This is a genomic window from Oceanimonas doudoroffii (assembly GCF_002242685.1).
Taxonomy (GTDB): Bacteria; Pseudomonadota; Gammaproteobacteria; order Enterobacterales; family Aeromonadaceae; genus Oceanimonas; species Oceanimonas doudoroffii.
In genome coordinates, this window is record NZ_NBIM01000001.1 from 918734 (window position 1) to 1031979 (window position 113246).

Annotated in this window: 103 protein-coding genes, 3 tRNA genes, 1 other RNA gene and 2 riboswitches (1 of these 109 cut by a window edge); of the genes, 38 read left to right on the top strand and 69 right to left on the bottom strand. The window is 60.0% G+C overall.

The window, feature by feature from the left end; translation table 11 throughout:
• Positions 1-447: 447 nt before the first annotated feature.
• Positions 448-2052 (top strand): ATP-dependent nuclease, encoded by a 1605-nt coding sequence (locus B6S08_RS04235; RefSeq protein ID WP_094199508.1) that lies wholly within the window; start codon positions 448-450, stop codon positions 2050-2052.
• On the top strand, positions 2045-3112 hold the full coding sequence (locus tag B6S08_RS04240; RefSeq protein ID WP_094199509.1) for a UvrD-helicase domain-containing protein: 1068 nt from the start codon (positions 2045-2047) through the stop codon (positions 3110-3112). The genes B6S08_RS04235 and B6S08_RS04240 overlap by 8 nt, the downstream gene beginning before the upstream one ends.
• Positions 3113-3266: 154 nt before the next feature.
• On the opposite strand, the gene B6S08_RS04245 is transcribed toward B6S08_RS04240, so the two are convergent.
• The 3 genes from B6S08_RS04245 to guaB form a co-directional block, all read right to left on the bottom strand.
• Positions 3267-4463 (bottom strand): tyrosine-type recombinase/integrase, encoded by a 1197-nt coding sequence (locus tag B6S08_RS04245; RefSeq protein WP_094199510.1) that lies wholly within the window; start codon positions 4461-4463, stop codon positions 3267-3269.
• A 308-nt stretch (positions 4464-4771) separates the two neighbouring features.
• Entirely contained in the window at positions 4772-6349 is a 1578-nt protein-coding gene (gene guaA, locus B6S08_RS04250; protein WP_094199511.1) for a glutamine-hydrolyzing GMP synthase, read from the bottom strand.
• 93 nt (positions 6350-6442) lie between these two features.
• The gene (gene guaB / locus B6S08_RS04255) at positions 6443-7906 is read right to left on the bottom strand and encodes an IMP dehydrogenase (protein WP_094199512.1); all 1464 of its coding nucleotides are present in this window, start codon (positions 7904-7906) and stop codon (positions 6443-6445) included.
• Positions 7907-8066: 160 nt separating this feature from the next.
• Here guaB and xseA point away from each other — a divergent pair, with 160 nt between their 5' ends.
• Complete coding sequence (gene xseA / locus B6S08_RS04260) at positions 8067-9416, top strand: exodeoxyribonuclease VII large subunit (protein ID WP_094199513.1); 1350 nt, start codon at positions 8067-8069, stop codon at positions 9414-9416.
• Between the two features lie 88 nt (positions 9417-9504).
• Here the strand turns inward: xseA and B6S08_RS04265 are convergent, their stop codons facing one another.
• Positions 9505-11169: a methyl-accepting chemotaxis protein gene (locus B6S08_RS04265; RefSeq protein WP_094199514.1), complete on the bottom strand. Its 1665-nt coding sequence runs from the start codon at positions 11167-11169 to the stop codon at positions 9505-9507.
• Positions 11170-11376: 207 nt separating this feature from the next.
• Here B6S08_RS04265 and B6S08_RS04270 point away from each other — a divergent pair, with 207 nt between their 5' ends.
• Positions 11377-11871: an aminoacyl-tRNA deacylase gene (locus B6S08_RS04270; RefSeq protein ID WP_240919654.1), complete on the top strand. Its 495-nt coding sequence runs from the start codon at positions 11377-11379 to the stop codon at positions 11869-11871.
• A gap of 68 nt (positions 11872-11939) precedes the next feature.
• Here B6S08_RS04270 and B6S08_RS04275 read toward each other — a convergent pair whose 3' ends face one another.
• A complete protein-coding gene (locus B6S08_RS04275) occupies positions 11940-12134 on the bottom strand; it encodes a hypothetical protein (protein ID WP_094199516.1) in 195 nt (64 codons plus the stop codon).
• Between the two features lie 166 nt (positions 12135-12300).
• Here B6S08_RS04275 and B6S08_RS04280 point away from each other — a divergent pair, with 166 nt between their 5' ends.
• On the top strand, positions 12301-12981 hold the full coding sequence (locus tag B6S08_RS04280) for a type 1 glutamine amidotransferase domain-containing protein (protein WP_094199517.1): 681 nt from the start codon (positions 12301-12303) through the stop codon (positions 12979-12981).
• 46 nt (positions 12982-13027) lie between these two features.
• Positions 13028-14434, top strand: a complete 1407-nt coding sequence (locus B6S08_RS04285; RefSeq protein WP_094199518.1) for a heavy metal sensor histidine kinase — start codon at positions 13028-13030, stop codon at positions 14432-14434.
• Positions 14435-14438: 4 nt separating this feature from the next.
• Here B6S08_RS04285 and B6S08_RS04290 read toward each other — a convergent pair whose 3' ends face one another.
• The 4 genes from B6S08_RS04290 to B6S08_RS04305 are packed head-to-tail and all read right to left on the bottom strand — an operon-like array spanning position 14439 to position 18171.
• Positions 14439-14852 (bottom strand): c-type cytochrome, encoded by a 414-nt coding sequence (locus tag B6S08_RS04290; RefSeq protein WP_211284153.1) that lies wholly within the window; start codon positions 14850-14852, stop codon positions 14439-14441.
• A 39-nt stretch (positions 14853-14891) separates the two neighbouring features.
• Positions 14892-15419 (bottom strand): cupredoxin domain-containing protein, encoded by a 528-nt coding sequence (locus B6S08_RS04295; protein ID WP_094199519.1) that lies wholly within the window; start codon positions 15417-15419, stop codon positions 14892-14894.
• A gap of 38 nt (positions 15420-15457) precedes the next feature.
• A complete protein-coding gene (locus B6S08_RS04300; protein ID WP_245849807.1) occupies positions 15458-16300 on the bottom strand; it encodes a copper resistance protein B in 843 nt (280 codons plus the stop codon).
• Positions 16297-18171, bottom strand: a complete 1875-nt coding sequence (locus tag B6S08_RS04305; protein WP_094199520.1) for a copper resistance system multicopper oxidase — start codon at positions 18169-18171, stop codon at positions 16297-16299. Before B6S08_RS04305 ends, B6S08_RS04300 begins: the two co-directional genes overlap by 4 nt.
• 181 nt (positions 18172-18352) lie before the next feature.
• Between B6S08_RS04305 and B6S08_RS04310 the strand changes: the two genes are divergently transcribed.
• The gene (locus B6S08_RS04310; RefSeq protein WP_094199521.1) at positions 18353-19030 is read left to right on the top strand and encodes a heavy metal response regulator transcription factor; all 678 of its coding nucleotides are present in this window, start codon (positions 18353-18355) and stop codon (positions 19028-19030) included.
• Positions 19031-19084: 54 nt separating this feature from the next.
• On the top strand, positions 19085-19651 hold the full coding sequence (locus B6S08_RS04315) for a carboxymuconolactone decarboxylase family protein (RefSeq protein WP_094199522.1): 567 nt from the start codon (positions 19085-19087) through the stop codon (positions 19649-19651).
• Between the two features lie 12 nt (positions 19652-19663).
• On the opposite strand, the gene B6S08_RS04320 is transcribed toward B6S08_RS04315, so the two are convergent.
• On the bottom strand, positions 19664-20632 hold the full coding sequence (locus tag B6S08_RS04320; RefSeq protein ID WP_094199523.1) for a ribonuclease Z: 969 nt from the start codon (positions 20630-20632) through the stop codon (positions 19664-19666).
• Between the two features lie 170 nt (positions 20633-20802).
• On the opposite strand from B6S08_RS04320, the gene B6S08_RS04325 reads away from it, so the two are divergent.
• On the top strand, positions 20803-23025 hold the full coding sequence (locus B6S08_RS04325) for a mechanosensitive ion channel domain-containing protein (protein ID WP_211284154.1): 2223 nt from the start codon (positions 20803-20805) through the stop codon (positions 23023-23025).
• A 30-nt stretch (positions 23026-23055) separates the two neighbouring features.
• On the opposite strand, the gene B6S08_RS04330 is transcribed toward B6S08_RS04325, so the two are convergent.
• A complete protein-coding gene (locus B6S08_RS04330; RefSeq protein ID WP_094199525.1) occupies positions 23056-23475 on the bottom strand; it encodes a thiol-disulfide oxidoreductase DCC family protein in 420 nt (139 codons plus the stop codon).
• Entirely contained in the window at positions 23459-24877 is a 1419-nt protein-coding gene (locus B6S08_RS04335) for an HTTM domain-containing protein (RefSeq protein WP_169716362.1), read from the bottom strand. Before B6S08_RS04335 ends, B6S08_RS04330 begins: the two co-directional genes overlap by 17 nt.
• A gap of 271 nt (positions 24878-25148) precedes the next feature.
• On the opposite strand from B6S08_RS04335, the gene B6S08_RS04340 reads away from it, so the two are divergent.
• From B6S08_RS04340 to B6S08_RS04350, 3 genes are all read left to right on the top strand, one after another.
• Positions 25149-26423: an MFS transporter gene (locus B6S08_RS04340; RefSeq protein WP_094199526.1), complete on the top strand. Its 1275-nt coding sequence runs from the start codon at positions 25149-25151 to the stop codon at positions 26421-26423.
• Positions 26424-26666: 243 nt separating this feature from the next.
• A complete protein-coding gene (gene ggt, locus B6S08_RS04345; RefSeq protein WP_094199527.1) occupies positions 26667-28406 on the top strand; it encodes a gamma-glutamyltransferase in 1740 nt (579 codons plus the stop codon).
• Positions 28407-28593: 187 nt separating this feature from the next.
• A riboswitch (TPP riboswitch) is annotated at positions 28594-28695 on the top strand.
• 52 nt (positions 28696-28747) lie between these two features.
• A complete protein-coding gene (locus tag B6S08_RS04350) occupies positions 28748-30823 on the top strand; it encodes a TonB-dependent receptor (RefSeq protein WP_094199528.1) in 2076 nt (691 codons plus the stop codon).
• A 38-nt stretch (positions 30824-30861) separates the two neighbouring features.
• Here the strand turns inward: B6S08_RS04350 and B6S08_RS04355 are convergent, their stop codons facing one another.
• From B6S08_RS04355 to B6S08_RS04370, 4 genes are all read right to left on the bottom strand, one after another.
• A complete protein-coding gene (locus tag B6S08_RS04355; RefSeq protein ID WP_094199529.1) occupies positions 30862-31992 on the bottom strand; it encodes a lipocalin-like domain-containing protein in 1131 nt (376 codons plus the stop codon).
• Positions 31989-34448, bottom strand: a complete 2460-nt coding sequence (locus B6S08_RS04360) for an ABC transporter permease (RefSeq protein ID WP_094199530.1) — start codon at positions 34446-34448, stop codon at positions 31989-31991. The genes B6S08_RS04355 and B6S08_RS04360 overlap by 4 nt, the downstream gene beginning before the upstream one ends.
• Positions 34445-35116 carry an ABC transporter ATP-binding protein gene (locus tag B6S08_RS04365; protein ID WP_094199531.1) on the bottom strand — a complete coding sequence of 224 codons (672 nt, stop codon included), beginning with the start codon at positions 35114-35116 and terminating at the stop codon, positions 34445-34447. The genes B6S08_RS04360 and B6S08_RS04365 overlap by 4 nt, the downstream gene beginning before the upstream one ends.
• 63 nt (positions 35117-35179) lie before the next feature.
• On the bottom strand, positions 35180-36088 hold the full coding sequence (locus tag B6S08_RS04370; RefSeq protein ID WP_094199532.1) for a DMT family transporter: 909 nt from the start codon (positions 36086-36088) through the stop codon (positions 35180-35182).
• A gap of 171 nt (positions 36089-36259) precedes the next feature.
• Between B6S08_RS04370 and B6S08_RS04375 the strand changes: the two genes are divergently transcribed.
• The gene (locus B6S08_RS04375) at positions 36260-37129 is read left to right on the top strand and encodes a LysR substrate-binding domain-containing protein (protein ID WP_094199533.1); all 870 of its coding nucleotides are present in this window, start codon (positions 36260-36262) and stop codon (positions 37127-37129) included.
• A gap of 245 nt (positions 37130-37374) precedes the next feature.
• Here B6S08_RS04375 and ffs read toward each other — a convergent pair.
• Together ffs and B6S08_RS04385 are read right to left on the bottom strand one after the other, a co-directional pair.
• Positions 37375-37472, bottom strand: an RNA gene (ffs, locus tag B6S08_RS04380) — signal recognition particle sRNA small type.
• A 159-nt stretch (positions 37473-37631) separates the two neighbouring features.
• Positions 37632-39359, bottom strand: coding sequence for an SLC13 family permease (locus B6S08_RS04385; RefSeq protein WP_094199534.1), 1728 nt, complete (start codon positions 39357-39359; stop codon positions 37632-37634).
• Between the two features lie 120 nt (positions 39360-39479).
• Here B6S08_RS04385 and cysD point away from each other — a divergent pair, with 120 nt between their 5' ends.
• Both cysD and cysN read left to right on the top strand, forming a co-directional pair.
• A complete protein-coding gene (gene cysD / locus B6S08_RS04390) occupies positions 39480-40379 on the top strand; it encodes a sulfate adenylyltransferase subunit CysD (RefSeq protein WP_094199535.1) in 900 nt (299 codons plus the stop codon).
• Positions 40379-42301: a sulfate adenylyltransferase subunit CysN gene (gene cysN, locus B6S08_RS04395; RefSeq protein WP_094199536.1), complete on the top strand. Its 1923-nt coding sequence runs from the start codon at positions 40379-40381 to the stop codon at positions 42299-42301. Before cysD ends, cysN begins: the two co-directional genes overlap by 1 nt.
• Before the next feature lie 143 nt (positions 42302-42444).
• Here cysN and B6S08_RS04400 read toward each other — a convergent pair whose 3' ends face one another.
• The 5 genes from B6S08_RS04400 to prmB all read right to left on the bottom strand — a co-directional run bounded on the left by B6S08_RS04400 (position 42445) and on the right by prmB (position 46510).
• On the bottom strand, positions 42445-42729 hold the full coding sequence (locus B6S08_RS04400) for a YfcL family protein (protein ID WP_094199537.1): 285 nt from the start codon (positions 42727-42729) through the stop codon (positions 42445-42447).
• On the bottom strand, positions 42726-43859 hold the full coding sequence (locus B6S08_RS04405) for an ATP-NAD kinase family protein (protein WP_094199538.1): 1134 nt from the start codon (positions 43857-43859) through the stop codon (positions 42726-42728). The genes B6S08_RS04400 and B6S08_RS04405 overlap by 4 nt, the downstream gene beginning before the upstream one ends.
• A 9-nt stretch (positions 43860-43868) precedes the next feature.
• Positions 43869-44393 carry an elongation factor P hydroxylase gene (locus tag B6S08_RS04410; protein ID WP_094199539.1) on the bottom strand — a complete coding sequence of 175 codons (525 nt, stop codon included), beginning with the start codon at positions 44391-44393 and terminating at the stop codon, positions 43869-43871.
• Positions 44394-44479: 86 nt separating this feature from the next.
• Positions 44480-45565: a chorismate synthase gene (gene aroC / locus B6S08_RS04415; protein WP_094199540.1), complete on the bottom strand. Its 1086-nt coding sequence runs from the start codon at positions 45563-45565 to the stop codon at positions 44480-44482.
• A 24-nt stretch (positions 45566-45589) separates the two neighbouring features.
• Entirely contained in the window at positions 45590-46510 is a 921-nt protein-coding gene (gene prmB / locus B6S08_RS04420) for a 50S ribosomal protein L3 N(5)-glutamine methyltransferase (protein WP_094199541.1), read from the bottom strand.
• A gap of 50 nt (positions 46511-46560) precedes the next feature.
• On the opposite strand from prmB, the gene smrB reads away from it, so the two are divergent.
• On the top strand, positions 46561-47085 hold the full coding sequence (smrB, locus tag B6S08_RS04425) for an endonuclease SmrB (RefSeq protein ID WP_094199542.1): 525 nt from the start codon (positions 46561-46563) through the stop codon (positions 47083-47085).
• A 57-nt stretch (positions 47086-47142) separates the two neighbouring features.
• Here smrB and B6S08_RS04430 read toward each other — a convergent pair whose 3' ends face one another.
• From B6S08_RS04430 to B6S08_RS04445, 4 genes are all read right to left on the bottom strand, one after another.
• The gene (locus B6S08_RS04430) at positions 47143-47355 is read right to left on the bottom strand and encodes a DUF1107 domain-containing protein (RefSeq protein WP_094199543.1); all 213 of its coding nucleotides are present in this window, start codon (positions 47353-47355) and stop codon (positions 47143-47145) included.
• A gap of 49 nt (positions 47356-47404) precedes the next feature.
• Positions 47405-47917 (bottom strand): phosphohistidine phosphatase SixA, encoded by a 513-nt coding sequence (gene sixA, locus B6S08_RS04435; protein WP_094199544.1) that lies wholly within the window; start codon positions 47915-47917, stop codon positions 47405-47407.
• Between the two features lie 381 nt (positions 47918-48298).
• Positions 48299-48448 carry a TIGR02808 family protein gene (locus B6S08_RS04440; RefSeq protein ID WP_094199545.1) on the bottom strand — a complete coding sequence of 50 codons (150 nt, stop codon included), beginning with the start codon at positions 48446-48448 and terminating at the stop codon, positions 48299-48301.
• Positions 48449-48497: 49 nt separating this feature from the next.
• Positions 48498-48698 carry a hypothetical protein gene (locus B6S08_RS04445; RefSeq protein ID WP_094199546.1) on the bottom strand — a complete coding sequence of 67 codons (201 nt, stop codon included), beginning with the start codon at positions 48696-48698 and terminating at the stop codon, positions 48498-48500.
• Between the two features lie 171 nt (positions 48699-48869).
• On the opposite strand from B6S08_RS04445, the gene B6S08_RS04450 reads away from it, so the two are divergent.
• Both B6S08_RS04450 and B6S08_RS04455 read left to right on the top strand, forming a co-directional pair.
• Positions 48870-49850 carry a YeiH family protein gene (locus tag B6S08_RS04450; RefSeq protein ID WP_211284155.1) on the top strand — a complete coding sequence of 327 codons (981 nt, stop codon included), beginning with the start codon at positions 48870-48872 and terminating at the stop codon, positions 49848-49850.
• A gap of 45 nt (positions 49851-49895) precedes the next feature.
• The gene (locus tag B6S08_RS04455; protein ID WP_094199548.1) at positions 49896-50369 is read left to right on the top strand and encodes a universal stress protein; all 474 of its coding nucleotides are present in this window, start codon (positions 49896-49898) and stop codon (positions 50367-50369) included.
• On the opposite strand, the gene nfsA is transcribed toward B6S08_RS04455, so the two are convergent.
• Positions 50326-51051, bottom strand: a complete 726-nt coding sequence (nfsA, locus tag B6S08_RS04460; RefSeq protein ID WP_094199549.1) for an oxygen-insensitive NADPH nitroreductase — start codon at positions 51049-51051, stop codon at positions 50326-50328. The genes B6S08_RS04455 and nfsA overlap by 44 nt on opposite strands.
• Positions 51052-51120: 69 nt before the next feature.
• On the opposite strand from nfsA, the gene B6S08_RS04465 reads away from it, so the two are divergent.
• Complete coding sequence (locus B6S08_RS04465) at positions 51121-51801, top strand: DUF2982 domain-containing protein (RefSeq protein WP_245849808.1); 681 nt, start codon at positions 51121-51123, stop codon at positions 51799-51801.
• A gap of 60 nt (positions 51802-51861) precedes the next feature.
• On the top strand, positions 51862-52785 hold the full coding sequence (locus B6S08_RS04470) for a LysR family transcriptional regulator (RefSeq protein WP_094199551.1): 924 nt from the start codon (positions 51862-51864) through the stop codon (positions 52783-52785).
• A 147-nt stretch (positions 52786-52932) separates the two neighbouring features.
• On the opposite strand, the gene B6S08_RS04475 is transcribed toward B6S08_RS04470, so the two are convergent.
• The 9 genes from B6S08_RS04475 to B6S08_RS04510 form a co-directional block, all read right to left on the bottom strand.
• Positions 52933-54600, bottom strand: a complete 1668-nt coding sequence (locus B6S08_RS04475) for an AMP-binding protein (protein ID WP_094199552.1) — start codon at positions 54598-54600, stop codon at positions 52933-52935.
• A gap of 104 nt (positions 54601-54704) precedes the next feature.
• Positions 54705-57998 carry an EAL domain-containing protein gene (locus B6S08_RS04480; RefSeq protein WP_245849809.1) on the bottom strand — a complete coding sequence of 1098 codons (3294 nt, stop codon included), beginning with the start codon at positions 57996-57998 and terminating at the stop codon, positions 54705-54707.
• A gap of 515 nt (positions 57999-58513) precedes the next feature.
• Positions 58514-59557, bottom strand: coding sequence for a methionine synthase (locus tag B6S08_RS04485; protein WP_094199553.1), 1044 nt, complete (start codon positions 59555-59557; stop codon positions 58514-58516).
• A 27-nt stretch (positions 59558-59584) separates the two neighbouring features.
• Positions 59585-60568: a DUF1852 domain-containing protein gene (locus tag B6S08_RS04490; protein WP_094200546.1), complete on the bottom strand. Its 984-nt coding sequence runs from the start codon at positions 60566-60568 to the stop codon at positions 59585-59587.
• 547 nt (positions 60569-61115) lie between these two features.
• Entirely contained in the window at positions 61116-62000 is an 885-nt protein-coding gene (locus B6S08_RS04495; protein ID WP_094199554.1) for a LysR family transcriptional regulator, read from the bottom strand.
• Positions 62001-62203: 203 nt separating this feature from the next.
• A complete protein-coding gene (locus B6S08_RS04500) occupies positions 62204-62827 on the bottom strand; it encodes a LysE family translocator (RefSeq protein ID WP_094199555.1) in 624 nt (207 codons plus the stop codon).
• Between the two features lie 43 nt (positions 62828-62870).
• Positions 62871-63701, bottom strand: coding sequence for an AraC family transcriptional regulator (locus tag B6S08_RS04505; protein WP_094199556.1), 831 nt, complete (start codon positions 63699-63701; stop codon positions 62871-62873).
• Between the two features lie 51 nt (positions 63702-63752).
• Positions 63753-63968, bottom strand: a complete 216-nt coding sequence (locus B6S08_RS18680; protein WP_425435306.1) for a DUF6538 domain-containing protein — start codon at positions 63966-63968, stop codon at positions 63753-63755.
• 96 nt (positions 63969-64064) lie between these two features.
• Positions 64065-64152: transfer RNA gene (locus B6S08_RS04510), tRNA-Ser, on the bottom strand.
• 200 nt (positions 64153-64352) lie between these two features.
• On the opposite strand from B6S08_RS04510, the gene rnt reads away from it, so the two are divergent.
• On the top strand, positions 64353-65027 hold the full coding sequence (rnt, locus tag B6S08_RS04515) for a ribonuclease T (protein WP_094199557.1): 675 nt from the start codon (positions 64353-64355) through the stop codon (positions 65025-65027).
• Between the two features lie 44 nt (positions 65028-65071).
• Here the strand turns inward: rnt and B6S08_RS04520 are convergent, their stop codons facing one another.
• On the bottom strand, positions 65072-65737 hold the full coding sequence (locus B6S08_RS04520) for a cupin domain-containing protein (RefSeq protein WP_245849810.1): 666 nt from the start codon (positions 65735-65737) through the stop codon (positions 65072-65074).
• A gap of 68 nt (positions 65738-65805) precedes the next feature.
• Positions 65806-67284, bottom strand: coding sequence for a molybdate ABC transporter ATP-binding protein ModF (gene modF / locus B6S08_RS04525; protein ID WP_094199559.1), 1479 nt, complete (start codon positions 67282-67284; stop codon positions 65806-65808).
• 169 nt (positions 67285-67453) lie between these two features.
• Here modF and B6S08_RS04530 point away from each other — a divergent pair, with 169 nt between their 5' ends.
• Together B6S08_RS04530 and B6S08_RS04535 are read left to right on the top strand one after the other, a co-directional pair.
• Entirely contained in the window at positions 67454-67699 is a 246-nt protein-coding gene (locus B6S08_RS04530) for a TIGR02647 family protein (protein WP_094199560.1), read from the top strand.
• 162 nt (positions 67700-67861) lie between these two features.
• Complete coding sequence (locus B6S08_RS04535; protein ID WP_094199561.1) at positions 67862-68110, top strand: hypothetical protein; 249 nt, start codon at positions 67862-67864, stop codon at positions 68108-68110.
• A 56-nt stretch (positions 68111-68166) separates the two neighbouring features.
• Here B6S08_RS04535 and B6S08_RS04540 read toward each other — a convergent pair whose 3' ends face one another.
• The gene (locus tag B6S08_RS04540) at positions 68167-68772 is read right to left on the bottom strand and encodes a peroxiredoxin C (RefSeq protein ID WP_094199562.1); all 606 of its coding nucleotides are present in this window, start codon (positions 68770-68772) and stop codon (positions 68167-68169) included.
• Positions 68773-69004: 232 nt separating this feature from the next.
• On the opposite strand from B6S08_RS04540, the gene B6S08_RS04545 reads away from it, so the two are divergent.
• Positions 69005-70327: a Na+/H+ antiporter family protein gene (locus tag B6S08_RS04545; protein WP_094199563.1), complete on the top strand. Its 1323-nt coding sequence runs from the start codon at positions 69005-69007 to the stop codon at positions 70325-70327.
• 101 nt (positions 70328-70428) lie between these two features.
• Here the strand turns inward: B6S08_RS04545 and B6S08_RS04550 are convergent, their stop codons facing one another.
• Positions 70429-71331 (bottom strand): LysR family transcriptional regulator, encoded by a 903-nt coding sequence (locus tag B6S08_RS04550; protein WP_094199564.1) that lies wholly within the window; start codon positions 71329-71331, stop codon positions 70429-70431.
• Positions 71332-71466: 135 nt separating this feature from the next.
• Between B6S08_RS04550 and aguB the strand changes: the two genes are divergently transcribed.
• A complete protein-coding gene (gene aguB / locus B6S08_RS04555) occupies positions 71467-72357 on the top strand; it encodes an N-carbamoylputrescine amidase (protein ID WP_094199565.1) in 891 nt (296 codons plus the stop codon).
• The gene (gene aguA, locus B6S08_RS04560; RefSeq protein WP_094199566.1) at positions 72357-73427 is read left to right on the top strand and encodes an agmatine deiminase; all 1071 of its coding nucleotides are present in this window, start codon (positions 72357-72359) and stop codon (positions 73425-73427) included. Before aguB ends, aguA begins: the two co-directional genes overlap by 1 nt.
• Before the next feature lie 47 nt (positions 73428-73474).
• Here aguA and solA read toward each other — a convergent pair whose 3' ends face one another.
• Complete coding sequence (gene solA / locus B6S08_RS04565; RefSeq protein ID WP_094199567.1) at positions 73475-74608, bottom strand: N-methyl-L-tryptophan oxidase; 1134 nt, start codon at positions 74606-74608, stop codon at positions 73475-73477.
• A 113-nt stretch (positions 74609-74721) separates the two neighbouring features.
• Positions 74722-75060, bottom strand: a complete 339-nt coding sequence (locus B6S08_RS04570) for a Grx4 family monothiol glutaredoxin (protein ID WP_094199568.1) — start codon at positions 75058-75060, stop codon at positions 74722-74724.
• A gap of 259 nt (positions 75061-75319) precedes the next feature.
• Between B6S08_RS04570 and sodB the strand changes: the two genes are divergently transcribed.
• The 3 genes from sodB to B6S08_RS04585 all read left to right on the top strand — a co-directional run bounded on the left by sodB (position 75320) and on the right by B6S08_RS04585 (position 78465).
• Positions 75320-75904, top strand: coding sequence for a superoxide dismutase [Fe] (gene sodB, locus B6S08_RS04575; RefSeq protein ID WP_094199569.1), 585 nt, complete (start codon positions 75320-75322; stop codon positions 75902-75904).
• A gap of 132 nt (positions 75905-76036) precedes the next feature.
• On the top strand, positions 76037-77350 hold the full coding sequence (gene rimO / locus B6S08_RS04580) for a 30S ribosomal protein S12 methylthiotransferase RimO (protein ID WP_094199570.1): 1314 nt from the start codon (positions 76037-76039) through the stop codon (positions 77348-77350).
• A 263-nt stretch (positions 77351-77613) separates the two neighbouring features.
• The gene (locus B6S08_RS04585) at positions 77614-78465 is read left to right on the top strand and encodes a MurR/RpiR family transcriptional regulator (protein ID WP_094199571.1); all 852 of its coding nucleotides are present in this window, start codon (positions 77614-77616) and stop codon (positions 78463-78465) included.
• A gap of 1 nt (position 78466) precedes the next feature.
• Here B6S08_RS04585 and B6S08_RS04590 read toward each other — a convergent pair whose 3' ends face one another.
• On the bottom strand, positions 78467-79108 hold the full coding sequence (locus B6S08_RS04590) for a bifunctional 4-hydroxy-2-oxoglutarate aldolase/2-dehydro-3-deoxy-phosphogluconate aldolase (protein ID WP_094199572.1): 642 nt from the start codon (positions 79106-79108) through the stop codon (positions 78467-78469).
• A gap of 573 nt (positions 79109-79681) precedes the next feature.
• Between B6S08_RS04590 and pyk the strand changes: the two genes are divergently transcribed.
• Positions 79682-81121, top strand: coding sequence for a pyruvate kinase (gene pyk / locus B6S08_RS04595; RefSeq protein WP_094199573.1), 1440 nt, complete (start codon positions 79682-79684; stop codon positions 81119-81121).
• Between the two features lie 63 nt (positions 81122-81184).
• On the opposite strand, the gene B6S08_RS04600 is transcribed toward pyk, so the two are convergent.
• Entirely contained in the window at positions 81185-83452 is a 2268-nt protein-coding gene (locus B6S08_RS04600) for an acyl-CoA dehydrogenase (RefSeq protein ID WP_094199574.1), read from the bottom strand.
• A gap of 2 nt (positions 83453-83454) precedes the next feature.
• Positions 83455-84111 carry a TetR family transcriptional repressor PsrA gene (gene psrA, locus B6S08_RS04605; RefSeq protein WP_094199575.1) on the bottom strand — a complete coding sequence of 219 codons (657 nt, stop codon included), beginning with the start codon at positions 84109-84111 and terminating at the stop codon, positions 83455-83457.
• Between the two features lie 239 nt (positions 84112-84350).
• On the opposite strand from psrA, the gene rsmS reads away from it, so the two are divergent.
• Positions 84351-84515 carry a pleiotropic regulatory protein RsmS gene (gene rsmS, locus B6S08_RS04610; RefSeq protein ID WP_094199576.1) on the top strand — a complete coding sequence of 55 codons (165 nt, stop codon included), beginning with the start codon at positions 84351-84353 and terminating at the stop codon, positions 84513-84515.
• Positions 84516-84560: 45 nt separating this feature from the next.
• Here rsmS and speA read toward each other — a convergent pair whose 3' ends face one another.
• Both speA and B6S08_RS04620 read right to left on the bottom strand, forming a co-directional pair.
• A complete protein-coding gene (speA, locus tag B6S08_RS04615) occupies positions 84561-86465 on the bottom strand; it encodes a biosynthetic arginine decarboxylase (protein WP_094199577.1) in 1905 nt (634 codons plus the stop codon).
• A gap of 190 nt (positions 86466-86655) precedes the next feature.
• Positions 86656-87606 carry a patatin-like phospholipase family protein gene (locus B6S08_RS04620; RefSeq protein ID WP_245849811.1) on the bottom strand — a complete coding sequence of 317 codons (951 nt, stop codon included), beginning with the start codon at positions 87604-87606 and terminating at the stop codon, positions 86656-86658.
• Positions 87607-87683: 77 nt separating this feature from the next.
• Between B6S08_RS04620 and olsF the strand changes: the two genes are divergently transcribed.
• A complete protein-coding gene (gene olsF / locus B6S08_RS04625) occupies positions 87684-89399 on the top strand; it encodes a bifunctional ornithine lipid synthase OlsF (RefSeq protein ID WP_094199579.1) in 1716 nt (571 codons plus the stop codon).
• 7 nt (positions 89400-89406) lie between these two features.
• Here the strand turns inward: olsF and B6S08_RS04630 are convergent, their stop codons facing one another.
• On the bottom strand, positions 89407-89682 hold the full coding sequence (locus B6S08_RS04630) for an Rdx family protein (protein ID WP_094199580.1): 276 nt from the start codon (positions 89680-89682) through the stop codon (positions 89407-89409).
• Positions 89683-89731: 49 nt separating this feature from the next.
• A complete protein-coding gene (gene folE, locus B6S08_RS04635; protein ID WP_094199581.1) occupies positions 89732-90388 on the bottom strand; it encodes a GTP cyclohydrolase I FolE in 657 nt (218 codons plus the stop codon).
• Positions 90389-90534: 146 nt separating this feature from the next.
• Here folE and moeA point away from each other — a divergent pair, with 146 nt between their 5' ends.
• Entirely contained in the window at positions 90535-91773 is a 1239-nt protein-coding gene (moeA, locus tag B6S08_RS04640) for a molybdopterin molybdotransferase MoeA (RefSeq protein WP_094199582.1), read from the top strand.
• Between the two features lie 46 nt (positions 91774-91819).
• Here moeA and moaE read toward each other — a convergent pair whose 3' ends face one another.
• The 14 genes from moaE to B6S08_RS04710 all read right to left on the bottom strand — a co-directional run bounded on the left by moaE (position 91820) and on the right by B6S08_RS04710 (position 102850).
• On the bottom strand, positions 91820-92260 hold the full coding sequence (moaE, locus tag B6S08_RS04645) for a molybdopterin synthase catalytic subunit MoaE (protein ID WP_094199583.1): 441 nt from the start codon (positions 92258-92260) through the stop codon (positions 91820-91822).
• Between the two features lies 1 nt (position 92261).
• A complete protein-coding gene (gene moaD / locus B6S08_RS04650; protein ID WP_094199584.1) occupies positions 92262-92507 on the bottom strand; it encodes a molybdopterin synthase sulfur carrier subunit in 246 nt (81 codons plus the stop codon).
• A complete protein-coding gene (gene moaC, locus B6S08_RS04655) occupies positions 92504-92980 on the bottom strand; it encodes a cyclic pyranopterin monophosphate synthase MoaC (RefSeq protein ID WP_094199585.1) in 477 nt (158 codons plus the stop codon). The genes moaD and moaC overlap by 4 nt, the downstream gene beginning before the upstream one ends.
• 3 nt (positions 92981-92983) lie before the next feature.
• Entirely contained in the window at positions 92984-93493 is a 510-nt protein-coding gene (moaB, locus tag B6S08_RS04660; RefSeq protein ID WP_094199586.1) for a molybdenum cofactor biosynthesis protein B, read from the bottom strand.
• A 179-nt stretch (positions 93494-93672) separates the two neighbouring features.
• Positions 93673-93954: a chaperone NapD gene (locus B6S08_RS04665; RefSeq protein ID WP_245849812.1), complete on the bottom strand. Its 282-nt coding sequence runs from the start codon at positions 93952-93954 to the stop codon at positions 93673-93675.
• A 195-nt stretch (positions 93955-94149) separates the two neighbouring features.
• Positions 94150-94743 carry a cytochrome c3 family protein gene (locus B6S08_RS04670; protein WP_094199587.1) on the bottom strand — a complete coding sequence of 198 codons (594 nt, stop codon included), beginning with the start codon at positions 94741-94743 and terminating at the stop codon, positions 94150-94152.
• Positions 94744-94752: 9 nt separating this feature from the next.
• Positions 94753-95202: a nitrate reductase cytochrome c-type subunit gene (locus B6S08_RS04675; RefSeq protein ID WP_094199588.1), complete on the bottom strand. Its 450-nt coding sequence runs from the start codon at positions 95200-95202 to the stop codon at positions 94753-94755.
• A gap of 32 nt (positions 95203-95234) precedes the next feature.
• Positions 95235-97724, bottom strand: coding sequence for a nitrate reductase catalytic subunit NapA (gene napA, locus B6S08_RS04680; protein ID WP_094199589.1), 2490 nt, complete (start codon positions 97722-97724; stop codon positions 95235-95237).
• On the bottom strand, positions 97721-97990 hold the full coding sequence (locus B6S08_RS04685; protein ID WP_094199590.1) for a chaperone NapD: 270 nt from the start codon (positions 97988-97990) through the stop codon (positions 97721-97723). The genes napA and B6S08_RS04685 overlap by 4 nt, the downstream gene beginning before the upstream one ends.
• The gene (napF, locus tag B6S08_RS04690; RefSeq protein ID WP_094199591.1) at positions 97983-98486 is read right to left on the bottom strand and encodes a ferredoxin-type protein NapF; all 504 of its coding nucleotides are present in this window, start codon (positions 98484-98486) and stop codon (positions 97983-97985) included. Before napF ends, B6S08_RS04685 begins: the two co-directional genes overlap by 8 nt.
• Positions 98487-98668: 182 nt before the next feature.
• Entirely contained in the window at positions 98669-99649 is a 981-nt protein-coding gene (gene moaA, locus B6S08_RS04695) for a GTP 3',8-cyclase MoaA (protein WP_094199592.1), read from the bottom strand.
• A riboswitch (molybdenum cofactor riboswitch) is annotated at positions 99637-99787 on the bottom strand. Its footprint overlaps the gene before it by 13 nt.
• Positions 99788-100120: 333 nt before the next feature.
• Positions 100121-100495, bottom strand: a complete 375-nt coding sequence (locus tag B6S08_RS04700; protein WP_094199593.1) for an Hpt domain-containing protein — start codon at positions 100493-100495, stop codon at positions 100121-100123.
• A complete protein-coding gene (locus tag B6S08_RS04705; RefSeq protein WP_094199594.1) occupies positions 100488-101870 on the bottom strand; it encodes a sigma-54-dependent transcriptional regulator in 1383 nt (460 codons plus the stop codon). The genes B6S08_RS04700 and B6S08_RS04705 overlap by 8 nt, the downstream gene beginning before the upstream one ends.
• Before the next feature lie 221 nt (positions 101871-102091).
• Positions 102092-102850, bottom strand: coding sequence for a Nif3-like dinuclear metal center hexameric protein (locus tag B6S08_RS04710; protein WP_094199595.1), 759 nt, complete (start codon positions 102848-102850; stop codon positions 102092-102094).
• Between the two features lie 52 nt (positions 102851-102902).
• Between B6S08_RS04710 and B6S08_RS04715 the strand changes: the two genes are divergently transcribed.
• On the top strand, positions 102903-103703 hold the full coding sequence (locus B6S08_RS04715) for a DUF1853 family protein (RefSeq protein ID WP_165661692.1): 801 nt from the start codon (positions 102903-102905) through the stop codon (positions 103701-103703).
• Positions 103704-103733: 30 nt separating this feature from the next.
• Here B6S08_RS04715 and B6S08_RS04720 read toward each other — a convergent pair.
• A tRNA-Cys gene (locus B6S08_RS04720) sits at positions 103734-103807 on the bottom strand.
• A 10-nt stretch (positions 103808-103817) separates the two neighbouring features.
• Positions 103818-103893 (bottom strand) — tRNA-Gly (locus tag B6S08_RS04725).
• Between the two features lie 194 nt (positions 103894-104087).
• On the opposite strand from B6S08_RS04725, the gene ggt (B6S08_RS04730) reads away from it, so the two are divergent.
• The 3 genes from ggt (B6S08_RS04730) to B6S08_RS04740 all read left to right on the top strand — a co-directional run bounded on the left by ggt (B6S08_RS04730) (position 104088) and on the right by B6S08_RS04740 (position 107819).
• Positions 104088-105812: a gamma-glutamyltransferase gene (gene ggt, locus B6S08_RS04730; protein WP_094199596.1), complete on the top strand. Its 1725-nt coding sequence runs from the start codon at positions 104088-104090 to the stop codon at positions 105810-105812.
• A 119-nt stretch (positions 105813-105931) separates the two neighbouring features.
• The gene (locus tag B6S08_RS04735) at positions 105932-107488 is read left to right on the top strand and encodes a methyl-accepting chemotaxis protein (RefSeq protein ID WP_094199597.1); all 1557 of its coding nucleotides are present in this window, start codon (positions 105932-105934) and stop codon (positions 107486-107488) included.
• A complete protein-coding gene (locus B6S08_RS04740) occupies positions 107463-107819 on the top strand; it encodes an MGMT family protein (RefSeq protein WP_094199598.1) in 357 nt (118 codons plus the stop codon). The genes B6S08_RS04735 and B6S08_RS04740 overlap by 26 nt, the downstream gene beginning before the upstream one ends.
• A gap of 12 nt (positions 107820-107831) precedes the next feature.
• Here the strand turns inward: B6S08_RS04740 and B6S08_RS18390 are convergent, their stop codons facing one another.
• The gene (locus tag B6S08_RS18390) at positions 107832-107996 is read right to left on the bottom strand and encodes a hypothetical protein (protein ID WP_165661689.1); all 165 of its coding nucleotides are present in this window, start codon (positions 107994-107996) and stop codon (positions 107832-107834) included.
• A gap of 57 nt (positions 107997-108053) precedes the next feature.
• Positions 108054-110681: a type I DNA topoisomerase gene (gene topA, locus B6S08_RS04745; RefSeq protein WP_094199599.1), complete on the bottom strand. Its 2628-nt coding sequence runs from the start codon at positions 110679-110681 to the stop codon at positions 108054-108056.
• Between the two features lie 335 nt (positions 110682-111016).
• On the opposite strand from topA, the gene astB reads away from it, so the two are divergent.
• Complete coding sequence (astB, locus tag B6S08_RS04750; RefSeq protein WP_094199600.1) at positions 111017-112351, top strand: N-succinylarginine dihydrolase; 1335 nt, start codon at positions 111017-111019, stop codon at positions 112349-112351.
• A 57-nt stretch (positions 112352-112408) separates the two neighbouring features.
• Here the strand turns inward: astB and sohB are convergent, their stop codons facing one another.
• A protein-coding gene (sohB, locus tag B6S08_RS04755) for a protease SohB (protein WP_094199601.1) crosses the window boundary here: on the bottom strand, positions 112409-113246 show its 3' portion. 182 nt of this gene lie beyond the right edge of the window; only the last 838 of its 1020 coding nucleotides appear in the window; its start codon lies off the right edge, out of view; it ends in the stop codon at positions 112409-112411.

Genomic DNA, 113246 nt, shown 5'->3' on the forward strand with positions numbered 1-113246 from the left:
GTTAAGCCAGACATTCTGAATGAAAACAAACATGAGCACTAAGGAAGAAATCATCACATTATTTTTAGCCGCTAAAATTTCTTAAAAAAACAAAAATTAACATAGTAAAAATAAACAGAAATCGTACTAACTGGCACAACAAAGCAAGGTTCGGCACGCCAAGCTGCATGCTTTACCGACAGGAATTTGCTCAAAAAACAGCTGACATAATTTTAGCGGCTAAAATGAAGCTGTTATCCAGTCCTACACGGGTGGCGCGGGGTTAGGTACGATAGCCCCAGTTCAAGAGGGTCTTTGGAGGCATAAGTCATAATGATAGTTTGAACTTTCTAAGTAAAAGAGTCATATTTAGCTGTTGCCTGAGTACTTAATTCCCTTTATAAGCAAGGAAAACGCTGTAGCCCATAAAAATCAGATCCCTCTAGCACATACAAAGGAGTGTTAACAATGATCACCAAAATCCGTATTCGTGGGTATCGGGTATACAAGGACTTCACACTCTGCCCAAACCCTAAAAAGAACATCCTCATAGGTGATAACGACGCTGGTAAGTCCACCCTGATGGAGGCTGTATCATTAGCACTTAACGGTCGAATTCATGGGCGTAATATTCTGGAAGAATTGAATCCGCACTGGTTCAACTCCGAGTTGGTTGATCAATTCGTTGCAGCCCGAAATGCGGGTGATAAGCCATCCTTCCCCGAAATTCTAATTGAACTGTACCTGCATGATGATCCAGAACTCCAGGTGCTGTGTGGGGCGGTTAACACCGACGTACCGACTAATGCTTGTCCCGGTGTGTTCCTAAGGATATTTCCGAATGAGGAATACCAGGATATGTTGGACGAATGGTTAAAGGCCCCAAACGAGCTATTGCCCGTGGAGTACTACATGTACGAGTGGCGCTCGTTTGCAGACTGTGAGTTGGTTAAGCGCCCGAGAGTCCTGTCTGTTGCTACAATTGACTCCCGCACAGTCAAGTCCACAACCGGCGTGGACTACCATTTACGGCAGATCCTAAGCGATCACCTAGATCCCCCTGAAAAGGCGGCAATATCGCTGGATTACCGAAAAATAAAAGCATCGATGACTGAGGGAGCACTTGCGCCGGTCAACGCGCGCATCGCGCAGCTAGGTGCTGCATTGCAAGCCGAACCCATGGCTCTGGCTATGGATCAGACATCCAGGACGTCCTGGGATAGCGCCATTACTCCCCACGTGGATCGTGTGCCATTTGCGATGGCAGGGCTTGGCCAGCAGGCAACTATAAAGATCTCACTAGCTATGAAACGGCATGCAGCTAAGGTGAAGATCGTGATGGTCGAGGAGCCTGAAAATCACCTTTCACATACCAGCCTGAGAATTTTGCTGGACCGTATTGAGTCGCTAGCCTCGGATGAGCAGCAGCTCTTCATCTCGACCCATAGTACCTACGTGTTGAACCGACTTGGACTGGATGCCTTACATCTCCTGAACCGTAATAAAGTATCGAAAATTACTGACCTATCACCAGAAACTGTCCGATATTTCCAGCGACTGCCTGGATACGACACCTTGAGATTGGTTCTGGCCAAAAAGGTGGTACTTGTTGAAGGACCTTCCGACGAAATAATCTTCGAGCGAGTGTTTAAAGATCGATTCGGACATAGTCCAATGGAGGCAGGAGTTGATGTCGTCAGCATGCGTGGCCTTGCCCTCGCGCGTTGCTTGGAGCTATGCCAGGCTATCGACAAACCGGTAGCGGTCATGCGAGACAATGATGGAGTCGAGCCCGAGGAGCTAAGAGAGACTGTTAAGCAGTGGCTGGACGAAAAAAAGCGGCAGCTTTTCATCGGCGCTGTGGCCGATGGACGAACTCTTGAGCCTCAGTTGGTCAAAGCGAATGGAGAGGAACATCTGAGGGAAGTACTAGGAATCGCTGCAAGGGCTTGTTTGAATACCTGGATGACGCGCGAGAAGACCGAAGGAGCGATACGAATCGCCGAGTCAGATAAGCCTTTGACGCCGCCAGAGTATATGAGCGAAGCTGCAGAGTTCATCCAGCATGTCTAACTTCCTTACTTTAGCGGTGGCTGGCGGTCGAAAGACTCAAAGTCTAGTGAATCACTGCCAAGCATTGCCCTCAGAGCGTAAGGTTGCGCTGCTGACGTTCACTCAAACGAACCAACAGGAGGTGAAGGCTAGGCTAACTGCTCAGGCTGGTCATGCGACTGGAGTGGAAGTCATGGGGTGGTACACGTTTCTGCTTAGGCATTTTGCAAAGCCATTTCTGCGCTTCAAGTTTCCCGGTGAGCGAGTCGGGGGCTTCGATTTTGACGGGCGTCCAGGCAGATTTGCGCGAGGCAAAAGTAGGTTCATGACTGCCGACAATAGAATCTTTAGCTGCGAACTAGGCCGGCTTGCTTTTGAATTAATGGAAGCCACACCGGCGCTGCTAAACCGTTTGGAATGCATCTACGACGAAATTCTAATCGACGAGGTTCAGGATCTTGCTAGCTACGATTGGGAGATCTTGCAGTTGCTACTGCATTCCAATATTGAAGTGCGGTTGGTTGGTGATGTGCGTCAGGCGGTTCTCTCCACAAATCCTCGAGGGCGCAAGAACAAGCAGTTTGATTACGCCGCTTCGTTGGAATGGTTCCTAGAGCGCGAGGCAGAAGGCTGCCTAAACATCACCTATGCAACGATTACTTATCGGTGCCGGGAGGAAATTGCGGCATTTTCGGACAGCATTTTTGATGCTAGATGGGCCTTTCCGAGGACCACATCAGAAAACAATGATGAGACAGGGCACGACGGTGTTTACCTAGTGCGTTCCGAGCATGTCTATGAGTACATGGCCCGGTTCAGCCCTCAATGTTTAAGGTACAGTATAAGCTCGGCCAAACATCTGGATCTTCCATTCCAGAATTTCAAAGGGGTTAAGGGTGCCACCTTTGAGCGTGTGCTGATTGCTCCTACCAAAAACATAGAAAACTTCATCAAAAACGGAACACCTTTGGAGTCGACAGCTGCTGCAGCGTTTTACGTTGCAGTCACCCGCGCCAAGCAAAGCCTTGCAATCGTGCTCGACCTGCCAGGGAAGTCTCACCTGCAATACTGGGCTCCCTGATTCCAGCCAACTTCACTAATGGAACGCTAGTGGTTAACCCTGTCAGTCGCTACTGTTCCTTCTTTGGTCATTTAACTTGCTGAAAGAACTAGTTCAGACTCGCCGACCAATCGAGTCTGACTAGTCCTGCGTATTATCTATCAGTCCAGCAGAGTTAGCGGTCTTCAAAAACCCACTCATCAATCATATCCGCCCAGTCCTGCAGCATGGCCGTGCGCTGTTCGCGGTACTCGGCTTTGTTATACACGGCCCTCACCCCCTTCTGTTCGTGGGCCAGACATTTCTCTATCCAGTCAGTGTTGTAACCAGCTTCATGGAGTAAGGTACTTGCTGTACGCCTCAGATCGTGGGGCCCAAACTTGGCCAGGGGCTGCCCTTCTTTCTGAGCCAGTTTATAGGTCAGGTCCAGAACGCGGTTCAGGGTGGCGCTGCTCATGGGCAAGTCGGAGTCGTAGCGGGATGGCAGTATGTAGTCTGAACCACCGGAGAAGGTCTTGAGGGCAATGAGAATGTCCAGGGCCTGGCGGGACAGGAACACCAAATGGGGATTTCGCCGTTTCATCCGCTCTTTGGGAATGGTCCACAACGCTTCGCTGAAGTTAATTTCGCTCCAGGTGGCATTGGTCAGCTCGCTTTTTCGTACCATGGTCAGCAGCAACAGCTTTACCGCTGCCCGAATGGACGGTGAGGTCCCGATCCGCTCAATGTACTGGTACATGAGTTTGATTTCCTCCGGTGACAGGGTGCGGTCCCGGGGTTCAAACCTGGCAATGCTGGAAGGCCTTACCGAATCGGCCGGGTTCTCTACCTTTTGCCCTCGTTCAATGGCCCAGCGGTATACCTGGAGCACAATATCACGGGTATGAACGGCAGTAGCAGGAGCTCCACGGTCTACAATGGCATCGGTCAGCGTTCGCAAGTCTTCATGGGTGATCTCGGTCAGCTTCTGGTTACCGAATTTCGTTTCCAGTTCTCTGGTATACACCGAGCGGCGCATATCCCGGGTGGAGTCCGCCATCTGATAGCCTCTCAGCCATTTCTCCGCCCAGGCACCAAAGGTTTCCGCGTCTTTCACCCGGGCCTTTTTCCGGGCTTTCTCCTTGGCCGGTGATTTGCCATCGGCCACCATGCGCTTGGCTTCATGCAGCTGCTCCCGTGCTTCCGCCAGGGTAATGCCCCCCACACCATAGCGGCCAAAGGTGATCGTCTCCTGTCGTCCATGAATGGAGTAGTTGTAACGGAACGAGACGGTGCCGGCCGGCGTCACGGCCACATAGAGGCCATCCCGGTCGTTCACCTTGTAAAGCTTGTCTCTGGGCTTGAGGTGGCGCAGCTTGGTATCAGTCAGCATGAGTCTGGTCCTTAGTCGATGTTGATACCATGCTGAAAAAGCCTTATGAATTGGCTATTTATTACTTTAAAAACAGTGTGTTATGAAAAGTTGATACCATGTAGTCATAAGGCAAGGCAGCATGGTATTGGCTCTCACTTATGGCATCGCTCACCGATAATACCAAGTTCGATACCACGCTCAAGTTGTGCTTTCCGCTGCCAATTGTTGCCAGATAGTGCAGGCTATAAAAACAAAAAAGCCCATGTAAACATGGGCTTAAGTGTCATTTCATGCCGGTTGGTGCCAGCTGTTACCTAACAGAGTGATTATTCCCACTCAATGGTCGCGGGCGGCTTGCCGGAAATATCGTATACCACGCGGCTGATGCCGTCGATTTCATTAATGATGCGGTTGGACACATGGCCCAGGAAATCGTACGGCAGGTGGGCCCAGTGGGCGGTCATGAAGTCGATGGTTTCCACGGCACGCAGAGACACCACCCAGTCGTACTTGCGGCCATCGCCCATGACGCCAACGGAGCGCACCGGCAGGAACACGGTAAAGGCCTGGCTGACCTTGTTGTACAGGTCGTGCTTGCGCAGCTCTTCAATGAAGATGGCGTCGGCCCGGCGCAGCAGGTCGCAGTATTCCTTCTTCACTTCACCCAGCACCCGCACGCCCAGACCCGGACCCGGGAAGGGGTGACGATAGAGCATGTCGTAGGGCAGACCCAGCTCCAGGCCCACGCGGCGAACTTCGTCTTTAAAGAGTTCGCGCAGCGGCTCAACCAGACCCATCTTCATGTCGTCGGGCAGACCGCCCACGTTGTGGTGAGACTTGATCACATGGGCCTTGCCGGTGGCAGAGGCGGCAGATTCAATCACATCCGGATAGATGGTGCCCTGGGCCAGCCACTTGGCGTTCTTGAGCTTCTTGGACTCTTCGTCGAACACTTCCACAAACACGCGGCCAATGGCCTTGCGCTTGGCTTCCGGCTCGTCGATGCCGGCCAGGGCGGTGAGGAAGCGGTCTTCGGCGTCGGCCTTGATGATGTTCAGGCCGAAGTGGTCGCCGAACATTTCCATCACCTGCTCGCCTTCGTTCAGGCGCAGCAGGCCGTTGTCCACGAATACACAGGTCAGCTTGTCGCCAATGGCACGGTGCACCAGCATGGCCACCACGGAGGAGTCAACACCGCCGGACAGACCCAGAATCACCTCGTCGTCGCCCACCTGCGCCTTGATACGGGCCACGGCGTCTTCAATGATGGAAGCAGGGGTCCACAGGGCTTCACACTGGCAGATATCACGCACGAAGTGCTCCAGCATGCGCGCGCCCTGGCGGGTGTGAGTCACTTCCGGGTGGAACTGCACGCCGTAGAAACGACGGCTTTCGTCGGCCATGGCGGCAAAGGGGCAGCTGCCGGTCTGGGCGACCTTGTCAAAACCTTCGGGCAGGGCCACCACCTTGTCGCCGTGGCTCATCCAGACGTCCAGCAGGGCATTGCCGTTGTCGTCGATGGCGTCTTCAATGTTGGCGAACAGGGCGCAGTCGGCCACGCGCTGCACCTGGGCGTAACCGAATTCACGCTCGTTGGAGCCGGCCACGGCACCACCCAGCTGCTGAGCCATGGTTTGCATGCCGTAGCAAATGCCAAATACCGGCACACCGGCATTAAACACGTATTCCGGCGCCCGCGGGCTGCCTTCCTCGGTGACCGACTCCGGCCCCCCGGACAGAATGATACCGTTCGGATTGAAGTCGCGGATCTGCTCCTCGGTGACGTCCCAGGCCCACAGCTCGCAATACACGCCCAGTTCACGCACACGGCGCGCAATCAGCTGAGTGTATTGTGAGCCGAAGTCCAGGATCAGGATCCGGTTGTCGTGAATATTCTTGGTCATCGTCTTCCTACTCGTTACAAACACCGCCTGTGGGGGGAGCAGGCGGCAATAGAAAAACGGGGGGACCAGCCCCCCGTTCGTCGCGTTCCGGGATTAACCCAACCGGTAGTTGGGCGCTTCCTTGGTAATGGTCACATCGTGCACGTGCGACTCCTGAATGCCCGCGCCGGATATCTTAACAAATTCTGCCTTGGTGCGCAGGTCATCTATGGTGGCACTACCGGTGAGTCCCATGGCACTGCGCAGACCGCCCATCTGCTGATGGATAATTTCCTTCAGTTTGCCCTTGTAGGGCACCCGGCCTTCAATGCCTTCCGGCACCATTTTATCGGCGGCGTTGTCGCTCTGGAAGTAGCGATCGCTGGAGCCCTTGCTCATGGCACCCAGGGAGCCCATGCCACGGTAAGACTTGAACGCGCGGCCCTGGAACAGCTCGATTTCACCGGGAGACTCTTCGGTGCCGGCAAACATGGAGCCCATCATCACACAGTTGGCGCCGGCCGCCAGGGCCTTGGCGATGTCACCGGAGAAACGAATGCCGCCGTCGGCAATCACCGGAATGCCCAGATCCTTGAGTGCTTCCACGGCGTTGGCCACGGCGGTAATTTGCGGCACACCACAACCGGTGACGATACGGGTGGTACAGATGGAGCCGGGACCGATGCCCACCTTCACCGCGCTCACACCCGCTTCGGCCAGGGCCAGGGCGCCGGCGGCGGTGGCCACGTTGCCACCGATGATGGCCAGATCCGGATAGGCGGCACGGGTTTCGCGAATGCGCTGCAGCACACCCTCGGAGTGACCGTGAGAAGAGTCGATCAGCAGCACGTCAAGGCCGGCGGCCACCAGGGCGGCAATGCGCTCTTCGTTGCCGGGTGCGGCGCCCACGGCGGCACCCACGCGCAGGCGGCCCTGAGCATCTTTACAGGCGTTGGGTTTGCTTTCCGCTTTCTGGAAGTCCTTGGCACTGATCATGCCGGCCAGGCGACCGTTGTTTTCTACCACCAGTACCTTTTCAATGCGGTGCTGCTGCATCAGGGCTTCTACCTGATCGCGGCCGGCGCCCACCGGCACGGTAACCAGGCGACTCTTGTCGGTCATGACTTCATGCACGGGCTTGCTCATGTCCTGCACAAAGCGCACGTCACGGCCGGTGATAATGCCCACCAGCTCGCCGTCGGCGGCAATGACCGGGTAGCCGGCAAAGCCGTTCTGCTGAGTCAGTTCACGCACATCGGCAATGGTCATGTCGGGAGTCACGGTGACCGGATCCGACACCATGCCGCTTTCGAATTTCTTGACCTTGCGCACCTGGGCAGCCTGGGCCTCAACGGACATGTTCTTGTGAATAAAACCAATGCCGCCTTCCTGGGCCAGGGCAATGGCCAGATCGGCTTCGGTCACGGTGTCCATGGCAGCGGAGACGATGGGGATGTTAAGATTGATTTCCCGGGTCAGCCGGGTGCGGAGATCCGCCGTGTTGGGCAATACGGTGGAATGAGCTGGGACCAGCAGTACATCATCAAAGGTCAGGGCGTCTTGGGCAATCCTAAGCATCGCAATATTCACCATAAGTTGGGGGGTAAAAATATTGCCAAAGAATTTTAGGCATTCACCCCCTTCGGGTAAAGCGATTTTTTGTTATTTTGGTCGGCAAGACGAAAAATTCTCCCCAAAGCGGTTTATTTTCAAATAAAAATACTCACCAGAGGTGATTTTGCAGCAGGAAAAGTTAACCAATATCTACACCGTCAGCCGCCTTAATCGCCACGCCCGGCTGCTGCTGGAAGGCGACATGGGTGCGGTATGGCTCACCGGTGAAATCTCCAACCTGGTCATGCCGGCCTCGGGCCACTGGTATTTCTCGTTAAAAGACAACCAGTCGCAACTGCGCTGCGCCATGTTTCGCGGCAACAACCGCAGCGTGGGTTTTCGGCCGAAAAACGGCGATCAGGTACTTATCTTCGGCAAAGTTACGCTCTATGAGCCAAGGGGCGACTTTCAGCTGGTAGCCCAGACCCTGGCTCCCGCCGGCGAAGGTTTGCTCAAGCAGCAGTTTGAGGCCCTTAAACAGGCGCTGGCCGCCGAGGGCCTGTTTGCCGCCGAGCGCAAGCGCCCGCTGCCGGCCCACCCAACGCGTATTGGCATTATCAGCTCTCCCACGGGCGCGGCGGTGCACGACATTCTCACCGTGCTGGCCCGCCGGGCGCCGCAGCTGGAGGTGATCCTCTATCCCAGCCAGGTACAGGGTGAAGGCGCCGTGCCCCAGCTCATTCATGCCCTGAATGAGGCCAACCGGCGCAACGAGACCGATCTGCTGCTGCTGGCCCGAGGGGGCGGTTCGCTGGAGGACTTGTGGTGCTTTAACGATGAGCGCCTGGTGCGGGCCATTGCCGCGTCCCGCCTGCCGGTGGTCAGTGCCGTGGGCCACGAGGTGGATGTGAGCCTGAGTGATCTGGTGGCCGACCTGCGCGCCCCTACCCCCTCTGCCGCCGCCGAGCTCATCAGCCAGGACTGCGGCGTGCAGCGGCGCCAGTGGCAACAGGGCGGCCAGCGCCTGGAGCAGGCCATGTTGCGCTGGCTTGCCGACCGGCACAACCGCCTGCAGCAATGGCAGCACCGACTGGAGCGACAGCACCCACGCCAGCGCCTGCAGCAGCAAAGCCAGCAGCTCGACCAGCTGCAGCTGCGCCTGGAGCGGGCGATGAGCCGGCGGTTGGAGCAGGCACAGCAGCGGAGCGAGCAGGCCACACTGCGCCTGATACACCAGCACCCGGGTCAGCGCCTGGTATACAGCGCAGAGCGACTGAACACCCTGGCGCAACGCCTGCACGGAGCCCTGAGTGCCAAACTGAACCGTCTCGAACATAAACTGGCCCTGGCCGGCTCTCGGCTGCACGCCATGAGCCCCCTGGCCACCCTGTCCCGGGGTTATAGCATCACCCTGCACAACAACGGCGTGATCACCAATGCCGGCCAGCTGAAGGAAAATGACGTTATCACCACTCGGCTGGCCCAAGGCGAAGTGGTAAGCCGGGTGGAAGGCGTGACGGCCGAATCAGACTGATTTGGTGTTGAACCCGACCGGCGTTCAGAAACATGAGTATCCGTGATCAGAAAAGAGATGGCCGCCGGCTTTCCCATTAACCTTGGCGTTAATGCACCGCCACCGGCCGTACCGGCAAGGACTCGGTACCGGCATGCATATCATGCTGCAGCCGGTACCGGGCAATCATTTGCTCCAGAACCCGGCATTCCTCCACCAGTTGCAGGCTGGCACTGGCGGCGGCTTCGGCCTGCGCCAGGGTGTCGCCGGAGCTGTCCCGCACGCGCGTGATGTTACGGCTGACCTCGGAGCACACCGCACTTTGTTCATCCGCCGAGGTAGACACCTGGGCATTCAGCTCATTGATGCGCGCCACCTGATCGATAATGGATTGCAGGGAGCCCATGGCATCCTGAGTGCGGGCCACGCTGTCACCGGCCTGACCTTCTGCCTTTTCAATGGCGTGCACCGCCTCCTTGGCTTCGTTCTGCAACAGCCGAATCATGCCGGTGATCTCTTCTGCTGAGTGCTGAGTGCGCAGTGCCAGGGTGCGCACCTCGTCGGCCACCACCGCAAAGCCCCGCCCCGACTCGCCGGCACGCGCCGCCTCTATGGCTGCATTCAGCGCCAGCAGGTTGGTCTGTTCGGCAATGCCCTTGATCATGTCGAGCACCTTGTCCACCTGATCACAACGGCCGTCCAGTTCGCGAATCACTCTGTCGATACGGCCAATTTCGCCGCTCAGGGCCTGAATGCCCATCACCGCCACCCGGGCCTGATCGCTGGCGGTCAGGGCAAAGGCATGGGTTTGCTCCGAGGTCTCTGCGGTCAGTCTGGCGTTCTCCCGCACTTCCCGCGCCGAGGCCTCCATTTCATTGATGGCGGTGGCGATCAGGGCGGTTTCACCGTCCTGAGCCTTGACCGAGGCGTCGGTCTGCTGGGCGGTATGCTGAATTTCTCCGGCGGCGGCATAAATGTTACCGGTCACCCGGCGCACCTCGGCCAGGCTGTGCTGAAAACTGCCAAGCAGGACATTAATGGAGTCTACCAGGCCACCCAGCTCATCCTTGCCGAGCTCGGGCAGGCGCCCGGAGAGATCCCGCTCCTTGGCCACCTGCTGCAGGCGCCGACGAATACCGAGAATGGGTCGCTTTAGGTAAAGATGCTGCACCAGCCACAGTCCTCCCAGCGCCAACAGGAACACCGCCAGCAGCATGGCCGCCAGTTGCAGGTTGTTGTGTTTGATTTGCGCAAAGGTATCGCGCAGATCGTAACTGATGCGTACCGCCCCCATCACGGTGCCTTCCGGCACCTGGTGACACTGCAGGCAGGCGGTACCGCGATATGCTTCATGGGCCCGAAACGGCTTGACCATGGTCAAACTGGGACTGTCCCCCTTCAGGTTCAGCTCCAGCACGGTTTCACCCTGTTCAATGGCACGCCGGTCAAGCTCGTCTTCCACGCCCTGATCCGGTGCCCCCGGGCCAAACACCTCGGTCACCGCGGGTGCGCGGATCACTCGGGCACTTTCAATGCCCTTTTCCTGCTGAATTTTGGACTGTACCAGGCCACGCCGGTGAATGGCCCCGTTTACCATCAGCACATTCAGCTCATCCATATAGAGGTTGGCGGTGGTCTCTATTTTTTCCTCGGCCAGGCTCAGGGCCAGGCCACGCTGCAACTGGGTCGACACGCCATAGCACAACGCAAACACCAAGATGAAGGTCGCCAGCAACGGCAGTAGAATTTTCCAGTTCAGTGAGAGGTTACGCATGTGAGGTGAGTTTTCGTATGGGGCCAATACATTCATTCTAGAGCAATTTCATTTTGGGAAAATGACAATCCAAAGTGCGCTTGATTTGGATCAATAGACTCTTACGAATCTTTAATTCGCACACCAATACATCAGCCGAACTATACTTTGAGTGCTGTTATAGAAAGCAGGGTGTTTTGTGCCTGTTTTCGGGAGGTAATCATGGGTATGTCACTCAGACTTAAACAGTTTCTTGAACAACGCCGTGTTCCCTACAACATGGTGCACCACCCCTACGCCGAGGGCGCAGCCCAGAGCGCCATTGCCAGCCATATTCCCCTGGCTCAGATGGCCAAGGCGGTCATGCTGGAAAGCGAAGACGGCCGTGCCATGATGGCGGTGCTGCCCGCCGCCGATAAACTTGACATGGAGCGGCTCAGTTATCTGATACACGCGCCCATGGCGCTGGCACCGGAACATCACCTCAGTCACTGGTTCAACGACTGCGATCCGGGCGCCATTCCGGCCATGGGGGAAGCCTATGCCGTGGATACCATGGTGGACGACGAGCTGCTGGGCATGGCCGATATATATCTGGAAAGCGGGGATCACCGCGATCTGGTGCATATCAGCGGCGACGACTTTCGCCGACTGGCCAATGACTGGAAACACGGACAGTTCAGTCGCAAACCGGATCCCTGGAGCCGGGTGGAACGTATGTAACAGGTCCCAGACCTTCACACACTAAAACGGGTGCCAATGGCACCCGTTGTTTTATGTAGCCGGTCGCATTAATTAGGACCACAGTAACCGGGCAGTTTCATGCCGCGTTTTTTCAAGATTTGACACTTCTTGCGGTCAATCCCGTCCCCCATCGACAGGGTTTTGCTGACAATGGGGCCTTCGGAAGCAAGCGGTGCGGCCTGGGCAGGCACCACGGCCACGGAAAACAGTGCCGCCAGGGCCAGTGACATCAGGGTTTTCATGGTATGTCTCCTTATTGGCATTATTTGACAACCCGACTGCACGGCGCAAGCCAGTGCCTTGATACCCTGCAGTGGTTATTTATTTGTCGCAACCACCCCGGCAGTTCTTACACTGAATGCATAACCTTGTACCTGCCACCCTCTTTGTGACCCCAAGGAGACCGACATGAACATTCTGATGGTGCTGACTTCCCACGATCGGCTCGGCGACACCGGCGAGCCCACCGGCTTCTGGCTGGAGGAGCTGGCCGCCCCCTATTACCGGCTGAAAGACGCCGGCGCGCACATTACCCTGGCGTCACCCAGGGGCGGCCGGCCGCCCCTCGATCCCAAAAGCCGGGATCCCGACATGATGACCGACGACACTCGGCGGTTTGAGGCCGACGCCGAAGCCATGGCCGCCCTCGACAACACCCTGCCGCTCACTCGAATTCACGATCGGGACTTTGATGCGGTGTTTTACCCCGGCGGCCACGGCCCGTTGTGGGATCTGGCTGAAAACGCCACCTCGGTGGGGTTGATTGAACACATGCTGCGCCGGGGCCGCCCGGTGGCAGCGGTGTGCCATGGCCCTGCCGTGCTGTGCCACGCCAGAACGCCCGACGGTCAGCCGGTGGTTCGGGGCAAGCGAGTGACCGGTTTCAGCAACCGCGAAGAGGCCGCCGTGGGGCTCACCGAGGTGGTGCCCTTTTCCATTGAAGACATGCTCACCGGCCAGGGGGCGCATTACAGCAAGGGCGAAGACTGGAGCAGCCATGTGGTCGCCGACGGCGGGTTGATTACCGGACAGAATCCGGCCTCCAGCGCCGCCACCGCCGACGCCCTGCTGGCGGTGCTGAAGGCTTGAGGGTACATTGGGCGCTGTTGCAACCAACCGGAGCACAGCGCCAGCCATGGGCCGTTTGCTTTCTCTTACCACGCGCCTCAGCCTGATTTTTACCCTGACCATGCTGGCCATCTGGGGCCTGGTCAGCCTGGTGCTGATGCAGGCGCTGGATCAGCACTTTGCCCGCCAGGACGAGGCCGCCCTGCAGGGCAAGGCCGTGCTGGTCAACAACCTGCTCGCCAGCCAGCTGAACAGCGGCCGGCCCGACTGGCCGCGGCTGCAGACCCGCCTGCACCAGGCCCTGGCCGGTTATGGCGACCATGCCCTGCAGATCAGCACGCCCGAGGGCAGAGTGCTGGCAGACACGCGCGCGCCCGAAGCCCGGCACCACCCACTGCCCCCGTTGCAGGCCCTGCCGGTATTTGAAAGCTGGGTTGAAAACGGCACTCGCTACCGTGCCCTCACCTCGTCCTTCACGCCGCCCTCTGCCACAGCGGGGCTGCCCGACACACTGATGATCCGCGTGGTGCTCGACACCCGCTACCACCAGCATTTTCTCGATGACATTAAGGCCGGCCTGCTCTGGTTGACCGCAGGCATGGCACTGGTGTCGGTATTACTGGGCTGGTTTGCCTCCCGCACCGGGCTCAGGCCATTGCGGGCCCTGGCCGGGCTCGCCACCCGTATTACCGCCAGCAAGCTGGATCACCGGCTGCCCCTGCACGGCGCGCCGGCGGAACTGCATGCTCCCATTGCCGCCTTCAACAATATGCTGGACCGGCTGGAAGACTCCTTTCAGCGGCTGACCGATTTTTCTTCCGACATCGCCCACGAGCTGCGCACGCCGATAAACAGCCTGATGCTGCAAACTCAGGTGGCCCTGAGCCAGCCACGTCATGCCGCGGACTACCGCGAAGCCCTCTACGCCAACCTGGATAGCGCCGAGCGGCTTGGCAGAATGATCAATGAAATGCTGTTTCTGGCCAAATCAGATCGGGGGCAGCTGGCGCTGCACCCCAGTACACTGGATCTGGCCGAGGAGATGGATGAACTGATTGAATTTTTCGAGCCCGTGGCAAGCGAGCAAGAGGTACGGCTGCATCGCCAGGGACAGGCCGCTCTGCAAGGTGACCGGGCCATGTTACAGCGGGCCTTCAGCAATTTGCTGAGCAATGCCATTCGCTACACGCCGGCACGGCAAGCGGTGACCATCATCATTGGTGAAAACGAGAACGGCGTCACCGTGGCCGTGGCCAATCCGGGGCCGCCTATTCCGCCGGCACAGTGGCCGCGGCTGTTTGATCGCTTCTATCGGGCAGACAGCGCCCGTCAGCCAACCACCGAAGGCACCGGCCTGGGTCTGGCCATTGCCAGAGCCATTATCGTCGGTCACGGCGGCACCCTGACGGTGCATTCCGATAAGCGGGAGACCTGCTTTACCGCCCGGTTTCCCGCCCCTGCGTCAACGACATGACGCCTTAATGTATGCCGTGACGGCGCTGTTGCTCCCGCACATACGCAATAATGGCGCTGACTTCGTCGCGGCTTACCCCGGCCACCGGCGGCATATCGCCAAAGCGCCAGTGATGCGCATGCACACCCTTTGCTGCGGCCCGGTAAAAGGCCTCGTCGCCATGGTGTGACGGCTCGTATACCTTGTGCAAAAAGGGCGGCCCCTGGGGCGTGCCCCTGAGGTCGGCACCGTGACAGCTGGCACAATATTCACCGTAAGCCACCCGCCCCTGGCGGGACAGCTCCCGGTCGTGAGGCATGCCGGCCCCCATAAAGCGGCCGCCCATCATCAAATAGCCGGCGATCATGGAAAGCCCCACCACTACCATGGCGCCGGCAAGCCAGATCACCCAACGGTTTGCACCCAATGTTTTTTTCACCTCTTGCCGTCCTTTTTGGTCACAGGATAGGTCAGCGCTTTATTGCGCCACGCTTACCTGTCCCTTCATGCCGGCCTCCATATGCCCGGGGATCAGGCAGGCGAAGTCCACGGTGCCGGCCTGGTCAAAGTGCCAGACCAGGCCCCCTTTCTGGCCGGGTTTCAGGCTGATCATATTCGGCTCGGCATGATCCATATGCGGCATCTCCCGCATCATCTCGGCATGCTGCTGCAGCATGACCAGGTTGCCCAACACCAGCTCGTGCTCAAGCCGGCCCCGGTTGCTCACAAAAAAGCGCACCGTTTCGCCGGCCTTCACCTCAATACGCGCCGGCGTGAAACGCATGTCGTCGTTCATGTCCACGGCGATGGTGCGGCTGACCTCCGCCGCCTGCCCTGGCCGGCCCATACCACTCATGGGCTGCGCCATATCGTGGCCGCCCATATGCTGCTCCATGTTGGCCGCGCCATGTTCGTGACCACTGCCATGGCCGCCGCCGTGTGTGCCCGCCGCCACTGCCAGACCAGGCAGCAGTGCCAGCATCATGATGGAATACTTTGCTTTCATCGGTTTGTTTCTCCCCTAAAACAACGTAAGGCCCTGGCTTAAAACCAGAACCGGACCCCGGCCACCCAGCGGGTGTCCTGGGTTGATTCACCTTCATCCCGCGCCAGATCCGCGGTCTTGCCCAGGGCGGCGGACCATTCCCAGCCCACATAGGGCGCGAACTGGCGGCTGAACTCGTAACGCAGGCGCGCGCCCGCTACCAGCTCCGACAGCCCCCGCCCCTGGCCACGCTCGGCGTCATCCTGACCAAAGGCGGTGAGCTCGATGGCCGGCTGCAACACCAGCCGCTGGGTCAGCAACAGCTCGTATTCCGCCTCCAGCGCCAGCGCCGTTTGACCGTCGTCACCCAGGTAGGCAGTGGCGTCCAGCTCCACCCAGTAGGGCGCGAGTCCGGAGACGCCGGCGGCCAGCCAGCCCTGATCCGGACCATGGCCGGTGTCGTAACGAACGCCCAGTTCGCTGTTCCAGAACGCCGTCAGGGCGTGGCTCCACAGCAGCTCGGTGCTGGCTTCTGCCAGCCGGCCGTGTTCGATGTCGCCTTCCGCCTTCACCACGGTGCGGTCGTAATCCCGCCCGGCCCAGGCGCTCACCTCATAGGCCAGGGCCTGGTCATCGCCGTTGTCCACCCGCTCCAGCCGCTCGGCCAGCACACCGTAAAACAGGTGCTCGTCGGCCAGTTTCAGCTGGCGGGGTCCGGGCAGGGCGTACGGCCCTTCATCCAGGGATACGCCACCGGAGTAGGCATGGGGATCCCGGGCGTCAGCCGGCGGCTTGCCGCCCTGCATTTGCATATCGCCATGATCCATTTGAGCCATGGCCGGCCAGGCGGTCAGCGCCAAAGCGCCCAATACATGCCTCATCATTACTGTGTGCTTGCTCATGACACCACCACCATGCGGAACATGCCCGCATCCATATGGAACATAAGATGACAATGCCAGGCCCAGCGACCGAGGGCGTCGGCGGTCACCAGAAAGCTGATGCGCTGGGCCGGCTGCACCGGTATGGTGTGCCGGCGGCACAGAAATTCACCGTCCGGGCTTTCCAGCTCGCTCCACATGCCATGCAGGTGCATGGGATGGGTCATCATGGTGTCGTTGTGAAGAATAATGCGTACCCGTTCGCCGTAGCTGAGGTGCACCGGGGTGGAGCTGCCGAATTCAACGCCGTCGAACGACCAGGTGTAGCGCTCCATGTTGCCGGTGAGATGCAATTCAATCTCCCGCTCTGGCGGCCGGGGATCCATGGGGCCGCCGGGGGTGCGCAGATCTGCCAGGGTGAGCACGCGCCTGCCGTTATTACGCAGACCCACACCGGGATCGTCCAGGTTGGTACGAGGGGTATCGACCCGCATGTCGACACTGGGGCCATATTCGGTGCGCGCATGGCGCACCGCTGTGCTGGCCGCCGTCAGTCCCCCCGCCATGGCGCCGTGGCCCATGGCCGCATGATCCATGCCCGCCATACTGCCGTGACCCATGGCACCGTGATCCATGCCCGTCATACTGCCGTGACCCATGGCCGCATGATCCATAGCCGCCATACTGCCGTGGCCCATGGCACCGTGATCCATGCCCGCCATACTGCCGTGGCCCATGGCACCGTGATCCATGGCGCCCATCATGTCGGCCATGGTCAGTTGCTGGGGTTCATCCACCGGCGGCACGGCGGCGCTCAGCCCCTCACGGGTGGCCAGGGTGCCCCGGGCATAACCGGTTCTGTCCATGGCCTGGGCGAACAGGGTATAGGCCTCGGCGGTGGGCTCCACCAGCACATCGTAGGTCTCACCAGGGCCAAAACGGAATTCATCCACCTCCACCGGCGCCACGTTGAGGCCATCGGCCTGCACCACGGTCAGTGTCAGTCCCGGTATGCGCACATCGTAAAAGGTGTTGCCGGCACCGTTGATAAAGCGCAACCGCACCCGCTCGCCCGGTCTGAACAGCCCGGTCCAGTTACCGGCGGGAGTGGTACCGTTCATCAGGTAGGTCAGGGTTTCGGCGGACAAATCCGCCAGATCGCTGGGGCTCATGCGCATTTGGTTCCACATTTGCCGCTTTTCCAGCGCCGCGCCCAGGCCATCCTTGCTCATGTCCCGAAAAAAATCCGCCACCGTCGGCTGATTGAAGTTGTAGAAGTCGCCCTGATTTTTCAGCTTGCCAAACACCCGCATGGGGGCTTCATCGGTCCAGTCCGACAACACCACCACATGCTCACGATCGGCCCTGATGGTGTCGGCTGCTGCCGGCTCGATGATCAGTGCCCCATACATGCCGGTCAGCTCCTGCATGCCCGAATGGGAGTGATACCAGTAAGTGCCGCTCTGCTCCAGGGTGTATCGGTAGGTGAAGGTCTCGCCGGGGGCGATGCCGGCAAAACTGATGCCGGGCACGCCGTCCATCTGAAACGGCAGAATAATGCCATGCCAGTGAATGGAGGTGGGCTCCTTGAGCCGGTTGGTCACGCGAATGGTGACGGTGTCGCCCTCGCGCATGCGCAGGGTGGGCCCGGGAATGGAGCCGTTAATGGTGGTGGCCATGCGCGGCCGGCCGGTGAAATTGACCGGGGTTTCGTCGATCACCAGATCGAACTCGGTGCCGGAGAGCACCGGCACATGGCCGGTCACGGTGCCGGGGGCCGGCTGCCTGGCCGTGGCCAGCATGGGAGCCAGCCCCAGCACGGCACCGCCGGCGGCCAGGCCCTGCACAAAGCGCCGCCGGGGCAGGTTGAGGTTCTTTTTTGGTTGTGTCATCACATTCCTTACCTATGCCGTTGTCCTACTTGGTGTGCATACATCAAGCATAGAAAGGCGCACCTGAAGCCAACATGACGGGAAAATGACAAAGTTGTCATCTTGGCACCGCCGCCTGCGGGGCTTGAGCCCGCCGGCCCTTGTGCGTCATCATGCTGTCCTTGCCTCAACGGAGACTGTCATGAAACTGCTGATCATCGAAGATGAACACAGCACCGGCGACTATCTGCAAAAGGGCCTGCGCGAGGCGGGCTTTGTGGTGGATCTGGTACGCAACGGCCTCGATGGCCTGCACCAGGCGGTGAGCGAGCCTTACGACCTGGTGGTGGCAGATGTCATGCTGCCGGATCTGGACGGCTGGCGCATTGTGGCCGCCCTGCGGGAGCAGGACCGGCAAATGCCGGTCCTGTTTCTGACCGCCCGCGACAGCGTGGAAGACAGGGTGCGTGGCCTGGAGCTGGGCGCCGACGACTATCTGGTGAAACCCTTTGCCTTTGCCGAGCTGCTGGCCCGGGTGCGTAGCCTGCTGCGCCGGGGCGCGCCCCGTCAGGACGAGCACCGGCTGCAGGTAGCCGACCTGGTGCTGGATTTGCCCCGCCGCCAGGCCAGCCGTGGCGAGGTCGCCATTCATCTCACCAACAAGGAGTTTGCCCTGCTGGAGCTGCTGGTGCGTCGCCAGGGTGAAGTGTTGCCCCGCTCGCTGATTGCCTCGCTGGTGTGGGACATGAACTTCGACAGCGACACCAATGTGATCGACGTGTCCATTCGCCGGCTGCGCGGCAAGATAGACGACGGCTTTGAACCTCGGCTGATCCACACCGTAAGGGGCATGGGCTATACCCTCGATACCCACAGGTGACCCTAGCCCCGAGTGCCTATACTGACACCACCTTCATCACTCGGGAGAGCCCTTATGTCTCGGCGTTATCACATGCAATGGCTGGCCTTGCTTGATCCGGAAAAGGCCGGTGACAAAGCCCGACCGCCCCTGGAGCAGGCCCGGCAGAAACTCGGCTTTGTGCCCAACATGTACCGCGCCATGGCCAATGGCCCGGCGCTGCTCAACACCTACCTGCACGGTTACCAGCAGTTTCGCGAACACGGCAGCCTGAACCCGGTGGAGCAGGAAGTGGTACTGCTGGTGATCAGCCGGGAGAACGGCTGCGACTATTGCCTCGCGGCCCACAGCACCCTGGCCGATACCGCCTCCGGTGTGCCCGAGGCGGTGACCAACGCCATTCGCGCCCGCCAGCCGGTGCCCGATGCCAGGCTGGCGGCACTGGCAGCCTTTACCGAGGTCATGTTCAGCAGCCGGGGCAACCCCACGCCGGACCAGGCAAGGGCCTTTCTTGACGCCGGCTTTGATGAAGCCGCCATGCTTGACGTGATCCTGGCGCTGGCGGTGAAAACCCTCAGCAATTACTGCAACCACCTGTTTGACACCCCGGTGGACGACGCCTTTGCCGGCCGCAAGGTGTGAGCCCGGCAGGCCCTAGATTCGGCTCAACACCCCAGCCCCGTTCAGCCGATACAGGGCCAGATCCTCGGCCATAAACAGCCGCCCGGCATAGTGGGCCCGGGCTTCCAGCTCCAGATCCGCCACCGTCAGGCCGGGGCCGCCGTGCCGGTAACGGGGGCTGAAATGGGTGAGCACCAGATTGGGGACCCCCGCCTTTGCAGCAAAGGCGGCCACCGCGGCGGCACTGCTGTGTTGCGGCTCGGGGCCCACCCTGGCCGCCACCTCACGGGTATAAGTGGCCTCGTGCACCAGCACGCTGGCGCCCTTCACCGCCTCATTGAGCAGGGCCGGGGTGTCGTTATCACCGCCAATCACCACCTTGCGCGGGGTGGGCGGCGCCAGCTGATAGTCCCGCCCCTTGATAATACGGCCATCGTCCAGCGTGATCACTTCGCCCCGGTGCAGCCGCCCCCACAGCGGCCCGGCGGGCACACCGTCGGCCCTTAACCTGGCGGTGTCGAGCCGGCTGGGCAGGCCGGTTTCGGTGAAGGCATAGCCAAAGCTGGGCAGCCGGTGCGACAGCGCGGTGGCGGAGACCTCAAACTGCTCCAGCGCCAGCGGTGCCGCCCCGGCGGCCAGCTCCTCCACCGACACAAACCGCAAGGCATAGTTCAGCTGCAGCTGGCTGACGGCGGCGGTATGCTCCACCCAGGCCTGCAGGCCCGCCGGGCCAATAATGGTTAGCGGCGCCGTGCGCCCGTTCAGTCCGGCACTGGCCAGCAGCCCGGGCAGGCCGTAACAGTGATCCCCGTGCAGATGGGTAATGCACACCGCCTGCAGCCAGTGCAGCGACAGGGGCGCCCGCAGCAACCGGTGCTGGGTGCCCTCACCACAGTCCACCAGCAACCAGGTTTTGGCCTTGTGCCGGCGCAGCGCCACCGCCGACAGGCTGCGCCCCCGAGTCGGTACGCCCGATGAAGTACCCAGAAAAACCAGCTCCATATCTTGTCCGTATTGATTCCTGACGGTGTTTTTCACTGCATTTTATGCCGGTTTTTGCCAATTATCATTGCCGGGCGGGCTATGTTACCCTGCCCCTTCATACCCTGTTAACCGGGCGACATTGCTGATGTCGTAACATTCACCGCACCAAACGCCAACCGGAGGCCATGGTGACCCTACCCACAAGACGTTTGCTGCCGCTGCTGTGGCTGCTTTTTGCCCTTCCCCTTGGCCTGGCACAGGCTCAGAGCCAGACCACCGACACGCCACCCTATTCCGCCCTGGCCGACCTGCTGGAAAACGAGCAGTCCCGGGACGCACTCGTTAACGAGCTGCGTAACCTGGCGCAAGGCACGCCGGCAGAAGCCAATGCTGCCGCCTCGGCCGCCGCGGAGCCTTCCGCCTCTCGTGAACTGGCCCAGAGTACTCGCGCCATTGCCGAAGGCTTGGGCGATCAGTTCACCGTGCTGGCCGACGTGCTCAATAATCTGGCCGAGGGCCGCCTGACCGGCGATAACGGCCAGTTCAGCATGAGCGGGTTGCTGGATGCCAGCCTGAACCTGGGCCTGGTGATCGCCGCCACCCTGGCGGCCTTTCTGCTGCTGCGCCGGCTGGCGGGACCATTATTTTCCCGGCTGGACCACTGGTCCCGCCACGGCGCCGGCAACACGCCGGTGCTGCGGTTGGTGCTGTGCGTGGCGCTGGCAGCGGCGCTGGATGTGCTGGCGGTGGGGCTGGCCTATGTGGGCGGTAACCTGGTGGCCACCTTTGCGGTGGGCGTCACCGGCGAGCAGAGCACCCAGGCTTCGCTGTTTCTTAACGCCTTTATGGTGATCGAGTTGCTCAAGGCGGGCCTGCGCATGCTGTTTTCCAGCCGCTACAATGGCCTGCGACTGTTGCCCATTCACGCCACCGAAGCCGCCTACTGGAACCGCTGGCTGGCGCTGCTGATCAGCCTGCTGGGCTATGGCGTCATGGTGATGGAGCCGCTGGTGGCCATTCATGTGTCACCGGCCCTGAGCCAGGGCCTGAACACCCTGCTGATGCTGGCGGCCTTTGGCTATGCGGTGGCGGTCATCCTCAAAAACCGTCGTCGCCTGAGCGCGGCACTGCGGGATCGGGCCAATCAAAGCAGCCTGACCGCCAGCAAGCTCAGCCTGCAATTGCTGGCCCGCACCTGGCACTGGCTGGCACTGGGCTATTTCACCGTGGTGCTGGTACTGGTGCTGCTGAGCCCGAGCAACGCCCTGCCCTTTGTGCTGTTCGCCACCCTCAAGACCCTGGGGGTAATAGGCGTGGGCGCCTTGCTCTCGGCCCTGCTCGGCCAGATCATAGGCCGGCGCATTCGCCTGTCGGACGATCTGCGCCGCAAGCTGCCACTGCTTGAGGCCCGGCTCAACAGCTATATCCCCAACGGTCTGCGTTTTGTGCGCCTGCTGCTGCTGACGGCAGTGATCCTGCTCAGCCTGAATGCCTGGCAAGTGCTGGATCTGGCCACCTGGTATGCGTCCGACGCCGGTGGGGTGTTGATGGGTCGTATTGTTTCAGTGGCGTTCATACTGGCCATGGCCGCCGCCATCTGGGTCGGCCTGGCGAGCCTGATCGAGCACAAGCTTAACCCCGAAACCGGCACCGGTATGCCCTCGGCCCGCACCCAGACCTTGCTGTCGCTGTTTCGCAGTGCCCTGGCGGTATTGCTGGTGACCATGACGGTGATGATTGCGCTGTCGGAGCTGGGCATTGATATCGGTCCGCTCATTGCCGGCGCCGGTGTGCTGGGCCTGGCCATTGGTTTTGGCGCCCAGAAGCTGGTGCAGGACGTGATTACCGGGGTGTTTATTCAGATTGAAAACGCCATGAACACCGGCGATGTGGTGACCCTGGGCGGCATTACCGGCACCGCCGAAAAACTCAGCATTCGCTCGGTGGGCATTCGTGACCTGAGCGGCACCTATCACATCATTCCGTTTTCCAGTGTGGATACGGTGTCGAACTACATGCGCGACTTTGCCTACCATGTGGGTGAATACCGAGTGGCCTACCGGGAGAACATTGACGAGGCCATTGCCCATCTGCAGCACGCCTTTGAAGAGCTGGTGGCCGATCCTGAGCAAAAGCCTTATGTGCTGGAGGCACTGGAGGTGGCCGGTGTGATTGCCCTGGCCGACAGCTCGGTGAACATTCGCGTGCGCATCATGACCGCCCCCGGCATGCAGTGGGCCGTGGGCCGAGCCTATAACCGGCTGGTGAAGATGCACTTTGAACAGGCCGGCATCGAGATCCCCTACCCGCAAAGCACGGTACATTTCGAGGGCAGTCGTCAGGGAGAAGCCCCGGCACTGAAGCTGGAGCGGGCAACCTCATCGGCGCGCCATACCGGCACTTGCGGCTAACACGTAAAAAAACCGGCCGAGGCCGGTTTTTTATTGGTCCAGAAACCGCTCGCTAACATCCTCCGCCGGCACCCAGCAGTGCTCGGTGCGGCCAAACCAGCGGTAACGGCGGGCGCCAATCATGTCATAGACCCGGTCGCGCAGCGGCCGCGGCACCAGCAACAGCACCTTCAGCAGCGGCCAGGGGGCGGAAAGCCGGCCGGCAGTGCGCAACGCGGCGGTGGATCTGAGCCAGACGCCCTGCTCATCAATCAACACCACCGAGCTCAGATTCGCCGCCGCCTTGATGCCGTAACGGGCCAGCAGTTGCTGCGCCACCGGCGATTGCAGCGAGGCAAAGCGAAACTGCTTGCCGGGATCGTGCTCAATGACGAAACGCACCGAGCCGGTACACAGGTTGCACACGCCGTCAAACAGCAGAATGGGGCCCTGTTCAGCAGCTGAGATCATAACGGCGGCTCCGTTGTGGCGGGCGTTCAAAGGGCACCCGCAGGGGCAATATCCAGTCGGCCTGACGCAGACTGCGCTTCACCTGGGTGAGATCCCGCTGTGGATCTATCAGCAGCGCCGCCGGGCGGCCGTTCAGCGACACACAGCTGCGAACCCGCACCTCTACATCACTGACTCCCAGCTCCCGCTCCCAGACCCGCTCAATATGATGGGCCAGCTGCACGATCAGATCCGGGCGAGTGCCCACCTTGCGGGCCTGGTGCGGAAACAAAAAGTCATTCGGCTCCACCCGCCATTCCCGACGGGTGGGCGGGTCGAACACACGAAACTCAATATCGGCCTTCTTGTCGCGCAGCTTCATCATCCAGGCAAAGGTGTGACCTTCCTCGGTCCAGCTGGGATTGCCCTCATAGAGCAGGTGGCGCAGCGGCAACAGCACCTGCACCGCAAACCATACCACCATGCCTCCCAGCACCACCCGGCGCAGCGCCAGGCCGGGTGTTGGTCCCGGTAATGAAGGCCGATACGGTGCCGGCGTGAGCCCCATCCGCCGCCGCAGGCCATGCAGCACCTGTCTTGGCCAGTCGGGATCCAGGAACAGCAGCGTGGCCGCCATGGTCAGCCACGGGAAAATGCCGATGGTGAACATGAAGTGATTCGACAGGTGAAAGCCGCAGTAGGCCAGAATGATTGGCAGCCGAGTGCGCCGCCACAGCAGCAGCGGCGCCCCCACCAGGTGTACGGCAATGGCGCCGTAGGCGGCCACCGCCACCATCCAGTCCTGTTCCAGCCAGGGGCCGATGAGCGGGGCCTCGGCGCGGCGCGCCAGCCACATGCCCAGGGGCTCCAGCCTGAGCCAGTCGGGGTTGAGCTTGACCAGGCCGGCAAAGATCAGCATGACCTCCATCTGGCCCCGCAACAGCCATACCGACCACAACCCCACCGTGGTGCCATCCCGGCCGCCCTTGCGCCAGGCATCCACCGACCAGATGCGATGGGCCGGCACCCATGACAGCAAAAACAGCATCAGGCTGACCAGGTAGAAGTGGTTGAGGTAGCGCGCCTGATCCAGCAGGAATACATAGGTAAAGCCCAGCCACAACAGCACGATGGCCAGCCGGTAAAACAGGCCGATGGTCACGCACAAGGACAACAGCGCCAGCGCGCCGAACAGCCAGTACATGCCATTGCCCGGCAGCGGCGTGATCCATTCAAAGCCGTAATAGCTGAACAGAAAATCGGGGCTAATGTAGTAGCGCTCAATCCAGTCATGGCGGTAGAAGCGACCGCACTCGACCAGCATGATCACGCCAAAACAGATGCGAAAAAACGCCAGCGACGCGGCATCCACCTGCTCAAACAGGCGGCCGGTCACGAAAGAGGAACAGGGTCGACTATGCATCATAACACCGGGTTGGTAAGTGAATAACGATGAGCGTGGCGCGCAATGGACCAGCATACCCGTGGGCGGCCTCGGAGCCCAGCGTTTAACACTGCCGGCGCGCCAGAATCCGCCCCTGGCGCGGGCCGGCCTTTCGTTTCGGCCTGTGAGGTTACGCACCGTTTTACTGCTTGGAAATGCCGGCAGCCACACACTAAAATGGACGGCTAACATACGAACACGGGCTGGCATGCGCTGAGCCGCGCCATAAACGACCAACGGGATAATAACAATGGCCTCAAGCACACCGTCTTCTGCTCCTTCCCCTGCGCTGCTTAACCCCGTGCTACTCGGTGGCTGCATCATCATTCTGGTCAGTTTTTCCGTTCGGGCTTCCTTTGGACTGTTTCAGCTGCCCATTGCCGAGGAGTTTAACTGGCCGCGGGCCGACTTTTCCTTTGCCCTCGCCCTGCAGAACCTGTTCTGGGGCATAGGCCAGCCTTTATTCAGCGCCCTTGCCGAGAAATACGGCGACCGCAAGGCCATTGTGGCCGGGGTGGCCTGCTACGTGGTGGGCATGGTGCTCTCCGCCCTGGCCATCACTCCCGGTCAGCATCAGTTGCTGGAAATGCTGGTGGGCTTTGGTATTGCCGGTACCGGCTTTGGCGTGATCCTCGCCGTGGTGGGGCGGGCGGCTTCGGATCAGCACCGCTCCCTGGCCCTGGGCATTGTCACCGCCGCCGGCTCGGCCGGGCAGATAGTCGGGCCGCCACTGACTCAGCTGCTGCTGGACCACCTGCCCTGGCAGTCGGTGTTTGTCAGTCTGGCGGGCTTTATTCTGCTTTCGCTGCTGGCCCTGGGGCTGATGCGGGTTCCGCCTCCGGCGGCCAAGGGTCCTCAGGATGAAGGCATGGGTGTGGTGCTGAAACGGGCGCTGAAGGATCCGTCCTTTCTGTTTATTTTTATCGGCTTTTTCTCCTGCGGCTATCAGCTGGCGTTTATTACCGCCCACTTTCCGGCCTTTATTGCCGAAATGTGCAGCGCCATTGCGCCGGACAGCATCATTCAGGCCTTGGGGGTGAGCTCCACCTCCAGCCTCGGTGCCATGGCCATTGCCCTTATCGGCCTGTTCAATATCGGCGGCACCCTGCTGGCCGGCTGGCTTGGCAACCGCTATTCACGCAAGTATCTGCTGGCGGTCATTTACGCCCTGCGTACCCTGGTGTCGGCGGTGTTTATTCTCAACCCCATTACTCCGGAAAGCGTGGTGCTGTTTTCCATGGCCATGGGTGCGCTCTGGCTGGCCACCGTTCCCCTCACCTCCGGCCTGGTGGCCCAGATATACGGGCTGCGCTATATGGGCACCCTGTATGGCCTAGTGTTCTTCTCCCATCAGCTGGGTGGTTTTATGGGGGTCTGGCTGGGCGGTACCCTTTATGACCTGCACTCCAATTACCTTATGGTCTGGTGGATTGGCGTGGGCTTTGGTGCCATCTCGGCCCTGGCGCACCTGCCCATAGAGGAAAAGCCCTGGGCCCAGCGGGGCACGCCGCTGGCCACGGCCTGAGCCCACGGGCGCCGGCCGCACGGGCCGGCACCTAACTGCGGCGCCGCAGGCGCAGATCCCGCCACAAGGGGATCACTGCAAAGACCACCTCCAGCTCCGAGTTCATCGCCGCCACTCCTGCCGGGGCGGTAAGGGAAATATTTTTTCTTATGGCAAAAAGGTACTCATAAGAGAACTACACTCAGCGGGCACCGGTGCGCTTGTGCGCGCCTCTCACCTCGAGCACGGATAAAGGAGCCCCCCATGAACCGGGCATTACGACCAGTGATTACCCTCTCGCTGCTCACCCTGAGCATCACCCTGCAGGCGGCCCCCGCCGTCAGCACCGGCCAGGGCGGCGCCGTGGCAACCATTTCGGAGCAGGCCAGCCGGGCCGCCATTGCGATCCTCGACCAGGGCGGCAATGCCATCGACGCCGCCGTGGCGGCGGCCGCCACCCTGGGCGTGACCGATCCCTTCAGCTGTGGCATTGGCGGCGGGGGCTTTATGCTGATTTACTCCGCCGATGACGACAAGGTCATCAGCATCGACCACAGAGAAACCGCCCCGGCCTATTTTCACCCCGGCATTTTTCAGCAAAACGGCGAGGCCATGGCCTGGGAAGAGGTGGTGCCCACCGGCATTTCCGTGGGTGTGCCCGGCACCGTGCTGGGCTGGCAGGAGGCCCTTGGCCGCTACGGCACCATGAGCCTTGAGCAGACCCTGGCCCCCGCCATTGAGGTGGCGGAGCAGGGCTTTACCGTGACCGACAACTTTCACCGCATCGCTCAAAAAAACGAACACAAGTTCGCCCGCTTTGAGCCCAGCCGCGCCCTGTACCTGCAAAACGACAAGGCCCTGCCCGTGGGCAGCCATTTCAGCAACCCGGATCTGGCCGCCACCTACCGGGCCATTGCCAAAGGCGGCGCTCAGGCCTTTTATGAAGGCGACATCGCCCGCGACATTGTGGCGGCGGTCAACCAGCCGCCGGTGGTGGACGGCGTCAGCGTGCTGAGCGCCACCATGACCCTGAACGATCTCAAAGATTACGAAGTGCGGCTGCGTCAGCCCATTCATTCCACCTACCGGGGCTATGACGTCTATGGCATGGCGCCGCCGTCAAGCGGCGGCATTGCCATTGCCCAGGCACTGAACCTGCTGGAAACCCGGGATCTGTCGGCGGCTTCACGCACCGAGGCGGAACACCTGTATCTGGAAGCCTCGCGCCTGGCCTTTGCCGACCGGAACGCCTATGTGGCCGACACCGAATTCACCGACGTGCCCATCGCCGGCCTGCTGTCCAAGGAATATGCCAAACACCGGGCCCCGCTGCTGGAAGCCCGGGCCGCCGGCCAGCGCGGGCCGGGAGATCCCTTTGCCTATCAGGACGATCCTTCCGTGCCCCTGCGCCCCGCCGCCGCCGGCCTGATGCAGGAGTCGGCCCACACCACCCATCTGGCGGTGTCGGACCGGCACGGCAACGTGGTGGCCTACACCTTTACCATTGAAGACTGGGGCGGCAGCGGCATTGTGGTGCCGGGCCGGGGCTTTTTGCTCAACAACGAGCTCACCGACTTTGACTTCAGTGCGCCGCACCCCAACGTGGCCGAAGCCTTCAAGCGGCCCCGCTCCAGCATGAGCCCCACCATAGTGCTGCGCGACGGCAAGCCCGCCTTTACCATAGGCTCACCCGGCGGCTCCACCATCATCACCACCGTGCTGCAGACCATGGTCAACCACATTGATCTGGGCATGTCGCTGGCCGATGCCCTGGCGGCCCCGCGCATGAGTCAGCGCAACGGCGACACCACCCTGGTGGAAACCCTGCTCGGCTTTCCCGGCAGCGAGCAGGCCAGGGCGCTCGAAGCCCTGGGCCACCGCTTTGTGGAAACCGACCAGATCGGCGCCGCCAACGGCATTGCCTTTCATGCCGACGGCTCGGTCACCGCGGTCAGTGAACCCCGCCGCCACGGCGTGGGCACCGCCCTGGTGCAGCAGCAGTAAGCCCCGTCAAAGGGCGGCTTGTCCGCCCTTTGAGTTATTCCCATGACGTCGGTTGCACCCCAGCAACCGGCACCTCTCCGTCGAGAAATATCTCCGGCCGTCTTCGTCACTAAATAACCGGATTCGGCCGGTTTTTATCGATTTCTATTACCGAATGCGTATAATTCCGCTCGCCTTATAACCAAGGCCAAATCCTAAGGGGTGGCATTTCCGCCTGAGATGCGCAACGCGCGAACCCTTTGAACCTGATCCGGTTGATACCGGCGTAGGAATAGGAAGCTCACAACGCCCTGCCCTGCTCGTATTGTTACCGGGTCTTCGCACTGAAATGGAGATGTAAAGTGCCGAGACTGACCCCCTTTGTTCCTTCTGCCCTGACCCTGGCCATGGCGGCCGCCCTGCCGGCCCAGGCCGAGGAAAATACAGAATCCGTTTACACCCTGGCCCCCGTGCTGGTGACTTCCAGCTTTCGGGAAGACACCCTGCAGGACACCGCCGCCAGCGTGAGCGTGATCGATGAAGCCGAGCTCGACAAGCCAAACACCAACCACCTGGAAGACGTGTTGGCCAAGGCCCCCAACGTCAACCTGAGTGCCGGTGCATCCCGGGGCAAGTTTTACCAGATCCGTGGTGTGGGCGAGCGCAGCCAGTTTATTGGGGTGGTCAATCCTTCGGTGGGCGTGGTGGTAGACGGCATAGACATGAGCGCCATGACCACGGGCGCCACCCTGCTGGATGCCAGTCAGGTTGAAGTGCTGCGCGGCCCGCAGGGCAGCCTGTATGGCGCCAACGCCCTGGCCGGGCTGATTAACGTGCGTGCCAACGAGCCCACCGATACACCGGAAGGCAATGTGGAGCTGACCCTGGGGGAATACAACACCCGCAACCTGAGTGCGGCCGTGGGTGGCCCCATCAATGACAAGGTAGGTTATCGCATTGCCGCCCAGCGCAACCTGAGCGACGGCTTTATTACCAATGATTATTTAAACGCCGACAACACCAACAACATTGATGAAACCCTGCTGCGGACCAAGTTTCGCATTGCCGCCAGCGACGATCTGGATCTGGATCTGACCGCGTTTTACGCCAATATCGACAACGGCTACGATGCCTTCTCCCTCGACAACAGCCGCCATACTCTGTCGGACAACCCGGGTCACGACCGCCAGGAAACCATTGCCCTGTCGGGCAAGGCCAGCTGGTATGGCGTTGAAGCCTTTATTCTGGAAACCGCCCTGGCGGTGAACAAGAGCAACCTGGAATACGGCTATGATGTGGACTGGACCTATTCCGGTCTGCACCCGGATACCTACAGTGCCACCGACAACTACCAGCGGGACGAGCGCGGCGCCACCGCCGATATTCGTTTTATCTCCACCGAGCAGTCCGCCCTGTTCAATGGCCGCACCGACTGGACCGGCGGGGTCTACTTCTTTCACCGCAGCTCGGATCTGGATCGCCGCTACACCTACTTGGCTGCCCCTTTTACCAGCGAATATGAGGCCAACCGGATTGCGGCTTACGGCGAGCTGGAAACGGCCCTTACCGACAGGCTGACCCTGATCAACGGCCTGCGGGTTGAGCAGGACAGCACCCTGTACCGTGACAGCGACGGTATTCATGGTGAGCCCGATGATCTGCTGTGGGGCGGACGGGTGGCACTGGAATACCAGGCCGATACAGACCGCATGTATTACGCCCTGATCTCCCGGGGTTACAAGGTGGGCGGCTATAACGTGAACAGCGAGCTGGCGGCCGAACTGCGTACCTTTGAAGCCGAAACCCTGTGGAACTACGAGATTGGCGCCAAACACAGCCTGCTGGACAATCGCCTTAACACTCAGCTGGCCCTGTTCTTTCAGCAACGGGACAACGCCCAGATCCGCACCACCTACACCTATGTGCGGCCCGACAACTCGTCGGCCTACATCGACTATTCTCACAACGCCGAGCGGGCTTACAGCTATGGCCTGGAAGCCCAGGCCCAGTGGCAGGCCAGTGCCGATCTGGACATCTACGGCAGCCTGGGCCTGCTGGACACTCGCCTGAAAGAGGCCGATGCCAGCTTTGATGGCCGCGAAGCCGCCCATGCACCGGAATATCAGTTTGCCCTGGGTGCCAATCTCGATCTCGGCAATGGCTGGTTCTCGGGGCTGGATGTGGAAGGCAAGGACGCGTTTTATTTCTCCGATGATCATAACGCCGAGTCCGACGCCTACGCCCTGCTGCATGCCCGCCTGGGCTACCAGCAGGATAACTGGAGCGTGACCCTGTGGGGCCGCAACCTCACCGACGAAGACTACGCCGTGCGTGGCTTTCAGTTCGGCAACGATCCGCGCAAGGGCTACATTACCGAGCAGTATGTGCAGCTGGGCGCGCCACGCATGTTTGGCGTGACCACCCGTTTTATGTTTTAACCCCCAGCCAGGGATACCGGGTGGCAACCGTCACCCGGTCAATACCCGGTCATTTCCAGATAGCCTTCCCCGAGTGGCGCACCGCTGACGGCGTTGCTGACGCTGACCGCCCCTTCCCAGTAGGACACCGACGTGTTCATCCAACGGTTGGCATGGTAGGCACTGACGTTCATGACGAGGTCTTGCACCGGCAGTGTTAGTCGCCAGCGCACCGGCAGCCGCCGGCCGGCAACCTCGGCACTGGCCAGCGGCGTAAGGGTTAATGTCTCGGCATTGAGCGGGGTTACCTCGCCGGTGGGTGTCATCCAGCTACCGGACACATAATTACCGTGGTGGTCGCCTCCGCCGCGCAGGCGAAAGGCCATCAGCTTGTGGCCGCTGTCCAGGTGCAGGGAAAACCAGTCCCAGCCGGTCTGACGCTCACTCAACAACTGGCTGCTCCATTCCCGATCCAGCCAGGCCTGCCCGCTGACCGTCAGCCGCTCATCGTTCAACCATACCTCACCGCTCACCCGGTAAAAGGGCTGACTGTAATACATGGAGCCCTGACCATCGTCCGACTTTTGGCTGAAGCCGTGAATGCCATGGCTTACCAGCGGGCCGCTGGCCTGCAGCGCCAGCGTATAACCAAAGCGGCCCTGCTCATCCTCGGCTTCGGCCGAGAGTCGCAGCCGGTCCAGCTCGTTCCCGGTGGTGCTCAGGCTGGTCAGCTGCCAGTTATCCAGCCAGGCACGAAAAGGAGCCGCAATGACCCCGGCCTGCCCGGCCCGGCTCACTTGGCCGCCTCGGGCAAGGCGCTCGGCCACTCTGTGCTGCCCGCCTCGGGACAGCGCCATATGCGCCATCCAGATCTGCTCCACCGCCCAGGGGGCGGCGGACGGTGTTTCCGCGGTGTCGGGCCGTTGAGCCTGACGAAACAGGGTCCACTGCAGCCCCAGGGGCTCGCCTTGCCGGTCTTTCAGGTTGGCGGTGAGATACCACCACTCAATGCGAAAGTCGGCGTGCGGGCCGTGATCCTCGGGAAAGTTCAGGGTCATGCCGGCGTGAGCCTGGGTATAGCCTTCACCTGCGGCTCCCAGGCCGGCAAAGCCGCTGTGCTCATTGTTATGGCGGGTATCGCAGGCACTCGGCAAACACAAAAGGAGTAATACGCGAAGCAGGGTGATCATGGGTATTCATCCTCCGCCAACAGCGCGCGGGGTGGCGTGCGAAAGAGTTTGAGCATGGGCAGGGCCGCCGCCAACAGCGCCACCAGCACGGCAAGGGCCAGGGTCAGGCCCATTTCACCCGGAAACACATGCAGCGGCAGCCGCCAGCCAAAGGCCGCCACATTAATGCCCCACACCAGGCAGGCGGTCACCGCCACGCCCAGGGGAACGGCCAACAGGCCGGTGGCCAGCGCCATGCCGGCGAGCTGTGCCAGCTGAATGGCCACTAACCGCCGCCGTGACACTCCCAACGCCCAGAGTACGGCCATGGCACGACGCCGTGCCCCGGCCTGGGCCAGCAGGGTGGCCAGCAGCGCCAGCGCCGCTACCGCCAGGGTCAGGGCATTCAACGCCCGCGTAATGGCAAAGGTTCGCTCAAAAATGACGGTGGCCCCGGCCTTCACCTCCCGCTGATCCTGCAGCTGTTGCTCCCCCAGATTAAAGCGCTGGCGCAGCGCCTGCCTGAGTGAACCGGCACTGATACCGGGCGACAGTACCACCCCCATGGCCGTTGGCGGCACCTCGAACAAAAGTTGCACCCGAGCCGTGGTCAGCACCAGTTCGCCCCTGGGGTTGCCATAATCCGGGTAGATGCCCGCCACGGTGATCACCTGGGCTCCGCCGGGAGTGACCAGGCTCAACCGGTCTCCCGGTGCAATACCTTCCCGCCGGGCCAGTTGCTCGTTGATAAAGGCCTCACCGCGGCGAAGTGCTTGCCATGCCGCGTCGCGCTCACTCAAGGAGGCCAGCAGCGGCCAGCGCGCCACCAGCTCGGGGGCCGGCGTAATGCCGAACACGGCCACGGTCAGGCTCAAACGGCGCGCCGTGGCAGTTGAGGTGATCTCAAGCAGTTCGGCCTCGGCACTGACGGTGGTCAGCCGCGCCTGTACCTCAGGGCGCCGGCCCAGCCAGGCGTGTATTTCTTCGAACTGCGCCGGCGGCGGCCTAAGGTACAAGTCCGCCATCAACCGCCGCTCTAGCCAGTCGAGAAAGGTCAGCCGAAAACCGCCAACCATGCTGCTTACCCCCAGGTTGGCGGTCAGGGCGATCAGCAGCGCCATCATGGCCAGCGACAATCGGGGCAGTTGCAGTTGCATGTCCGCCAGGGCCCATTGCATGAGTGGCCGCGGTCGCGCCCAGGGTAATAGCAGCATCAACAGCCGGGCCAGCAACGGCGGCAAACAGAGTGCCGCAGCCAGCAGCAGGGCCGCCACCAGGCCAAACCCGGCGAGCAGTCCCTCGCCGGCGGGGGAGCCCCACAGCACAAGCCCGCATACCAGTGCCAGCAGGGCGGCCATCACACCCAGCCGCGCCTGCCAGCCCAGTTGTCGCTCAAACCCACTGCGCCATACCTGCGCCTGACCCAACCCCAGTAGCGGAAGGCGGCTCGCCCGCCAGAGCACGCCGCCGGCGGCCACCACCAGGCCGCCCAGGGTCACGCCCATGCCCCCCAGCCAGTAATGCAAGGGCAGGTTAAGGCTGGCACTCACTTTTGCGCCATACAGACTTTGCAGGGTGGCGGCCACGTCGGGCAGCAGGGCTTTGGCCAGCCAGACTCCGCTGATCAGCCCCGCCGAGGCGCCAATCAGCCCAATCCCCAGCAACTCGAGCACCAGCAAGGCCAGCAGGGTAAGGGCCGGCACGCCCAGGGCACGCAGGGTGCGCAACAGTGCCAGGCGCTGCTCCAGCGCCAGTCCCAGCGCCGCCTGCACAATAAACAAACCGACGATCAGTGCCAGCAGCGCCATGGCGGTGAGGTTTAAGTGAAAGCTTTCGGTTAGCTCACCCGGGCCGGCCCGGGTCATTCTTATAAAGCCCGCGGGAGCTGCCTGCTCCTTATCAATAAGCAGTGCGGTGATACCATCATTGGCCTGCAGCAATTGGGCGGCGGCGGCAATATCCATCACCAGGGTTTGGGGAGGCAACGCGAAGGCTTCCACCAGGGGAGGCAGCAAAGTGCCGTCCTGCAGCCGAGGGGAATCGCCCAGTTGCGCGCGCGTGTCCGGCGCCAGCCGCACCTGCCAGGGCGGCTGAATAAAATCCCGCAGGCTTCCGCTCGTGTCGGCCAGCACGCTATTGGCCGGCAAGGTAAGCGGATCCATGCCCACCAGGGTAAGCCGCAAGCCGCCCTTGGTGGTGATCTCTCCCTGCAGCAGAGGCGAAACCGGCACGCCGGCCCGGCGCAGCACCACAAAATCGCGGTAGGTAAGCGGCTGGCCATCCTCGCGCACCAGCCAAACGACACCACTGCCCAACCAGGCCTCGGCCCGGCCATAGCTCTCCCGTGCCGAGGCGTTAATGGCCTGCACTCCGCTCCACAACGCCCCTGCCACCCAAAGCCCGAGCAGCAGCATCGCCAACTGCCCCGGATGACGGCGGTAGTGGGATAACAGGGTTGCCAGGCCCACTCGCATCATGGTGTAGGACGCTCGGGCAACAGCCGGCCGTGATGCAGGATTAAGCAGGCGTCCAGCGGGGCGGCAACCCTGGGGCTGTGGGTCACCATCAGCAGGCTGCTGCCGCTTTCGGCCACCAGCTCCAGCAGCAGGCCAAGCACGGTATCGGCGGTGGTTTCATCCAGGTTGCCGGTAGGCTCATCGGCCAGCAACAAGGCCGGCCGCGGTGCCAGTGCGCGGCCAATGGCCAGCCGCTGCTGCAGACCACCGGAGAGCTGCTCGGGGTAATAATGTTGATGCTTCACCAGCCCCAGCCGCTCCAGCAACCGGGCGGTCCAGCGTGAATCTTCCCGCCCCGCCAGCCGGGCCTGCAGCAGCAGGTTGTCGGCCACATTCAGGCTTGGAATCAGGTGAAACTGCTGAAATACCAGACCAAGGGTATGGCGCCTTAACGTTGCCCTGCCCGTTTCGCTCAGCCCGGCCAACGACGTGCCGCCGATCAACACCTCCCCGCGCTCGGGCAAGTCCAGCCCTGCCGCCAGGTGCAGCAGGGTAGACTTGCCGCTGCCCGACTCCCCCATCAGCGCCAGGCTTTCACCGGCAGCCAGCCGCAGATCCACCCCCGACAGCACATACTGCGGTCCCTGAGGAGTGGAATAGCTTTTGTGAACCTGACGAAACTCGAGCATGACGGCCTCCTGGAGGTTCCCGGCCTGGGCTAACACTAGGATAGCGCCATGAGGTGGTAGAGGTCAGGTTGCCGCCCCTTCACGTTCACGGCCGGGAGTCGTTGTGCGCTTACCGGTCTGGATCAGCACCACTCCGCCCAGGATCAGCCCCAGTGCCAGCAGCAGGCCGGCAGTGATGCTTTCTCCCACCGCGGCCCCAATGATCACCGCCACCACAGGAGCAATGTAGGTGGCCACGGATGCCCGCACCGAGCCAAGCCTCTCGATGATCAGGTAATAGATAAAAAAGGCGCCACCGGTGCCCAGCATGCCCAGGCCAATCACGGTGCCCAGCAGTGCATGCATGTCGGTTGCGATGGCAGCCATGCCGTCAACGTCTGTCAGTACGACCAGGGTCAACAGCGCCAGCCCCGTTTGCCAGGTCGCCAGTGCCAGCGAGGGCAATTTCAACGGCAACAAAAACCGCTGGGCATACACGAAGGACATCCCCAGGCTCAGAGTGCCCGCCAGCATCCAGAGCACGCCGAGCACATCTGCCCCGGCAGCGCCTTGCCACGGCCTTGCACTTAGCACTATGCCCACAAAGCCGAGCACCATGCCCACCGTCATGCGAGGAGTTGGGCGATCCTCACGCAGAAACAGGAATGCACAGATAAAGGTAAACATGGGAATTGAGCCGCTCAGCAGCCCGGCGATGCTGGACGGCAACCGGGCCGTGCCGGCCACAAAACCGTAATAGTAAAACGTCGTGGCCAGCACCGACATCACGGCAAAATGCGGCAAGTGGCGTAGCTGACGCCGTGTCAGGACCCCGGTTCGCCACGCCACCAGGGCCAGCGGCAGAAAACCGAAAAGCACCCGCAATAATACCGTTTGTGTGGGCGAAACCAGCTCCGTGGCCCACTTCATGAAAATGAAGTTCGAACCCCAGATAATCCCGAGTGCAATGAGTGCCGCATAGATGCGCAACATGTCTGATCTCCTTCAATGGCAATGACGCCCACCGGTGACCATGCATCCCCGTTTTACTGGTGCTGCGCATTCGCCGACCGGTCAGGACTTACGCCATTATGACCGAGGCCAACGCTGGTTTCGCGCGATATAAAAACGTGCCAGACTGTAGAAAATCTACAGGTAAATGCCATGACGCCATCTCGCCGCGGCTTGCCACCGCTAAATGCCATGCGCGCCTTTGAGGTAGCAGGCCGCAGACTGACCTTTCGTGCCGCCGCCGACGAACTCGGGGTCACCCAGGGCGCCGTTGCCCAACAGGTACGCGCCCTGGAAGAGCACCTGGGCCTGACACTCTTTCGGCGGCTGCCCAGAGGCCTGGCCCTGACTCCGCAGGGAACCGCCTACCTGGCGGAGCTGACCCGCGCCTTTGATCTGCTTGCTGAGGCCACGGGGCGGCTTTATGACGCGCCGGCGGCGGTCACGATCAGCGTCACCCCCACCTTCGCGGCCAAACTGTTGATCCCTCGTCTAGCCGCACTGAACGCCGCCCTGCCCGAGGTGGAGCTGCGCACGATCGCCACCGAGACCCTCTCCGATTTTGACCGCGATCAGGTGGACATGGCGGTGCGCCTGACCCGCCCGCCCTTTCCCGCCGCGCAGGAAGCAAAACTGCTGTTCCGCCAAGAGCTGGTGGCGGTCGCCAACCCGCTGCTGGTAAAGGAACTGTCACTGCCACTCACGGCGAAACAACTGGCCGGGCTACCACTGTTGCATGACGCCCACAACCACTGGCCTGCGTGGCTGCAAACCGGCAAAACGCTGCCCGGCGCCGTGTTCAGCCAGACCACGCTGGCCCTTGATGCGGCCATGGCCGGCCAGGGCGTTGCCCTGGTCTGCCGGGCCTTTGTGGCGGCTGATCTGGCGGCCGGTCGGTTGGCACAGGTGACGGAAGAAAGCCGTGAAACGGACTCAGACTACTTTCTGGTACGCAAGCGTTCCCCTTCCCACGGCAAGGCAGCGGAAGCGGTATGGGACTGGTGCCTGAACCGCTTTGGCTGAGACTGCGGTAGCGCGATTAACAGGCAATTACTGCGTCGTGGTAAAAACACGAGCGAGCCGCCTGTGCTCCCGGCCATGCCCGAGCCGGTTAATCTCAACCACAACAGCATACAGACGACAACGATCTGCCCGGCCACACGAAAGCCGTGCGCAGGTTTTAACAGATGTCGGAAGTTCAGCTTCTTGAATGAGAAACGTAAAGAGAAGAAAAATTAGAAAGATTCTTAATGAGGATTGGAGGTGGCGCCCGCCAGCCACATCCCGGCACTCGAAGCTCCTCGCCGTGGCTGCTCCCTTCCGGGCCTGACCAGGTAGACAAGGTTTCGATGCGAGAGGACCAACGGGGCCACCATCGAAGCGCCGCCAGTCTAGCAAAATGCCGTTTCAATGCAACCATCGCTGAACCGACTGCGGATTTATTGGCCGTTTATGACCATTAATGCGCAGTCACGGTACCTCGTTGTGGCTACTTCACTTCCTGGCCTGACGCTTGTGTATTGGCTCAGAACGGAAAGAACAGCGGCACCAGAACCAGCACCCCGGCGCTGTAGAGCAGGCTGATCGGCAGGCCGGTCTTGATGTAGTCCATCACCCGGTAGCGGCCCGGCGAATACACCATCAAATGGGTCTGATAGCCAAAGGGCACCATAAAGCAGGCACTGGCACCAAACGCCACCGCCATGATAAAGGGCATGGGATCGGCGCCAAAGCCTTGCGCGGTAGACAGCCCAATGGGAAAGGCCAAGGCCGCGGCGGCGTTGTTGGTCACGGTTTCGGTCAGCAGCAGGGTGATGAGATACACCCCCACAAAGGCCCCCACTACGCCATAGCCGTTGAAAAAGCCGCGCATGGCGTCGGCCACCAGTTGGGCGGCCCCGGAGCTTTCCAGGGCCCTGGCCACGGTCAGCGCCGAGCCGATCACCATCATCAGTTCAAAGGGAAAGCGCCGACGCAGCTCCGACACCGTTAGGATGCGGGTCAGCAGCAGCGCCGCCAGCAGCAACAGCAGACCGTTCAGCAGCGGCACCAGCCCCAGTGCCGCCAGGCCGATCACCACACCAAAGCCGCCAAAGGCAAACAGGCTCTGTCGCACGCTCAGCTTTGGCCGTTGCAGGCTATTGCTGAGCAGGTGAAAATTGCGGTCCAGGTTGCGGTGCTGCTTGAAGTCCGGGCCTACCGCCAGCAGCAGGCTGTCGCCAACCCGGAGCGGAATTTTTCCCAGGGTGCCGTAAAGCCGTCGGCCGCCCCGGCGAATGCCCACCACACCGGCGTTGAACATGGTGCGAAAGTCCACTTCCTGCAGGGTGCGGTTGGCCAGCTCCGACTCATTGGACACCACCACTTCCACCAGGTTGGACGCCAGCAGCCGGTCTACCCCGTTGCCAAACAGCTGCAGGCCGGCAAACTGCTGCAACGCCTGCACCTTTTCCACCTCGCCGGTAAACACCAGCACGTCGTCGGCCTCCAGCACTTCGTCCGGTGACACCGGGCTGATCAACCGATCGTTGCGGGCAATTTCCAGCAGAAACAGACCATTGAGCCGGCGCAGGCCGTTATCTTCAATGCTGTGGCCAATGAGCGGTGAGCCGTCTTCCAGTCGCGCCTCCAGGAAATAGGGCTGGGTGCTTTCTTCGCCCTGCATCTGGTGCGCGGGCAGAAAGCGCCGGCTGAACAACAGGCCCAACAGGCACAGCAAGGCCACCGGCAGCCCCACCAGGGTAAACTGGAACATGCCCAGTGCCGGCAGGCCGGCGTTCACCACAAAGGAATTCACCACCAGATTGGTGGAGGTGCCCACCAGGGTGGTAATGCCCCCAAGAATGGAGGCGAACGACAGCGGGATCAGCAGACGCGAAGCGGGAATATGACGCTGGCGGGAGATCACACCAAGCAGCGATCCCACCACGGCGGTGTTGTTGAGAAAGGCCGAGAGCCCGGCGGTCAGTCCCATCAGCCTCAGGCTGGCGCGCCATTCCCGGCCCCGCAGCAGGGCGTCGGACAAGCGTTCCAGCAAGGGGGAACGCTCCAATGCCAGCGACACCAGCATCAGCACCAGCAAGGTGATCAGTGCCGGGTTGGAAAAGCTCGACAGCATGGCCTGCTCGTCCACCACGCCGACAATCACGTAGCCTACGGCCCAACCGCTGAACAATACCGCCGGTGATATTCGGCCATGAACCAGCAGCACCAGCAGGGCGCCAATCGATGCTAATACCAAATATGCTGACATATATAACCACTCGCTCTTTAGCAGGGCTACCATTGTACGCATATATCAAATAGACTGGATACATGAAGTATCTATAACATTTTGTTATTAGTATAATCCAAAGGCGAGAACAGTATCACTATGAATCTGACGCACCTGCAACGGCTGGAAGCCGAAAGTATCCACATCATGCGGGAAGTGGTGGCCGAGGCCGACAACCCCGTCATGCTCTACTCCATCGGCAAGGACAGCGCCGTGATGCTGCACCTGGCCATGAAGGCCTTCTATCCTTCGGTTCCGCCCTTTCCCCTGCTGCACGTGGACACCCGCTGGAAGTTCCGCGAAATGTACGAGTTCCGCGATCACATGGCCAAGAAGCTGGGCATGGAGCTGCTGGTGCACATCAACCCGGAAGCCATTGAGAAGGACATCAACCCCTTCACCCACGGCTCCGCCATTCATACCGATATCACCAAGACCGAGGGCCTGAAGCAGGCGCTCGACAAGTACGGTTTTGACGCCGCTTTTGGCGGCGCCCGCCGCGACGAGGAAAAGTCCCGCGCCAAGGAGCGTATCTTCTCCTTCCGTACCGCCCAGCACCGCTGGGACCCCAAAAACCAGCGTCCCGAGCTGTGGAAGCAGTACAACACCCGCAAGCTCAAGGGCGAGTCCATTCGCGTGTTCCCGCTGTCCAACTGGACCGAGCTCGACATCTGGCAATACATTCACCTGGAAAACATTCCCATCGTGCCGCTGTATTACGCCGCCAAGCGCCCGGTGGTGGAGCGTGACGGCACCCTGATCATGGTGGACGACGAGCGCATGCCGCTGAAGGAAGGCGAAGTGCCGATGATGAAAAACGTGCGCTTCCGTACCCTCGGCTGCTACCCGCTCACCGGCGCGGTGGAGTCCGAGGCCGACACCCTGCCCGCCATCATTCAGGAAATGCTGCTGACCAAAACCTCGGAGCGCCAGGGCCGCATGATCGACCACGACTCCGCCGCATCCATGGAAAAGAAAAAACAAGAGGGCTACTTCTGATGGCGCACCAATCCGATCTTATCGCTTCCGATATCGAGCAATATCTGCAACAGCACGAGCAGAAGAGCCTGCTGCGCTTCATTACCTGCGGCAGCGTGGACGACGGCAAGAGTACCCTGATCGGCCGCCTGCTGTTTGAGTCCAAAATGCTGTTTGAAGATCAGCTCGCCGCCATGGAGGCCGACTCCAAAAAATACGGTACTCAAGGGGAAGACATCGACTTTGCGCTGCTGGTGGACGGCCTGGCCGCCGAACGCGAGCAGGGCATCACCATCGACGTGGCCTACCGTTTCTTCTCCACCGACAAGCGCAAGTTTATCGTGGCCGACACCCCCGGACACGAGCAGTACACCCGAAACATGGTGACCGGCGCCTCTACCGCCGATGCCGCCATTCTGATGGTGGATGCGCGCAAGGGCATTCTCACCCAGACCCGCCGTCACAGCTACCTGATGTCGCTGCTGGGCATTCGCCAGGTGGTGGTGGCCATCAACAAGATGGATCTGGTGGATTACTCGGAGGCCACCTTTAACCAGATCAAGGAAGACTACGCCCGGTTTGCCGCCCAACTTAACCTGGACAACATCACCTACATTCCCATGTCGGCGTTCAAGGGCGACAACATCGTCGAGCCCAGTCAGAACATGACCTGGTACCACGGCACCACCCTGATGGGCTACCTGGAAACCGTGGAAGTGGATGACACCCGCATGCAGCGCGCGCCCTTCCGCCTGCCGGTGCAGTGGGTCAACCGCCCCAACCTGGACTTCCGTGGTTTCGCCGGCACCGTGGCCAGTGGCGTGGTCAAACCCGGTGATCGCATTCGGGTGCTGCCGTCCGGCAAGGAAAGCACCGTGGATCGCATCGTGGTGCACGGTGGCGATCTGGCGCAGGCCGTCGCCGGCCAGTCGGTGACCCTGACCCTGAAGGACGAAATCGATATCTCCCGGGGGGACGTGATCTCCACCGCCGAGGCACCGGTGGAAACCGCCGATCAGTTTGAATCCACCCTGGTGTGGATGCACGAAGACGCCCTGCTGCCGGGCCGCCCCTACCTGCTGAAGATCGGCACCAAAACCGTGACCGCCTCGGTGACCGACATCAAGTATCAGGTGAACGTCAACACCCTGGAGCACGTGGCCGCCAAGAAGCTGGATCTGAACGGCATTGCGGTGTGCAACCTCAGCCTGGATCGCGCCATCGCCTTTGACGACTACCAGAGCAACAAGGACACCGGCGGCTTTATCCTGATTGACCGACTCAGCAACAACACCGTCGCCGCCGGCATGCTGCACTTCTCGCTGCGTCGCAGCCAGAACATTCACATGCAACACGTGGACGTGAACAAGGAAGCGCGGGCGCTCGCCAAAAACCAGAAGCCGTCGGTGCTGTGGTTTACCGGCCTGTCCGGCGCCGGCAAGTCCACCATCGCCAACCTGGTGGAGAAAAAGCTGCACGCGCAAGGCAACCACACCTACCTGCTGGACGGCGACAACGTGCGCCACGGCCTGAATAAAGACCTGGGCTTTACCGACGCCGACCGGGTGGAGAACATTCGCCGGGTGGCGGAAGTGTCGAAGCTGATGGTGGATGCCGGCCTGATTGTGCTCACCGCCTTTATCTCGCCGTTCCGTGCTGAGCGCCGCCTGGCCCGGGAGCTGCTGGAAGACGGTGAATTCATCGAAGTGCACGTGGACACCCCGCTCAACGTGGCGGAAGAGCGTGATGTGAAGGGGCTGTACAAGAAGGCCCGCCGCGGCGAGCTGAAGAACTTCACCGGCATCGACTCCGCCTACGAGCAGCCGGAGAACCCGGAAATTCGCCTCGACACCACGGCGCTGAGTGCCGACGAAGCGGCGGATGCGGTCATCGAACTGCTGAAGGAAAAAGGCATTATCGAGGGCGGTGACTGGTCTATCTGACCCCAGCCCTGCTGAACGCAAAAGGCCGGCTCATTGAGCCGGCCTTTTTATTTGCTGAGGAGCTTCGTTTCTTTGGCGTCCCGACCTTCGCTCGGGTAAGCCAATCAGTTTTGCCAATGGCCCACTACATAGTGTCCTGCCAGTTACGCGTCGGCTTCCGCCTTGGCCAGCAACTGGTTCCAGTAATTGAACACCAGCTTTTGATCGTCGTCGTTGAGTTCGCCGCTCAGAATGGCCTGGTTCAGGCTGGTTTTTACCCGTGCCTTGACGTCGCGCACATGGTTGCGCCCGGCCAGTTCGCTTTGGGCTACCGCCAGGGTGATGTGGCCGCGCAGGTAACCGCCGGCGAAGAGCTGATCGTTGGTGGCGACCGCCACCTTGCCGTCGATCTCGTTCAGCAGCCGTTGTTCAAATTCAAAAATATTCATTCATTTGCCTCGTATTCCGGGTTTGCCACCCGTACCAGCACTTCATCATGGTAGCCAGTGATCACCCGCATCAGGCCGCCCAGTTCGCGGTCCAGTTCGGGATCATTGGTGTCGACTCGCAGCGGGCGCCCGTTCAGAGAGCTGAGCTTGGACTTGGTCGCCAGCAGCCAGATATTGTCGCGCCCCACGGCGTTAATCACCGCCGGGCTGAGCTGCTGATTGCCCCGGCCAAACACATGGCCCTGGCCCCCGATCAGGGTGATCACCAGCTTGCAGTTTCTGTCCCTGATGTGTTCATACAGGCCCTGGGCATCCAGATCCGAGGCAATTAACCGTTTTTGATAAACCAGATCCACCCCCAGCAGGGTGTTGGGCAGGCCCAGCCGCTCCATCACCGCCGCTACCGTGCTGCCCGAGCCCATGATGAAGTAGCAATCGTCCTCTTCCTCCATGCGCTCAATCACCTCGTCGGCAATGTCGGTAAGCACCAGCTCCGCCGACTCCTTGCCGGCCACCTTGACCGCCTGCACATAGCTGAGCTCGCCAGGAATGAGCATTTCACCGTAACGACGGGCGCGCACCTTACCTTCACGAAAGGCGGTTTCGTCGATGTCCATCACGTCCGCTTCCATCAGGCTCACCGGCTCGCCGCGCACCAGCTTGGCCAACAGCCGGCCGGTGCCGGCGGGGGTGACGCCATAAACCCCGGAATGAATCTTGACCCCAGCGGGAATGCCCAGCACGCACAGACCCTCCGGCGCCACGGCGCAAATATCCCGGGCGGTGCCGTCGCCACCGGCAAACAGCAGCAAATCCACGCCCTGCTCCACCAGGCTGGCCACGGCGGCCCGCGTGTCGTCGGCGGTGGTGGGGTGGCCCGGCTGGTGGCTGACCTCAAAGGGCAGCGCCAACTCCCGGCACAACTGCTCGCCCATGTCGCCCGCCACGGTGTAGATGCAAAAGCGATCTTTCAGTTCACGCAGCTCGGCCAGGGCCAGGCCACTGCGCAGCTGGGCGCGGGGCTCGGCGCCCCGTGCCAGGGCTTCGGCGGCCATACCGTCACTGCCCTTGAGGGCAACGCTGCCCCCGAGGCCTGCCAGGGGGTTGATGATTAGTCCGATTCTGAACATCACGGCTCCTCAAACAAAGTCGGCGGCGGTCAGGGGGGAGCGCCGGTAATGACGCTGCAGCTCGGCCATAAAGCGCTGCGCCCGGGCCGGAAATCCGGCTTCAAGGTAATGCAGCGCCTGCTTTCGTACCTTGCTTCGAAAGGCATGGCGATCCGGCTCCACCGTGCCCTCGAGGTTGTCACAACTCACGTTAAAGGTGAACCCGCAACTAAGCGACAGCGCCCATTCAATGGCCTGAGGCTTGACTTCCACCGCCTCAAACGCAGCCTGGGCCTCGGCATCGCGGCCGTCGGGATGATACCAGTAGCCATAATCTATCTGTTGCCGCCGGGCCTCGCCCGCCAGCAGCCAATGAGCCACTTCATGCAGGGCACTGGCAAAGAAGCCGTGGGCAAACACAATGCGGTGATGCGCCACCACGTCGTCGGCGGGCAGATAGATGGGCTCATCCTTCCCCAGCTCAAGCCGCGTGTTATGAGTGTCGAAGAAGGTGTGATCAAACAGGGAGATCAGCTCCCGGTAGCAAAACGACATAAACAGATAAAGAAACGGCCCTTCACAGGGCCGCTATTCTACCCGCTGGCTGCGGGCACACAAGGGGCATGGCTGTGACGCCGGTTTTATTTCAGCTGCGGCGTACCGGTGTGCACGCCGGCATTCTGGGCCCGGTGCATCAGCAGGTGATCGAGCAGCACAATGGCCATCATGGCCTCGGCAATGGGCACGGCGCGAATGCCCACGCAAGGGTCGTGGCGGCCCCGGGTAACCATTTCGGTGGGGTTGCCGTCCTTGTCGATGGTCTTGCCCGGCACCATGATGCTGGAGGTAGGCTTGAGCGCGATGCTGGCGACAATGTCCTGGCCACTGGAAATGCCACCCAGAATGCCACCGGCATGGTTGCTGGCAAAGCCCTGCGGAGTCATTTCGTCCCGGTGCTCGGAGCCCTTCTGCTCAACCACGTCAAAGCCGTCACCGATTTCCACGCCCTTGACCGCGTTGATGCCCATCAGCGCATGGGCAATATCGGCGTCGAGCCGGTCAAAGACCGGCTCGCCCAGGCCCACGGGCACGCCGGTGGCGACCACCTGAATTTTGGCGCCGATGGAGTTGCCTTCCTTTTTCAGGTCACGCATGTATTCGTCCAGCGCGTCCAGCTTGCCGGCGTCGGCAAAAAAGAAGGGGTTGGTTTCGATAATGTCCTGGTCAAAGGCCTCGGCCTTGATCGGGCCAAGCTGGGTCAGGTGGGCATAGATGGACACACCGAACTGGGCCAGCACCTTTTTGGCGATAGCGCCGGCGGCCACCCGCATGGCGGTTTCCCGCGCAGAAGAGCGACCACCGCCGCGGTAGTCGCGAATGCCGTATTTCTGGTGATAGGTGTAATCGGCGTGGCCCGGACGGAACAGATCCTTGATGGCGGAATAGTCCTTGGAGCGCTGATCGGTGTTCTCGATGATAAGACCGATGGAGGTGCCTGTGGTCTGGCCTTCAAACACGCCGCTAAGAATTTTGACCTCGTCCGCTTCCCGCCGCTGGGTGGTAAAGCGGGAGGTGCCGGGCTTGCGCCGATCGAGGTCCTGCTGCAGATCCGCTTCGGACAATGCCACACCCGGGGGCACACCGTCGACCACGGCGCCCAGGGCCAGGCCGTGGCTCTCGCCGAAGGTAGAGACGCGAAAGAGGGTACCTATACTGTTCCCTGCCATGAATGTTTCCTTGACTGTAAATGGTTAAAACTGGTCTTTGTGCGGCAGCAGATCCCGCCGGCTGATCACGAACACGCCATGGCCGCCGTGCTCGAACTCCACCCAAGACAGGGGCAGCTCGGGAAAGGCGTTTTCCATGTGAATTTGGCTGTTGCCCACTTCCACCACCAGCACGCCGTCGTCGGTGAGGTAATCACAGGCCTGAGCCAGCATGCGGCGAGTAAAGTCGAGGCCATCAAAGCCCGAGGCCAGCGCCAGCTCCGGCTCGTGCAGAAACTCCTCGGGCAGATCGCTCATGTCCTCTTCGTCCACGTAGGGCGGGTTGGCCACGATCAGATCGTACTTGTCGCCGGCCGGCAGCGCCGAAAACAGATCCGACTCGATGGGGATGACCTGCTGCTCCAGACCGTGGTTCTGAATGTTGATCTCGGCCACGTCGAGGGCGTCGCGAGAGATGTCGAGGGCATCCACTTCCGCCTCGGGAAAGGCGTGGGCCAGGGCAATGGCGATGCAACCGGAGCCGGTGCACATGTCCATGATGCGGGCCGGTTCATGGGCCAGCCAGGGCGAAAAGCGAGTGTCGATAAGCTCCGCAATGGGCGAACGTGGAATCAGCACCCGCTCGTCCACATAAAACTCGTAACCGGCAAACCAGGCGGTGTTGGTGAGATAAGGCGTGGGCAAACGCTCTTCCACCCGGCGGCGAATGGCCTCGAGCAACACACGGCGCTCGGCAGGCACCAGGCGGGCATCCCGCGCCTGGGGAGGACAGTCGAGAGGCAGATGCAGCAGCGGCAGCACCAGTTGCACGGCATCGTCCCAGGCGTTGTCGGTGCCGTGACCATAAAACAGGCCGGCCTGCTGAAAGCGGCTGGCGGCAAAGCGCAGCCAGTCACCCATGGTGTGCAGCTCGTTGAGTGCCTCGTCGTTAAAAAGCGTGTCCAAATCCCCTCCGCCTCGCTAAAATGGCTGTTTTTCAAGTGACAAAAGCGAACATGACCGCCTCATCCCCTCCCGAAGACGACGATAAAACGCTGTTTATGGAAGCGGTGCGCGGTGTCCGTAAATTGAAGCAGGATACCATAAGTCCGCTCCGGGCGCCGGTCAAGGTGAAAGCGACCCGGGCGATGGCCCGCAAAGACAGGGCCGAAGCCCATCCGTTTTCCGACCTGTATGAACCCTGGCTGGATCAGGACGGCCCCACCCGCTTTCGCGCCGACGACACCTCGGCCTTTGAGCTGAAGCGGCTGCGCCGAGGCGATTATGCGCCCGAGCTGTTTCTCGACCTGCATGGCCTGACTCAGGAAGAAGCCAAACAGGAGCTCTCTGCACTGCTGCTGGCGGCCCGGCGCAACCACATCGACTGTGTGTCGATCATGCACGGCCACGGCAAGCACATTCTCAAGCAGCGCCTGCCCATGTGGCTGGCCCAGCACCCTCAGGTGCTGGCGTTTCATCAGGCGACCAAGGAATGGGGTGGCGATGCCGCCCTGCTGGTGCTGCTTAAAACCGAGCAATAAAACGCAACAAGGCCGGGCGAGAGCCCGGCCTTGTTAAAGGGTTATATCACGCCGCGATCAGGCCGCGGGCTGGGGTGCATTCAGCTGGCCGATAAGACGGTTGATTTCACTTACCGTCTTGCGGTGACGGTCATCGGCCTGCTCGGGCATGATCAACATGCCCTTGGCGTAACTGTAGGCGCCGCGGCCGTGAATGTAGAGCCTTCCCTTGAAAAAGGTTTTTACATACTTGGCAATCAACAAAGGCTGATATTTGTTAAATATGCGCATTTTCCACCTCAGTTTTATCTTCTGTGCTCGTATTGTTATTGATTGAGATTCAGCCCATAAAACCGCATAGCGGCGTGGGCCGCGAATAGTGAGGCCGCACGTTGTGAGGTCCTTCAAGCCAGTTAAACAAACCACCCTGCCCCTTGTGCAGGGTTACCTTGGCCATGCCCGCCGTAACAAAAATCGGCGCCATGGTGCCCGGACACAGGCTTTCCACCAGGTAGCCAACCAAGGGCATGTGACTGACCACCAGCAGGTTACTGTCTTTCTCCAGCTCACCGTAGGCCAGCAGCAGGCTGGCGGTGATGTCGGCATCGGCATTGGGCAGCAGCTCGTCGCAATATTCCACCCGGCTGCCGGTAATAAAACGGGACAACTGTTGCCAGGTTTGCTTGCTACGCAGATAAGGACTCACCAGCACCCGGTCAAAAGCCGGCACCTGGGGTGCCAGCCACTGCGCCATCAGACAGACTTCCTCACATCCCTGCTCGGTTAGTGGCCGCAGTGCATCTGTCGACGCCTGTGGCGCAGCCTGCCCATGACGCATGATAAAGACGTTCATCTCCACCTCACCTTCAGGCGAACCCGCCCTGTAAAAACGGCGGGCATCATACCCCTGCGACGTATTGTGCTCAAGGATCCAGCTCACCATTTGAACAGTCGCCTGAGTCCTTGCACTGGTCGCTGCCTTTATAACATATATAGAACATTTCGCTCACATAAATCATTCATGTTTAAGGCTGGGGCCCGCCGGTTTAACCAGCGGCCTTATAATGCCGACGGCAGGTGACGCTTTCATGACGGCGCTTCAAGGGCAAAAAAAACTGGCCAGCAGGCCAGTATGAAAGAGTGAACAGAAACCAGAATCCCAGATCACCCCGGTGATCTGCAACGTGTTGGCATGACGCCAACACGAAGAATCATAGCCGACTGACACCTCTTCTTATTGATCCCGGTCAATAGACTTGCGTTTATCCAACCAGCTCAGCACCAGACAGGCGGCCACCGACACGGCGATAAAACCGCCCAGAAACAGCAGGGGCATGGTCACATAGCCAAGCACGTTCCACAGCAATTGTTCCATGACACTCATGGGTGACTCCTGAACTCTTTAAAGAATGACGATGCGGCCACACACGCGCTCATGCCCTCAGCAGGGCATATTTCATGCCCCTGGCACACACCAGAGACCAGCGCCGCCGCGCCATAAACAAGGGCAGCACGGCGGGGCCAAACAGGCAGCCCAGCATGGCCCAGCGCCGGGGCGGCAGCGCACTTTTCAGCGCAAAAACGTAAAACAGCAGCCCGCTCAGCGGCGCCAGCAGAATAATGGCAACAAGCATGTGAATCCTCCTGAGTGGCGAAATAGTAACACATTGCCCTTTGTCGAAGTAAGGACATGCCTTGCCCTGATAAACATCATAAAAATTGATATAACACCTCATTAATCTCAATTTTAATTATTAAATTCCTGCACCTAGACTGGCCGCCTGTTGTCAATGGAGCACTCCATCATGAAGCTGATTCACGGCCTGGCGCTAGCCGGACTGCTGGCGGTACTCAGTGTGTCCCTGGCCGAGCGTATGGGCGGACTGGTTAGCCCGCTGATCTTCGCCATTTTATTCGGGCTAGCGGTGGGCAACCTGTTGCCGGTCATCACTCAGGGCAAATGGCATGCCGGCCTGGAATTCTGCAAAAAACGGCTGCTGCGCATTGGCGTGGCCTTCTACGGCATTAACATTACCCTGCAACAGATTGCCGACGTAGGTGCCGGCGCCCTGCTGGTGGATGTGCTGATGCTGAGCTCTACCCTGTTGCTGGCCTGGTGGCTGGGACGCCGCTGGCTGGGTCTGGATGGCCCCACCGCCCTGCTGGTGGGTGCCGGCTCCGCCATATGCGGGGCTGCCGCGGTACTGGCCACCGAGCCGGTGGTGCGGGCCCGGCCCCAGCAAACGGCCATGGCAGTGGGCACGGTGGTGGTGTTCGGTACCCTGGCCATGGTGATCTATCCTTTACTGTATCCCCTGCTCGGGCTGTCGCCCCAGGCCATGGGTATTTACACCGGGGCCACCGTTCACGAGGTGGCGCAGGTGGTGGCCGCCGGCAGCGCCATGGGTGACGATGTGGCCCAGGTGGCGGTGATCAGCAAGCTGACCCGCGTGCTGATGTTGGCACCGGTGCTGGTGCTGCTGGGCTGGTGGCTGAGCCGCCGGGAGCCGGATCGGACGGCAAGCCGGGCTCCCCTGCCCTGGTTTGCCTTTGGCTTCGTGGCCGTGGTGATCGCCAACTCGCTGCTGCCACTACCTGCCGGGCTGGTGGAGCAGGTCCGCCATATTGATACCTGGGCGCTGACCATGGCCATGGCGGCACTGGGCACCAGCACCCAGCTGGGTGCCCTGCGGGCAGTGGGGATCAACCCCCTGTTACTGGCGGGCATGCTGTTTGTGCATTTGTGCCTTGGTGGGCTGCTGGTAACACACATGGTGTCGGCCTGAGGCTTATCGGTGCCGGCTTGACAGGGTTCAGCCAGGGAGGTGGCCATGCCCTATCGCAATATTCTGGTGGCGCTGGAGCTCAACCACAGGGAAAAACCGCTGCTTAAACGGGCGGCGGATCTGGCCGAAAGTTATCAGGCGGCACTGCATCTGGTACACGTTGAGCCTGATCTGAGCGGCGTTTATGTGGGCAGCCTGAGCATGGATCTGCGCCAGCTTAAAATGAAACTGCGGCTGGAAAGCGGCCACGAATTGATGCGCCTGCTGAGAACGCAGCAGCATCATGTGGCCAGCGTGTCGTTGCCCAGCGGCGATGTACGCCAGGCGGTGCGCCTGGCGGTCAGGGAAACCGGGGCAGACCTGTTGATCTGTGGCCACCGTCCCGATCACCGCTTCTGGGGTCACCTGTTTTCCAACAGTGTCAGTTTTCTCGACATCAGCGACTGCGATCTGCTGGTGGTAAAACTGGATCCGGTTACTTCAGACAAAAACCCTGCTCACGCAAAAAATCCAGCATAAAGGGCCGGGCCTCCTTGGCCAGGGTGGCGGCTATCTGCCCGGTCCAACTGGTGTCCTTGTTGCCGCCGGTTCGGGTCTGGTAATAGTGCCGCACCCGCTCGTCATAATTCGCCATCGCGGCCACATCAGGTTCGCTCTGGTAACGGTTTTCCATGAATACCAGCGGGGCCGGCAACCGCGGCTTGGGCTCGGGATCCTGGGCCGGATGCCCCAGACAGAGGCCAAACAACGGAATCACGCCCTGCGGCAGCCCCAGCAGGGCGCTCAATTCATGGGGTTGATTGCGCACCGCACCGATAAAGACCCCACCCAGCCCCAGAGATTCCGCGGCGGTGATGGCATTTTGCCCCATCAGGGCGGTATCGATGGCGCCGATCAGCAGCTGTTCGGCATAGCCGGTTTTGGCCTCGGGCACCCAGTGCAGATGGCGGTAAAAGTCGGCGCAAAACACCCAAAACTCGGCGGCTTCAGCCACGTAGGCCTGATTGCCACACAAGGGCATCACCGCCTCGCGCAGGGCCCTGTCGGTCACCCGAACCACACTGGACGCCTGCAAAAAGCTGGAGCTGGACGCCGACTGGGCCGCGGCCATGATGGCCTGCAGTTGTTCAGCCGCAATGGTCTCATCGGTAAACTTGCGAATGGATCTGTGCTGGCGCATCACCTCAATGGTGCCTGTCATCTCTACCTCTTGCTGTCGGTCTGTGTGTATCATCACCTTAAAGCAAGCCGCCAAGCATTGGGAGCCCGAGTGAAGGAAACACAGCACATAGAGCCCATGTCGCGCCGCCATGGTCCGACCCTGATCCTGGCCGGTAGCGCCGGCCTGCTGGTGTTGCTGCCGCTGCTCTACTGGCTCGGCAACCGCGGTCAGCTGGTGCTGGTGTTCTTGCTGCTGGCCTGCCTGGTAACCCTGGTGCTGGGCCTGCTCAAGCTGCGCGAGCCGGTATACAGCTTTTCACTGAGTGAAGACAATCTGCACTTTCATCACCGCATCGGTGGCTGGAGCCTGCACTGGAGCAACATTATTCGCGTGGATCAGCCAAGGGTAAACAGCGGCCTGGAGCTGGTGTCCCTGCCCTATGTGGGCATCAAAATTCGGAACTACGACGAATTTCTGCCGCTGATGACGCCCAGGCTGATTGTGCACCTGCTCACCGAGCAGCGCCCGCTGCTGGCCATGGGCGTGCGCCACGGCGCCATTGATCGCGCCCGGCTGCAGGACTGGCTGATCGAAGATAATCACTACCGCTCCGCCGCCGGTCGGCATTACCATGGCCTGGCCGCCATGCTGGGCCATCGCATGAGCCATTTGCGCGAGCTTTACGGTTACGATCTGCTGGTGCACGAGTCCAATCTGGATCGGGACAGCGCCGACTTTGTGCAATTATTACGCCATTACCTGGCCACTGGCCCCGGCGCCCTTTCCTGAGCAGGCCAAGCCGGGCACAATGCGCCGACCTGCCATTCCTCAGCCCGGAGTCCCATCACCATGAAACATCTGGACGCCTTCTACCTGTTCGTCAAGGTGGTGCAGCAGGGCGGCTTTTCCCACGCCGCGGCACAACTCGGCATGCCCACCGCCACCCTCAGCCGGCGCATCTCCACCCTGGAGCAGGTGCTGGGCTGCAAGCTGCTCAGCCGCACCACCCGCAAGCTGCAGCTGACCGAGGAAGGCCGGCGTTATTTTGAACGGCTGCACCCGCTGCTGAGCGAAATGGAGCAGGTTACCGGCGACATTCAGGGCCAGAGCCAGCGCATGAGCGGGCTCATCAAGGTGGCCGCGCCCATCGCCATTTCCAACACTTTTCTGATGGATGGCATTATCGAGTTTTGCCTGCAATACCCGGACATTCGCATCGACTTGCTGCAAAGCAACGACTATACCAGCCTGCTGGATACCGATCTGGATGTGGTGTTCTTCAGCGGTGAACTGCCCGATTCCAGCCTGCATGCCCGTCAGCTGGGTGAGGTGCAATATGGCCTGTTCGCCTCCCCCGGCTACCTGGCGCAAAAGGGCGAGCTCGGCAGCCCCGAAGAGCTGGATCAACACCACATCATTCAGTGCTGGCCGCACCGCAACTGGCAGCTGACCGACAATCAGGGCCGGCGTTTTCATTTAAAGCCGGTGGCCAGGCTGTCGGTCAACCAGATGCAGGCGGCGGTCAAGGCCGCGCTCAAGGGGCTGGGCATCGTCAACGTGCCCCGCCACTACGTGGCCCATTATACCGAGGCGGGATTGCTGCGCCCGGTGCTGCCTGGCTGGCTGGGCGGCAAACGTCCCTTTCACATGGTCTATCACGGTCGGGAACTGGCACCGGTGCGGCTGAACGCCTTTATCGAGTTTATTGATCGGCACATGCGGGAGCGGCTGGCATCGACCTGGGTGATGGCGGAAGAGGGAAAGCAGGAATGATGGACAAAAAAAAGGGCAGTGTTTCTCTGCCCGACTCCACTAACAAAAGATACTCAGTAAGCTGAATTCAAGGTAACACAGCGAGGCCGTGTTAATTAGCGGTTATTTTGCAAAACGAAATATGTCATTATTCCATTTTTGGAACAATCATGACGGCGCGAGATCCTGCTCCCATAACACGGTGTTGCCCTTGACCCAGCGCTGATCCAGATCCTGGTATTGCTGCTCCAGCAGATGCCGCTTGATCTTGAGGGTGGGCGTCATAATGTGGTTTTCCACCGTCCAGGCGTCCTTCATGACCAGCATGCCCCCCAGGCGCTGGTGGCTTTCCAGGGTGTGATTGACCTGCTCGATACTGGCGCCCAGGGCAGTGGCGAGTTCGTCCCTATCACGGGCGGCGGCACTGTCGGCCAGCTGCACCAGTGCCACGGGCTGGGCCAGGCCGCTGCCCACCACGCACACCTGCTCGATCAGCGGGTTATCGATCAACTGGGATTCGATAGGAACGGGCAGCACGTATTTGCCCTTGGCGGTCTTGAAGGCGTCCTTGAGCCGGCCGGTGAGGGTCAGATAGCCGTCGTCGTCGAGCCGGCCCTGATCGCCGGTATGCAGCCAGCCATCCTGCAGCGCCGCCCGAGTGGCCTCTTCATCCTTGTAGTATCCCTGCATCATGCCGTCACAACGACACAATACCTCACCCTGCTCGGAAATACGGATTTCCACCCCGGCACCGGGTCTGCCCACGGTGCCGACCTTGTCGGAACGAAACGGGTAGTTGAGGGTGGAATAGGCCAGGTTTTCGGTCATGCCCCAGGCCTCGGTGATCGGCATGCCCAACCGCTCGTACCAGCGCAGCAGCGCCGGGGCGATGGGCGCCGAGCCGCAGCCCAGAATACGGGCCTGGTCCAGTCCAAGGCCGGTCTGAATCTTTTTCTTCACCAGACCCGATAACAGCGGAATGCGCAGCAGCAGGTTCAATTTGGAGGCCGGCACCTTGTCGAGAATGCCGCTGCGGAAGTTGGTCCAGAGCCTGGGCACAGAGATGAATACCGTGGGTGAGATGGTTTTGACGTTGTCGATAAAACTGTCGAGGCTCTGGGCAAAGCCCACCTGGGCGCCGGCGTAGAGGCTGGAGCCGAGAATGTAAACCCGCTCGGTAATGTGCGCCAGCGGCAGGTAGGAAAACGCCCTGTCATCCGCATTGAGCCCCGTGGTCTCCAGCACCCCCTGACAGGCGGCGGCATAAGCGCCATGGGTTATCATCACCCCCTTGGGTTTGCCGGTGCTGCCCGAGGTATACACCAGGGTCATCAGCCGCTCCGGCTCGGGCACCGGCCGCTCGCTGATGGGTTCGTGCACCAACAGGCTGTCCCAGTCATGGTCGGTACGAATGCTGCTGTCATAGGGCATGGCCAGACGCAACAGCCCGTCGGGAATGCCCGGAGCCTGCTGTTCGGCATCATCGAGTTTGCCGACAAACACCGCCCGGCTTTCACTGTGCTCCAGCACGTAATTGACGGTATCGGCCCCGGCGGTAGGATAAATGGGCACGCTGACATAGCCGCCCATCTGCAGGGCAAAGTCGCAGATAAACCACTCGGCACAGTTCTTGGAGAGAATGGCCACCTTGTCGCCCGGGGTCAGTCCGAGCCGGCTCAGTCCCGTCACCAGCCGGGCGGCCATCTCCAGCACGCTGCTCCAGCTGTGTTCGTGCCAGCGCCCGTCCCTGGGCTGGTGCAGATAGGTTTGATGCGGGCTGGCGTCGGCCCAGTGATACAACATCTGCAGCGGCAGTGTGTGTGAAGAGGTACTCATAGCTATCCTTATTGCCTGGCGTGAGACTCAACCCTCAGTATTGCAAACATTTTCCAAGTCAGCAGCCCGAATGGCACCACCTGGTTTCAAATAAAACGTGCACACTATGTGTGTGCCCTGACAAAGGCGGAAAAATCCTCGCCCAGCAACGGCCGGCTGTACCAGTAGCCCTGAATGGCGTCACAGCCCTTGCGCCGCAAGGTTTCAAACTGCTCCTCTGTCTCCACGCCCTCGGCAATGGTGCGCATCCCCAGGCTGCGTGCCATGTGAATGATGGCGTTGACGATGGTTTTGTCTTCGTGCTTGTGGGTGACCTCGTCCACAAACGACTTGTCGATCTTGATCTTGTCGATGGCAAAGCGTTTCAGGTAACTCATGGAGGAATAGCCGGTGCCAAAGTCGTCAATGGAAATTCGAAAACCGGCGGCACTCAGGGCGGCCATCTTTTCACCGGTGTCTTCCGGGTTCACCATGGCCACCGATTCCGTCAGCTCGATGTCAATGGCCTGCGCAGGCACGCCGCTGGCGTGCACCCTGGCCTGCAGCTCGGTCACAAAGTCGGGCTGCACCAGTTGGGCGGCAGACACATTCACGGCAATGGAAATATTATCCCGGCCGGCGGCGCGCAGGGCCACCAGCTGTTCCAGTACCCGATCAATGACCCACCAGCCAATGCTGACGATAAGGCCGTTCTGCTCGGCCAGGGGAATGAACTCGGCGGGCGAAACAAAGCCCCGTTCAGGGTGGCGCCAACGCAACAGGGCTTCGGCACCGATCATGCGCCGGTGAGAAATATCCATCTGGGGCTGGAATGCCAATGCCAGCTCCTGGCTGGCAATGGCATTTTTCAGCGCCGTGGCCAGGGACAGCGCCCGTTCACTGTGCTTTTGCATCTCGGGAGCATAAAAGCGCAGGCCATTGCGCCCATCCCGCTTGGCTCGGTACATGGCCAGCTCCGCCGCCTTGAACAGGGCCACGGCGTTATCGCCATCATGGGGACAGGTGGCAATGCCAAGGGACGCGCTCACCGACAGAAGCTGATGGTTGAGGGTGACCGGTGCCTGAATGCCCTGCAGCAACTGCTCGGCCAGCAGGGCGATCGTTTCCTGTTCGTTGCCTTCCACCGCCATTACAAAGCCATCCCCCAGCGGCCTGCCTATCAGGCTACCCGGAGCCAGCTGAGCACGGAGCCGATTGGAGATCTCCACCAGCAACTCGTCGCCGGCAACATAACCCAGGCTGTCGTTGACCGACTTGAAGTTGTCCATGTCCAGCCACAGTAACGATAGGCCACCACCACGCATGCGGCTACGGCGCAGCTGCTGGATAAGTTGTTGTTCAAAGGCCCGCTTGTTGAGCACGCCGGTAAGTTGATCACACTGGGACAGCTGACGCAGGCGCTCCTCGTTGTTACGGTGCTGAGTGATGTCCTCCTTGTGGGCCACATAGTTGATCACCCGACCGGCGTCATCGGTGATGGGGTAGATGGACGCGCTCTCGATATAGCAGCTGCCGTCGCGTCGGCGGTTGATCAGTTCGCCTTTCCAGGGCTGGCCCCGGTGAAGGTGTGCCCACATGTCGACATAGGTTTTGTTGTCGGTCTTGCCCGACTGAAGCATGCTCGGATTACGCCCTTCTACCTCATCAACGGCATAGCCGCTGACCCGGGTAAAAGCACGGTTAACATACTGAATACGCACCTGCGCGTCGGTAATGATGACCGGATAGGGATTTTGCTCCAGGGCCTTGGAAAGCCGGTGGATCGCCCTGTCCTGACGGCGCTGCCGAATACGGCTCCACAGCGCCGAAGCCACCATGCCGAGGGTAGTTCGCTCCTGCTCGCCGTAGCCTTCTTTCCTGCCGAACACACTGACAACCAGTGCCACCCCCTGATGATCGCGCACGGGCAGGCTGATGCCCTCGCCGGCGGAGACTCCCTCCCAGGCAACCACCTGGTCACTGCGGGCGGCCTGCTGCCAGGGAGAAGCCGATTGCCCGTCAGTCAGCCAGGGCGCCGGGCTAGCGCCAAAGGTGCGAGGCTGTTCGGGCAGTTGGTCGGGGGTATTTTCCGGACACAGGTGGATCAGGCTGCCGGCACTGGCGGTCAGACCAGCCAGCTGCTCGGCACAACAGTCCAGCAAGGCGTTTTCGTTATCGTCCCGAGCAAGGCGCTTTATCTGCAGCAACAGGTTGTTGAGCCGGGTTTCATGCAGAATACGATGCTCATTTTCCACCTGGGCGCTGATATCCCGGCATAGCACCAGATAGCACCATCCCTCATGGCGGGATACCGACAGACCAAGGTGGCAGCCCCGCTCAGACACAATGCGCAGATCGTGCACCACCCCATCACGCTCGGCGCGACTGAGGGCATCCAAAAACACCTTCGTGGCCGGCGCCGGCAGCCAGTCACGCACATACGTGCCCGGTTGCCAATGCGCAAACTCACCGTTCTCTTTTCGGGCATTCACCGACAGCACCCGCCCTGCCCCACTCACCTCCAGCAGGGTATCGGGAAGGGCCTTGAGGGTGGCCTGCAGCCGATTACGGGCATCATCCAGCTCCTGATAGGGCTCGTATACCATTTCCCGAAACAGTGCTCGGTACAGAAAGCAATAAGTAATTATTTTGTAGAGATGCCCGAAAATATTGTAGGCGTCGGTAAAGTCCACATTAATGCTGAAGAAATACTCGCCCATGGCCATGATGACGGCCGAGGCCGCCAGATAGAGGTAGCCGAGGTAGCCTTCCTGCAGGTAGCGCCTGGCCAGGCCAAGGCCCGCCAGCAGATGCGCCATGATAATGACGTATTCACTGTGGATCTTGAAGTCGGTCAGTCCCTGCCCGACGATAAAGGTATCCGGCACCAGCTCGGGCCAGTAGAAAAACCAGAGGTGGGCCACTGCCACCCCTGCCAGCATCAGCACCAATAGCCCCAGACGCAGCCCTTGGCCAGGCCTTTTGTTGACCAGCGACGGCACAAAGGCCACATACAACAGCAGCACCGCGGTCAGACTGCGTGCAAGCAGCCAGAAATTGATGCTTTTTTCCGGCGTGTTGGCGGTCACAAAGTCGGGCAGGACTCGATAAGACAGCACATGGGAGAGATCGAGCAGGCCGATGCCCAGAAAACCGACGCCGATCACCAGGGTCTGCAAGGATGGCCGGTAACGCTGGGTCACCCAGGCCATGCCAAAGATCATCATGGCAATGGCAAAGGCCGCTACCTCAAAAATAATGTTCAGCGGTACATAGTTGATCAGAAACTCCACGCTTCTGAAAATGGAGAACCACTGTGACAGCCCCAAGATCAGCAACAGCGTAATAATACAGCAACAGGCCTTTTGTACCTGTGGAACATGCCATGACGACTGCCGACTTGTGGTAACTTCACTCATAATTTACACCCATGGTGACAGGCAAAAACCCGAGGAAGCTAACGGAATTACCCACGCTATTCCAGGCTTAACATTGGATTTAATTGAGTCGCCCACGCGTCAGATCAAACAATGACCTTTTTTCCACCAACGCAGGCGAGTTATTGTTCAAATAACTCTCTGCCACAGGAGGGCCGGCCATAACGTCACCAAACCGACCGATGTCGTTAATCAGGCCGCATCTATAGCCCTAATTTTTTACGAGGTGGGGTGGTCATATTGCTCAATCTGCCGGACAAGGGCTGACGGCACTCTCTGGTGTCGTCAGTCCCCTCATCCGAGCCCTGATATAACCGGCGTCGAAGCGACACATTCATCAACTGAAGGTGAAGTTAATAACCCTTTCACCAGCGAAAGGCCGCAGAAAGCCTTTGGCATGAGGGCGGTTACTTATGTTTTGCCGCGCTTTGCACGCCCGCTGTCACCTGAGCCCGTTCGTCAGAAAAGCAGTCGTGGCTGAAAAATGTTTCTCTGCTTTAGGCAGCAACGCCCTTCGCCAGGAGTTCTCTGCGAAGGATTTCTGCGCCCGCACTCAAGGCCTCCAGCTTGCCTCTTGCTACCCGGCGAGACAAGGGAGCCATGCCACAGTTGGTGCTGGGATAGAGCTTGTCGGCATCCACAAATTCAAGTGCTTTTCGCAACGTATTGGCGACTTCTTCCGGCGTTTCAATGCTGTTGGTTGCCACATCAATGGCCCCTACCATTACTTTTTTACCTCGAATGAGCTCAATCAGCTCCATCGGAACACGAGAGTTTTGACATTCCAGCGAAATGATATCGATATTAGACTGTTGCAGTTTGGGAAAGACCTCTTCATATTGTCTCCACTCGGAGCCCAAGGTTTTCTTCCAGTCCGTGTTGGCCTTGATACCATAGCCATAACAAATGTGTACGGCAGTTTCACATTTCAGGCCTTCAATGGCTCTTTCCAGGGCGGCAATCCCCCAGTCATTGACCTCATCAAAGAACACATTAAATGCCGGCTCATCAAACTGGATAATATCAACACCCGCCGCTTCCAGTTCCCTGGCCTCTTGATTGAGTATTTTGGCGAATTCCCAGGCCAGTTTTTCACGACTTTTATAATGATCATCATAGAGCGTATCTATCATGGTCATGGGGCCAGGCAGTGCCCATTTAATGGGCTGTTTGGTCTGCTGTCGTAAAAATTTTGCATCTTCAACAAACACCGGCTTTTGGCGACTGACGGCACCCACAACCGACGGCACACTCGCATCATAGCGGTCACGAATTTTAACGGTCTTGCGCTTTTCAAAATCGACACCGTCGAGGTGTTCAATAAAGGTAGTGACAAAATGCTGACGCGTTTGCTCGCCATCACTGACAATATCAATACCTGCTTGTAGCTGCTCATGCAGCGACACACGCAGCGCATCCTGTTTGCCTTCGATAAGTTCCTCTTCTTGCAATTTCCAGGGTGACCACAGTGTCTCGGGTTGTGCGAGCCAGGATGGTTTGGGTAAGCTTCCGGCAGTGGAAGTAGGTAATAATTTTTTCATGATAGGTACCGTTTAAGTTATCGTTAATTACAATGCGTAACTGGCAGACCATTGTTCCAGAACAGACTGGTATGGTTTAATGAAATTTTCCTCAGCAAGCTTTCCCTGTTTGATCGCTAACTGGCTACGTTCTTCTCGATCATAAACAATTTGCGTCAACGAATGATCCGAGTTTTTCAGGTTAGGCTTGTAACATTTCCCTGCCACGGCATTAGCATTATAAATCTCAGGCCGATAGATCTTCTGAAATGTCTCCATCGTACTGATGGTGCTGATGAGCTCGAGATTGCTGTAATCGTTCAGCAAATCGCCAAAGAAGAAGAAAGCCAGAGGCGCGACGCTATGTGGCGGCATAAAATAGCGCACCTTCAGCCCCATCTTCTTGAAATATTGCTCCGTCAGCGATGACTCATTGGGCAGGTATTCAACACCCAATACGGGATGCTGATTTTCGGTCTGATGATAGGTCTTGTTGTCTGAAACACTGAGGCATATCACAGGTAGCTTAGTAAAGTGTTGTTTGTAGGCAGGAGAATTCACAAAGCACTTAAAGAGCTTTCCATGCAGATCACCAAAACCATCTGGAATGCTAAAGCTGGCTTTACCCTTATTATGATTCAACAGCAATACACTAAAGTCATAATCGCGAACATAAGAGGAGAAGTTATTACCTACAATACCTTCAATACGTTTCTTTGTTTTATTGTCAACAATATTTGTTTTCAAAACTTCAATCGTGGGAAAACTTTGGCCGTTGCCTTCACTATCAACATCCATATCAACAGAAATAATTTCAAGCTCGACTGAATAACGATCCCCTTTGGGGTTATCCCAATTCGCCAGGGCATTAAACCGATTATCAATCATCGTTAAGGCGTTGCGCAAGTTCTCCTGACGGCTCTCGCCTCTGGCAAGGTTAGCGAAGTTGGTAGTAATACGCGTACTGTCTGACGGCTGATAATGTTCGTCGAAGGCAATGCTGTTGATAGTAAATGTAAATTCGTTACTCATAGTCTGGCATCCAATTTCCGAGATAAAACCTGAATTTGTTTCTTGCTCTTTCTGGGCCTGACGATTCTTTTCTATCCAGAAGTCCAGATGTCTAGAGCTAAGCATGAGTATGTTATACAGGGACGGTTACATGAAAAATAATGATTTGATTTCATAAATACATGAACAAATTTCATGATTTGTGGTAAGCCAAGGCTCTCGGTCGAACGATGTGCCACGTTCTTGGTATGGGACGCTGACAGAGCAGGCTGCAGCCCGGCAGTACAGGCCGGTTCTGTCGGTTGAAAAGTGGCGGCACCACTAGCGGGTAGCCTCTTCATCCATCTGGCAGGTCAGTAAACGTCGATGGACCAGGATTCGGTTGCACTGCCAGCAGTTGCTGAGGTAATGCCGTACTTTATCATGGGCTCACTTCGTGAGCCCGTTCGTCAGTGGGCCAGTTCAGGAGAAGGAGAGACAGGGTTACCTGTATAGAAGGCAGCGCCACCTTACAGTGCCCACAGCAGTATCAGCTTGGAAATATGCGAGATCGAGCAAGGCTGAGTCATTACCTGACATTCTGAGCCAGAGCAATGAAGTCACTCAGGTAGTGAATCTGTTCTTCGCCTTTTCGCACCCCCAAAAAGATTTGCTTTTTTATGCCATGCTTGCCGAATCGCAGGCTCTTAATGGCCATATGTTTGGCAAATTCATCCACTAGCCAACCAGGGAGAGCACATACGCCTCTGCCTGCCGCCACCATCTGCAACATGATTTCCGTCGTTTCGATGGTTTTGTGCTTTTTGACCGAACATTTGGCGGGGTTTAAGAACTGACTGTAAATATCCAGTCGCTCGGGCTCTACCGGATAGCTGAACAACACCTCTTCATTCAGCTCATCAGGCATAACCGAGTCTTGCGTCGCAAGGGAATGGGATGATGCAACGACGAGTCTGTGTTCATAATCAAATACCGGTATAAACGTCAGATTGGGTTTATATAAGGGATCGGGAGTAACAAGGATATCTATCTCGTAGCTATAGAGAGCACCCAGGCCACCGAACTGAAATTCCTGCTTTACGTCAATATCAACGTTTGGCCATTTTTCAAGATAAGGTTCAATGACCTTTAACAACCATTGATAGCAAGGATGACATTCCATGCCGATGCGCAGTGAACCCATTTCGCCTGTCGCTATCTGGCGCAATAAATGCTCAGTATGTTTAAATTGTGGCAATACCCGGTTCGCAAGAGTCAATACTTGTTCACCCGCATTGGTAAGCCGCAAGTTTCTGCCTTCTTTTTGCCAAACAGGTGTTTTGAGCTGACCTTCCAGCTTTTTAATGCTGTGACTCAAGGCAGACTGAGATAAATTTAATGACTCAGCAGCCTGAGTTAACGTTCCTTGCTCTTTGATTGCTGCCAGTACTTCAAGATGAAACCTCTCCAACATGCCTTAACTCCGGTCTATAGCACCCAGATCAATGAATATAATTCATGACTCAGTAAAAATACATCATTATTTTCATCATTAATATTTCACTCATGCGCCCATGAATGTCCGGTCAATTCGAAACTCGATAATGCCCGCTGATTGATATTACTGCTCAAAAAAGAGCCGGAATGTTTACAGCCTCACTCGAGCAAGACAGCTCATCACGACATGCCTTGAAACACTCCAAGTTGGGCGTTGACGATATTGCAGCCAACATAAACCAGCAGTAGCGCCATTAATGCATTAAGCATGCGAAAAAAAGCCGGTGTCCGAATGAGCTTGCCAAGTCGTGCGCCCAGCAGCAGGTAGCTACCCGGGGCTCCAAGCGCCATCCCCCCCAGCAGTACCGACCATAAGGCAATACCTGCTCCGCTGATACCGACAGCCGGAAACTGAACGGTGACAATCGGCAGGATTGCGACCGGCGCCTTGGGGTTACATAACTGCATCAGCAGGCCTGAACGGAACGACAGGGCGGCTTGCCCCACTTTGGCGTCGTCCGCCTTGGCCGGCGTAGTGGATTGAATGGCCGTCTTCCCGATTTTAAGTGCCAGCCATAAGATATAGAGGCCGCCGAACAACCCAATGACGGCCTGAAACGCTACAGGCAGCAAGGCACCGCTGTAACCGAACACAAAAAACAGCAGAAACATGGCCACGCCCACACCAACACAAAAAGGAACCGTCCTCTTTCCCTGACCGTTCAGCCCGGCATTCAGGCTCAGCAGGTTTACCGGGCCTGGGGTATACATAATGCCAAACGCATACATGAGTATCTCGACCATGGTCGAACTCCTAATGAATCAAGTTAGAGTGGATAAGTGGAAATCAGTGATTCAAAACGATTTGCTGATATTGACGAGGGGTCATGCCAAAAACGGGTTTGAAGCGGCGGTTCAGATGACTCAGGTCGGCAAAACCAAAAGAGTGAACCACATCATCCAGCTGTACACCTGCGGCCAGGGCTTCACGGGCACGATTGAGGCGGCAGTTCAACACGTACTGATACGGTGTCATGCCAAACTGCCGCCGGAACAAGCGCAAAAAGTGATACTTTGATAACGCCGCCTGCTGGCTGATCTGCTCCAGTGAAAGAGCGTCAAACACATGGGCATGAATGTAATCGCGCGCCCTTAGCAACAGACTGTCAACCCTCTGCTGGGTCTGGTTCGGTGAGTAATCGCTGTGCAGTTGGGCAATACGCGCCGCTAACGAGTAAAGCAGGCTCTCCTGAACCAGTGGCTCGGCCTCATCGCATTCAATCAGGGTGCACAAACGCAGCAGTTCGGCGCGCAGCACACCATCTTTTAGCAGCGTGTCTTCGATTCTGAAATCATGCGGTCGCCTTACCCCTGCCGCCGCCAGGGCCGGAGCCAACTGCTCGGGGTGAATGTAGAGCATTTTATATTGCAGCACATCATCGGTGCCGGAATGCCCATCGTGGGCCACGTCCGGGTTAAAAACGATGACGTTGCCGGGCGTGCTGTAATGAAACATGCCGTTGGAGAAAAAGTCCTGGCGACCGGCGAGCGTGATACCCAGCGAGTATTCTTCGTGCGCATGTTTGCCATAAGCGAAATCATGCATGAGCGCACTCAGGAGCATCACCTGGTCCAGATGCTTGCTTTTGCGGTATTGGAATTGGTTGTCCTGCTGCATAGCCTGTCGCCTTGCCGAGTTCATTATTACGCTCAAGAGAAACAATAGAAATTATAGGGAGGCGGTTGCATTGAGACTTGAACAAAATTGCTGATAATAAGGCGACCCAGCGGCAAGACGAAAGCCGGCAACAGACAGGTCTTTGGTCTTGAGTGATACCTTCCACTCACAGCGACCAACGACGGTTAGAATATCGGCGGGCACTTGACGACGAAAGTAAAAGTACCCCGACTCAGAATGCTTCCACGGTGTAGCCATGACACGCATTCTGTACCACCCTTCTGTACCAATCGGTGAAAGGCGGCTTGGGTTCTGAAACGAAAAAACCCTTGAATCCGTTAAGAATCAAGGGCTTATCTTGTTTGGCGGTGAGGGAGGGATTCGAACCCTCGATACGTTTCCGTATACACACTTTCCAGGCGTGCTCCTTCGGCCACTCGGACACCTCACCAAATTGTTGCTGGTCGGAAGCTCGTCCTCGTCAGCGGGGCGTATAGTAGGCAAGGCCGGCGCCGGGTGCAACCCTTTTTCTGGCTTTGCGTTTCGTTTGCGCAGAATTGCGCCACTCGCCCGTCTGGCTGCCGGGACGGGCGACGATAACCCCGGACTCTGGCATAATGGACGACCGTTTTTTGCAGCAACAGGACCATCATGACGGCAACAACTTCAGCCAACCAGCTTCACGAGCGTTTTCGGGGTTACTACCCTGTGGTGATCGACGTGGAAACCGGCGGCTTTAACGCCCGTACCGACGCCCTGCTGGAAATTGCCGCCATCACCCTGAAAATGGACAAAAATGGCTGGCTGAGCCCGGATCAGACCTTTCATTTTCATGTCACCCCCTTTGAAGGCGCCAACCTGGAGCCGGCGGCGCTGGAATTTACCGGCATTGATCCCTGGAGTGCCCTGCGCGGGGCCGTGACCGAGCGGGACGCCCTGGAGCAGATATTCAAGGGGGTGCGCAAGGGCATCAAGGCCAATCACTGCCAGCGCGCGGTGATCGTGGCCCACAACGCCTCCTTTGATCATGGCTTTGTCATGGCGGCGGCGGAACGTGCCGAGCTCAAGCGCAACCCCTTCCATCCTTTTGCCACCTTTGACACCGCCAGCCTCGCCGGCTTGGCCCTGGGCCAGACCGTGCTGGCCAAGGCCTGCCGCGCCGCCGGCATGAGCTTTGACAACAAGGAAGCCCACAGCGCCCTGTACGATACCCGCAAGACCGCCGAGCTGTTCTGCACCATCGTTAATCGCTGGAAGCTGCTGGGCGGCTGGCCCCCCGCCCCTGCCGACATGCCGGATTTCACCGACCCCGAGCAGCAGGCATAATACAAAGCCCGCCAATGGCGGGCTTTGTGGTTTTACCGGGGGATTCAGACGGCGCGGCTCACCGGGCTGGAGGCCACCAGGTGGCCGGTGCGCACCCATAGCCGAGTATGCCCGGTCACTTCAAGTGCCGGCACCGCCATGGGCGGCAGACGCAACCAGCTGAGCGGGCCTAAAACACTGGCGCCGTCATGCAGCTGCCCTTCCAGTACCAGTATTTCCAGACCGGCGCGGTAGCAGCAGGCGGGAAAGCGCCCACCCTCGGCAAACTCCAGCAGACTGGTATTGATCCCCTGATAACGATGCAGCGACAGCCGGCGAAAGCCGTGATCGCCGGTCAGCCAGAGTCCCTGACGTTCATCCAGCGCTTTAAAACCATTATCGTCGGCGACAAACTGGTTGAGCTTGACGAAAATCAGGCAACCTTGCCGGCTGAAGGCCCGGTGTCGGCTGCCCGGCGGATGACGCACATAGGTACCGGCACCGTAATCACCGTTGTCATCGGAAAAGGTGCCTTCCAACACCCAGAATTCCTCACCCAGTGGGTGCTCATGCTCGGGAAACGCCGCCCCCGGTTCAAAGCGCACCAGGCTGGTCACGTGTCCGCTTTCAGCGGATTCGCGCTCCAGCGGATAGCGCCACACGCCGTCTGCCGGTGAGCGCTGCCAGCGCTCGGCCTGGTAAGGAAGGGTCAAGGATTGAGAGAAGTCCATATTCAGCATCGGTCAAGGATCCCGACGAACAAGTGGGATCCCCATCCTGACCCCGTCCCGGTTTCGGGTCAAGCTTTCTCAAGTGCCTCGGTGGGATAACGGTAACCGCCTTCCTCATTGGCTACAAAGCTGAGCCGATGGCTGATGCACGCCGGTGCGTCGGATTGATGGTGTGATACAAACAGCAACTGGGTGCCGCCCTCGGCCACCAGCAAATCGATCCAGCGCTTGACCCAGTGCCGGTTAAAGGTATCCAGCCCCTGCAGTGGCTCGTCCAGGATCAGGATGGGGGGATGCTTGACCATGGCTCGCGCGATCAGCAACAGCCGCTGCTGACCATAAGACAGGTTGCGAAATGGCTCGTTGCCCAGGCCTTCCATGCCCAGCAGTGCCAACCACTGTTCGGCCAGCTTGAGCTGAGCATCCCCCGGCTGCTGATAGACACCGATGGAATCGAAAAAGCCCGAGAGGATCACCGCCCTAGGAGTGGCGGTGACCCGATAGTCCTGCTGCATGGTGGTGCTCACATAACCGATGTGCTGCTTGATGTCCCAGATGGTCTCGCCACTGCCGCGGCGACGGCCAAAGAGGGTGAGGTCGTTGCTGTAGCCCTGTGGATGATCGCCGGTAACCAGGCTCAGCAGGGTAGACTTGCCGGCACCGTTGGGCCCCATGATCTGCCAGTGCTCCCCTGAATTTACCTGCCAGTTCAGGCCGTCGAGGATGACCTTATCGCCAAAGCTGACGCGTATATCACGCATGACAATGCGCGGCGTGCCGGCGTCCAGCTCCCGGCGTACAGCATCGGGATCCGCCGGTGGCAGCGCCTGGGTGCTGGCCTCAAGTCGCACCAGGTGATTGAGCTGCTGCAGCTCCACCGAGGCACTCACGTCGTCCCGCGGGCCGGCCTGGGTCAGTTCGCATTCGACCAGAATACCCAGATGGCTGGCAAAATCCGGCAGCTCTTCAAAGCGGTTGACGATCAGCACCAGGGTCTGCCCGGCGGCCACCAGCTCGGCCAGCAGGCTCATCAGGCCCTCGTGGGCGTTGGCATCCAGGCCATCAAAGGGCTCGTCCAGCACCAACAGCTCGGGCTGGCTCAGCAGCGCCCGGCACAGCAGCACCTTGCGGGTTTCACCGGTGGACAAATACTTGAAACCGCGATCCAGCAGGGAGGTAATACCAAAGCGCGCCGCCAGCTGCTCCAGGCGCTCGTGATCCCGAGCACCTTCCTGAATGATCTGGCGGGCGCTGTGGCCGTCGTCCTGGGCATCGAGCAGATCGCTTTCGTCTTCTTCCCGCTCCCGGTCCGCCAGTTGCTGTAACTGCTCAAAGGACACCCACTCCACATGGGCAAACTCATGGTCGGCTTCGCCTTGCACGCATTTCAGCTCTCCCGCCAGGGCGCGGGCCAGGGCGGTTTTGCCGCTGCCGTTGGCGCCTACAAACGCCCAGCACTGGCCCTCGGCCAGGCTCAGCTCGGGAATATGCAGCTGGTGGCGTTCACTGATGGAGAAGCGGGCGTCCTTGATACGAATGGCGCTCATGCGGGATTATCCTTTATTGGCGTGACAAAACTCACATAATCCGCAACAGTGCCCATGGATGCAAGCCTGAAAAAGACCCATCCGGTACGCTAATTGTGAGGTGTGCCTCACTCAAAAGCACAATTACCGGCTAACGTCATAAGAGGTGGCCAACGTACAAGGAGTACTCATGCATTATCACCAGGCACTGATGGACGAACTCAACTTATTGCTGCATTTTGATCTCGATACCACCCGGCAAGGCATCAAGGTGCATCACGATGCCAGTCCCGGCATGGTCCAGGCCGCCAGCCGCCTGCACGACAAGGGACTGATCACTCAGGTCGATGGCGGCTACCTGACCGAGCTGGGCCGGGAAACCGCCGAACATGCCCAAATGCTGCTGGGTCTGCTGAAAGAAAAAGTGCCCTCCTGAATCCGGTTGGCGGGCTTCAGTACCACGCCCGCCGGCCTTGCAGCCCCTCAAACACACCATCTCCTTTCCGTATCGATACCATTCGCTTTTTTGCGCATTTTCATTTTGCAATTGCAGCTATAGTGATTTCGAAAAACAAAAATAACAGTACGGAGTCGGGATATGTCAATCATTCGTTGCCACCAGTGCAACAGGCACTTTTACGATCATCATGATCGCTGTAGCCATTGTCACTCACTGCGGGAGGGCTTGGAGGACGGCACTGCACTGCGCAAACCCGTTCCCTGGTTGCTGAGTGGCATGGCTGCCGTGGTGTTGATGGTGTTGCTGGGTCTGGTCAACCCGGGACAGTTGCAGGCGGCGGGCAAGGCCAACCCTCAGCTGGTTACGGTTACCCCAGAGGGAGAATAACGCAAACAAAAAAATGCCGGCAAATGCCGGCATTTTTTATGGAATAACGTCGAACCTTACAGGCCTTCGGCGTTCTCGGACAGGTACTTGGCCACGCCGTCCGGAGAGGCCTGCATGCCAGCCTTGCCTTTTTCCCACTGGGCCGGACACACTTCGCCGTGCTCTTCGTGGAACTGCAGGGCGTCAACCATACGCAGCATCTCGTCGATGTTACGACCCAGGGGCAGATCGTTCACTACCTGGTGGCGAACCAGGCCGTTGGCGTCGATCAGGAAAGAGCCGCGGAAGGCCACACCGGCTTCCGGGTGCTCAACGTCATAAGCCTTGCAGATTTCGTGCTTCACGTCGGCAACCAGCGGGTATTTCACCTGGCCGATACCACCGTTCTCAACGGCGGTGTTGCGCCAGGCATTGTGGCTGAACTGGGAGTCGATGGACACACCGATCACTTCCACGCCGCGCTGCTGGAACTCGTCAAAGCGGTGATCAAAGGCAATCAGCTCGGACGGACACACGAAGGTGAAGTCCAGCGGATAGAAAAACACCACGGCAGCCTTGCCCTTGGTGAACTCCTTGAGGTTGAAGTTCTCAACGATTTCGCCGTTACCCAGAACGGCAGCAGCGGTAAAGTCGGGAGCCTGACGGCCTACCAGTACGCTCATGTCTATCTCCTTGGTGTATTGTACGGGGATGGTTCATCAAACCATCGCACTCGAACAGACAGTATATGGGCGACACATGACAAACCCAAGACCCGACCCACCGATAACGTTGCGCTTGCACAAAGTTCACACAATGCGGTTTTTCCCCGCTTTTGGCAAATAATGCTCGACATTCCCGGCTCGATTTGCAAACTACCCGCTTCATTTTTCGTAAAAACCTGAAGGATATTTCATGAATCCCGTTGTCGTCGCCGTGTGTCTGATGCTGGTGCTGAGCCTGCTGCGCATCAACGTGGTGATTTCGCTGGCGCTGAGCGCCCTGGTGGGGGGCCTGGTAGGCGGCCTGTCGCTGACCGACACCGCGAAGATATTTGCCGATGGCCTGGGTGGCGGTGCCACCATCGCCCTCAGCTATGCCATGCTGGGTGCCTTCGCGGTGGCCATTTCCCGCTCCGGCATTACCGATCTGCTGGCGGTGCGCATTATTCGCGCCCTGGGACAGGATGCCAGCCAGGGTCGTGTTGTGTGGATCAAGGCTGTGCTGCTGTGTGCCCTGTTGCTGTCGGCGGTCGCCTCCCAAAACCTGATCCCCATTCATATCGCCTTTATTCCCATTCTGGTGCCTCCCCTGCTGCACGTGATGGCGCGACTTCAGCTGGACCGCCGTGCAGTGACCTGTGTGCTGACCTTTGGCCTGACCGCCACCTACATGATGCTGCCGGTGGGCTTTGGCGGCATTTTTCTGAACAACATTTTGCTGGCCAACCTGATTGAAAACGGCGTTGAAGCCACCAAGGGCATGCTGCCCCTGGCCATGGGCATTCCGGTGGGCGGCATGTTTCTCGGCCTGCTGGTCGCCCTCTTTGTGAGCTACCGCAAGCCACGCCGTTACGATGAGAGCAAGATCATTGCGGTGGAGCCGGAGCACATTCAGATAAACCCGCTGCACATTGGCATTGCGGTGGTGGCCATTGTCAGCGCCCTGAGCCTGCAGCTTTACAGCGACTCCATTATTCTGGGCGCCATGGTGGGCTTTGTGATCTTCACCATGGGCGGGGTGATCAAGTTCAAGGAAAGCCAGGACGCCTTTACCCAAGGGGTGAAGATGATGTCGCTGATCGGCTTTATCATGATCTCCGCCGCCGGTTTTGCGGCCGTGATCAAGGCCACCGACGGCATTGTCAGCCTGGTGCAGGCGGTGGCCACCGTGCTGGGCGACAACAAGGCGCTGGCGGCTCTGGCCATGCTGGTGGTGGGCCTGCTGATCACCATGGGCATTGGTTCCTCGTTCTCCACCATTCCGATCATCGCCCCCATCTATGTGCCCCTGTGCATGTCTCTGGGCTTTTCGCCCCTGGCCACCCTGGCCATTATCGGCACCGCCGGAGCCCTGGGTGACGCCGGCTCGCCGGCATCGGACTCGACGCTGGGCCCCACCTCGGGGCTGAATGCCGACGGCCAGCACGATCATATCTGGGACTCGGTGGTGCCGACCTTCCTGCACTACAACATTCCGCTGGTCGGCTTTGGCTGGCTTGCCGCCATGGTGCTGTAAACGGAATTTCAGCAGTAAGTCATCAGTTTGTGTGCCGGGCCCTGCCCGGCACACTGGTTTTCATTTCCTCACTCCTTTCCCCCTCGCACCCAGCAGCTAACTCAAATCAGCGAGCGCAGCACCTCCCGCAGCCACTGCAGGGCCGGCTGGCGGTCGTGCAGCGGGTGCCAGACGCAGTTGAGGTGATAGGCGGGCAGATCCGCCGGCAGCGTTACCTTTTTTAGCGGCCAGGCACCGGCCAGCAGGCCCGCCACCTTGTTGGGCAGCACCAGCAGGTGATCGCTTTGCGCGACGATGGCCGCCGCCGACATGTAGCTCTGGCTGTTCACCGAAATTTGCCGTTTCAGCCCCTGGCTGGCCAGCCAGGTATCGATGCTGGCCTCGCGGGTGCCCAGGGGCGAGTGAAACACATGGGGCAGCGCGGTCAGTTGCTCAAGCGACAAGGCTTCGCCCACCTCGGGGTGATCGTCGGCGACGATGCCGGCCAGGGGCTCGGTGAGCCAGGTTTCGGTGCAGAGTGACGCCGGCACCTTCATGTATTCGTCAAACCCCAGCACCAGATCCACCTCGCCGTTGGCCAGCTTCGCTTCGGGCAACTGATCCCGCAAAATATCGATTTCAATGTGCACCCCCGGTGCCAAGGTCTTCAGTCGGCGGATCAGCGGTGGGATCAGCACGCATTCCACATAATCGGTGGTGCTGATCACAAAACGTCGGCGGGAGTTGGCCGGCTCAAAGTGCTCTTCCCGACCCAACTCCTGCTCAAGCAGGGTCAGTGCCCGGCGCACCGCCTGGTGCAGGCCCAGGGCCCGCTGGGTAGGCTGCATGCCGGTGGCGCTGCGCACCAGCAGCGGATCTTCAAAAAACTGGCGCAACCGGTTAAGGGCATGGCTCATGGCCGGCTGGCTGATAAAACACTGCTGCGCGGCCCGGGTTACGTTACGCTGGCTCATCAGCGCATCAAAGGCCAGCAACAGGTTGAGATCGAGCTGGTGAAGTTTCATGCAAAATTCACATCATGGATAATAAAATAAATATTATTCATTTGATGGATGGACTGGCAAGCCGCAGACTCATCCCATGACTACCGGCGGCAGCAAATGACGCCGGCCTTTTGACCTCATACAAGGAGCTTTCCCATGACCATGGTAACCGTGGCCGCCACCCAGATGGCCTGCAGCTGGAACCGAGACGAAAACATCGCCCGCGCCGAGAAGCTGGTGCGCCAGGCCGCCGGTCAGGGGGCCCAGATCATTTTGATTCAGGAGCTGTTTGAAGCACCCTATTTCTGCATCGATCAGAGCCCGGAGCACTTTGCCCTGGCCCAGGAAGTGGATAACAGCCCGCTGATTCGGCACTTTCAGGCCCTGGCCAAGGAGCTGGAAGTGGTGCTGCCGCTCAGCTTCTTTGAACGCGCCGGCAACGCCTATTACAACTCCTTGGTGGTGATTGACGCCGACGGCGCCGTACTGGACCTGTATCGCAAGACCCACATTCCCAATGGCCCCGGCTATCAGGAAAAGCAGTTCTTTACCCCCGGTGACACCGGCTTCAAGGTGTGGCAGACCCGCTACGCCAAAATTGGTGTGGGCATCTGCTGGGATCAGTGGTTCCCGGAAACCGCCCGCAGCCTGGCGCTGATGGGAGCAGAACTGATTTTCTTCCCCACCGCCATCGGCAGCGAGCCGCAGGATCCGACCATCAACAGCCAGCCCCACTGGACCCGTACCCAGCAGGGTCATGCCGCCGCCAACCTGGTGCCGGTGATCGCCTCCAACCGTATCGGCACCGAACAAAGCAAATACGAAGACGGGCTGGAGACCACCTTTTACGGATCTTCCTTTATTGCCGATCAGTTCGGCGAGCTGGTACAGCAGGCCGACAAGACCTCCGAAGGCGTGCTGGTGCACAGCTTTGATCTGGCAGAAATTGCCAAGACCCGCACCAGCTGGGGCCTGTTCCGGGATCGCCGCCCGGCCATGTATCAGACCCTGATGACCTCCGACGGCAAACAAAACGGAGGCCGCTGATGGACGCGCTCAAGGGCTTTTACATGCCCGCCGAGTGGGCGCCCCAGCAGGCGGTGTGGATGATCTGGCCCCATCGGCCCGACAACTGGCGCAACGGCGCCGCCCCGGCCCAGGCCACCTTTGCCAAACTGGCCGAAGCCATCTCGGCGGCCACGCCGGTGTTGATGGCGGTGCCGGCGGCGGAAATGGACAAGGCCAGGGCCACCATGCCGGCGGCGGTGACCCTGGTCGACATTGAGAGCGACGATGCCTGGGCCCGGGACACCGGCCCCACCGTGGTCGTTGACGGCCAGGGTGGCATCAAGGGCATCGACTGGCGCTTCAATGCCTGGGGAGGCGACCATGGCGGCCTTTATGCCCCCTGGGATCAGGATCAGGCCATGGCCCAGGCCATGCTGGCACGGCACGACATTGCCGCGGTGGAAAGCCCCCTGGTGCTGGAAGGCGGCTCCATTCATGTGGACGGCGAAGGCACCCTGCTCACCACCAGGGAATGCCTGCTGAACGCCAACCGCAACCCGCACCTGAGCCAGGCCGACATCGAACAACACCTGCGCGACACCCTGGGGGTCAGCACCTTTATCTGGCTGGATGAAGGGGTATATATGGACGAAACCGATGGCCATATCGACAACATGGCCTGTTTCGCCCGCCCGGGTGAGGTCATTCTGCACGGCTGTGACGATCCCCAGGATCCGCAGTACCTGCGCAGCCAGGCGGCATTTGAGGTGCTGAGTCAGGCGGTAGACGCCAAGGGCCGCAAACTCAAGGTGTGGCTGCTACCCCAGCCGGGCCCGCTTTACATCAGCGAGCAGGAAGCCGCGGGCATTGCCACCGGCAGCGGTGTGCCACGTCCGGCGGGTGAGCGGCTGGCGGCCTCTTACGTGAACTTTCTGATCACCAATGGCCGGCTGCTGTTTCCGTTGCTGGACTCACGTACCGACGGCGAAGCCAAGGCCAGACTGGAACAAATCTTTCCGGAGCTGGAAGTGGTGGGCATACCGGCGCGGGAAATCCTGCTCGGTGGCGGCAATATTCACTGCATCACCCAGCAGATCCCGGCGGTATAAACGCCGGCATCAGGGCCTGCAACCGGGGTCGGTCGACCCCGGTTTTTTTACCGGCCAAACCGGCTCAGGGCAAAGGAGCCCAGATCAAACCCCGGCTCGCCGTCCAGCATCCAGCGCGCAAAGGTTTCCCCCAGGACGGCGGCAAACTTGAAACCGTGACCGGAGCAGGCACTGGCGAAAAATACCCCTTCGTGCTCCGGATGGCGATCCAGAATAAAGTGCTCGTCGGGCGTGCGAATGTAATGACACACCTTACCCTCGATAAACTCTCCCACGCCCGGCAGGTAGTCATGTACAAAGGCGTCCAGCTCCGCCCTGTCCTGGGAAAAAGAACCAAATGATGCCAGTGGCTCACCGGGTTCCAAGGGCTGACCGGCATCATGACGGCCAATTTTGAATCCCTCTCCATTCAGGGTGGGAAACCCATAGTAGACGGCATTGGCAAGATCGGCGGAAAAGCCGGGAAACGCCGCCGGCCCGTAACGCATCACATCTGCCCGGTACCAGGCAAAAGTCTTGCGTACTCGCTGCAACGGCAGGTGCAATCCCAGCTGGGCCATCAGCGGGGCCACCCGCTGACCGGCACACACCAGTACTTGAGCGGCGGTGAACCGCTCACCATCGGCCAGCTCGACCCCCATCCCGCCGGGAATGGCCTTCAGCCCGGTGACGGTGCGGCCACCCAGTAACCGCGCCCCTTGCGCGCTGCCGAGCCGGTGCCAGGCACTCAGTGCGCGTTCGCAATAGAGCACACCGGCCTCGGGTTCATACCCGCCCGAAAAGCCGGCGGGCAGTCCCCAGCCCGGCCAGCGGGCCTCGATGCCGGCGGCACTTTCCTGCTCCAGCGCCAGCCCGTATTCGGCGGCGCTGCGCCTGACCTGGGCCAGGAAAGGGCTGTCGGCCACGCCCAGATTGAGCACACCACAGGGCTCGAACAGGCGCTCGCCGCTCAGTTGTTCGAGCTCGGTCCACAGCGCCCGCGCCCTCAATAACAGCGGAATATAGGCCTCTCCCTCACCATAGGCGGTGCGGGTCAGCCGAGTGCTGCCATGGTGGGAGCCCAGTGTATGGGGCGGATGGCCCTCGTCGAGCAGCAGCACTCGGGCGCCCTGACAGGCCGCGTAATATCCCGCTGCCATGCCGACCGAGCCGGCACCGATAATAAGAATGTCTGCATCCATGGAAAGTGTCCGTTGTACCTGGCGGGTGAACAGGTCGAAGCGTCATCGGCGTGGCCGCAACACTTGATCAGAAAGGCAAAAAAAACCGGCAGCCTGAGGCTGCCGGTTCAACATCAAGCCTGTTCGGGCTTGGGATGCTTGGCGGCGGTGTCCTTGATCAGGGTCTGCAGTTCCCCCTGCTGGAACATCTCGATAATGATGTCACAGCCACCGATCAGCTCGCCTTCCACCCACAGCTGGGGAAAGGTCGGCCAGTTGGCGTATTTGGGCAACTCGGCGCGAATTTCCGGGTTCTGCAAAATGTCGACGTAGGCAAAGGGCTCGCCGCAGTTCATCAGGGCCTGGGACGCCTGGGCGGAAAAGCCGCAGCTCGGAAACTTGGGAGACCCCTTCATATACAGCAGAATGGGGTTTTCACTGATTTGGGTTTTGATCTTTTCAATGGTGTCCATGACCACTCCGGACAAGGGTTGTTAAAGATTCCATTCTACTTTATCCCTTCCCGGTCTCAAGGGCCGCGACCGATTAATTGCCGCCGGTGGTATCCGTACAAAAGCTGTTGTTGTTTAGCCGGCGCGCTAACTGTTACACTCCCGTCAGCAATTTAGCGAAGGGCGACTATGCTGATAGCGGTCGTCATCGTCACCAATAATAAGCAAGCAGCAATGTCTTCGCCGGTGTCATCCGGCGCATAAACATGGAGAACTAAAAATGGCATTTGAACTTCCCGCTCTGCCCTACGCCAAGAACGCTCTGGAGCCGCACATCTCCCAGGAAACCCTGGAATATCACCACGGCAAGCACCACAACACCTATGTGGTTAACCTGAACAACCTGGTTCCCGGCACCGAGTTCGAAGGCAAGTCTCTGGAAGACATCATCAAGACCTCTTCCGGTGGCATCTTCAACAACGCCGCTCAGGTGTGGAACCACACCTTCTACTGGAACTGCCTGGCCCCCAACGGTGGCGGCGAGCCCACCGGCGCCCTGGCCGATGCCATCAAGGCCGCTTTTGGCTCCTTCGACGCTTTCAAGGAAGAGTTCACCAAGTCTGCCGTGACCAACTTCGGCTCCGGCTGGACCTGGCTGGTGAAAAAGGCCGATGGCACCGTGGGTCTGGTTAACACCTCCAACGCCGGCTGCCCGCTGACCGAAGCCGGTCTGACTCCCCTGCTGACCTGCGACGTGTGGGAGCACGCCTACTACATCGATTACCGCAACGTACGCCCTGACTATGTGAAAGCCTTCTGGGCCCTGGTCAACTGGGAATTCGTAGCAGAAAACTTCGCCAAGTAAGTTTTCTTCCGCGTAAAACACCCCGGCCCGCCGGGGTGTTTTTGTTATTGGGGCTTTTTTAATCAGCCTGCCTGGGTGTAAAATGCGCCCTTTCTTGTGTTAGTACTTCAAAGTGAGTCCATTCTAGTGAGTATGTCTGTTCCCCGTATCGGCTTTGTGTCTCTCGGCTGTCCGAAAAACCTGGTCGACTCCGAGCGTATTCTGACCCAGCTGCGTATTGAAGGTTACGACGTGGTGCCTTCCTACGATGATGCCGATATGGTGATCGTCAACACTTGTGGCTTTATCGACAGTGCCGTACAGGAATCCCTGGAGGCCATTGGTGAGGCCCTCAACGAAAACGGCAAGGTGATCGTCACCGGCTGCCTGGGTGCCAAGGAAGATCAAATTCGCGAAGTGCACCCCAAGGTGCTGGAGATCACCGGCCCCCACTCCTACGAGCAGGTGCTGGAGCACGTGCACCGCTATGTACCGCGCCCGGAGTACAATCCCTTTGTCAACCTGGTGCCCGAGCAGGGCGTCAAGCTGACTCCCAAGCACTACGCCTACCTGAAGATTTCCGAAGGCTGCAACCACAAGTGCACCTTCTGCATCATTCCGTCCATGCGTGGCGATCTGGACAGCCGCCCCATCGGTGACGTGCTCGCCGAAGCCGGTCGCCTGGCAGATGCCGGCGTGAAGGAGCTGCTGGTGATCTCTCAGGATACTTCAGCCTACGGCGTGGATGTGAAGCACAAGACCGGCTTTGCCAGCGGTATGCCGGTGAAGACCCACATTCAGGCCCTGTGCGAAGAGCTGGGCAAAATGGGGGTGTGGGTGCGCCTGCACTACGTCTACCCGTATCCGCACGTGGACGACCTTATTCCGCTGATGCGCGACGGCAAAATTCTGCCTTACCTGGACATTCCGCTGCAGCACGCCAGCCCGCGCATTCTCAAGCTGATGAAGCGCCCCGGCGCAGTGGAGCGCACCCTGGAGCGCATTCGCCGCTGGCGGGAAATCTGCCCCGAGCTCACCATTCGCTCTACCTTTATCGTGGGCTTCCCCGGCGAGACCGAAGAAGACTTTCAGATGCTGCTCGACTTTATCGAACAGGCCGAGCTGGATCGGGTGGGCTGCTTTACCTACAGCCCGGTGGAGGGCGCTCGCGCCAACGAACTGGCCGATCCGGTACCGGAAGAGGTCAAGCAGGAACGCTTTGAGCGCTTTATGGCGCTGCAACAGCAGATTTCCACCCGCCGCCTGGCGCAGAAGGTGGGCAAGACCATCAAAGTACTGATCGACGAGGTGGACGAGGAAGGTGCCATCGGCCGCTCCAGCGCCGACGCCCCGGAAATTGACGGCCTGGTATACCTGAACGGGGAAACCGACCTCAAGCCCGGCGACATGATCACCGCCACCGTCACCCACTCCGACGAGTACGATCTCTGGGCCGAGCTGGCCTGAGCAGAATGTAAACACATCGCTGGTAATCATGAGCCCCGGCAACGGGGCTTTTTTGTGTCCGGACAACCATCCATTCATTTCATGTGTTATTTAGCTACAGTTTTGTTGGTCTTTTTTTCACCCAACGAATCATTTTTTCATGCTATCGTCATACTTTGGTATGGCAGGGCTCTTACCCCAAGCGCTTGTGCTGTATAGTGTATCCCGTTGTAACGCGCCTCCCGGAGTCCAGGCCGGGCTACCTCACTGAGCCGGAAGTTCAGATGAATACATTGGAAAAAATCACCAAAAATCTCGACAGTTTCAGCAAGTCGGAACGCAAGGTTGCGGAAGTGATCCTCGCCTCGCCCCAGACCGCCATTCATTCCAGCATTGCCGCCCTGGCCAAGCTGGCGGATGTGAGTGAGCCCACCGTCAACCGTTTCTGTCGCCGTCTCGATACCAAGGGCTTTCCCGATTTCAAGCTGCACCTGGCCCAGAGCCTGGCCAATGGCACACCCTATGTAAACCGCCACGTAGAGGAAGACGACGGCCCCGAGTCCTATACCGCCAAGATTTTCGAGTCCAGCATGGCTTGTCTTGACTCGGCCCGACAAAGCCTGGATCCCCAGGCGGTGAATCGTTGTGTCGATATTCTGACCCAGGCCCGCAAGCTGTCGTTCTTTGGCCTGGGCGCGTCTTCCGCCGTGGCCCACGACGCCATGAACAAGTTCTTTCGTTTCAATGTGCCGGTACAGTGCTTTGACGATGTGGTGATGATGCGCATGAGCTGCATCGCCAGTGCCGAGGGCGATGTGGTGGTGCTGATCTCCCACACCGGGCGCACCAAGGCGCTGGTAGAGGTGGCCCAGCTGGCACGGCAGAATGATGCCGTGGTCATTGGCCTGACCGCAAAGGACTCCCCCCTTGCCCGGGAGTGCAACGTGGTGCTGTCGATGGATGTGCCGGAAGACACCGATGTCTATCTGCCCATGGCCTCACGACTGGCGCAGATGGTACTGATAGACGTGCTCGCCACCGGCTTTATTCTGCGCCGCGGCAGCCGTTTTCGGGAAAACCTGAAAAAGGTCAAGGAAGGCATCAAAAACTCCCGTTTCGACAGCCCCCATTTCTGATTCAGTCTTGACGGCCCGGGCGGACCAGTGCCACCGCCCCGGCGACCCGCTGCTCCAGGGCGTCCCAGTCTCCGCTGCGAATCAGTTGCGGATCCACCAGCCAGGTGCCGCCGCAGGCAAGCACATTGGGCAAGGCCAGATATTCACCCAGGTTTTTCACATCAATGCCGCCGGTAGGCACAAATTGCACCTGCTCAAACGGCCCTTGCAGGGCTTTTAGCATGGCCAGGCCCCCCGATGCCTGCGCCGGAAAAAATTTCAACACCGTCAGATCCTGCTCCAGTGCCGCCTCAATGGCGCTGGGATTGTTAACGCCGGGGATCAACGGCAATTGCCACTCCCGGCAGGCCCGTACCGTACTCGGATTAAACCCAGCCGACACAGCAAAGTCAGCCCCCGCTTCGGCGGCCAGCCGTGCCCGCTCCCGATTGATCACCGTTCCCGCACCTACCAGCATGGCGGGCCGGTAACGGCGCAGCAGGTGAATGGCCTGTGCCGCCGCCTCGGTACGAAAGGTGATTTCCGCCACCGGCAGATCGTGCCGTGTCAGGATCTCCGCCAGCGGCAAAATATCTTCGGCCCGCTCAAGGGTGATCACCGGCAGTATTTTCAGGGCGGCCAGTTGTTCACTTAGCGCCGTCATGATTCCGTTTCCTCATCGTGTTATCCGCCAGTGGCGCAGACAATGCCCCGCTTTAGGCACCGAATCAAGGCGGCACGGGTGCCGCCCTGCCTCATGTTAATTTGCAGTGCAAATGTTAAACTTTACATTGCACATTTTGATGTGCATATTTACCTCATGTTTGTATACATATTGCATACAAAGCAGGGGTTTCTTTTTGACAAAGCGTCAGGTTAATAATGATTTATCTTTAATATCATTAACTTGTAATACAAGCCAGGCAACACACCGCCTTCTCTTGCCTTCACTTTCAAAAGACGTCATTGCCTTGCAAAAAAAACGGCATTTTTGTGATCCCGTCTACACTTTTTTCATGGCTTCGAGTATCATTGATAACAATTTAATTAACCGGGACGACGCCTCAAACCGTGAGCAGCGCAGGCCTTCAGATACCGTCAACTTCAATCGGAAATGCAGCCGGTTCGGCATCGATTGCCGACATGTCTTTGCGCACTTACCCACATTGTCGGCGTTACCTGACATCCCATTCCTTCATTCAGTCGTATTCATTCCTTCTTCCAATTGGAGTCTAACATGCTAAGACGCACCAAGATTGTAACCACGCTGGGTCCGGCCACCGACCGCGACAACAACCTCGAAGGTATTATCAAGGCCGGCGCCAACGTGGTTCGCATGAACTTTTCCCACGGCACCCCGGAAGATCACCAGAACCGTGCCAACCAGGTGCGGGAAATCGCCAGAAAGCTGGGCAAGCACGTGGCCATTCTGGGTGATTTGCAGGGTCCCAAGATCCGCGTCTCCACCTTCAAGGACGGCAAGATTCACCTCAGCATCGGCGATAAATTCGTGCTCGACGCGGATCTGCCCAAGGGCGAAGGCAATCAGCAGAGCGTAGGCATCGACTATAAAGAGCTGCCTCGCGACGTGAAAAATGGCGATATTCTGCTGCTGGACGACGGTCGCGTGCAGTTGCGCGTGGACGGCGTGGACGGCAACAAGGTACTGACCGAAGTCACCGTGGCCGGCCCCCTGTCCAACAACAAGGGCATCAACAAGAAAGGCGGCGGCCTGTCTGCCCCTGCCCTGACCGACAAGGACAAGGAAGACATCAAGACCGCCGCCAAGATTGGCGTCGACTACCTGGCCGTGTCTTTCCCCCGTACCGGCGAAGACATGCGCATCGCCCGTGAACTGGCCCGCGCCGCCGGCAGCAACGCCAAGCTGGTCGCCAAGGTAGAACGCGCCGAGGCCGTCGCCACCGATGCCGCCATGGAAGACGTGGTGCTGGCTTCTGACGCCGTCATGGTGGCCCGGGGTGACCTGGGTGTGGAGATCGGTGATCCCGAGCTGGTGGGCGTACAGAAGAAGCTGATCCGCACCAGCCGTCGCCTGAACCGGGTGGTGATCACCGCCACCCAAATGATGGAGTCCATGATCACCGCGCCCCTGCCCACCCGGGCTGAGGTAATGGACGTGGCCAACGCCGTGCTCGACGGCACCGACGCCGTGATGCTGTCCGCCGAGACCGCCGCCGGCGACTTTCCGGTGGAAACCGTCAAGGCCATGGCCGAGGTGTGTCTGGGCGCCGAAAAGCACCCCAGCATCAATGTGTCCAACCACCGCATGAACTTCACCTTCACCTCGGTGGAAGAGACCGTGGCCATGTCCACCATGTATGCCGCCAACCACCTGCAGGGTGTAAAGGCCATCGTGGCGCTGACCCACTCCGGCACCACCCCGCTGCTGCTGTCCCGCATCAGCTCCGGCTTGCCGATCTTCGCCCTGTCCCAGGAAGAAAAAACCCTGTCCTGGGCCAACCTGTATCGTGGTGTCACCCCGGTGTTCTTCAAGACCGACGAGACCAAGAGCATCGCCGAGATCTGCCGCGAAGCCCTCGCCACCCTGAAGCAGTCCGGTTACGTCAACAGCGGCGATCTGGTACTGCTGACCCACGGTGACATGATGGAAGTGGTAGGCAGCACCAACACCTGCAAGATCCTCACCGTCGAGTAAGGATCAGCCTTGTGAAATGACAAAGGCCGGGCACCTCGCCCGGCCTTTTTTATGGCACCAAACTCAGGCCACGTCCGCCCGTTTTCGGCTTTGCTGCCGGCTCAACTCGCCCACGGCAAACTCGTCCACGGCAATGGCCCGCCGGCGCAGCTCGTCCGCCTCTCGGAGTTGCTGCGCCTCGGTATCGGTAAGCAGGTTTTGCCGCCTGGCCTGTTGCAACAGCTCCGTCAGCGCCAGTTTGCGTGGCAGCAGCCCGTCCTTTTGCGCCTTGAGCACTTTCTTCTCGATGTCCATTACCCGCACCATGGCCACAAAGGCGGCCTCCACCTCGCCCAGGCCGGGCTCGCTGGCCGGCGGCAGGTAACACAAGGCGCTGAGCCGGTCGCGCACGCCCCCCGGGGTCATCAGCCGGCGACAGATGGCGGTGGCGTACCGATCCGCCGGTGGCCGGTAGCGGTTGCCCAGGGGAAAGATCAGGGCCTTCAGGGTCAGTGCCAACGCCCGGTTGGGAAAATTTTGCAAAAAGCCGGTCAGGGCTTCTCCCATGGCGTGCAGGTTGCGCGCCAGTGCGTAATGCACAAAGGGCAGCTCCTTCTCGGGCCGGCCATTGTCCTCAAAAAACTTGAGCGTGGCACTGCCCAGATACAAATGACTGAGCACGTCGCCCAGCCGGGCCGAGAGCATTTCACGGCGCTTGAGATCGCCCCCCAGGGTCAGCATGGACACATCGGCGCACAACGCCAGCGCTCGGCTCATGCGGGCCAGCTGACGAAAATACTGAGCGGTCTCCCCCGACACCGGGGCACCGTTGAAACGGGCGCCGGTCAGCCCTTGCCACAACGCCCCCAGGGCATTGCCAGCGGCAAAGCGGGCATGACGGAACAATAGCCGGTCAAAGGCCTCCAGTCCGGCCTGCTCATCGGGATTGGCAGCAGCTTCCAGCTCCTTCAATACATAGGGGTGACAGCGGCTGGCCCCCTGGCCAAAGATCATCAGGTTGCGGGTAAGGATGTTGGCCCCTTCCACGGTAATGGCGATGGGAATGGACATGTAGTTGTGGGCCAGGTAGTTTTTCGGACCCAGCTGGATGGCCTTGCCGGCGTGCACATCCATGGCGTCGTTGATCACGGTGCGCGCCATTTCGGTCATGTGGTATTTGGAAATGGCGGTGACAATGGCCGGGCTCTCGTCCATGTCCAGCGCCCGGGTGGTGAGCCGCCGGGCAGCCTCAAGCTGGTAGGTCAGGCCACCAATGCGTGCCAGCGCTTCCTGCACGCCTTCAAAGCGCCCGATGGACAAGCCGAACTGCTTGCGCACCACGGCATAGGCGCTGGTGCTGCGGGTAGCCAGGTGGCCACAGGCGGTGCCCAGCGCCGGCAGGGAGATGCCTCTCCCCGCCGACAGGCATTCCACTAGCATGCGCCAGCCTCGGCCGGCATAATCGGGCCCGCCGATGATCCAGTCCAGGGGAATAAAAACATCCTTGCCCCGGGTGGTGCCGTTGAGAAAGGCCTGGCCCATGGGAAAGTGACGTTCGCCGGTGTGCACACCGGGGTGCGAAGTGGGGATCAGCGCACAGGTAATGCCGAGCTCTTCACTGTCGCCCAGCAAGCCCTCGGGATCGTAAAGCTTGAACGCCAGTCCCAGCACGGTGGCCCTGGGAGCCAGGGTAATATAGCGCTTGTCCCAGTTCAGGCGCAGACCCAATACCTGCTCGCCCTCGAACTCGCCCCGGCATACCACGCCGCTGTCGGGAATGGAGCCGGCGTCGGAGCCCGCTTCCGGGCCGGTCAGGGCAAAACAGGGAATTTCGGCACCGTTGGCCAGGCCCGGCAGCCAGCGCTGCTTCTGTGCCTCGGTGCCGTAGTGCATCAGCAGCTCTCCGGGCCCCAGGGAATTGGGCACCATCACGGTGACTGCGGCACTGATGCTGCGACTGGCAATACGCCCCACTATGGTGGAGTTGGCAAAGGCGGAGAAATCCAGCCCGCCGTAGGACTTAGGAATAATCAGCGAGAAGAAGCCATGGTGCCGCAGGTAATCCCACACCGGCTCCGGCAGCTCCCTTTCCTCGCTGACAATGCGGTGCTCGTCCAGCATGGCCAGCAGGGTCTCCACCTCATTGTCGAGAAAGGACTGCTCGCGCTCACTCAGCCGGGACGGGCCATAAGACAGCAGGACTGACCAGTCGGGGCGGCCGCTGAACAGCTCACCGTCCCACCATACAGAGCCGGCTTCCATGGCTTCACGCTCGGTCGCCGACAGCGGCGGCAACACCTTTTTGAAGGTGGCAAAGGCCGGACCGCTGATCCACTTTTTGCGTAAACTCATTGTTACCCCTCCTCAGCCGGCCGGCCGTCGTGGCTGGTACCGGCTTTCATGCCGCTGGCCAGATAGGGAATCACCCGGCGTACCAGGCCTTCCACATCGATGTGTTCGTTGAAGTCGTTGCGGGCAATGTCCCGCAGCGCCTCGCCCGAAGCCATGGTGAACACCACGGTACCCAGGGTGAAATGCAACCGCCAAAACAGCTCCGCCGGACCCAGCTCGGGTGCCGCCCGGCGAACACACTGGGTAAAATGCACCACCACCCCACCGTAATGATTGATGATGAACCAGCGCAGAAAACCCTGATTGTCCATATAACCGGAGGCGAGCAGCTGCAAAAATATTTCCGGGCCGCGCCGGCGCAATCGGGAAAGCCCCATCAGCGGCGCCACAAAGCTCTCAAATACCTGCTCCAGGGCAATATCGGGCCGTGGCAGCAGACGCTGCAGCGCGTCGTCCAGTGCCGGCATAAAGCGGCTCAGATAACGATCCATCACCGCCTTGATCAAATCCTTGCGCGAGCCGAAGTGATAGCTGACCGAGGCCAGATTGACACCGGCCATGCGAGTAATCTGCCGCAGCGAGGTATCGTTAAAGCCCTGCTCGGCAAAAAGCACCTCGGCGGTATCCAGTATTTTTTGCCTGGTATCCTGTCGCGCCACCGGCTGCCTCCGCGAATTCAAACACCCGTTTAAAAGCTATGCAGGGGGCCGCCCCCTGTCAAGGCGACACGGCTTGCACAAATTTTATTCATTTTTTTTTGAACGAAGGGGAACCTTTGCCAAAGGGGACGCTCTTACCTAGTGCCACTGCAATTAAGCACTAAGTCTTTGCCCAGCATTCCTTGCTGGGCGTTTTTTTGATGTACACTGCCCGCTTCCTTCACCATCACGCAAGCATCATGAGCCTGAACGACGCCCCCGCCCACATTCAGCTGGCGGTCGATCTGATTGAACTGCTGGAAGTCAACGAGGTGCCGGCCGAGGTCGCCCTGGCCGCGCTGGCCATCGTCACGCGAGACTTTGAACGCAAGCGCAACGAGCAGCAAACGGATCACGGCGACTGACGCCGCGGTCCCAAACAAAAAACGCCCCGTAACGGGGCGTTTTGCTTAGTGCTCTTCTTCGAGGTAGGCGTAACCTTCCAGGCCCGCAGACAGCTCCTTGAGCAGCAGTGCCCGGGTTTCTTCATCCAGATCCGGGTGGCTGGCCTGTAGCTCGTACTGGGCGTTGATCACCGTGGGATCGATGTCCACGTAACGCAGCAACTCGGCCACGTTACTGCCGGCCTTGACGTTGGTGATGTGTGGCTGGCCCTGGTCATCCAGCACCACCTCGGCACTGTGAGTGTCACCAAAGAGGTTGTGCATGTCGCCAAGAATTTCCTGGTAGGCACCCACCAGGAAAAAGCCCAGATACTGAGGCTGGCCGGGCACAAACTCGGGCATGGGCAGGGTGGTTTCCACGCCCTGGCCGTCTACATACTGATCGATGGCACCATCCGAATCACAGGTGATGTCCAGGATCACCGCCCGGCGGCTGGGCGGCCGGTCGAGGCCGTCCAGGGGCAGCACCGGAAAGATCTGATCAATGCCCCAGGCGTCGGGCAGCGACTGGAACAGCGAAAAGTTGACAAAACACTTGTCCGCCAGCTTTTCGTTGAGCTCGTCCATAATGGGCCGGTGCGCGCGGTTAACCGGGTCCAGCCTGGCCTTGATGCCGAGGCAGATGTTCAGGTGCACCTCTTCCGCCCAGGCACGATCTTCCAGGCTCATCAGACCCATGTTGTACTGCTCGTGTACATCGGCCAGCTCCGCCACGGTGTCGTGGTAAATTTCCAGCAGGGGCGGATCTTCCCGACACAAGTCTTCCCAGGTTTCCCACATGTTGCCCAGCAGGAAGGGGGCATCATCCCGGGGCGCCGCCGGACGGGTGCTCTGGGCCGACTCAATGCTGATCACATTGGCGATCAGCATGGCATGGTGGGCGGTAATGGCCCGGCCCGACTCGCTGATGATGCGCGGGTGCGGCAGATCGTATTCCCGGCACACGTTGCCAATGCCCCAAACCACGTTGTTGGCGTATTCGCGCAGGTTGTAGTTGGCCGAACAGTAGCTCTGGGAGCGGGTGCCTTCGTAATCCACGCCCAGGCCGCCGCCCACATCCACGATGTTTACCGGCACATTCAGGCGACGCAGCTCGCCGTAGAAACGGCCGCATTCGCGAATGCCCTTTTGAATGTCACGAATATTGGCGATCTGGGAGCCCAGGTGAAAATGCAGCAACTGCAGCCAGTCGATGCAACCGGCATCCTTCAGCCGGTTGACCAGAGCCAACACCTGGGTGGCGCTGAGGCCGAACTTGGACTTTTCGCCGCCACTCGACTGCCACTTGCCGGCCCCCTGGGACGCCAGCCGTGCGCGCACGCCCAGGCGCGGCGTTACCTTGAGCTTGTCTGCCTCTTCCATGACCAGCGACAGCTCGGAGAGCTTTTCGATAACGATGTAGACCTGGTGGCCCATTTTGGTGCCGAGCAGCGCCAGGCGCACGTATTCCTTGTCTTTGTAGCCGTTACACACGATCACCGACTCGGTTTCGTGGTTGTGGGCCAGCACCGCCAGCAGCTCCGGCTTGGAGCCGGCTTCCAGGCCCAGCCGTGGCTTGTCTTTGTACGCCTTGGTCACGGCGTCAAGCACACCACGCTGCTGGTTGACCTTGATGGGATAAACGGTCAGGTAATCGCCTTCGTAGCCGTAGTCTTCGATGGCACCGTTAAAGGCGTTGAACAGGGCGTCGATGCGGCTTTTGATAATATCGGGAAAACGCAGCAGTACCGGGGCGGCATAGCCCTCGGCCTTGAGTTGCTCCACCACCTCCGACAGCACCACTTTGGCCTCGGGCCGGGTTTTGTCGGGCGTGACACAGACTCGCCCCTGCTCGTCGAGATGAAAAAAACCGGCGCCCCAGTAAGGCAGGTTATACACCTTGAGCGCATCGTTTGCGGACCATTCAGCCATGCTCTTTGTCCCCTTTTTCGTTCAGGGTCACAGATAATCCGAACCCGACATGGGTCCGGTACGATAATGAGTCGATTTTCGTCAGTATAAGGCAGCGGCGCACGCCGTCCGTGAGCTGCAAAAAAATCGGGGGCCGAGTGTAACGCTCGAGCCCTGCGCTGACCAGTACTGATCGGCCGTCAGCTGCATTTTAGCGACGCGCCAGCCGTTCCAGCAGGCCTCCCTGCTCCTTCAGAAAGCGCCGGCCACAAATGAGCCCCAATTGATAATCCTGCTCCAGTTGCCCTCGCGTCGAGCCCAGCACTCGACTGTGTAGCGGCTCCGGTGGCGCAATGTCAAACACCCGCACGCTGGTCGGCGGCCGGCTCATAAAGTGATGGGCCTCATTACAGCAGCGCCGGTGGGCCTCCACCATGGCCTTTAACTCCCCGACCCGCTCCCGCCCCAGCCAGTCTTCCAGCCGCCGGGCCCAGTTCAGGCTGAAGCGACTGTCGCCGGGATGGGTACGGATCACCACCAGCACGCCGGCGCCCCGCCGCCAGGCTTCACACACCGGAATGGCGTCGGCCACGCCACCGTCCAGGTAACGCTCTCCCCGCCACTCCACTCCCGCCCGGTAGAACAGCGGAATGGCACTCGACGCCTTCAGGCCAAGCAACCAGTCGGTGTCGGCGGGATGAAAATAATGGGGCACGTGATCCCGGGCCCGCGTGCTGCAAAACAACAACTCGCGTTCGCCCAGTCGCCGGCGCCCGGTCACCACATCCAGCGGCAGCTCGTGACGGAGCACCTCGAAATACCAGTCCAGATCGACCAAATCGCCCCCCCGGGCAAAATGCAGCGGACGAAAAAAGTCGGCACGGGTGGTGTAATCGGTGATCACTTCCCGGGCAAAGCCGCGGCTGTGACAGACATAGGCCGATAGGTTCTGGGCACCGGCGGAAGAGCCGATAAAGAGGTCAAAAGGGTCAAAATCGGCGGCCATAAAGGCGTCGAGTACGCCTGCGGTAAAAATGCCACGTTGGCCACCACCTTCGCAAATCAGGGCCAGGCGGCCGGTATTCGGCTCGGCCCCATTAACTACGGCGGCAACTTCGGCCGCCAGATATGGTCGCTGACTGATCATAGACAACCCTGTCATCAAATCATCATAACGGCGCCATGTGGCCGTCATTGGTCCTGTCTAGGCTGGGCTCACCGCAAGTGAAGGAGCACGCCATGTTCTCTGTAGATACCCTGGCCGCCGAGTTTCTGCCCCGGTGGCAACACGTTCCCGGTTGCAAGGCCACGTTGCGTTACCTGTTGCACGAGCAGGCCTTTATCGACTTTGCCGCCGAATACCCCCATCTGCGCGGCCTGGATTTTGTAGAGCAGGTACTCGAGTATTTTCATTTTCGCGTCCGGGTGCACGATCAGGAGCTGGAGCATATTCCGGCCACCGGCCCCGTGGTGATCGTGGCCAACCACCCCATCGGCTCCCTGGATGGCCTGGCCCTGCTGCGCCTGGTCTGCCGCCTGCGCCCCGACACCAAAATCATGGCCAATCAGCTGCTGGCCCGGCTTGAGCCGCTCAGTCCACTGCTGCTGCCGGTAGACAACCTGGGCGGCCGTACCGGTCGTGCCCAGCTTGGCGCGGTGCAACATCACCTGGGCGCCGGTGGCGTGGTCATCATTTTTCCCGCCGGCGAGGTGTCGCGCCTCAGCCCCGCCGGCGTACGCGACAGCCGCTGGCATGCCGGCTTCATTCGCCTGGCCATTCGCGCTCGGGCCGACATCGTGCCCATTCATCTGGATGGCCGAAACTCCGCCTTCTTTTATTTAAGCTCACTGTTGTGCCGCCCGCTGAGCGGCGTGCTGCTGATCCGCGAAATGTTTCGCCAGCGCAACCGCCAGATCAGCGTGCGCATCGGCCGTCCGGTGGCCTGGCAGCACTGCCGCCAGGGCGGCGTCAGCGACAAGGGCCTGGCCATGCTGTTTCGCAGCCATCTGTACCGGCTCGGCAAGGGAAAAAGCGGTTTGTTTGAAACCCAGGTGGCCATTGCCCCCCCCGAGCCGCGTCAGTTGCTGAAAAAGGCAGTGGAAAAAAGCGAACTGCTAGGCCGCACCCGGGACGGCAAGGCCATTTACCTCACCAAACGGGACCCTGCGGGCCACTGTGTGATCCTGAGAGAAATCGGCCGGCTGCGGGAACTGGCATTCCGCGCCGTCGGTGAAGGCACCGGCAAACGCCGGGACCTGGACCCGTTTGATGATGATTATTATCAGTTGCTGCTGTGGGATCCCGAAGAGCTGGAAGTGATCGGCGCTTACCGCTTTGTGCCGGCGCGCCGGCAACTGGAGCGTCGCGGCACCGACGGGCTTTACACCCACCAGCTGTTTGAATTCGGTGAGGACATGGCCCCCTTCCTGGAGCGGGGCATTGAACTGGGCCGCAGCTTTATTCAGCCCGCCTACCAGGGCCGGCGCAGCCTGGACTACCTGTGGTTCGGCATTGGTGCCTTTCTGGCCCGCCACCCCCAATACCGTTACCTGTTTGGCCCGGTTTCGCTGAGTGCGGCGCTGCCGGTGGCCGCCCGGGATCTGCTGGTGGCCTTTTACCGACTGTATTTCTCCCGGAAAACCGAGCTGGCCCGTTCGCGCCGCCCCTTTCCCGCCAGTCCCGCCCACTTGCTCAACGCCTTTGACGGCAATGACTACCGGGCGGATCTGCAACGCCTGAAACAGCGACTGGACCACTTGGGTGCGGCCATTCCCACCCTGTACAAACAATACGCCGAACTATGTGAGCCCGGTGGCGTGCAGTTTGTGGACTTTGGGACGGATCCGGACTTCGCCGACTGCATTGATGGTTTGGTGGTGGTGGATTTGACCCGACTCAAGGACAGCCGCTATCAGCGCTACATCGCGCCGCACCTGTCCCCTGAGCCGGCCTGAACCGGTCTCAGGGCCGGTCGCTGTGGCCCAGGTCCCGTTCTGGGGCAATGTGGTCCCGCAGCCGCTGTTTCACTTCCTTGGCCTCGGGAAAACCGTCGTCGGCCACTCGGCACCAGATGAGGGTGCCGTCGACATAAATCTGAAACTGGCCCTTGTCACCAGGGATCAGGGCTACCTCTCCCACTTCATCGGCAAAGGTCGACAGAATTTCCTGGGCCAGCCAGGCCGAACGCAGCAACCAGCGACACAGGCTGCAGTAGCGTATTTCCACTCTGGGTTTCATGCTGCTTCCTTGAGCCCATGCCGGTGGCCCGACATGGGCAAACGAGAGATCAGCGCACCACGCCGCTCAGAAACTCGTGGCGAGTGGCCGGCCGGGTTTTGAAGATGCCGCCAAGGGACGTCGTGGTGGTAGCACTGGTGGCGTCCATCACCCCCCGGGCCTTCACGCAATAATGGGTGGCGGTGATGCTGATCGCCACATCTTCGGACTCGAGCAGGGTCTGCAACGCCACCAGCACCTGCTGGGTAAGGCGCTCCTGTACCTGGGGACGGCGCGCAAAGAACTGCACGATGCGGTTGATCTTGGACAGACCAATCACCTTGCCGCGGGGAATATAGGCAACGGTGGCGGTGCCGTCTATGGTGACAAAATGATGCTCACAAGTGCTGGTCAGGGTGATATCTCGCACCTGTACCATTTCGTCCACCTGCATCTTGTTCTCGATCAGGGTGATCTTGGGGAAGTGGGCATAATCCAGGCCCGAAAAAATCTCCCGCACATACATCTTGGCGATACGCTGGGGCGTTTCGGCCAGGCTGTCGTCTTCCAGATCCAGCCCGAGTACGTCCATCACCTGGGTCATCAGACCGGTGATTTGTTCCTGTTGTTCATCCGTACTCAGGTGGGTTCCACGCATCGGGGTTTCAAGGCCCCGGGCTTCCAGGGCGGAACGGACCCGAATGGCTGCGTCGCTCAATGCGGTCATGATGATCTCCGTGGGATATACAATCTGGAAGCATGTTAGTGCATTTGGTCTTTTCTGTGAATGACGGATTCGCGTCAGTTGCCATGACAAGCGGGGCCGGAGTCTGAAATAATGATATTTATTGATATCCCATACGGAGCCTTAACATGGCCATTCAAGATAGTTGCAGTCACCCCGGGCTGCGTCCCTTTGAAGACGCGAAAGCCGATATGCTGGGCCAGCTGGACACCCTTGCCCCGGCGGAGCTGGTGCCGCTGGAGCAGGCCCTTGACCGTGTGCTGGCAGACGCCGTGGAATCCCCCCTGGATGTGCCCGCCTTTGCCAACTCGGCCATGGACGGTTACGCCCTGCGAGCCGAGGATGCCAATGCCGGCCCCCTGGCCCTGATCGGCTCCAGTCTCGCCGGCCACCCCTTTAACGGCCAGGTCGGGCCGGGGCAATGCGTGCGCATCATGACCGGCGCGGCCCTGCCCCTGGGGGCCGACACTGTCGTCATGCAGGAAAACTGCACCTCCGAGAACAACGCCGTCACCGTCAGCGGCAACATAGAGCCCGGTCAGCATGTGCGCCAGGCGGCGGAAGATCTGGCCCAGGGCGAAACCGTGTTTCGCGCAGGCATGCGCATTAACGCCCGTGTGCTGTCGGTGCTGGCATCGCTGGGGCTGGAGCAGGTGTATGTACGCCGGCCGCTCAGGGTAGCGCTGCTGTCCACCGGTGACGAGCTGAAACGCCCCGGCGAGCTGCTGGCGCCGGGCGAAATCTATGACTCCAACCGCATTGGCCTGGCCGCCATGCTGACCCGGCTGGGAGCCAGCATTAGCGACTACGGCATTATTGCCGACGATCCCGAGCAAATTCGCGCCGCTTTTGTGCAGGCGGCGGCCAGCCACGATGCGGTGATCACCTCGGGCGGGGTATCGGTGGGGGATGCGGATCACACCAAGGCGGTGCTGGAAGATGTGGGCCGCATCGGCTTCTGGAAACTGGCCATCAAGCCGGGCAAACCCTTTGCCTTTGGCCATATCAACCGTTGCGCCTTCTTTGGCCTGCCGGGCAACCCGGTCTCGGCGGCGGTGACCTTTCATCTGCTGGTGCGTCCGGCGCTGGCGAAACTGGCCGGTGAACGCCTGGCCCCCACCCTCACCCTGCAGGCCACCGCCCTGATGCCCTTTAACAAATCTCCCGGACGCATGGACTTTCAGCGTGGCCGGGTGGAACGCCAGGATGATGGCAGCCTGGGCGTGGTCCCTGCCGGCTCGCAGAGCTCGGCGGTGTTCAGCGCCATGGCCGAGGCCAACTGCCTGCTGCATCTGGAGCAGGAAAGAGGGCGGGTGGAAACCGGAGAAACCGTCACCCTGGAGTTGATTGACGGGCTGTACTGGTAAGCAATGCAGGCGGGCGCACAGGCTGCCCGCCTTCATCAGGTTGCCTTCACCACTTGTTGGCGGCGTCGGTGTCGCTGTCCTTGGCGTCCACCCAGCGTTCGCCCTCGGCGGTGCGCTCCTTTTTCCAGAACGGCGCCTTGGTCTTTAAATAGTCCATAATGAAATGGCAGGCCGCAAAGGCCGCTTCCCGGTGCTGGCTGGCCACGCCGACGAAGACGATCTGATCGCCCAGCGCCAGCGCCCCCACCCGGTGTATTACCCGGCACTCCAGCAAGGGCCAGCGGTCATTGGCCTCAGCCACAATTTGCTCCAGGGCATGCTCGGTCATGCCCGGGTAGTGCTCCAGGGTCATGCCGCTCACGGCATCCCCCTGGTTCATGTCCCGCACCTTGCCCACAAAGGTGACCACGGCACCGGTCTGATGCGACTGACTCAGGGCGTTATATTCGGTGGCGAGGCAGAAATCGCCGGTCTGTACCCGAATCATCTCAGCCTCCGGTGACCGGCGGAAAGAACGCAACTTCGTCTCCGTCCTTGAGCGCCGTGCCGGGAGTGGCCACTTCATGATTGACCGCCACCAGCAGGCTGTTATCGGCCAGCACCTGAGCCCAGGTGTCATTACGGCCGGCCAGATGTTCCCGCAGGGCGTTCACATCGGTAAATTCGGCGTTGAGAGACAGCTCATCCTCGCCCAGTTGTTCCCGCACGCGGGCAAAAAATACCACTTTAATCATTTGGCCTTGAACTCCCCGGACTTGCCGCCCCGTTTTTCCAGCAGGCGTACGCCGTCGATCAGCATATCTTTCTGTACCGCCTTGCACATGTCGTAAATGGTCAGCGCCGCCACCGAGGCGGCGGTGAGGGCTTCCATTTCCACCCCGGTCTGGCCTGCCAGCTTGCAGTAGCTTTCTATGCGCACCCCGCCCCGCTCGCCGTCGGCTTCGAGTTTGACTTCGACCTTGGACAGTGCCAGCGGATGGCAAAGGGGAATGAGATCGGACGTTTTTTTGGCGGCCATGATGCCGGCGATGCGGGCAGTGGCGAACACATCGCCCTTGTGATGCCGGCCTTCCACGATAAGCGCCAGGGTGTCGGGGGTCATCAGTACCCAGGCCTCGGCCCGGGCCTCACGACTGGTCACCGCCTTGTCGCTCACGTCCACCATGTTGGCCTCGCCCGAGGCATTGATGTGGGTCAGTTCGCTCATGAATTACACCAGGTGCTGCACAAAGTTGCAGGGCTTGTGGCGGGCGTCGAGCTGCTCGGCGAGAATGCCATTCCAGCCGGTGCGGCAGGCGCCGGTGGAGCCCGGCAGGCAGAACACCGCGGTGCGGTTGGCCAGGCCGCCCAGGGCACGGCTCTGTACCGTGGAGGTGCCCAGCTCCTGATAGGTGATATGGCGAAACAGCTCGCCAAAGCCGTCAATCTGGGTATCGAGCAGCGGACCCACCGCCTCGGGAGTGGTGTCACGGCCGGTAAAGCCGGTGCCACCGGTGATGATCACCACCTGTACCTCCGGGCTGGCAATCCAGCGAGACACCAGGGCGCGGATCTGGTACTTGTCGTCTTTTAAAATGGCCTTTTCGGCCAGTCGGTGGCCGGCGCCGGTGAGCGCATCAACCAGAAAACGGCCCGAGGTGTCGGTGTCTTCGGTACGGGTATCGGAAACGGTGAGTACCGCGATATTGAGCGGTACCAACTCCTGGCTTGCATGACTCATGAGAATCCCCTGAATATTTCCACTTGAAATCATCTCTTGCCTGCATTGTTCACCCCGGGGCGCAGCAGGTCAATAACAAAAAAGCCTGAGGTCATGATGCCACAGGCTTGCGTCCGCTTCATGGACCCAGATCAGAAAGCGGTCATATCATTCGCCTCTCACGGCCTTGCCCGACGGCGTCAGGGAGCCACGACAATGCCCTCACCGACCTTAAACACGACCGGCTCCTGGCAGATCAGGGTCACCGACACCACCCCGTCCAGCGCGGAAATATGATCGATATGGTATTTGAGGTGATGTTGTTCGGGTCCTTCCAGCATCACCACCAGCTTGCCCTGTTCACCGGCCACCGGCACTTCCGCCTCCGGCAGGTCTTCAATGGCAACGGTCACCGCCTTCATTCGCTCCGGGTGGCAATACACCACCAGGGTGGCCATGTGCCATTCTTGTTGTGTCATCATGCTCTCCTCCTGCTCCCGCATTATGTCAGGCGACCGGCAATGAAGCCTGTGCCGCCGATGCACACTCCAGGTCATGGAATTGGTGTTAATGTCGAGACCTGAACTCAAAAATGTAGCACAGTTGTTACCATTTGAGGCTTGGCGGACGATACGCAAACAAGGAGGTCGCAGAAACTTGTCTCGCCGGTACCCTGTTCAGAAACCGGCCACGTCATGCATGTCGGGTAATTGGTGAGCGATGCCCTTATGGCAGTCAATGCAGGTTTTTTCACCACTGGCCAAAGAGGTGGAATGGGCCGCGGCGGCACGGCTGCCCTGCACGCTGAAGTCCATATAATCAAAGTTATGGCAGTTACGGCATTCCCGGGAGTCGGTTTCCTTCATGCGTTGCCACTCCCGCTCCGCCATGTGCCGGCGATGGGCCTCGAACTTCTCCGGCGTGTCGATAATACCGGTGATCTTGCCCCATACTTCCTTGGAGGCCGCCACCTTGCGGACTATTTTGTGGGTCCATTCGTGGGGCACATGGCAATCGGGGCAACTGGCCCTGACCCCGGAGCGGTTGGCATAGTGAATGGTATCCCGGTATTCCAAATACACGTTGTCGCGCATTTCATGACAACTGATACAGAAGGTCTCGGTGTTGGTCAGCTCAAGTGCGGTGTTAAAGCCGCCCCAGAACACCACACCGCCGACAAAACCCAGAAACAGCACCACACCGACGGCCACTCGGCTGGGCGAACGAAAGATTCTCCACAAACGCCGCAACAACCCATGTTTGTTCGCCATATGACCTCCCTAGCGCAGTGACTCAACCGGCGTAAAGGTATTTTCCACCAGCGGTTTGGCACCGGTCTGGGGTACGTGGCATTGCAGGCAGAAATAACGTCGGGGGCTGATGTCGCTCAGGGTCAGGCCGTCCCGGCTTTCATAATGGGTCGGGCTGACTCGGGGCGCATTGCGATCGGCGGCGTTTTTCCAGCCATGGCACGACAGGCACTGGTTCACCTTGAGATCCACCTCGTAACCACGCACCTGATGGGGCACCAGCGGCGGTTGGTGAATATACTCCCTGTCCTGAATCCCCTGATCCTTGAGCGGATCGGCAATGCGGGCCGGTGCCGGATCCCGGTCCAGGTGCATGCTGCCCCGCAGGGCCTCGAGGTTGCCGGCGTCGGGGGCGGCCACGGCCAGTCCGGCCAGAGCCAGCAACAGTGGCCCCAATAACGGTCTTGCGGTGATGCTCATCCTGCGTTCTCCACCTTGTTCACATAAGTCGGTTATGCTCTGGTCACTCTGACGGCACACTTCTTGTAATCGGTTTCCTTGGACAGCGGGCAGGTCGCGTCCAGGGTCAGGCGGTTGATCAGCTGGCTTTCATCAAACCAGGGCACGAATACCAGGCCTCTGGGTGGCCGGTTGCGGCCCCGGGTTTCAAGCCGGGTTTTCATTTCGCCCCGGCGGGAAGCCACCCGCACTTCATCGCCCCGGCGCAGGCCACGGGCTTTGGCATCGTCCGGATGCATAAACACCTGGGCCGCCGGATAGGAGCGGTGCAGTTCGGGCACTCGGCGGGTCATGGAGCCGGAGTGCCAGTGCTCCAGTACCCGGCCGGTGGACAACCAGAGATCGAATTCATCATCGGGCTCCTCCGCCGCCGGCTCATAGGGCAGCGCAAAAATCACCGCCTTGTTGTCCTTGTGGCCGTAAAACTGCACGCCGGTGCCTTTTGCCACGTAAGGGTCGTACCCTTCCCGATAGCGCCACCGGGTTTCCTCGCCGTTCACCACCGGCCAGCGCAGCCCGCGCTCCTGGTGGTAACGGTCGTAGGGCGCCAGATCGTGGCCATGGCCCCGGCCGAACTCGGCATATTCCTCAAACAGCCCCTTTTGCACGTAAAAGCCGAAGTGATCCCGCTCGTCGTTAAACTCGTTCCTGCAATCCTCGGCGGGAAAGCGGTCGACCTGACCATTCTCGAACAGCACCTCATACAGGGTCTTGCCTCGGTATGCGGGCATTTGCGCCAGCAGCGCCTCGGGCCAGACCTCTTCCATGGTGAAGCGTTTGGAAAATTCCATCAGCTGCCACAAATCCGAGCGTGCCCCTTCCGGCGCCCTGACCTGCTGATACCACAGCTGAGTGCGGCGCTCGGCATTGCCGTAGCCCCCTTCCTTTTCCACCCACATGGCGGTGGGCAGCACCAGATCCGCCGCCTGGGCGGTGACCGTGGGGTACGGATCCGACACCACCACAAAGTTGTCGGGATTGCGGTAGCCGGGCAGGCTTTCCTCGTTCATGTTGGCCGCCGCCTGCATGTTGTTGTTACACATCACCCAGTAGGCATTGAGCCTGCCGTCCTTGAGCATGCGGTTTTGCAGCACAGCGTGATAACCGGGCACGGGATTGATGGTGCCCTCAGGCAGCTTCCAGATTTTTTCCGCCGTCGCGCGGTGCTTGGGGTTGGCCACCACCATGTCGGCGGGCAGCCGGTGGGCAAAGGTGCCCACTTCCCGGGCGGTACCGCAGGCAGAGGGCTGACCGGTGAGGGAAAACGGGCTGTTGCCGGGCTCGGATATCTTGCCGGTGAGTAGATGAATGTTGTAGACCATGTTGTTGGCCCAGGTGCCCCGAGTATGCTGGTTAAAGCCCATGGTCCAGAACGACACCACCCTGGTATTCGGATTCGCATACGCCTTTGCCAGCGCCTGCAGGCGCTCGACGGGCACGCCGGAGAGCTTGGCCACGGTATTCACGTCATAGTCGGCCACAAAGGCGGCGAATTCCTCGAAACTCATGGGGCTGGACGCCCCCGAATCGGGATTGGCGGCGGCGGCCTGGCGCGGGTGGGTGGGGCGCAGGCCGTAACCGATGTCGGTTTCGCCCCGGGCAAAGCGCACATGACGAGCGACAAAGTCCTGATTGACGTGGCCGTTTTCAATGATGTAGTGGGCGATGTAGTTGAGAATGGCCAGATCGGTTTGAGGCCGGAACACCATGCCATTGTCGGCCAGCTCAAAGCTGCGGTGCTCAAAGGTGGACAGCACATGCACCCGCACATGAGCTGCACTCAGCCGGCGGTCGGTCAGCCGCGACCACAGAATGGGGTGCATCTCCGCCATGTTGGAGCCCCACAGCACAAAGGCGTCGGTGGCTTCAATGTCGTCATAGCAGCCCATGGGCTCGTCCATGCCAAAGGTGCGCATAAAGCCGGCCACCGCCGACGCCATGCAGTGGCGGGCGTTGGGATCCAGGTTATTGGAACGAAAACCGGCCTTGTACAGCTTGGCGGCGGCATAGCCCTCCATGATGGTCCACTGGCCGGATCCGAACATGCCCACGGCTTCCGGGCCTTTTTCCTTCAGCGCCGCCTTCCACTTTTCGGCCATGATATCAAAGGCCTGCTCCCAGCTGATGGGCGTGAATTCACCGTGCTTGTCGTATTTTCCGTCGGTCATGCGCAGCAGCGGGGTGGTCAGCCTGTCCTTGCCGTACATGATTTTCGACAGAAAATAGCCCTTGATGCAGTTCAGGCCCCGGTTCACCGGTGCCTGTGGATCCCCCTGGGTGGCCACCACTCGACCGTTTTGCGAGCCAACCAGCACCGAGCAGCCGGTGCCGCAGAAGCGACAGGGCGCCTTGTCCCACTTGATCTCGGTCTGCTCCCGGCTGGTGATGAGATTGGTGGCGCCGGCCGGCAGCGCCAGCCCGGCGGCTGCGGCCGCCGCCGCCACGGCATTGGCTTTCATAAAGTCGCGACGATTCAGTGTCATGCTGACTCCTCTCCGGGCACAAGCTCGGCAAATTCATGATAAATCAGGGTGGTGGACACCACGCCCGCCAGGGCGGCGATGCGGTCGATATGCTCAACAATATGGCGCTGGCCTGCGCCTTCCAGGGCCACCACCAACTTGCCCTGCTCACCGGACACCGGCACCTCGGCGCCGGGCTCGGCTTCAATGGTGGCGATCACCGCCGCTACCTGCTTGGGCCGGCAATACACCACCAGGCTGGCCACATGCCATTCCTGCTCACTCATGCTTGCTCCTCTCCTTCACAATCTCAATGGCCCCCACCGGGCAGGCTGCCACGCAACCGCCACAGCCATTACAGACCTCCCGGTTCAGCTCGGGCACCGACACGCCCCCCAGCCGGGGGCGAAAACGAATGGCCGCAGGCCCACAGCCGTCTTCACAACTGCGGCAGTGCACGCCCCGGTGCGCCAGGCAGGTGTTCTTCAACACCGCATGCTGGCGCCAGGGGGTCTCAGTGGTTGGGTTAAACAAGGGTTCACTGCAGGCTCTGACACAGTCACCGCAAAAGGTGCATTCCCCCAGAGTAAAATCAACGGCCGGAAAGCCGCCATCGGCATGGGTAATGATGTGCTCGGGACAGGCCTTCAGGCAGTCGCCACAGCGGGAACAGCCATCACTGAAGAGTGCCCGGTCCACCGCCCAGGGCAGCGACTGGGTGAGGCGGTCGGCGCCCGGCCCTCCCTTGAGCCAGCGCCGCCTGGATAAATCGAGTGTGCCCATGATGCTCCCGTACCTAGCAACGCCCCACAAAGGCAATAAAAATATTATGTCTGTGGGTCTAATCAGAATTGCTGATCACAGGATATGGCAACGGCAGGACAAAAAGAATGAAATGAAATACCTATTTAAGGCGGACTTGACTCAGATCAATTATCCGCAGCCACGGGCGTGGCCGCGACGCATTAACCGCCGATGGAGGCGAGGTGCGGGGTCATGCCGCTGTGCCCCTGATGCAGAAAATGGGTGGCCTTTTTGTCGGCCAGGGCTTCACGCAGGCGGCGCTGCAGAGCCGCCTGCTGGCCCGGGCTCTGCAGCAGATCACGCAGATCCACCCCGTACTCACCAAACAGGCACAGGTGCAGCTTGCCCAGGGCCGAAACCCTGAGCCGGTTGCAGCTGGCGCAGAAGTCCTGAGCGTAGGGCATGATAAGGCCGATTTCGCCCACATAGTCCGCGTGCCAGAACACTTCGGCCGGACCGTCGTTGTGGGCCCGCACCCGCTGTTGCCAACCCGCCTCCAGCAGTTTTTCCTTGATGGCGGCACCGCGCACATGGTGGCGTTCAAACAGTTCGTCCATTTCGCCGGTCTGCATCAGCTCGATAAAACGCAGCTGAATGGGACTGGATTTAATCCAGGCCAGAAACTCCCCCAGCTCGCCGTCGTTGAGGCCGCGCATCAACACGGTATTGACCTTGACCTGTTCAAAGCCGGCGGTAAAGGCGGCATCAATGCCCGCCATCACCTCGTGAAAACGGTTCTGGCCGGTGATCTGATGAAACATGCGCGGATCCAGGCTGTCGAGGCTGACATTGATGGCATCCAGCCCGGCGCTGCGCCAGTCGGCCACCCGCTCGGCCATGCGATAGCCGTTGGTGGTGGTGGCCACCTTGCGAATGCCCGGGGTCGATGCCACCGCCTCAATGATGTCGGTGAAGTCCCGGCGCATGGACGGCTCGCCCCCGGTGATACGCACCTTGTTGGTGCCCATGGCGGCAAAAGCCCGCGTGATATGACGAATTTCGTCCAGGGTCAGAAACGACTTGCGCCCGTCCGGCCGATAACCGTCGGGCAGGCAATACTGACAGCGAAAGTTGCAGACGTCGGTGACCGACAGCCGCAGATAATGAAATTTGCGCGCGAACGCGTCTTGTAATTCCAGCATAAACACCTTTCCGAAAAGCGGGAGGCGACGACATTTCTATCGGCACCCTTACGCGCCGCCGATCTGGCGGCCCGAGCGGTCCGGCCACCCTATCGCTGCGGGGACTTAGGCCTGCCGGACTCGGAGTTTGTAACCACATTGGTGGATGATTGTCTGTTCCACCTTAGAGGCAAACATTGTTTCAAATCAAGAAATATTTATCGAGGAGTTGACTGAAGCCGCATCTCGTCGGAGTGGAAAAAGCAAGGAAGGAGAATTGCATTTAGCAAGGGAAAGTTGTTGCATTTTGGTATTTTTCGCATTTTGGATTGACTGTTTTTTCCACATTATCGCGCTCATCCCTTGTAGAATGGGGCTTGGAAAAGTTGGCACGATACTTTCATGTATATGTTCAGTCGTTTTTATCCCGTGCTCTCTTCAGCTCCCGCTGAAGTTCGGCCAACCCATTGGGTTGGCCATTTTTTTTGCCTGTTAGCGCGCTTCCAGCTGCGCCTGCACCTCGCTCAGGGTTTCGCTCAGGGCCAGTTCCCAGGCCACCATCAGTGCACCGGTTGCCTCGGCATCCTGCTGGCGACAGCCAGCTTCCAGCTTTTCTGCCAGAAACTGACAACGCAGGGCACCGTAGCTGCCACAGGCCGATTTCAGGCTGTGGCAGGACTTGGCCATCTGCTCGAAGTCTCCGTCAGCAAAGGCCCTGCTCAGGGCCTCCCCCTGAAGCCGGCCGTCTTCAAGAAACAAGCCGAGCAGGCGATGCAGGGTGTCGGTGCCCAGCTCGCCGTCAAGCTGGGCCAGGCGCGCCTTATCCATCAGCGGCAAGCGTTGCTGCAACGCACTCCAGTCAGCCATGGTCGCTACCCCAACTCTGCAGCTTGCGATAAATGGTGGACGGACTCACCTCCAGCAGGGCGGCGGCCCGGGAAATATTGCCGTCACAGTGGGCGATGGTGCGCTCTATGGCCTGACGTTCAATCACCGCCAGCGGCAATATCGGCTGCGGCACTACCGGCGCCGCGGCGCCCTGCCCTTCCCTCGGCTGGGTCAGGGAACGATCGAGGGGTGCCGGCAGCATGTCCACCTCAATCCACTCCCCCTGATGCAGAACCACGGCGTTGCGAATCACGTTTTGCAGCTGACGCACGTTGCCCGGCCAGTGATAGGCCTGCAGCCGGTCCTTGGTGGCCTCGGACAGCCCCACAAACTCCTTACCCTCTTCCCGGGATGCCTGCCGTACCAGGGCAGTGGCTATACTGATGACATCGGCGCCTCGTTCGCGCAGGGGCGGCAGGTGCACCGGGATCACGTGCAACCGATAGTAAAGATCTTCCCGAAACCGGCCCTGCTCCACTTCCACCAGGGGATCCCGGTTGGTCGCGCAGACGATGCGCACGTCCACCTTGACGTGGTGGGAACTGCCGACCGGCTGAATAAAGCCGGTCTGCAAAAAACGCAACAGCTTGCTTTGCAGCTCCAGATCCATTTCGCAGATTTCGTCCATAAACAGGGTGCCGCCATGGGCTCGACTGACGGCACCATCCCTGTCCTGCAATGCGCCGGTAAAGGCGCCCTTGATATGGCCGAACAACTCACTTTCCATCAGATCCCGAGGAATGGCGGCACAGTTCAGGGCGATAAAAGGCCCTTCGGCCCGGCCGCTGAGCTGGTGAATGGCCTCGGCGCAGACTTCCTTGCCGGTGCCGCTTTCTCCGGTAATAAACACGGTGGCGGTGCTGGGTGCGGCGTTTTCAATGAGCCGGTATACCTTCTGCATCGGCAGGCTTTCTCCGATGAAACCCTGAAAACGCTCCCGCTCCATCTCATGGCGGTACTGATTGACCAGCTGATTGAGGTGGCGAAACTGCATGGTATTGTGCAGGGTCACCTTGAGCCGCTCGGCTTCCACCGGCTTGCTGATAAAGTCGTGGGCACCAAAGCGCATGGCATCGACCGCCACGTCCACCGAGCCATGTGCCGTCATGACGATGGTGGTGATGTTACGCTGCTCTTCGTGCAGCCATTGTAAAATGTTCATGCCCGGCATGTCCGGCAGGTTCAGATCCAGCAGCAAAATGTCGGGGGAGGCGCGGCGAATATGCTCCAGCGCCAGCTGGCCGCTGCTGACCACGGTCAGGTCCAAAGGCTCGTCCTGCAAAAATGCCTGATACATGGCCGCCAGCGATGGGGTGTCTTCCACCATCAGGACGCTCAGCCTTTCCTCTAGCATGTCGCCTCTCTTGTTGTTTCCGTTCCAGTCATTTGTTCTCTCGCCATAAAAAAACTTGCCTAAAGGCAACATCATGTTAACATGGTTTCAACATCAGTTTTGACTCATACGGAACCATAGTGTTCCGTTCTCCATGTAGTTAGTGCGATTCGACAACGAAGCTTTTTATGCCCGTGTGGCTGCTGCGAAGCCAGGGATGGTCCGTCCTCCCTGGCCTTTTTTTATGCCGGGTTGTCGATATCGACAAAATCCACCTGGATTCCATGTGCCTGGGTCAGCCATTCGCCCAGCGCCTTGACCCCATAGCGTTCGGTGGCATGGTGGCCGGCGGCAAAGAAATGAATGCCCTGCTCCCTGGCCGAGTGCACCGTCTGCTCGGAGACTTCCCCACTGATAAAGGCATCCATGCCCTGCGCCGCCGCCAGATCGATATAACCCTGGCCACCGCCGGTGCACCAGCCCACCCGCCGAATGCTCTGAGGGCCGCCCTCGCCCACATGCAGCACAGAGCGGCCGAGTCGTTGCTCAATGCGGTTAGCCAGTTCGGCGCCGCTGACCGGCGTCCCCAGCTCACCCTGCATGGCCACCGACAGGGGATTGCCGGGCTCAAGCGGCCCGGTCACCGCAATATCCAGCAACCGTGCCAGTTGCGCGTTGTTGCCAAGCTCGGGGGCGATGTCCAGGGGGAGGTGATAGGCATACAGGTTGATGTCATGCTCCAGCAGCGCCTTCAGCCGGCGGCGCTTGATGCCCCTCACCGGCTGGGATTCGCCTTTCCAGAAATACCCGTGATGCACCAGCAAGGCATCGGCCCCCAGCTCAATGGCGCGCTCAATCAGTGCCTGGCTGGCGGTCACCCCGGTAACAATATGGCGCACCTGGGTCCTGCCTTCCACTTGCAGCCCATTCGGGCAATAATCCTTTATGGCGTCCACGTTTAGCTGCCGGTTCAGCAGCTGTTCGAGCTCCATGTTGTTCATGCCGGCTCCCGTCATTGAAAATTGGCCCATTGTAAATCAAAAGAGAACGATTATGAGCCCTTTACTGGACGAACTGCTGACCTCCCTCCGCAATAATCAGGTGCGCGATTTGGCCTGGGCCATCGGCAGCCCCGGCTTGCTGCCCGGGCTACAAGAGGCCCCTGCGGATCAATGGTATGAGCAGTTGCTACGAGACTATCACCCTCGCCTACTGGCGCTCGACAGCCACCCCGACCTGCTGCACCGCCACTGTGGGGATTGTCTCCGTCTGGGACAGTATTTTGAGGCCTTGTGGCATTTTTTCTTGCTGGATAACCCGCGCTTTCAGGTGCTGGGCTTTAACCGTCAGCAGGTGGTGGCCGGACGCACCCTGGGGGCCTTTGATCTTCTGCTGTGGGACAACCAGCACCGCCGGGTAGAGCACTGGGAGCTGGCGGTGAAATTTTACCTGATCACCGACACCCGACAGCCCAGAGACAGTGCCCTTGGCATCAATCCCTGCGACAGGCTGAGACGCAAACTGGACCATATGCAGCAACACCAACTGCGCCTGAGTCAGCGTCCCGAAGTAAAGCGCTCCCTGGCGGCGGAAGGACTGATGCCCTCTCATACCCGGCTAGTGCTCAAGGGCAGGCTGTTTTATCCCCTTGATGCGCCCCTGCCCAAGGGGCACGAAGCACGCACTGGCCGCTGGGGTCATGAGGCACCCGCACACGGCTTCGAGCCCCAGCACAAGTTGGGCTGGATGACGGGAGGGCGCAAGACCGACGACATTCGGCAACGTCAGAACTACCGGGATGCAAAAGGAAACTGGTACGTAAAAGTGGAGCGTAACTGGAACGAAGAAAGATAAGCGTAAAAGGGGAATACAAGGATGGAATAATGGAGGCGCGTTCCGGAGTCGAACCGGACTGAACGGATTTGCAATCCGCTGCATAACCGCTTTGCTAACGCGCCTTTGCAGATTTGGAGCGGGAAACGAGATTCGAACTCGCGACCCCAACCTTGGCAAGGTTGTGCTCTACCAGCTGAGCTATTCCCGCATACCATTTTTGACTGTTCAGCAGTGTCGCTGCTGATGGGTGGGCATTATAGGCAGGACGTTGGGCAATACAAGCAATTTTTCTGAATGACACCCCGTTTGCTTTTATTTTCAGCACCTTGGGTGATTTTTGGCTGGCAGGACGCCTCTCCGCTGGCTACCCTAGGCCTGATTTCCCCAATGATGGAGTTCGCCATGCGCCTGTTTTTGTTCGCCCTGCTCTGGCTTCCCCTGGCCCAGGCCGACACCCGCCCCGCCCCCGAAGCCGCCACCGGCTGGCAAAACCAGCCCCTGGTGCAGGCCGAGCAGGCCATGGTGGTGACCGCCAACCCCCACGCCAGCCGCGCCGCCCAGGCCATGCTGGTGCGAGGCGGCAGCGCCGTGGATGCCATGATCGCCGCCCAGATGGTGCTAACCCTGGTCGAGCCCCAGTCTTCTGGGCTGGGCGGAGGGGGGTTTCTGGTGCACTGGCAGGAGGACGAACGGCGGCTGGTCACCCTGGATGGCCGGGAAACGGCCCCAAGACAGGCACCTGCCGACCTCTTCCTCGACGACCATGGCCAGTCCCTTGGCTTTATGGATGCGGTGGTTGGGGGACGCTCGGTGGGCACGCCGGGCACCGTGATGCTGATGTGGCAGGCACACCAGCGTTTTGGCGTATTGCCCTGGCAGGATTTGTTTGGCCCGGCCATTACCCTGGCGCTGAACGGATTTACGGTTTCTCCCCGGCTGGCACGGCTGATAGCCGACAATCGGCACAGTCTCGGCAAGGATACCGACAGCCGCCATTACTTTTTTGACGACAAGGGCCGGCCACTCAGTGCCGGCAGCCACCTGGTAAACCCGCTGCTGGCCGCCCTGCTCACTCGACTCAGCATCGAAGGACCCTCGGCCTTTTACCAGGGCAAGATTGCCGAGCTAATGGTGGACAAGGTGCACAATGCCGCCGCTCCCGGCCACCTCACCCTAGACGATCTGACGCAATACCGAGTCCAGGAACGCCCGCCACTGTGTTTCCCCTATCGCCAGTACAACATCTGCGGCATGGGTCCTCCGGGCTCGGGCACCCTGGCCCTGGGACAGATACTGGGCATGCTGGCCCACTTTGATCTCAGCCGGCTGGGCCCCAATTCTCCCCAGGCCTGGCGGCTGGTGGCCGATGCTTCACGGCTGGCCTTCGCCGACCGCGGCCGTTACGCCGCCGACAGCGACTTTGTGCCGGTGCCGGTCGAAGGCCTGCTGGATCGCGATTACCTAGCGCAACGGGCCCAATTGCTGAAGGGGGCCGACAAGGCCCTGCCCGAGGTCACGCCGGGCACCCCCAAAGGTCATTGGCCCACTTCGTTCGACGGCTCACCCGAATTTCCCTCAACTACCCACATCAGCATCATCGACGGCGATGGCAATGCCGTGTCGCTCACCTCCACCATAGAGAATGCCTTTGGCTCCCGGCTGATGGTACAGGGCTTTCTACTCAACAATGAGCTGACCGACTTCGCCTTTACCCCCGAGATGGACGGCGTGCCGGTAGCCAACCGCCTGCAGCCGGGCAAGCGGCCACGCTCCTCCATGAGCCCGACCCTGGTGTTTGATGAGCAAGGCGATCTGCTGCTGGTACTGGGCTCCCCCGGGGGCAGCAGCATCATCGGCTATGTGCTGCACACCCTGCTCAATGTGCTCGACTGGGGCATGGACGTGCGCGACGCCCTGCATCAGCCGCATGTGCTGCACCGGGGCGGTGCCCTCGAGCTAGAGCCCTTTGGGCGCAACCTGGCGCTGCAGCAGGCCATGGCCGAGCGAGGCTTTGACACCAGACTGACCGAGCTCAATTCCGGCCTGCATCTGATCCTGCGCCGGCCCGACGGCCTGTTCGGCGCCGCCGACCCCCGCCGGGAAGGACAGGCTCTTGCCGCCGACTGAGCGAACCGCACTGGCAGCTTCGGTGCCAGCGCCAGAAAGTGGGATCCCAGTCACTCAAGAAGTTGACCATGGGGCCGATAGTAAGGCACAGCCAACTCCAACAACGAACAAGTACGCGGATGAACAAACGAAACCAGCACGTGATCGATGAAGAAGTCAGTTACGGTGAACGGGAACAACTGGTGTCCACCACCGACAAACGCGGCGTGATCACCTATGCCAATGAGGTGTTCTGTCAGGTGGCCGGCTATACCGCCGACGAGCTGGTCGGTAAGAATCACAACCTCGTGCGCCATCCCGACATGCCTAGGGCCGCCTTTCGAGATCTGTGGGAACACGTGCAACGCGGTCAGGCCTGGCGGGGCGCGGTCAAGAACCGCTGCAAGGACGGCCGTTATTACTGGGTGGATGCCTACGTGACCCCCATCTATGAAAACGGCGAGGTCACCGGCTATCAGTCGGTACGCACCCGGCTGGATCCGGCGGTGCGCGCCCGGGCCGAGCAGGCCTATGCCCGCCTGCTGGAGGCCCAGGGACGCAAACGCGGCGCCGCCGGCAACCTGCTGCGCGCCACCCTGCCCTGGCTGGCAGGCGCCGGGTTGGGCGCCCTGCTGATCGGTGCCTGGGCCAATGGCGGCGTCAGCGGCCTGGTATGGAGCCTGCTGCCGCTGGCCTGGCTGGCGCTGTGCTGCCGCCAGCAGTTGGTGGCCGGACCTCGTTTTTTCCGTCAACTGAGCCGGGACTACGACAGCCTGTCACGCCTGGTCTATTCCGGTGATCAGCCCCACGCCATCGCCGACTATCACCTGGGCATGTGGCAGGCCCGGGCCCGAACCATACTGGGCCGGGTGGATGACGCCACCGGCTCGCTCAAGCAACTGGCCGCCGGCATGCTGCAGGCCATGCACGGCGCCCGTCACGATCTCGGCCGCCAGGACAGCGACACCCATCAGATTGCCGCCGCCATCGACGAGATGTCGGCCACCGCCTTTGAAATCACCCGTAATACGCAAAAAGCCGCCAGCAATGCGGAGGAAGCCCAGCACCAGTGCCACCTGACCCAGCAACAGCTGGAGCAGACCCGGCAGAAAATCGTGGAGCTGGCCCGGGAAGCGGAGCAGGCCGCCGAGGCGACCCAGGCCTTATCACAGGAGTCCGACCGCATCGGCACCCTGATGACGGAAATCCAGGGCATTGCCGATCAGACCAACCTGCTGGCCCTCAATGCCGCCATTGAGGCGGCCCGTGCCGGTGAGCACGGCCGCGGCTTTGCGGTGGTGGCGGAAGAAGTGCGGGCGCTGTCCACTCGCACCCATGGCGCCACCGAACAAATCCAGGGCAGCATCGGCCAGATCCAGCAAACCCTGGGACGCTGGCGCACCATGATGGATGCCAATATGGCCCAGAGTCAGGACTGCGTGAACGCCGCCGAAGCGGGCACCGAGAGCCTGGCCAGGGTGGTACAGGAAATCGATGACATCGTGGGGGTGACCGTGGAAATTTCCACCGCCGCCGAGCAGCAGCAACAGGTGGCGGAAGAGATCAGTCGCAATGTGCATCAGATTTCCGAAGCCTCGTCCGCCAACCTGGGCAAAATCGCCCAGGTGGAAGGCGCCAGCCAGGAGCTGCTGAATCGTTCTCAAGGCCTGAATGACCTCACCCGCACCTTCTCCTGACGCCGCCAGCCAGGCCCTGCTGCGGGTACTGGCTCTGGTGCCTGCCGGCCGGGTGGTGAGCTATGGCCAGCTGGCGGATCTGGCCGGCCTGCCCGGACGGGCACGATTGGCGGGCCGGGTGCTGCGCCTGGCCGATATCCGCGACTTGCCCTGGCACCGGGTAGTAGCTGCCAATGGCGGCATCAGCCTGCCCGAAGGCAGCGACGAGGCACTGGAGCAACGACAGCGCCTGCGGGCAGAAGGCATCACTTTCAAAGGGAAAAGGGTAGACATGAAACAGCACCAGTGGCGGCCGGATCTGGCCGCGCTGCTGATGCTGATGGAAGGCTGAAGGCGGGCGTTGTCAGTCGAGCTCGTCGAGCAGATCGCTCACATGCACCTGAAAGGGAATGGTTTCGTCTTCCCGCTGCATTAACACCAGTTCATTCTGAAGATCCACCTCCAGCACATAGCCCGAGCCTTCGGTGGTGTGGCATATCATGCCGGGTCTGACTTCACGAATATCCATATTCACTCCTGCAAACTCACGGCTTGACCTTGCAGTGCCGAGGCACTGCAGTGCGGCCTACTTCTTGCCTTTCTGGTGTTGCTGCCACTTGCCATCCACGTAGTGAGCGGTCCAACCGGTCGCTTTCTTATTGACCTCGGTCATCACGTATTGTTCCTTGTTTTTACGGCTGAAGCGTACCACCGCCTTGTTGCCGTCCGGATCTTCGGCCGGCGCCTCGGCCAGATAGAGAAACTTGGAGGGCAGCCGATCCTTGAATCGTACCAGCTCTTCCACCAGGGGTGCTCGGGTCTCCCGGGACTTGGGAAAATTGCTGGCGGCCATGAAAATACCGGCGGCGCCGTCCCGTAAAACAAAATAGGCGTCGGACTGGCTGCAGGGCAGCTCGGGCAGATGTACCGGGTCTTCCTTGGGCGGGGCTACCTCGCCGTTTTTCAGTATCTTGCGAGTGTTCTTGCACTCTTCGTTGGTGCAGGCCATGTACTTGCCGAAGCGGCCGCTCTTGAGCTGCATTTCACTGCCGCAGCGATCGCAGTCGATCACCGGGCCTTCGTAGCCCTTGAGCTTGAACTGGCCCTCTTCCAACTCGTGGCCGTCACAGTCCGGGTTCTGGCCACAGACATGCAGCTTGCGCTTGTCGTCGATCAGGTAGGCATCCATGGCGGTGCCGCACTTACCGCAGCGACGCTTGGCTCGCAGGGCGTCGGTTTCCGCTTCCTCATCGTTGGCAAGCACGAAGTCGTCACCGGGAATGAGATTGATGGTCTGCTTGCAGCGCTCCTTGGGCGGCAGGGCGTAGCCGGAGCAGCCCAGAAACACCCCGGTGGTAGCGGTGCGAATACCCATTTTACGGCCACAGGCCGGGCAATCGATGTCGGTCATCACCATTTCATTGGCGCGCATACCGCCCTCGTCCGCCGGCCGCTCGGCTTTTTCCAGCTCCTCACTGAACTCGGCATAAAAGGCGTCGAGCACCTGTGTCCAGTTGAGCTGGCCACCGGCGATTTCATCCAGCTTGCTTTCCATCTGGGCGGTGAAGTCGTAGTTCATCAGCTCGGCGAAGCTTTCCTGCAGCCGGTCGGCCACGATTTCGCCCATTTTCTCGGCGTAGAAACGACGGCTTTCCACCTTGACATAGCCCCGGTCCTGAATGGTGGAAATGATGGAGGCATAGGTGGACGGCCGGCCGATGCCACGCTTTTCCAGCTCTCTCACCAGGGCCGCCTCGGTAAAGCGGGCCGGCGGCTTGGTAAAGTGCTGCTTGGGGGTCAGTTCGTTCAGGGTCAGGACTTCACCCGCCTGCACCGCCGGCAGCTCGGTGTCTTCGCCCTTGCGACTTTGCGGCGTGAGTACCTTGGTCCAGCCAGCGAAACGCAGAATGCGGCCCCGGGCCTTGAGCTCGTAGTCACCGGCCCGCACCGTGATGGTGCTGCTGTCGTATTTGGCCGGGGTCATCTGGCAGGCCACGAACTGACGCCAGATCAGGTCATACAGCCGCTTGGCGTCCGCCTCCATGCCGTCGAGCTGCTCGGCAGACAGGGTCACGTCGGACGGACGAATGGCCTCGTGGGCCTCCTGGGCGTTGGCCTTGGCGCCGTAGACGTTGGCCGATTCGGGCAGATAGGCGCTGCCGTGGTGCTCTTGAATATAATCGCGCACCGAGGCCACTGCTTCCTGGCTCAGGTTGGTGGAGTCGGTACGCATATAGGTGATGTAACCGGCCTCATAAAGGCGTTGAGCCAGCATCATGGTGCGCTTCACGCCAAAGCTCAGCCGAGTGCTGGCGGCCTGCTGCAGGGTGGAAGTGATAAAGGGCGCCGGCGGCTTGCTCTGGGTCGGTTTGTCTTCCCGAGAAGCCACCTCAAAGGAGCTGGCACGCAGGGCATTCACCGCCGTCATGGTGTCCGCCTCGTTGGTAGGGCGGAACTCCTTGCCCTGGAACTTGGCCACCATCATGGTCAGCGCCAGCCGTTGCTCATTGCCCAGCAGGGCCTGAATGTCCCAGTATTCTTCGGGCACAAAGGCCTTGATCTCGCGCTCTTTTTCCACGATAAGGCGCACCGCCACCGACTGCACCCGGCCGGCGGACAGGCCGCGGGCCACCTTTTTCCACAGCAGCGGCGACACCATGTAACCCACCACCCGATCGAGAAAACGCCGGGCCTGCTGGGCGTTGACCCGGTTCAGGTTCAGCTCCGAAGGCTGGCTGAAGGCGTCCTGAATGGCGGACTTGGTGATCTCGTTAAACACCACCCGCTTGAAGCGGTCGTCGTCACCGCCGATCAGCTCCTTCAGGTGCCAGGCAATGGCTTCCCCTTCGCGGTCCAAATCCGTTGCGAGGTAGACGGTGTCGGCCTTCTCGGCCAGGGCCTGCAGTTCGCTGACCACCTTTTCCTTGCCCGGTAACACCTGGTAGTTGGCCTGCCAGCCCTGCTCCGGATCCACCCCCATGCGGGCGATCAGTGCCTTGTGATCCTTTTCCTTTTTCAGCCGGGCCTTTTCTTCGGCACTCAGGCTCTTGGTGTCGGTCTTGCGGGCGGCGGGCTTTTTGCCACTGGCAGAGCCGGCAGTCGGCAGGTCCCGAACATGACCGACACTGGATTTGACCACGTAGTTCCTGCCCAGGTACTTGTTGATGGTCTTGGCTTTGGCGGGCGATTCCACAATAACGAGAGATTTGCTCATAAAGCGCGTTGAGATCCTTAATGTCTGGCCCCGTTCGGGCGGGTCGGCGGCTCGGTAATGACGGCTGTATAAGTGATATGACCGTAAAAAGCAAACTCGCCGGGCCCGGGCCTGAAAAAATTTCAATGAATTTATATTTATTTATTAACGCCCTCACCTCAGCAGGAATCAACTGCTTTTTTACATCTTGTGCCTGTTCGCCCGCTTTTTATGCATCATTATTTTGACGGCGGGTTCGACTGTTAAAATCCGGTTACAACTCCTTGAAAAATCCAAATATAATGGCCTCACGCAGCAGAATTGTGGCCATATAAACCATTTTAAAGGAGATTGTAATGGTTGTTACCGAAGCGAACTTTGACGGCCTGGTCGGCCCCACCCACAACTACGCCGGCCTGTCCTGGGGCAATGTGGCGTCGCGCCATCATGCCCGCAACAGTTCCAACCCGCGCCAGGCCGCCTTGCAGGGACTTGACAAGATGAAGGCGCTGGCCGATCTCGGCCTGGTGCAGGGCGTACTTGCTCCCCAGGAGCGCCCCGACCTGGCCACCCTGCGCCGGCTCGGTTTTGGCGGCACCGACGCCGAGGTGCTGGACAAGGCCTATCGCGAAGCACCGGCACTGCTGGCGGCCTGCTGTTCCGCCTCGTCGATGTGGACCGCCAACGCCGCCACGGTATCGCCCAGTGCCGACACCGCCGACGGCCGGCTGCATTTCACTCCTGCCAACCTGATCAACAAGTTTCACCGCTCCCTGGAGCATGAGGTAACCGGCCGCATTCTGCGCCGAGTGTTTGCCGACGAACGCTATTTTCATCACCACGCCGCCCTGCCCGCCCATGATGATCTGGGCGACGAAGGCGCCGCCAACCACACCCGCCTGTACGACGACCAGGGTCGCGGACTGGAGCTTTTTGTGTATGGCCGCAGCGCCCATCAACCCGATGCTCCGGCGCCCCAACGTTACCCGGCGCGCCAAACCCTGGAGGCCTCCCGCGCCGTGGCCCGGTTGCACGGCCTGGGTGAGCACAACACCGCCTTTATTCAGCAAAATCCGGCGGTGATCGATCGGGGGGTCTTTCACAATGACGTGATTGCAGTGGGCAACGGCAACGTGCTGTTTTATCACCAGCAGGCCTTCCTCGACACGCAAGCCATGCAGGACGAGCTGATCCGCAAACTGCCCGATGCCGGGCTGCACTTTATCGAGGTGTCCGATAAGGACGTGCCGGTGGCCGACGCGGTGAAAAGCTACCTGTTCAACACCCAGCTGGTTACCCTGGCCCCGGGGCACATGGCGCTGATCGCCCCCACCGAGTGCGCCGACACGCCCAATGTGAGCGCCTACCTGACGCGGCTGACCACCCTGGGCACGCCGGTGCAGGAAGTGCGTTTCATGGACGTGAAGCAAAGCATGCAAAACGGGGGCGGCCCCGCCTGTCTGCGACTGCGAGTGGCCATGAACGAGGCGGAGCTGGCCGCGGTCAACCCGGCCTGTCTGATGACGGATGAACTGCATGGCCGCCTGAGCCAGTGGGTCAACCGCCACTACCGGGATCGACTGAGCCCCGATGATCTGCGGGATCCGGCGCTGCTGACCGAGTCCCGCACCGCCCTGGACGAGCTGACCCGCATCCTGAATCTGGGCTCCGTGTATCCGTTTCAGCGGTAATGCACATTCGGGACTGGGGTGGGGGAATGGTCCCCTTCCCCAGTCCCGTATTTTTAATCAGCCAAAGGGCCGCTGACCGGCCTCATACAGCTTCATCAGTGCCCGGCTCACCCCCACTTCGGCCGCCTTGCCAAGCTTGTCTCTCAGTGTTTGTTTGGGCTTGAAGTGCAGGCTAATCACCCGCTTGCCGGCGCTCTGCGCCAGCAGGTAGTCGTTGCTGGTCTGCAAGCCATCCACCAATCCCAGCGCTTCGGCATCGCTGGCCAACCAGTGCTCACCGGTAGCCACCCGCTCCAGCTCGATTTTGGGCCGGTTCTGGGCAATAAAGGCCTTGAAGCGTTGATGGATCACCTCCAGTTCCTCGCGAAACTTGGCCCGGCCATGATCGTCGTTTTCCCCGAACAGGGTCAGGGTGCGCTTGTATTCCCCGGCGGTATGCAGTTCCACATCGATATCGTGGTTTTTGAGGAATTTGTTGAAGTTGGGCAACTGGGCCACCACCCCGATGGAGCCGATAATGGCAAAGGGGGCGGCAATGATGCGCTCGGCCACACAGGCCATCATGTAACCGCCGCTGGCGGCCACCTTGTCCACCGCCACCGTCAACTTGAGCCCGTGGCCCTTAAGCCGCTGCAGCTCGGCGGCGCCCAGACCATAACCGTGCACCACGCCCCCACCGGACTCCAGCCGCACCAGTACCTCGTCACCGGGTTCGGCCAGCTGCAGCAGGGCATTGACTTCCCGCCCCAGCCCGGCCACTTCCCGCGCATCCATGCTACCCCGAAAATCGAGCACATAGAGCCGGGAGCGAGCGTCCCCCTGTTTTTTCTCGGCCTTGTCGGCCTTCTGAAATTCCTGCTTCAGCGCCTTGCGCTCGGCGTCGTTCGCCGCGGTC

Excerpts from the sequence above, each read along its gene's own strand:
- B6S08_RS04235 (WP_094199508.1), top strand. The coding sequence starts at position 448 with ATGATCACCAAAATCCGTATTCGTGGGTATCGGGTATACAAGGACTTC.
- B6S08_RS04240 (WP_094199509.1), top strand. The coding sequence starts at position 2,045 with ATGTCTAACTTCCTTACTTTAGCGGTGGCTGGCGGTCGAAAGACTCAA.
- B6S08_RS04245 (WP_094199510.1), bottom strand. The coding sequence starts at position 4,463 with ATGCTGACTGATACCAAGCTGCGCCACCTCAAGCCCAGAGACAAGCTT.
- guaA (WP_094199511.1), bottom strand. The coding sequence starts at position 6,349 with ATGACCAAGAATATTCACGACAACCGGATCCTGATCCTGGACTTCGGC.
- guaB (WP_094199512.1), bottom strand. The coding sequence starts at position 7,906 with ATGCTTAGGATTGCCCAAGACGCCCTGACCTTTGATGATGTACTGCTG.
- B6S08_RS04265 (WP_094199514.1), bottom strand. The coding sequence starts at position 11,169 with ATGCGTAACCTCTCACTGAACTGGAAAATTCTACTGCCGTTGCTGGCG.
- B6S08_RS04270 (WP_240919654.1), top strand. The coding sequence starts at position 11,377 with ATGTCACTCAGACTTAAACAGTTTCTTGAACAACGCCGTGTTCCCTAC.
- B6S08_RS04275 (WP_094199516.1), bottom strand. The coding sequence starts at position 12,134 with ATGAAAACCCTGATGTCACTGGCCCTGGCGGCACTGTTTTCCGTGGCC.
- B6S08_RS04280 (WP_094199517.1), top strand. The coding sequence starts at position 12,301 with ATGAACATTCTGATGGTGCTGACTTCCCACGATCGGCTCGGCGACACC.
- B6S08_RS04285 (WP_094199518.1), top strand. The coding sequence starts at position 13,028 with ATGGGCCGTTTGCTTTCTCTTACCACGCGCCTCAGCCTGATTTTTACC.
- B6S08_RS04295 (WP_094199519.1), bottom strand. The coding sequence starts at position 15,419 with ATGAAAGCAAAGTATTCCATCATGATGCTGGCACTGCTGCCTGGTCTG.
- B6S08_RS04300 (WP_245849807.1), bottom strand. The coding sequence starts at position 16,300 with ATGAGCAAGCACACAGTAATGATGAGGCATGTATTGGGCGCTTTGGCG.
- B6S08_RS04305 (WP_094199520.1), bottom strand. The coding sequence starts at position 18,171 with ATGACACAACCAAAAAAGAACCTCAACCTGCCCCGGCGGCGCTTTGTG.
- B6S08_RS04310 (WP_094199521.1), top strand. The coding sequence starts at position 18,353 with ATGAAACTGCTGATCATCGAAGATGAACACAGCACCGGCGACTATCTG.
- B6S08_RS04315 (WP_094199522.1), top strand. The coding sequence starts at position 19,085 with ATGTCTCGGCGTTATCACATGCAATGGCTGGCCTTGCTTGATCCGGAA.
- B6S08_RS04320 (WP_094199523.1), bottom strand. The coding sequence starts at position 20,632 with ATGGAGCTGGTTTTTCTGGGTACTTCATCGGGCGTACCGACTCGGGGG.
- B6S08_RS04330 (WP_094199525.1), bottom strand. The coding sequence starts at position 23,475 with ATGATCTCAGCTGCTGAACAGGGCCCCATTCTGCTGTTTGACGGCGTG.
- B6S08_RS04335 (WP_169716362.1), bottom strand. The coding sequence starts at position 24,877 with ATGCATAGTCGACCCTGTTCCTCTTTCGTGACCGGCCGCCTGTTTGAG.
- B6S08_RS04340 (WP_094199526.1), top strand. The coding sequence starts at position 25,149 with ATGGCCTCAAGCACACCGTCTTCTGCTCCTTCCCCTGCGCTGCTTAAC.
- ggt (WP_094199527.1), top strand. The coding sequence starts at position 26,667 with ATGAACCGGGCATTACGACCAGTGATTACCCTCTCGCTGCTCACCCTG.
- B6S08_RS04355 (WP_094199529.1), bottom strand. The coding sequence starts at position 31,992 with ATGATCACCCTGCTTCGCGTATTACTCCTTTTGTGTTTGCCGAGTGCC.
- B6S08_RS04360 (WP_094199530.1), bottom strand. The coding sequence starts at position 34,448 with ATGATGCGAGTGGGCCTGGCAACCCTGTTATCCCACTACCGCCGTCAT.
- B6S08_RS04365 (WP_094199531.1), bottom strand. The coding sequence starts at position 35,116 with ATGCTCGAGTTTCGTCAGGTTCACAAAAGCTATTCCACTCCTCAGGGA.
- B6S08_RS04370 (WP_094199532.1), bottom strand. The coding sequence starts at position 36,088 with ATGTTGCGCATCTATGCGGCACTCATTGCACTCGGGATTATCTGGGGT.
- B6S08_RS04375 (WP_094199533.1), top strand. The coding sequence starts at position 36,260 with ATGACGCCATCTCGCCGCGGCTTGCCACCGCTAAATGCCATGCGCGCC.
- B6S08_RS04385 (WP_094199534.1), bottom strand. The coding sequence starts at position 39,359 with ATGTCAGCATATTTGGTATTAGCATCGATTGGCGCCCTGCTGGTGCTG.
- cysD (WP_094199535.1), top strand. The coding sequence starts at position 39,480 with ATGAATCTGACGCACCTGCAACGGCTGGAAGCCGAAAGTATCCACATC.
- cysN (WP_094199536.1), top strand. The coding sequence starts at position 40,379 with ATGGCGCACCAATCCGATCTTATCGCTTCCGATATCGAGCAATATCTG.
- B6S08_RS04400 (WP_094199537.1), bottom strand. The coding sequence starts at position 42,729 with ATGAATATTTTTGAATTTGAACAACGGCTGCTGAACGAGATCGACGGC.
- B6S08_RS04405 (WP_094199538.1), bottom strand. The coding sequence starts at position 43,859 with ATGTTCAGAATCGGACTAATCATCAACCCCCTGGCAGGCCTCGGGGGC.
- B6S08_RS04410 (WP_094199539.1), bottom strand. The coding sequence starts at position 44,393 with ATGTCGTTTTGCTACCGGGAGCTGATCTCCCTGTTTGATCACACCTTC.
- aroC (WP_094199540.1), bottom strand. The coding sequence starts at position 45,565 with ATGGCAGGGAACAGTATAGGTACCCTCTTTCGCGTCTCTACCTTCGGC.
- smrB (WP_094199542.1), top strand. The coding sequence starts at position 46,561 with ATGACCGCCTCATCCCCTCCCGAAGACGACGATAAAACGCTGTTTATG.
- B6S08_RS04430 (WP_094199543.1), bottom strand. The coding sequence starts at position 47,355 with ATGCGCATATTTAACAAATATCAGCCTTTGTTGATTGCCAAGTATGTA.
- sixA (WP_094199544.1), bottom strand. The coding sequence starts at position 47,917 with ATGAACGTCTTTATCATGCGTCATGGGCAGGCTGCGCCACAGGCGTCG.
- B6S08_RS04440 (WP_094199545.1), bottom strand. The coding sequence starts at position 48,448 with ATGAGTGTCATGGAACAATTGCTGTGGAACGTGCTTGGCTATGTGACC.
- B6S08_RS04445 (WP_094199546.1), bottom strand. The coding sequence starts at position 48,698 with ATGCTTGTTGCCATTATTCTGCTGGCGCCGCTGAGCGGGCTGCTGTTT.
- B6S08_RS04450 (WP_211284155.1), top strand. The coding sequence starts at position 48,870 with ATGAAGCTGATTCACGGCCTGGCGCTAGCCGGACTGCTGGCGGTACTC.
- B6S08_RS04455 (WP_094199548.1), top strand. The coding sequence starts at position 49,896 with ATGCCCTATCGCAATATTCTGGTGGCGCTGGAGCTCAACCACAGGGAA.
- nfsA (WP_094199549.1), bottom strand. The coding sequence starts at position 51,051 with ATGACAGGCACCATTGAGGTGATGCGCCAGCACAGATCCATTCGCAAG.
- B6S08_RS04470 (WP_094199551.1), top strand. The coding sequence starts at position 51,862 with ATGAAACATCTGGACGCCTTCTACCTGTTCGTCAAGGTGGTGCAGCAG.
- B6S08_RS04475 (WP_094199552.1), bottom strand. The coding sequence starts at position 54,600 with ATGAGTACCTCTTCACACACACTGCCGCTGCAGATGTTGTATCACTGG.
- B6S08_RS04480 (WP_245849809.1), bottom strand. The coding sequence starts at position 57,998 with ATGAGTGAAGTTACCACAAGTCGGCAGTCGTCATGGCATGTTCCACAG.
- B6S08_RS04485 (WP_094199553.1), bottom strand. The coding sequence starts at position 59,557 with ATGAAAAAATTATTACCTACTTCCACTGCCGGAAGCTTACCCAAACCA.
- B6S08_RS04490 (WP_094200546.1), bottom strand. The coding sequence starts at position 60,568 with ATGAGTAACGAATTTACATTTACTATCAACAGCATTGCCTTCGACGAA.
- B6S08_RS04495 (WP_094199554.1), bottom strand. The coding sequence starts at position 62,000 with ATGTTGGAGAGGTTTCATCTTGAAGTACTGGCAGCAATCAAAGAGCAA.
- B6S08_RS04500 (WP_094199555.1), bottom strand. The coding sequence starts at position 62,827 with ATGGTCGAGATACTCATGTATGCGTTTGGCATTATGTATACCCCAGGC.
- B6S08_RS04505 (WP_094199556.1), bottom strand. The coding sequence starts at position 63,701 with ATGCAGCAGGACAACCAATTCCAATACCGCAAAAGCAAGCATCTGGAC.
- B6S08_RS18680 (WP_425435306.1), bottom strand. The coding sequence starts at position 63,968 with ATGCGTGTCATGGCTACACCGTGGAAGCATTCTGAGTCGGGGTACTTT.
- rnt (WP_094199557.1), top strand. The coding sequence starts at position 64,353 with ATGACGGCAACAACTTCAGCCAACCAGCTTCACGAGCGTTTTCGGGGT.
- B6S08_RS04520 (WP_245849810.1), bottom strand. The coding sequence starts at position 65,737 with ATGGACTTCTCTCAATCCTTGACCCTTCCTTACCAGGCCGAGCGCTGG.
- modF (WP_094199559.1), bottom strand. The coding sequence starts at position 67,284 with ATGAGCGCCATTCGTATCAAGGACGCCCGCTTCTCCATCAGTGAACGC.
- B6S08_RS04530 (WP_094199560.1), top strand. The coding sequence starts at position 67,454 with ATGCATTATCACCAGGCACTGATGGACGAACTCAACTTATTGCTGCAT.
- B6S08_RS04535 (WP_094199561.1), top strand. The coding sequence starts at position 67,862 with ATGTCAATCATTCGTTGCCACCAGTGCAACAGGCACTTTTACGATCAT.
- B6S08_RS04540 (WP_094199562.1), bottom strand. The coding sequence starts at position 68,772 with ATGAGCGTACTGGTAGGCCGTCAGGCTCCCGACTTTACCGCTGCTGCC.
- B6S08_RS04545 (WP_094199563.1), top strand. The coding sequence starts at position 69,005 with ATGAATCCCGTTGTCGTCGCCGTGTGTCTGATGCTGGTGCTGAGCCTG.
- B6S08_RS04550 (WP_094199564.1), bottom strand. The coding sequence starts at position 71,331 with ATGAAACTTCACCAGCTCGATCTCAACCTGTTGCTGGCCTTTGATGCG.
- aguB (WP_094199565.1), top strand. The coding sequence starts at position 71,467 with ATGACCATGGTAACCGTGGCCGCCACCCAGATGGCCTGCAGCTGGAAC.
- aguA (WP_094199566.1), top strand. The coding sequence starts at position 72,357 with ATGGACGCGCTCAAGGGCTTTTACATGCCCGCCGAGTGGGCGCCCCAG.
- solA (WP_094199567.1), bottom strand. The coding sequence starts at position 74,608 with ATGGATGCAGACATTCTTATTATCGGTGCCGGCTCGGTCGGCATGGCA.
- B6S08_RS04570 (WP_094199568.1), bottom strand. The coding sequence starts at position 75,060 with ATGGACACCATTGAAAAGATCAAAACCCAAATCAGTGAAAACCCCATT.
- sodB (WP_094199569.1), top strand. The coding sequence starts at position 75,320 with ATGGCATTTGAACTTCCCGCTCTGCCCTACGCCAAGAACGCTCTGGAG.
- rimO (WP_094199570.1), top strand. The coding sequence starts at position 76,037 with ATGTCTGTTCCCCGTATCGGCTTTGTGTCTCTCGGCTGTCCGAAAAAC.
- B6S08_RS04585 (WP_094199571.1), top strand. The coding sequence starts at position 77,614 with ATGAATACATTGGAAAAAATCACCAAAAATCTCGACAGTTTCAGCAAG.
- B6S08_RS04590 (WP_094199572.1), bottom strand. The coding sequence starts at position 79,108 with ATGACGGCGCTAAGTGAACAACTGGCCGCCCTGAAAATACTGCCGGTG.
- pyk (WP_094199573.1), top strand. The coding sequence starts at position 79,682 with ATGCTAAGACGCACCAAGATTGTAACCACGCTGGGTCCGGCCACCGAC.
- B6S08_RS04600 (WP_094199574.1), bottom strand. The coding sequence starts at position 83,452 with ATGAGTTTACGCAAAAAGTGGATCAGCGGTCCGGCCTTTGCCACCTTC.
- rsmS (WP_094199576.1), top strand. The coding sequence starts at position 84,351 with ATGAGCCTGAACGACGCCCCCGCCCACATTCAGCTGGCGGTCGATCTG.
- speA (WP_094199577.1), bottom strand. The coding sequence starts at position 86,465 with ATGGCTGAATGGTCCGCAAACGATGCGCTCAAGGTGTATAACCTGCCT.
- B6S08_RS04620 (WP_245849811.1), bottom strand. The coding sequence starts at position 87,606 with ATGACAGGGTTGTCTATGATCAGTCAGCGACCATATCTGGCGGCCGAA.
- olsF (WP_094199579.1), top strand. The coding sequence starts at position 87,684 with ATGTTCTCTGTAGATACCCTGGCCGCCGAGTTTCTGCCCCGGTGGCAA.
- B6S08_RS04630 (WP_094199580.1), bottom strand. The coding sequence starts at position 89,682 with ATGAAACCCAGAGTGGAAATACGCTACTGCAGCCTGTGTCGCTGGTTG.
- folE (WP_094199581.1), bottom strand. The coding sequence starts at position 90,388 with ATGACCGCATTGAGCGACGCAGCCATTCGGGTCCGTTCCGCCCTGGAA.
- moeA (WP_094199582.1), top strand. The coding sequence starts at position 90,535 with ATGGCCATTCAAGATAGTTGCAGTCACCCCGGGCTGCGTCCCTTTGAA.
- moaE (WP_094199583.1), bottom strand. The coding sequence starts at position 92,260 with ATGATTCGGGTACAGACCGGCGATTTCTGCCTCGCCACCGAATATAAC.
- moaD (WP_094199584.1), bottom strand. The coding sequence starts at position 92,507 with ATGATTAAAGTGGTATTTTTTGCCCGCGTGCGGGAACAACTGGGCGAG.
- moaC (WP_094199585.1), bottom strand. The coding sequence starts at position 92,980 with ATGAGCGAACTGACCCACATCAATGCCTCGGGCGAGGCCAACATGGTG.
- moaB (WP_094199586.1), bottom strand. The coding sequence starts at position 93,493 with ATGAGTCATGCAAGCCAGGAGTTGGTACCGCTCAATATCGCGGTACTC.
- B6S08_RS04665 (WP_245849812.1), bottom strand. The coding sequence starts at position 93,954 with ATGATGACACAACAAGAATGGCACATGGCCACCCTGGTGGTGTATTGC.
- B6S08_RS04670 (WP_094199587.1), bottom strand. The coding sequence starts at position 94,743 with ATGGCGAACAAACATGGGTTGTTGCGGCGTTTGTGGAGAATCTTTCGT.
- B6S08_RS04675 (WP_094199588.1), bottom strand. The coding sequence starts at position 95,202 with ATGAGCATCACCGCAAGACCGTTATTGGGGCCACTGTTGCTGGCTCTG.
- napA (WP_094199589.1), bottom strand. The coding sequence starts at position 97,724 with ATGACACTGAATCGTCGCGACTTTATGAAAGCCAATGCCGTGGCGGCG.
- B6S08_RS04685 (WP_094199590.1), bottom strand. The coding sequence starts at position 97,990 with ATGAGTGAGCAGGAATGGCATGTGGCCAGCCTGGTGGTGTATTGCCGG.
- napF (WP_094199591.1), bottom strand. The coding sequence starts at position 98,486 with ATGGGCACACTCGATTTATCCAGGCGGCGCTGGCTCAAGGGAGGGCCG.
- moaA (WP_094199592.1), bottom strand. The coding sequence starts at position 99,649 with ATGCTGGAATTACAAGACGCGTTCGCGCGCAAATTTCATTATCTGCGG.
- B6S08_RS04700 (WP_094199593.1), bottom strand. The coding sequence starts at position 100,495 with ATGGCTGACTGGAGTGCGTTGCAGCAACGCTTGCCGCTGATGGATAAG.
- B6S08_RS04705 (WP_094199594.1), bottom strand. The coding sequence starts at position 101,870 with ATGCTAGAGGAAAGGCTGAGCGTCCTGATGGTGGAAGACACCCCATCG.
- B6S08_RS04710 (WP_094199595.1), bottom strand. The coding sequence starts at position 102,850 with ATGAACAACATGGAGCTCGAACAGCTGCTGAACCGGCAGCTAAACGTG.
- B6S08_RS04715 (WP_165661692.1), top strand. The coding sequence starts at position 102,903 with ATGAGCCCTTTACTGGACGAACTGCTGACCTCCCTCCGCAATAATCAG.
- ggt (WP_094199596.1), top strand. The coding sequence starts at position 104,088 with ATGCGCCTGTTTTTGTTCGCCCTGCTCTGGCTTCCCCTGGCCCAGGCC.
- B6S08_RS04735 (WP_094199597.1), top strand. The coding sequence starts at position 105,932 with ATGAACAAACGAAACCAGCACGTGATCGATGAAGAAGTCAGTTACGGT.
- B6S08_RS04740 (WP_094199598.1), top strand. The coding sequence starts at position 107,463 with ATGACCTCACCCGCACCTTCTCCTGACGCCGCCAGCCAGGCCCTGCTG.
- B6S08_RS18390 (WP_165661689.1), bottom strand. The coding sequence starts at position 107,996 with ATGGATATTCGTGAAGTCAGACCCGGCATGATATGCCACACCACCGAA.
- topA (WP_094199599.1), bottom strand. The coding sequence starts at position 110,681 with ATGAGCAAATCTCTCGTTATTGTGGAATCGCCCGCCAAAGCCAAGACC.
- astB (WP_094199600.1), top strand. The coding sequence starts at position 111,017 with ATGGTTGTTACCGAAGCGAACTTTGACGGCCTGGTCGGCCCCACCCAC.